Raw genomic sequence first — 115,343 nt, 5'->3', positions numbered from 1 at the left:
CTCTACCACTACCTGCTGGGGCTCGAGGCGCCCTATGCGCTCATCAGCCTGCCGGTGCTGCTGGGCACGGCCGGCGGCATCGGGCTGGTGATCGGCCCGCTGGGCCTGCTGTGGATGAACCTGCGGCGCGACCCGGCGCATGGCGACACGGCCCAGCGGCCGATGGACCGCGGCTTCATTGCCTTGCTGCTGCTGACCAGCCTCACCGGACTGGCGCTGCTGGCCTGGCGCGACACGCGCTTCATGGCCCTGCTGCTGGCGGTGCACCTCGGGGTGGTGATGGCGCTGTTCCTCACCTTGCCCTACGGCAAGTTCGCGCACGGCATCTTCCGCTCGGCGGCCCTGCTCAAGTTCGCGATCGAGAAGCGCCGGCCGAGCGGCTTGCAGCTCGGCGACGACTGAGGGCCGGCGCGCCTCCCCGACTCAAGCAGGGGTGCCAGCGGCGGCAGCCAGATCGAGCAAGGCATCCGCGAGGGTCGCAACAAACGAGTGCGTACATTTGTTGAACAAGCAGACTGGTGCTGATTGCGCCTGGAGCCGGCCGCTGCTTGACCCAATGGTTCACATGGCGCTTCGCTGATGTCAACTCGCGCATGCGCAGAGTGCGCATCGTCGGCATCTTGTCTTTGTGAGAAAACTGGTGATCTCCTTGTGCGCTATTCAGTTTGGCGAAATTCCGGCCGGCGTCTAGCTCGAGCCGGCCACTGCCTGAAGCACGGAGCGGCCCCTGCTCCAGCGCACAAAGGTTCAAGGAGCGCATCATCATGATCGAAGGCCAACGCGCCCCTTCTTCCTCTTACTTCTTCTTCCTTCTTCGTCGCCTTCTTCTCCTGGAAGGAGAAGGAAAGCAAGGGGAGGGAGGTGGAAAGAGAGAGAGGACCGCGCGACGTCCTGGGTCATTGCAAAGTGAACGTCTTGAAGGAAGGGTGCTCGGTAACTTGGGTTTCCCAGTGCGCTCCGCACGCATGCAGCATGTCATGCAGGATGTCCACGCCCGGACCGATGGGGGTCGTCTGAGCAACTGCTTCGACCGCTGTCGTACCGCGACTCGCATCAAGGTGCATCACCACTGCCCATCCCATCTCAATCTCTCATCAACAAGCAGGTGCTGCCTTGAGATCCCGCTCAACGATTTGATGATCAAAAAGGCTTGACAGGTGAGTCCACATATAAGGGAACTCCCCCATCCCATTAAAATCGCTGCGCACCGCGACTGCCGGCAACTGAATGCCAGGGCTGGGTTGCGATTGTCCATCTACTCACTTGAAAAGGAGATGTCCATGAATACGCCCACTGATTCCCACCGGCGCTCGACCGCCCCAATTGATAGGCAAGGTAAGACCCACTCGGGGCGTGCCAGAAGATGGTCCGTGAGGTATGGAGTGGATCAGGGCGTACCTGATACGCTGTCACCCAGTCTGCAACTGCAGGTGATGCGATGGGCAGTACCGAGCTTTACCGATTGCGTGACGACGCAGTGGACGTTAAAACGCGTGGACATAGACTTCGCCAGCTGCATGCGCCGGCGCCACGCTTGCAGTGTCCAAGCACTCGGAACTGCGTGCCAATCTGCCGCGGACGGAATCTCACATGCTCAGCTACAACAATGGCGTAGCAGCCTCGCCAATAGCTGTCCCCATTGAGCCGGTCAACTCCTGGCCGGCCTTGCATGTCGGTTCACCTCAATTCTGGGGAGTCGACCACGATGTTGTCGACGCCCTTCTCGACTAGTCGTCGAAGCCACCAGCCGTCGCACCCGTGCTTCATAGCACGGGTGCACCTTGGCCTGCGGCTCGAGCTTGCAGCGCTCCCGGGTCATGCGAATGGAGTGCGCAAACGCGACCGTTTTCCCGGGATCCGGCTGCATGGGCTCGTGCCTTGGCGGCCGTCACTCACCGTCAAACTCCAGGACCTGTCGCCGAGCTCGACGCTCATGTCCCCAGTGGATCGCCTTAGACCGCCGTACTCACGCTGTGGGACTGCTTGGGTCATCGACATCTCCATCTCCTTGCCAATACATTAAGCGAATCCCGTTCTATCGAAGCGGGTTTTGCTCGGTAGTCCCGGATTGCATCCTTCATGGTCTTTCCGGGCAGCCTTTTCTAGCGAGGCTTTTGGCGGGCACAAGGCCTGGACGCTTTCCCGCAGGTCGACGGCAACGCGTCTGCGGAACCGGGACCGAGGCCTTCGTGTTTGCCGAAGACTGGCAGGAACCCTGAGCGGCGGAATGGAAGCTGACGCTTAGCATTTCGACGCTGTGCTCTTCAGCCTGACTAGAAAAGTTGAGTCAACGACATTGGGGTGTCGTGTCCACTCGACGGCGATGACGCATGAAGTCGGAGTGCTCTTCGACACCGACCTCGCTCCGAATATCGAGGAAGCTCATGAGTCGGCCGATCGATCGCAGCAGTTCAAACAGGAATTAATCTCATGCAAAAATCATTCATCGCACTTGCCGTCCTAGCTGTCACCTCGTCGGTGTCGGCCCAGTCCTCCGTGACGTTGTTCGGAGTGGTCGACGTCGCCGTCAGCCGCTACAGCGTCAAGAGCGAGTGGTACAACAACACGGCCAATCCGTTCCTGCTGCCTCCGCCTGGGCAGCCCGACAGCATCAAAAGAAGCCAGACGGCCCTATCCCAGGGCAATCTCGCCACTAGTCGCCTTGGTTTTCGCGCCACTGAGGATCTCGGCGGCGGCCTGGCCGCCAGCTTCTGGCTGGAAGGCCAGATCAATCCGGACGACGGCTCGCGCGGCATCCTGAATTTCAACCGCCGCTCCACCATAAGCCTGTTATCCAGCACTCTGGGTGAACTGCGCCTAGGGCGCGACTACACCCCTTCTTTCTGGAACGACACGGTGTTTGACCCTCTGGCCGGGTTGGGCACCGGTATTAGCCTGATCAATACGATCTTCCAGAACCTGGCCACCGTGCGCGGCGCAGCCACTACTGCCAATCCGGGCGTCATTGGCTTGGGCAGCCACGATTCCTATGTGCGCACCAGCAACAGTGTGGGCTACTTCCTGCCGCCCACGCTTGGCGGCGTCTATGGGCAGGTCCAGTATGCGCTGCACGAGAACGTCGAGCAGAGCAACTTGCCGGGCACGCCGAGCAAGAAGGGGCGCTCCTTCGGCGGGCGCCTGGGCTATGCGAACGGGCCGATTGACGTGGCGGTGGCCTACGGGGAGAGCACGGTGGGCGATGTCACCGCGCTAACGGCCGCGGGGCTGCCTACCGGCGCGGGCTTCGAAAACAAGATCAAGAACGCTAACCTGGGCGCGAGCTACGACTTCGGCGTGATCAAGCTCTTCGGCGAGGTGTCGATGGCGCGCGACGAACTGGAGACCAGCGTTCCGCTAACGGCGGGCCTGTCGGCGACAGTGAGCGAAAAGGACAAGTACACGGGCGGGTTGATCGGTGCGACCGTGCCCGTGGGCCCGGGGCTGATCCGCTTGGCCTACCAGCGTGTCAAGTTCAAGAACGATCCCGGGCTGGTGCCGCCCACGCTGTTCGCGCCCAACCGGGATGCGTCGGCCAATAAGCTCGCCATCAGCTACGTGCACAACCTGAGCAAGCGCACGGCGCTGTACGCGACGGCGGCGCGCATCCGCGTCAAGAACGGGGAGAACAACCCTGCCGTCATGGGCGCGACGGCGGGGGGATCGCCGACCTACCTGTCCACTGGCAACGGCGTGGCCGGCTACCGGCCGCGCAGCGCGACGGGCTTCGACTTCGGCATTCGCCACGCGTTCTGAGCCGTTCAACACCGGCGGCGCCCCTTGCGGGTGCCTGTTTCAATGCACAACCAGAGAGAGGTTTCCCGCAGAGTCATTTGCAAGTTTCTCCACGGGTTCACGCCGGGCGCCTTGCGCCCGGCTCTTTTTTATAGGCGGGAAACCGGCTGCATCGATCGGCTCAGCGTGGCGGGCACCATCCCTCATGGGAACTTGCTTACGGATTCGTCCACCTTTCTCATCTGTCGACTCCTTGAGCCGTTCCAACAATCTGACCAAGGACGGCAGCCTATGTTGGACGCAAGTGTGACTGCAGCCGTTAACTACTCAAAGGAGACGGAAAGATTCGTCGCCTCCTCAAGATAATGATTGTGCGCGGGCTCGCCGCATGGCATGGCGTTGATTGCGAGAAACGCACTGGCCCAGAGCAAGCGCTCGAACATCCCGAATGAGAGCCGGAGAGTAGATGTTCAACTCCAATCCGGAGACAATCGAGAGGAAAGCCCGCCGGCGATCAGCACCTGCAGGCGGATGGAGAAGTTCGCCTCGGTCTGTGCGGTCCGGTGGGGGCCAGATGCTGTGCGGGCAACGAACTGTCGCTTGGGGCCGAGTTCACCCGGTAACAGTCCGGATGAGTCAATGCGGGGGCAGTTCCTGATGTCGCTTGACATGAAGATCAGCCTGATCGGTTTGGGCGCGCCCAAGGGCGGTGAATTTGCTCGGAGGCTCCTGGCCCGGAAGCTTGCCCACTGCAGCGACGTTGTGCTCCTCTGTCTGCCGCGCAGCAAGGGTATGCGGCGGGCGATATTCGCTCCAGAAGGTCCGGTGGAAGGACTCAGGACGGACACGCTGGTACGTGGCTCGATGACGGGGCGCCAACGCGGTGCGCAGCCTGTTCAAGGCAAGATCAAATGTCTGCGACCGAGGGCCAGCATCGGGATGCTCGCCTGTGCAAGGAGCCAATCCGCTCTTGCAAAAAGAGCCTGCGTGAGGCAGTTTTCCACCAGTGATGTCTGGGAAATCAGTGTGAGGCTCCCGAGAATGGCGGGATGCTGCTCGGCTGTCTTCGGGCTCTGGAATGGATCTGATCCGGCAGGAAGGCCGTTGCCATCGGTAGACGGTGGGTCGCAGCCGCCCCAGACAATACCTTCGAAACCAGGGGCATTTCCAGGGGCAATTCTTCCAAGACTATTGGGATCTCATGGGGGGCTGTGAGGTGCGCGCTACGCACCTTCTTTTCGATCCCCTACTCCGTGAAACTGACCATCCGCATTTCGCACATTTCATGCACTGCGTAACGAGGGCCCTCTCGCCCGAAGCCGGAATCCTTGGTGCCGCCGTAAGGCATCAGGTCGACGCGAGAGCTTGACGTTTCGTTGATGTGCACGCCGCCGACGTTGAGTCTTCGCACGGCCTTCATGGCCGAGTCGATACGATTGGTAAAGAACCCGCTCGCAAGGCCATATGGCGTCGAGTTGACACGATCGATCGCCTCCTCGATGTTGTCGAAGGGAATAAGGGTCATGACGGGACCGAAGACTTCGCTGCAACTCACCTCGCATGCCGGATCCACATCCGCGAGCAAAGTCGGCGGCACGACAGCGCCTTGCCTCGGTCCGCCAGCAAGGCGCCGGGCACCGCGCGAGAGAGCCTGCTCGATCCAGCTTTCGAGCCGCTCGGCAGACGCCAAACTGATGACTGGGCCGATTTGCGTCCTGGCATCCTGCGGATCGCCGAAGCGCAGCGCCGACACCATCGTGGCCAATCGCGCCTCCACGTCGCCTAGCCGGCTGCGTTCCACAAGCAGATTCTGGATCGACGTGCAAACCTGGCCTGCCTTGCGGTAAGCAGAGCCGACAATTTTCGGCAACGCCACCTCTAGATTGGCGTCGGCATCCAAGATGGTGAAGGCGATGCTGCCCAATTCCATCTGGGTACGACGCAGTCCGGCACGTTGCTGGATATCCCGACCCACCTCGGTGCTGCCGGTGAAGGCGAAGAAGCGGATTGCGCGTTCGGCAATCAACCAGTGCGCAACCTGTGCCCCGCCATGAATCACCGAGATCAGGCCGGAGGGCAGGCCCGCTTCCATGAGCGCCGCAGCCAGAAGATTCGCCGATTGGGGCGTGCTGCTGGAAGGCTTGACCACCACCGCGTTGCCGGCCGCGATTGCCGGCGCGACCTTGTGCGCGACGGTGTTGATCGGTGCGTTGAACGGCGTGATAGCGCAGACCACGCCCAGCGGCACCGGAATGGTGAAGCCAAGGCGGCCCGCCTGATCCGGAGCGCCTTCCAGGGGAATCATCTCGCCAACCAGTCGGCGCGCCTCTTCTGCCGACAGACGGAAGGTCTGGATGCAGCGCCGCAACTCACCATGTGCATCGGCCTGACTGAATCCAGCTTCCACTTGCAGGACCTTAACGAACTTGTCGCCGTCGCGCTCGATGATCGCGGCCGCTTTGTCAAGGATCGCTCCGCGGCCGTGGGGTGTCAGCGCCGCGCATCGATAGGCGGCTTGGGCGGTGCCCACAGCGGCGCGCACTTGATCCTGCGATGCGACATGCAGGCGCGCGAAGGGTGTCAGCCGGTACTTGTCTAGCACCGGCCATTGCTCGGCGCCGTCCTGCCACTCGCCAGCGATGAGAAGGCGTATCTGCATCAAATTATCTCCACTCATGTCATACCTTTTGCGATTTGTCTGATGTGCTGATGTGGGCGTCATGTGGCGACTTGCGCTTGTACATGAGGGTGGCCTTCATCTCCTGAACCACCGTCCCGTCCTGCTTGACGCAACGGCGCTCGAACACGATCACGCCGCGATCGGGCTTGCTCGTCTCCTTTTTGTCGATAACGCGCGAGTGCATGCGGATCGTGTCGCCGTGTTTGATCGGGCCGAGAAGACGCCAGCCATCGATGCCCAACAAGGCCAACATAGTTCCGTCGTTGATGCCGCTGGCGTACTGCAGCCCCCCCATGACCGCATAAATCAGCGGGCCATGCGCCACTGGTTCGCCGAAGATCGTTGTCTTGCAGTACTCGTGGTTGACGTGTACTTCGTTGAAGTCGCCGGAGATGCAAGCGAAATTGACGATGTCGGTGCTGGTGATCGTGCGGGCGGGCGTGACCATCTCTTCGCCAAGCTGAAAATCTTCGAAGTATTTGCCGCGTGGTTTGTAGCTTTCCGTCATTCTTGGTCCAGTTCGTGGATTACGCTTCAAAAGCCCGTTCAGCCCATCTGGCCGGACAGGATCACCGTGCAGTGCGACGAGAGAATGCCGCCTTCGTTGTGAACCAACGCCAGTTCGGCGCCTTGGACCTGCCTCTCGCCTTCGTCACCGCGGAGCTGGCGCACGGCCTCGACGATGCCGAACAGCCCCCCAGCGGCCCCGGCGTGGGCATGCGAGAGCATTCCACCGTGGGTGTTGATGGGCAGCTTGCCGCCGATGCGAGCATCCCCTCGCTCGAAGAAGGCGCCGCCCTCGCCGGCTCCTACGAAGCCGAGTTCCTCGAGCTCGATGATGGGAACGATCGTGAAGCAGTCGTACAGCTGGGCGACATCGATGTCCCCAGGACCGACACCGGCCATCTCGTAGGCGATCCGGCCGGACTGCGCCGCGCCGAAGTTCGTCATGCTGGGCGCGCACATGATGTGCTCGTGCGTGTGCATCTCCCCCACACCAAGCAGGAAGGCCGGCTTGTGCCGCAGGTCTTTCGCCCGCTCGGCCGAGGTCACGACGAAGGCGCCGGCCGCGTCGGAGATCAGGCAGCAATCCAGCATGTGCAAAGGATCCGCGATCGGCTTGGATGCCAGCACCTGCTCGATGGTCAGGGGCGCTTTCATCTGCGCGTTGGGGTGCATGGCTGCATGCGAACGGGTGTTGACGGCGACGCTGGCGAGCTGAGCCCGCGTTGTGCCGAACTCGTGCATGTGACGGCGAGCGACCATGGCGTAGAACCCGGGGATCGATCCCCCGTAAGGCTTCTCAAATTGAGGATGCCCGACATTGGTCAGGACGGCGATGGCGGCGTCGCGGCCGAGCCCTGTCGCCCGGTTCTCGCCGGCGCAGACCAGCACCGTTTCGGCCAACCCTAGGGCGATCGCCTGTGCGGCGTGCCGCAGCATGATGCCGGGGCTGGCACCGCCCGCGACCATGGAGGCACACATCTTCGGCCTGAGTCCGGTGTACTCCGCAAGCGACGAGCCGAGCATCGTGTACGACTCGGTGAACGAGTAGGCGGTGAGCAGCCCGTCGACGTCCGAAGGCTGCAGCCCCGCATCGTCCAGTGCGCGCCGCATGGCCTGCGTATTCAGGCCGAGGCCGGACATGCCAGGCACCTTGCCGATGTCGGACTCGCCGACGCCGACGACCGCCACCTTGTTTCTCAGAGAGATGGATCCAGTCATGGCGTACTCAGTCCTCCGCCCGGCGGAATTGTGGAAGCCTGGCCCCATCGCCACGATCTTCGAAAGTCACCTTCACGCGGTCACCGATGCGAACTGCCAGCGCGGATTCGCCGATCACGTTGGCGAACATGCGCGGTCCCTCGTCCAGATCGATCATGGCGATCACATAAGGTGCGCCGGCCGCGAACGCCGGCGTCGGCGCACGGTGGATGACGCTGAAGGTGTGAACCACGCCGTCACCCCGGCTCTCGACCCATTGCAACACATCGGACCAGCAGTGGGGACACAAATGGCGCGGCATGAAATGCATGCGGCCGCAGGACGTGCAGCTGCGGATGAGCAGTCGGCCCTCGCGCGCGGCGTCCCAGTAGGGCCGGGAGTCACCGTTCGGCTCGGGCTGGGGCAGCTGCGAGGACATGGGGTCTCCTCGCGTGCTCACGCTACGTATGGCTTGCCGAACATCGGCTCGCGGAACGGAGTCGGCGGCAATTCCCACGTCCCGGTCGAAGGCGGGCGCACCTCGGAATCCACGTGCACATCGATTACGCAGGGCCGGCGGTTCTTCAGGGCCAGCTCGACGGCGCCGCGCAGGTCTTCGCTGCGCGTTACCGTCATGCCATCGGCGCCCGCGGCGCGAGCCCACGCGGCAAAGTCCGGGTTGTAGCGCTCTCCCCCCGGCCCCTGTTCACCCTTGTAGAACGCCGTGCCGAGTTCGCGGCCACCGAACATGCCGTACTGAATGTCTCGGATGGCCGACCACGCGAAGTTGTTCCACACGATCCAGACGCAGGGCAGGTTGTATTCGACCGCGGTGCACACGACATAGGGTGTCATCGTAAAGCCTCCGTCTCCGACGACGGCTACGCAGGGACGGTCCGGCGCGGCCAGTTGCGCGCCTAGCACGCCACAGACACCGAAGCCCATAGAGGAATAGCCCCAGCTGTTGAGCATGCTCTGCGTACGCTTGGGTTTCCAGAACTGCATGAACCAGTTGTGGTGCACGCCGGAGTCGAGCGAGAGGATCACGTCGTCGGGCAACACGTCTTGCAGCGCACCCACGACATACTCGGGTCGGATCGGCGTGGTCACGGCGCTGAAGTTGGGACGCACGAAGGCCTCCCACTCGCGCTGCCAGCTTTCGACCTGGTCGCGCCAGGCCGCGAAGCGGCCGGTATCGGCCGTTGCATTCTCGACCTCGGCAAGAAGCTGCTCGCAGAAGGTTCTGCAATCGGCCACGATTCCGACTGTGGGCGGGTAGTTGCGGCCCAACTCCTGGGGATCGATGTCCACATGGACGAGCTTTGTCTTGGGGAAGTTCCAGGAATAGCCGGGGTGCCAACTCGAGGAGGATCGATCGTCGAATCGCGTGCCGACGGTGATCACCAGATCGGCGTGGCGGCCTGCCTGGTTCGCAGGATAGGCGCCGTTGCGCCCGATGAAGCCCAGCGTCATCACATCATCGGCCGGCACACAGCCCATGCCGTTGGGGGACGTGATCACCGGCGCACCCAGCCTGCTCGCGAGAGCCGTCAGGGCCGGGCCAGCCTCGGACAGTGTCGCGCCATGGCCGATAAAGAAAACGGGGCGCCGGGATTCGCTCAGCAGCGCCATCACGGCGGCAAGGTCGGTGTTGGATGCAGCTGGCCGGAGCTGTCCGAGTGTGTGCGCAGGTGGCGGCAGCTGCACGTCGGCCTCTTCCTGGTAGAGGTTATAGGGCACGTCCAGGTTTACCGGCCCCGGGCGCCCCGAGACCATGGTGTCGCAGGCCTGTCGCAGGGCAAGCGGGAGCATGTCGACGCGCGAGGGCTGGAAGCTGCGCTTGACGACCGGTCGCAGAACGTTCGGGAAATCCGCTTGGTTGTGCTGGTATAGCTCCTGAAACGGCGCCCTGTTCATCTGCGAGGTCGGGACGTTGGAGGTAATGGCCAGGAACGCCGACGAATCGGACAGCGCCGTCGCCAGCGACATGACCATGTTGGCCGAACCGGGACCCGTGGACGTCAGTGTTGCAACCGGCTGGTGCTTCACACGGAAATAGGCGTCCGCCATGTGACCCGCACACTGCTCGTGGCGCGGAGAGACCAGCTGGATCTTGTCGCCCACCTGATGGAGCGCGTCCAGCATGCCCACGTTTCCGTGCCCGCAGATGCCGAAGATGTACGGCATCTTCTGCTGCACCAGGTACTCGGCAATCAGTTCGCTTCCCTTCATCGATATCTCTCTTTCGTCAAGGTTTTGAATGTCATGGGGTCCATCCCCCTCCGTTGCACGCCGCCTTTGATGCCTCGGAGGTGCGCGGCATCTCCGATGGTTGTTCGAGGGCGTCGAGCTCGCCACACGCATGCGACGCTGCCAAGAAGCCGAAGACCAGCCCAGGCCCCAGGGTGATGCCCGGACCTGGATACGCGCCATTCATGACCGATTCCATATCGTTACCGCACGCATAGAGACCTGGAATCGGCGCCGCGTCACAGTTCAGCACGCGGGCGAACTCGTCGGTGCTGATGCCGGCTGCCATACCCAGGTCCGCGGGGTACACGGCGACCGCATAGAAGGGGGCGCGTTCGATAGGTGCAACGCAGGGGTTCGGCGACTGGTCGGCATCGCCCAGGTGGCGTTGATAGATGTTGGAGCCGCGGCCGAACTCCGGATCGCGGCCATGCACGGCCTCGGCATTGAAGCTCCGCACAGTCTCAACGAACGCAGGGCTTGGGATCCTCAACGACTCGGCGAGCGCCTCCAGCGAATGCGCCTTTCTCAAGTACCCGCACTCCAATTGGCGGCGAATAGACAGGGCAAAAGGGCGAACGCGCCCCAGCCCGTACTTCCAGAGGAAAGCCTTGTCGCAGATCAGCCATGCAGGAATGCTGCTGTCGGGTGCCCGCAACTGGGCCCGGACGAACTCGTGGTACGACACGGCCTCGTTGACGAAGCGTCGCCCCTGGTTGTCGACCGCAATCAGGCCCGGCTTAGCACGGTCCGTCACCGTGTGCGGGAACACCGCCCCGATACCATCGACACCGGGACAGACCGACACCGGCACCCAGAACGCCTTCGCCTCGTCGACCGTCGTACCCGCGGCGCTCATGCCTGCGCCCACGGCAGTGGCCAGGTCCGCGCCCGAGCAGCGTGCCGGCGACTTCACCGTCGCCGACAACAAGCCCGCTGTCCGCGGAATGTACCGCTGCTTCAGCGCCGTGTTGTGTGAAATGCCGCCGGTCGCCAGGATCACTGCATCGCGCGCGAGGATGCGCCGAGCGTCGCCAGCACAGTCACCCTCAATGCCGACGACCCGGCCTTGCTCCTGGATCAGCGCCGTGACCGGCATGCGGGTCGCAATGTCGACGCCCAGATCGCGCGCCGACTTCAGTAGGCGTGCCGCCAAGGCGTTGCCAAGGACGAGCGTCGTTCCCCGGTGCGCGCGTAACCGCTGGAGTGCATAGCGCCCGACGAGTTTCGCAGCATGCCAGGCGGCGCGCGGCGATCGCCCTATGCGTCGCAGCACGGGGAGATCCTCCCGGCTAACCATCATCCCTTCGAACAGCAGGAATTCGGGCAGTGGATCGCGCAGCAAGGCGAAGTCATCTCCCAGGCCGGAGCCGTCGAAGGGCACCGGCTCCAGAACCCGGCCCCCTGCCGTGGCGCCCGGCGCCTCGGGGTAATAGTCCGGGTACCTGCGCACCGGCTGCAGCCTCAGGGAGGTCCGTGCTTCGAGGAAGGCGATGGCTTCGCCGCAGCGCGCAAGAAACATCCCCATCCGGCGGTCGCCGACGCAGCCTGGCACCGTATGCTTCAAATACTCCTGCGCGGCATCCAGGCTGTCCTCCATGCCCAAGGCGCGCATCTTCGAGTTGCCGGGTATCCAGACCATGCCCCCCGAAACAGCAGTTGAACCGCCGATCCGCTCGCTCGCTTCCAACACCACAACACGCCTCCCGTGCGCGGCAGCGGTGCACGCAGCCGCGAGGCCGGCCGCGCCAGAGCCCACCACGATGAGGTCATACACATCGTGGATCATTTCGTTCGAATGGGGGGTGCGAGACGTCATCGGCGCGCGTCAGTTCGAGCCCGCGTGCTCAGGTGGACGCGTGGGGGGCTGCAGCGCCGCGCGGGCTCAGATGCGCCTCCACGCGAACCGCCGCATTCTCTGCGGGCGGGGCGGCTCCCACCACCAGAGCATCGACTACTCGCAGGCCCTTGCCCTTCTCTTTGACGATGATCGGGTTGAGTTCGAGCTCTTGGATATCGGGACAGGCCAAAAACATATCCCCAAGCCGCACGGCCGCATCGATGAGCACGCCCACATCCGCCGCAGGCTTGCCGCGAAATCCCTGCAGCAGCGTCCAAAGCTTGAGCTTGCGCAGCGCCGATTCGACCTGGTCGGCTGTCACGGGCAATGCCAGGTGCGCAATGTCCCTGTAAAGCTCGACGGCCACACCGCCCGATCCCACGGAAATGATGGCGCCGAAGTCCGTGTTGCGGAGGCAGGACACCACGACCTCGACGCCGCCTTCCTCTACCATCTCCTGCACCAAAATGCCGGCCTGCGGCTTGCCCAGGCGCAGCCGGAAGTCGGCGGCGACCCGGTCGACCTCCGTCGGGGACGCCACGCGCAGCTTCACCAAACCCAATTCGCTCTTGTGCTCGGCGTCGGACGGAAGCGCCTTGACGACGACAGGGTACTGCAACCGCGCACACGCAGCAGCCGCTTGTTCGCCGGCCGCGAGGACGACCCATCCGGCCGGCGTCGCACCCGCATCGCGGCAGAAACTCATCATCGAATCCCAGTCGCCCGGCAGCGCGCGCGTCGGTGGCGTCGCGCGCGGCTGCGAGGGCGGCAGAGACGCGTGCTCCCGAAGCCTGTAGAGAAGAGAGAGCGCGCTCATCGTCTCCGCCGGCTCCGATGACAGGAGGACGCCTGCTTCGCGATAGGTCCGCCGGGTCTCCACATCCAGGCTGTCGCCCACGAAGCTGACAATCACCGGCAAATCACGGGCCAACTCCTTGTAGAACTCGCCGTCGCGCTGCAGATAGCGACGCCCGCTGTTCGCGTGCTGAATGACGAGCGCCTCGGTGCGGGGGTCTTCCGCCAACGCTTGGCAGGTATTGCGGAACATGTCGGGAACGGTGTTAATCTGCCCCGTAAGATCGATCGGGTTTTCTTTGCGCGCGAAGTCGGGCAGAAGCACGTCCAGCCGCGCGGCTGTGGCTTTGGTGAGCTGCGCCAGTCGAATGCCGCTGTCGCTGCTATGGTCCGCCAGGAGCGCCGCGGCGCCGCCAGACGAACTTAACATCGAAAGTCCTGAGAGCGGATCGCTTGAACGGCGCGGATAGGGCATGAATGCCAGCACCTCTACCGCTGAAAGCAATTCACCAAGGCTCCCCACAGCGATAACGCCGGCTTGGTTCAGCACATCGGAATAGACCGCGTGCGGCGACGCGATCTTGCCGGTGTGCGAAGCCGTTGTTTGCTGGCCGAGTTCAGATTTTCCGGCCTTGAGCACGACCACTCGCACGTCGCGGGCACGGGCGCGCTCTGCAATCCGAAGGATGCGGTCCGCCCGACTGAGGCCCTCGATATAGAGGGCAACTACTCGAACATCCTCCTGCTCGACGATCCACTCCAACGCGTCGAGCGCGTCGAACACCGTCTCGTTGCCCACGCTGACCATGTAAGAGCACCCCAGGCCGCTGCGGTGCAAAGACGTGGAAATCGCGCCGCCCAGAGCTCCGCTCTGGCTGATGATGGCGATCGGGGCAAACTGGACGTGATCCATGTTCATCGCGGCAGGACTGTAAGTCAGCATCGCCTTGGCCCGGACCGACCATATTCCCTGGCCGTTCGGACCGATTACTGTCACGCCGTGCTTGCGTGCCGCCTCGGCAAGTGCGATGGCCAGGTCCTTTCCTTCGTCCGTCTCCTCGAATCCGGCGCTGAAGACAATGGCGTTGCGGATATTCCTGGCACCGCATTGATCGATGATCCCTGGCACTGTTTTAGCCGGAGTGATCACCAGTGCGACGTCCGGAATTTCTGGAAGATCGTCGACACTCTTGTAGGCCTTGAGCCCTTCGACCTCGGTGTGAGTCGGAGTGACAGGGTAGATCCGCCCTTCGAAACCGTGCTTCATCAGCGCGCGCAGCAGCAGGTTTCTCGGGTTACCCTGCACAGGTGACGCACCGATGACGGCAACGCTCTTGGGGCGGAACAGGCGGTCGAGGGATTCAGTTGTCATGGAGGTCGATTTAATTGCACTACGTTCAGCGACGAACTTTGAACGAGCGACACGATGGCGTCCAGACGCTTTTTCTAGCTTGTTAAGTAACCAGGACTTACCAGCGTCCCGTGCCGTAGCGCGAGCCGCGAATTGCATCGACAATCAAGCTCAAACTGGAGACATGAACATATGGAACTGAGGCACCTCCGCTACTTCGTTGCGGCCGCCGAGGAGCAGCATTTCGGCCGCGCCGCCGAGAAGCTGCACGTGACGCGGCCCGCTGTATCGAAAATCATCGCCGACCTCGAGGACGAACTCGGGATGATGCTGTTCGAGCGCAGGGGACATCGCGTGACGTTGACGCCGGCTGGCAAGCGGCTGCTGCCCGACGTTAAATCCGTAATGATCATGCTGATCGACGCATTCAAGATGGCGAGGAAAGTCAGTGAGGGAAAAGCCGGCAACCTGAGCGTTGGCTATGGGGCGCTCACATTGCACAACACCCTGTTCCGAGAGTCCATCAAACAGTTCAAGGATGCCCACCCAGACGTGGCGCTGACTCTGGTGGAACTCGCCACCCATGCGCAGCTCAAGGCGGTCTCCGACGGCCGGATCGACGCTGGCTTCATGCATTTCGGCACCCTGGGGACGTCACCGCAGCACAAGCGGAACGCGCTCGTTCCGATGCCGGACAAGGCCTCGCTCGACTGGCTGACCATCGAGAACGGCCATTTGGGTGTGCTGATGGAGGAGAGTCATCGATTCGCCGGCAAGAAGTCCCTTGCGCTGAGCGATCTCGCGAATGAGCGCTTCATCGTCGTGCCGAAGTCGAGCGCAAGCCCTGGCTACGGAATGCTGCATCTGATGTGCCAGCAAGCAGGCTTCGAGCCGCATGTCGAACAGGAAGTCGACTCCTTCGCCGCGATGTTCAATCTGGTCTCGGTGAACATCGGTATCGCGTTGTGCGTGCGGGGCAGAAACTTCACTTATCCGCGGCAGCTCAGGGTCGTACCCTTGCGCCAGGTCGATTACTCGACGGACTTCATCGTGGGATGGCTCAAGGGCCAGACTAATCCGCTGGTTGCCGTACTGGTTGAAACCGTGCGGCGCGTGGCCGGTCTCCACTGACCCGGGGGCCTGGGTTGCCTTCTCGTTACCGAGCGTTAAGAAAAGGCCACGCGACAGATGGTTTGGGCGAAGTCAAACTTGCCTTCTCGCACGAGAGCGACACAGGGGCACGACAAGGAATGACCAGCAACCTCCCATCCGCCGACTTCCAGTCCTGGCTCGGGCGCAGCATGACCACCGAGGACGAGATCACGGCCTTTCCGATCAACGCGCTCGCCGCCGTACTGGATCGCGAGCCCGCCGGGGCGCATGTGGGGATCACTGTCCCGCCGTTGTGGCACTGGCTGTATTTCCTCCCGCTCCATCGTCCTGGCGACATTCGCCATGACGGGCACGCGCGCGGCGGCGACTTCATGCCACCGATCCCCCTGCCCCGCCGGATGTGGGCGGGCAGCAAGTTCATCTGGAATCAGGATAACCCGCTAAGGGTCGGCGATAAGGCGAGGCGCATATCTCGCATTGATGCGATCACTCCGAAGACCGGGAAAACCGGCGAACTGGTGTTCGTGAAAGTCGTGCACGAATACCACAATGAAGAGGGACTGTGCTTCACCAACGAGCACAACAGCGCCTTCCGTGGTGCCGCCAAGCCCGGGGAAACCTCTTCGACGCCCGTTGCCGCGGACACCATCGCTGACTGGCGACGCGAACTGACGCCGGATGCCCTGCTGCTCTTCAGGTATTCGGCGCTGGCCTTCAACTCGCATCGAATTCACTACGACTATCCCTACGCGACCCAGCAGGAAAAGTACCCGACGCTGCTGGTGCAAGGACCACTGATCGCCACGCTGTTGATGGACCTCCTGCACCGCAACGCGCCACACGCACGAATCCTTTCCCTGGACTTCAAGGCAGTGCGCCCGACCTTCATGGGCAGGCCCGTGCAGCTGCGCGGCCAGTCCGACGGCAGTGCGGTGCGGTTGTGGGCGAGCGACGACGAGGGCCAGCTCACGATGAGCGCGAACGTGGTTCTTGCGGCTTGAACCGGCACCGGCGCGCCCTGACAGGCGTGCAGCGTCGGTTGGTTTCTGTTTTTCTACAGAGGTAACCCCATGGATCTTGGAATTAGAGGCAAATTGGCACTGGTCACGGCTTCCAGCGGCGGGATGGGCATGAACATCGCGCACACGCTTGCCGCCGAAGGAGCGAACATTGTCCTGTTCGCCCGAACCGAAGACAAGCTGCAGGCGGTGGCCAAGGAGATTCGCGAGCGGCACGGCGTCGAAGCTACGGCCGTCGCCGGGAGCATGGCGGAGAAGGCCGACATCGCGCGCCTGGCCGGGCGATTGGACGCGCTCGGAGGCGTGGACATTCTCATCCTCGTCAGCGGCCGCCCCCCCAACCCCTTGCGGCCGACCTTGGATGAAGACGACTTGGCCCGCTGGGACCAAGCCTACCAAAGCCAGCTGCGCAACGTGATCCAGGTGGCCAACGGCATTGCGCCGCAGATGCTGGGCAAGCGCTGGGGCCGGATCATCGCCATCACCTCCGCATCTGCCAAGGAACCGATGGCGGTGCACGCACTCTCGACGGTTTTCCGCGCGGGGGTGACCGCCTACATGAAGGGACTCGCCAACGAGATCGGATCCAGCGGCATCACCGTCAATTGCGTTGCCCCGGCGCTCATCGACACCTCGCATCGAACGGGTTCGGCGGCGTACACGCCCGAGCAGGCGGCGAAACGCAAGACTCTCACGCCGCTTGGACGGATGGGTACACAGGAAGAAATCTGCGGCGTAATCGCCTTCCTCGCCTCGCAGCAAGCCGGCTTCGTGACGGGTTCGACCATCGCCGTGGAAGGTGGAATGCTCGGCTCTCTCTTCTGAAGGTCGCGGCGGTTCCTCACGGCAACTTTTTGCGATGCGGACATGCTTCAGAGGTTCCGGGTCTAAGACAATGACCTGATCCTTGTCGAGTCTACTTTCCCTCAAGGAATATCGACGACGGATAGCGTTCGCGGCATTGCTACGGCGGTTTCAAGTCCGAAGCGCAACACCGGGGTCAATGAACTGAAGTTGATGGCTTATGAGAGCTGGCCAGCGTTTGTGCGAACACCTCCAGCGGTGTGCGCCAGTTGTGCGTAGCACGCGGCCTGGTGTTCAGACTATCGGCGATGGCGTCGAGCTCTTGCTGCGTGTACACCGACAGGTCGGTACCCTTGGGCAGGTACTGACGCAGCAGCCCGTTGGTGTTCTCGCAGGTGCCGCGCTGCCAGGGGCTGTGCGGGTCGCAGAAGTAGACCCGCACGCCGGTGTTGGCCGCCAGCTCGGCGTGACGCGCCATCTCCTTGCCCTGGTCGTAGGTCAGGCTTTGGCGCAGGGGCGCGGCGATTGCATTGAGCTTGACCGTGAAGCCGGCCAGCGCCGCGGCGGCGGTGGCATCCTCCATGCGCGCGAGCAGCACCAGACGGCTGCTGCGCTCGACGAGAACGCCCACCGAGGACTTGTTGCCTGTGCCCTTGATGAAGTCACCTTCCCAGTGTCCGGGCATGACCCGATCGTCGATCTCGGGCGGGCGCACATGAATGCTGACCATGTCCGGGATCTGGCCGCGCCGATCCGTGCCGCGGCTGCGCGGCAAGCGCGTACTGCGGCCCTGACGCAGGCAGGCGATGAGCTGACGGCGCAACTCGCCACGCGGTTGCGCGTAGATGGCCGTGTAGATCGTCTCGTGAGAGACGTGGCGCTGAGGTTCGTCGGGGTACACACGCCTGAGCGTAGCGGCAATCTGCTGGGGCGACCACTTCCAGCTCAGCAAGGTCAGCACGACGCCCCAGGTAACGCTGCTCACATCGAGCTTGACCATCGGCCTGGCGGTGCGGCGGCGTCGCGCCTGCAGAGCCGTGGCGGTGTCGCTCGCGTAGCCGAGCTCAGCGCAGCTGTTGCGCCGCAGTTCGCGACTGACCGTGGAGGCCGGCCGCGCGAGCACGCGGGCGATCGCCCGCGTGCTCGCGCCCTGCAACTTCATGCTCGCGATCGTCATTCGTTCCTCAGGCATCAGCTGCCTGTACGTTGCTCGTCTTTCTTCCACTACAGCACCTTACATGGAGTGAGGTGTTGCACTTCAGATTTGAGGCCGCCTACCTTCATAGATATTGACCCGAGCAGTCACTGTACTCAACAAGGAGGTTGCGCGCGCGCAAGCGAGACATCAGCGATCAGGTTCTAGAGACGGTTTGGGTCGCCGCACCGTTGGTCCTCGGCCTTGCTTCCTACCTAATCGCACCCGCGATCGCCTCACACAGCGTTGTTGTGTGCGACGGGGGCTTCCACGCCAAAATCCAACATACAACACCCAGAATGACATGGTGCTCAGATTCATCCTTCCTGCGCCTGGGAAACTCAAGCAGCGGATGCCCGTATCGGTTTGGGTGACTGACTGCCAATGGCGCGAAAGGTTGCTCGGACGGCTGATCGGGATGAACCGCCTTTTGAGAACGCACCTCGAGGCGCTCGAGCATAGGGTCGCCGAATACAGCGCCGCCGTCCATCGCCAGCGTTCATCCGTACTCGTTCCCAAAGCGCACTGACAACGACCACGGCCCCGACCACTAGTCTTACTGTGTTAGTAATTTGAGTGAAATCAAGGCATTATGCGCACTTCTTCAGGAGAAGGGCGAACCTTGATGGAAGACTTGCAGGAATTCGAGCGGTACATGGCCCATCTGAGCGAAGGCCTGGGACATTCAGATCGGCACGCCGGGCTGCGCGGGTACACCACGGGGCTGATGTCGCCGCTGCAGCGCAAGAGCGTGGAGCCGATGGCGGCACATATGGACCCGCTGAATGTGCGTTCGCGCCACCAGTCGCTGCACCACTTCGTGGCCGACGCGAATTGGTCGGATGAGCGCATGCTGCTGGGGATATGCCAGTGGGTCGTGCCTCTGATGGATTTCAGCGACGGCGGTTGGTGGATCATCGATGACACAGGATTTCCCAAGCAGGGGCGGCACTCGGTGGGCGTCGCGCGCCAATACTGCGGGATGCTGGGCAAGCAGGACAACTGCCAGGTGGCGGTGAGCGTGTCGCTGGCCTGCGCGGCGGCCAGCATTCCGGTGGCGTGGCAGCTGTACCTTCCCCAGGAGTGGGCCGACGACCAGGCCAGACGCGAGAAGGCCGGCGTGCCCGAGGCAATCGAGTTCGCCACCAAGCCTCAAATCGCGCTGCAGCAGATCGAGCACCTGGTGGCTCAGGGGGCGCCGAGGCACTGCGTGCTGGCCGACGCGGGCTACGGCGTGGACACGGCGTTTCGCGAACGCCTGGACGAGCTTGGATTGCGCTACGTTGTGGGGGTGACGGGCAGCGTCACGGTATGGCCGCCCGGGCACGAACCCCTGCCGCCCAAGCCTTACAGCGGTAGGGGCCGCGTGCCACGGCGGCTGCGCCGCGGCGACGCCACCGCCCCCGAGCACCGGCCCCGCACGGTCAAGGACGTGGCCTTCGACATCGAGCCCGACGACTGGCAAGAAGTGACCTGGCGCGAGGGCACGAACGCCGCGCTGCGCTCGCACTTCACGCGCGTGCGGGTCCGTGCAGCGCACCGCGACCAGCGGCGCAGCGAGCTGCGCGAGCCGCAATGGCTGCTCATCGAGTGGCCCGAGGGCCACGAAGAGCCGCTGAAGTACTGGTTGTCCACGCTGCCCGAGGACACGTCGCTGGAGCGCATGGTCTACGAGGCCAAGATGCGCTGGCGCATCGAGCGTGACTACCAGGATCTCAAGCAGGACCTGGGCCTTGGACAGTACGAAGGCCGGGGCTGGCGCGGCTTTCATCATCACGCCAGTCTCAGCATTGCCGCCTACGGCTTCCTGCTGGCGCAGCGGCTGCAGCACCCCGACGAGGTCGGGGGTAAAAAAAACTCCGCACGCCAAGAGCCTGCCCTACCCACGCATTACAAACCTCGGGGAAGCCCAGAGGGCGCAGCGCCACGTCCCATCCTCCATCACGAGCTTGCGATTGCGTATCGGCGCACTGCTGGCTCGTAACCTGCCCCGATGTCCCTGTTGTCTTCGGCACCAACGAGCCCTAAATATTTAACACAGTAAGACTAGGACCAAGCTCTATCACGCCGTCAGCTTGTGCGCCGGCATCACGTACACGATGGGCGGGATCGCGATCGACGCGCACGGTCTTCGCTCCACGCGTCCGGCCAGCCGATACCCGACGTTTGTGCCGCGGTTAGAGTCGTCGATGGTGAGAGCGCAAACGGGTTGCCTATCTCGGTGGCCTGACGCCTTCGCCGATCTCCGCGCTGCGGGGCGGCGAGCGATATCGCGGAGTGGGCCAACGCGCTATGAGGCAGGCCAGCAGGGACGAGTGCGACCGGATGCGCGTGCCTTCGGCTTAGGTGCAATCCAGTTACCACGTGTTGAGAAAAAGTCAAACTCGAATGAGCCGCATGACGGCACACTATCTTTGATAGTCGCATTCTTTCGCGGCATTCAAAACATGGAGAAACCCATGGCTGCATGCGTTCCACAAACCGCTCTTCTGACCCGGGCGCGAGGCCGGTACCCAGACAAACCGATCACAGTGTTGGTCGACTTTTTCGTTGACGGGTCCACCCACTTCTTCAGGCACCTGCTCGTCAAGAAAAAGCTCACCGACGCACTCCGGCAGCCGGTCGCAACATCTCTTCATTGACGAGGAATGGCTCACCTTTCGGCCGGAGGACCTATTCTTCCCTTAATGGCTCCGCTGTCGTTTGTCGGAAGGCGAAGAGAAAATGACGGCTGCCGATCGTCAGCACTGGTGCCTGTGTTCGGAGCCGACGTGAGATCAGGGTCAACTTGAAGAGCGCCCGCATGGAGCATCGAATAACTCTTCAGCCGATGGAGCAGGCGCGCGCAGCGGCGAGAGGACAGGAAAAGACGTCGACGGGAACACTCGCGGCGAGCTTTGACGACGCAACTTTCGGGCAGTTCAGAATGCCGCATATGGGATTCAATCTCGCAAGGATTGATCTGGTCTCACTGCGCCTAGCCTCGCTTTGCGCACAAACAGGGTCGCTATCCGCAGCATCAAGACGCGCACACTGCTCCATTTCAGCCGCGAGCGAAAGGCTCGCTGCACTCGAGGATGCGCTCGGCGCCCGCCTGTTCATCCGGGACCACCGGGGCCTGAAGATCACGGCTGCAGGCGAATTGCTGGTCCACCACGCAACCTTCATCCTGGAAAGCCTTGAAGTTCTGCATGGACAGCTTTCCGCTCCACGCCTGCAATTGGCGCCCTAACGCGACCGCAGCTCTGAGTCGAGCCTGGCCGCCCAAGAAGGGCAAAGCTGATGGTGGACTCGCCGCTTCCGCCGCGGTGGCTTCAAGAGTCGGCATCGAATCGGTTTGGTGCCCCTGGCTCGGCCACCCCTCCTTCACGGTCCGGTGCGAGCGATTGTGGCGCAGAGTGCGCGATGCTCTGTGGCGGGCAAAGGCGAGACCGCAATCGAGATTGGCCGCGCCCCAGTTGCATCCTTGAAGGAAGAGCTTGAGCTGCTGCCGCGATTCAACGCGAGCTGCGCCGTCACCGCCCACGGTAAGGCCGGATCTCCGTCATCGGCGTACCGGCCTCGAGTCCCAGGTACGCCAACGCGCGACGCATGTCCTCGCGCTTCACCGGCCCCCTCCTGCGCAGGGTCAGGCACTCGACCGGCGACCGGAACGACCATCTCGGGCGGCGTGTCCCAGGTCACCACCGGTGCCACGTCCTCCGCATCGATCTCGACGACCGCGTCGAACTGCGCGCCGTCGTCGCTCGCAAGCGTGCGCCAGTGGGCAGCGCGGATCCAGGCCTCGCCCTGCGGGCGAACGGCCGGCCTTCATGCGGCCTTCCATCGATATCGCACGGATCGCGCTGTCGCTGACCTACACATGTGTATGACTACGGCGAAGTGCACGTGTAGTTAGACGCCAGTTTCGCGGCATCGACATCGTTCGCCGGACCGGTGTAGCGCGGGTACTGCGGGTGCAGGCGAAGTGGCCTCGTGAACGCGACGCTGCCGTCCGGCTTGCGTTTGGTTGCCGTGAGTTGGCCAGGGGCTGCGTCTTGCGTCGCCCAGGCATCGATCACGCTTACGAGGTTGACCGCATCCGCGCCCGGGCCGCCCGAACGATGATCGACACCTGGCGGCTGGTAATAGCAAATCTGTGGAAGGTCGCTTGGCCGCCCATGGTCGACTTCACCTTGTCGAGGTAAGCCGTGGTCGCCCGATAGCTTGTCGCAGCATCGTTCTGCCCATGCCAGAAGATCACCTTGCCACCACGCTTCATGAACGGATGCAAGTCGGCGTCGTTCGCGCTGTTCAGGGCCTCCATTGCTTATAGGCCCGTCGGATTCGAGTTCCAGTCGTAGGTGAGCGTGTTCACGGTCAACCCGTTGGCGAGGTAACCCTTGACCGTTGCGTCGGCCAAGAGGAATGCGGGCCGTCACTGCCATTGCCCGACGTCCCTGTGTACCACGAACCCCGAGCACCAACAGCGAACGCCTCTGTCGGAGCGTCCTCACTGCCGGTCAAGGCCCAGCCGGGGGGGTGTACTTGCCTCCGACAAACTCGACGGTCCGGTCCAGGTGTTCACGGCTGCAAGTTGAGCGTCCGACAGACAGTTATGTCGCTATCCGTTCCGCCCACGCAGCGAAGCACCGCCGGACTGAACCTGCAGGCGGTCGGGTTGGATACCACGCCATCGACGATCCCGTCTTGCGCGTCGCATGTCCTGCGCACTGCGCTTGCAAGAAGCCGAACCTTGTCTTGGGCGAACGCACCTCCGGGACCACTCCATCAACATGTCGTGGCGGTAGGTTGGCACTATGCTGACCACAGCTGCGCTGTATCTCACGCCTTGAGCACCAGAGCTGCGGGCGTGCTGTGTCCCCAGCAGCTGGTCCGGGCAAGCTCCGGTGTGTGAGCAGTGCCCTGCGGGCGCATCGCCGAGTTTAAGCGACTGCGCTCCTACCTCACCGGCCCGCAACCAGCGCGTGGGCCTCACGCCACTGGCGGCAGGCGCTCCAGCAGCTTGTCCAGCGTGACCGGATAGTCGCGCACGCGAATGCCGGTTGCGTTGTAGACGGCATTGGCCACCGCGGCAGCGACGCCGCACATGCCGAGCTCGCCCACGCCCTTGGCCTTCATGGGCGAGGAGATCGGGTCGGTCTCGTCCAGGAAGATCACGTCCTGGTGGGGGATGTCGGCGTGCACCGGCACCTCGTAAGCCGCCAGGTCGTGATTGACGAAAAAGCCATGCCGCTTGTCGAGCGCCAGGTCCTCCATCAGCGCCCCTCCGACTCCCATCGTCATGGCGCCGATCACCTGGCTGCGGGCGGACTTGGGGTTCAGGATGCGCCCGGCGGCACACACGGCGAGCATGCGCCGGACCCGGATCTCGCCCGTCGCGGCGTCGACGCCGACCTCCACGAAGTGGGCGCCGAAGGTCGACTGCTGGTACTTCTTGTCGAGGTCGCCGTATTCGATGCCGTCCTCGGCCGCGAGGCCGTTCGTGCCGGCCGCCTCGGCGAGCGGCACCGCGCGATCGCCGGCGCGCACCATGCCGTCCGAGAACTCCGCGTCGCCCGGCGCGATGCCGAGCTTCTTCACCACGGCCTCTCGCAGTTTCATGCAGGCGGCGTAGACACCGGAGGTCGAGTTGTTGGCGCCCCACTGCCCGCCCGAGCCGGCCGAGACGGGAAACGCCGAGTCGCCCAGACGCACGAGCACCTTCTGCAGCGGCACGCCCATCGTTTCGGCGGCGGTCTGCGCGATGATCGTGTACGTCCCGGTTCCGATGTCGGTCATGTCGGTTTCGACAGTGACCACGCCGCGGTTGTCCAGGCGCACGCGCGCGGCCGACTTGGTCAGGAGGTTGTTGCGGAATGCCGCGGCAACCCCCGTGCCCACGAGCCAGCGCCCGTCGCGCTGTTGCCCGGGTCGTGCGTTGCGCTTGCTCCACTCGAAGCGCTCGGCCCCGGTGCGCAGGCACTCGATCAATTTGCGCTGCGAGTACGGGCGGTCGGGCTTCTCTGGGTCGACTTGAATGTCGTTGAGGACGCGAAACTCGACCGGGTCGAGCCCCAGCTTTTCCGCCATCTCGTCCATCGCGATCTCCAGCGCCATCATGCCCGGCGCCTCGCCGGGCGCGCGCATGGCGTTGCCTTCGGGCAAGTCCAGCACCGCCAGCCGTGTGGTCGTCAGGCGGTTCGCGCCGGCGTACAGCAGCCGTGTCTGGTTGACCGCGGTCTCGGCCTGTCCGCCGGGCAGGTCGCCGGACCAGCCCTCGTGGGCCATGGCGGTGATCTTGCCGTCGGGCGTGGCGCCGATGCGGATGCGCTGGATCGTCGCCGGCCGGTGCGTGGTGTTGTTCATCATCAGCGGCCGCTGCAGCGCCACCTTCACCGGCCGCCGGGCGGCCCGCGCGCCCAGCGCGGCGAGCACCGCATCCGCGCGCACGAACAGCTTGCCGCCGAAGCCGCCGCCGATGAAGGGCGAGACCAGGCGGACATTGGCCTTCGGGATGCCGAGCGTCTTGGCCACATCGCCGACGCCCCAGGCGATCATCTGGTTCGATGTCCAGACCGTGAGCTTGTCGCCCTTCCAGGCCGCGACCGAGGCGTGCGGCTCCATCATCGCGTGCGACTCGTCGGGCGTGGTGTAGGTCGCATCCAACTGCAACGGGGCCGCGGCGTAGGCGCCGGCGAAATCTCCCGCCTTCGTTTCCGGCGGACCTGAGAATTCGTTGGGCTTCGGCATCTGCGCCGCATCCTTCTCTGCAACCAGGTCGAAGCGCCCGGGCGAGCGCGTGTACTCGATGCGCACCAGCTGCGCCGCGGCACGCGCCTGTTCGAAGGTGTTCGCGACGACGAGCGCCACTGCTTGATGGTAGTGGTCGATCTCGGGCCCGCCCAGAAGCTTGGCCGTGTTGAAGTCCCCCTTGCCGAGCTTGCCGGCGTTGCGGGCAGTGACGATGGCGAGCACGCCCGGCGCTGCGCGCGCGGCGGCCAGGTCCATCGAGGCGATGCGGCCTTTCGCAATGCCGGCGCCGACCACGTAGCCATAGGCCGCGTCAGGCGCCACATCGTGACGCTCGTACGCGTAGGGTGCCGTGCCCGTGGTCTTGAGAGGGCCGTCGACGCGGTCGGTGGGCTTGCCGATTACTTTGAGCTGATCGATCGGGTTGGTCGTGGCGGGGGTGTCGAATTTCATATCAGCTCCTCGCTTGCACCAGCGCGGCGGCCAGCGTGCGCTCGGCCAATGGCAACTTGAATGCGTTCTCGTGCGTCGGCTGGGCGCCGGCCAGCAACTGGGCCGTCACCGCCTTGGCGCCCTGCGGCATGGCGGCCTCCGCAGCCTCGAGGCGCCACGGCTTGTGGGCCACGCCGCCGAGCGCCACCCGCCCCGACCCGTCGCGCTGGACGATCGCCGCGACGGAAACGAGCGCGAAGGCATAGGAAGCGCGGTCGCGGACCTTGCGGTAGGTGTGGGTGCCGCCGACGGGACGGGGGAGCGTCACGGCGGTGATCAGCTCGTCCCGCTCCAGCGCCGTCTCGATGTGCGGCGTGTCGCCGGGCAGCCGGTGGAAATCGGCAATCGGGATCACGCGCGTGCGGCCGTCGGGGCGTACCGTCTCGACCGCCGCGTCGAGCACGCGCATCGCCACCGCCATGTCGCTCGGGTGCGTTGCGATGCAGGCCTTGCCCCCGCCGATCACCGCGAGTTGGCGACTCACGCCACCGATCGCGCTGCATCCGCTGCCGGGCTGGCGCTTGTTGCACGGCTGGTCCGTGTCATAGAAATAGGGGCAGCGCGTGCGCTGCAGCAGGTTGCCCGCGGTGGTTGCCTTGTTGCGCAACTGGCCGGAGGCGCCGGCCAACAGCGCGCGGGACAGCACGCCGTAGTCGCGCCGCACGCGCTCGTCGGCGGCCAGGTCGGTGTTGCGCACGAGGGCGCCGAGGCGCAGCCCGCCCTCCGGCGTCGCTTCGATCCTGTCCAGGGCAAGACCGTTCACGTCGACCAGGTGCGTCGGCGCCTCGATCTGCAGCTTCATCAGGTCCAGCAGATTGGTGCCGCCGGCGATGAACTTGGCACCCGGGCTCCGTGCGACAGCCGCCGCGGCTTGCGCCGGAGAACGCGCCCGCTCGTAGGTAAACGGCTTCATGTTCTGCTCCCCGCCACTTCCGTCATGGCGTCGACGATGTTGGAGTAGGCGCCGCAGCGGCAGATGTTGCCGCTCATGCGCTCGCGCAGCTCTTCGGGCGAGAGGAGAGGACGGGCGTTGAGATCCGTGCTCACATGGCTCGGGACCCCGCGCTTGATCTCGTCGAGAACGGCGACCGCAGAGCAGATTTGACCGGGCGTGCAGTAGCCGCACTGGTAGCCGTCATGCTTGACGAAAGCGGCCTGCATCGGGTGCATGCGCTGCGGCGTGCCCAGTCCCTCGATCGTGGTGACCTGCGCGCCCTCGTGCATGACGGCGAGCGTCAGGCATGAGTTGATGCGCCTGCCGTCGACGATCACGGTGCAGGCGCCGCACTGCCCGTGGTCGCAGCCCTTCTTGGTGCCGGTCAGGTGCAGGTGCTCGCGCAGCGCGTCGAGCAAGGTCACCCGCGTATCGAGCTCGAGCGTACGAGCCTGGCCGTTGACGCTCAGCGAGAGCTTCATCAGCGGCACAGCAGCGGCGGAAGCCGCGGCCGGCGCGGCCGCAGCGGGCGCCGTAGACGACACCGCAGCGGCGGCCGCGGCGCCGGCGATGAGTGCGTCGCGTCGTGAGATCAAGGGGGTTCCGGGACTGTCCATGTCAGCTCCTGTCGTTTCGCTATTCGTGTGGTGCCAGTTCGGACGCCCCTCAGATCCCATGAGAGTCAGAACTACGCATTGAAAGATGAAGGTTGGGGGTGTCATTGAGAAGGAACTCTTGGCCTGCCTAACGTAGGCTCATGCCGGGTCCTCGATCGGTCTCATAGGCGAGGGTATTGGCAAGTACGGCACGGATCTGCATGGCGTGTGCTCTCGAACGGCCCCGCGTCGACCGGATCAGATCCGCTCGTTCAAGTAGACCGCAACGCAACTTCTACTCTTTTCATCGTCACCGCAGAACAAGGTGCCAAAACGAGGTATCTGGTCAACACAGCAATGGCCGAACGTAACCTCATGCCCGCTTGTTCGCCCGGACCCCAGGACTCCAGGAACTCCAAACTTCCATGAATTTGCTCCCGTGGATTGCAGACAGACCCCGAGGACTGGTCAGGTTGGCGGCGGCAATGCCGATCAAGAGCACCACGGCAAGAAACGCTATTTTTGCAATAACTGTAGGCCGATCGGTAGAGCATTTCGCTCTTTTTCTTGCCTATTCCGATGAATCGCATCGTCTCGTTGGAACAGAACTGCGGCTCGGAAATGCATCATCGATGCATTGCGGCGCCGCGCGGAGTCGGCTCGAATGCTGGAAGCAATCGTACGGCGCTATGCGGTTCAGCTTCCCGCGTGGCGCAAAGCTCCTTCGCCTCGGCCCGCGGGAATCCAGCGCGACCTGTCTCCTAAACTGACCGGTGGATTCAGCGATGTGCCCCCTCCGCGGGCGCGTCGCGTTCGGCGTCTGAAGGAGACAATCAGTGACGACCAATATCGAAAGCTTAGCCGCCTTCACCGCGGACACTCGCTTCGACACGCTACCCGCCAAGGTGGTGGAGGAAACCAAGCGTGTGCTGATGGATTCGCTGGGCTGCGCACTCGGCGGACTGGACCATCCTAAGGGAATTATCGGTGTGCAGTACGCACGCCTCCAGGGTCCCGGCATGCCTGGGGCCCAGGCTTCCATCATCGGCACCGGCGAACGCATTTCCGCTATGGCGGCCGCCTTCGCCAATAGTGAACTGATCAACGCGCTGGATTTCGATGCGATCCTTCCACCAGGCCATGTGAGCCCCTATGTCATTCCCGGCGCATTGGCGGCAGCCGAGGCGGCAAGAGCTTCCGGTAAGGACTTGTTGTGCGCGGTGGCCGTCGCGCACGAGATGTCCAACCGGATCGGCAAGGGTCTGGACTACCTGCGCGACATCAAGGACGGCAAGATCTCTCCACCGCCGGTGCACGGCTATGCGAGCACTGTCTTCGGTGCCACGGCAGCGCTGGGCAAGGTCAAGGGCCATTCGTCGGAAATGCTGGCAGACGCAATCAGCATCGCTGCGAGCATGTCGCCGGTTAATGCGCAGTGGTCTTGGTCGCTGCACGTCCCGACAGCGACGATCAAATACGCAGTGGCCGGCGCACTCGTGCAAGCGGCGATGACTGGCGCATCGCTGGCGGAGCTCGGCCACACGGGCGACAGGAAGCTGCTGGACGACGCCGAATGCGGGTGGCCCAGGATGAGCGGCAGTTCGCGCTGGTCTCCCGAGTCAGTCATGCCCGGACTCGGTACCGAATGGATCTTCCCGGCCGAACAAACCTACAAGCCGTATCCGCACTGCCGCGCCCAGCATGCTCCGATCCAGGTAGTGCGCGAGATCGTGAGCGCCAACGGCATCAAGCCTTCGGAGATCGAGGGCATCAAGGCCTGGGTGGAAGGCTTCGTGATGCAGCCCCTGTGGCTGAACCGCAAGATCGAGCACGTGACCCAGGGCCAGTTCAGCATCGCACATGGGCTCTCCGTGGCCGCCCATCTGCTCCCTCCAGGGAAGTCGTGGCAATCGCCTGAGGTAGTGTTCGACCCGTCGGTGCTGGCGCTGATGGAAAAGGTCGAGTGCGAAGTCCACCCGGATTACGAAAAGCTGCTGACCGCCAACGCAGCCAGCCGCCCGACACGCATTGAGGTGCGCGCGCGCGGAAAGACTTTCGTCGGGGAGAAGCGCTGGGCCAAGGGGACACCGTCCCCCGACTCCGACACCTTCATGACCAATGAGGAACTCCTCGAAAAATTCGCTCGCAATGCCGAAGGCGTCCTATCGGCGCGCAACATCGACCTGGCCGCCAAGACGATCTGGGATCTGGAGTCCACTCGGGACGTAGGCGAACTGATGAAGCTACTGCGGTCCTAGCCAGGGGCAGATTGCCTTGACTGACGAATTCACCCGAATCAAGACCTTCATCAAGGTCGTTGGAGCGGGAAGCTTCTCGGCAGCCGCGCGCGACGTCTCGTCCATCAGCTCGGTGGCGCGACAGGTGAAATCGCTCGAAGATGATCTCGGAGTCCGGCTGCTGAATCGCAGTACTCGCAGCCTTTCCCTGACTGACGTAGGACGCTGCTTCTACGAACGTGCGAAGGCGATCACCAACGACCTCAGCATCGCCGAAGCCGAGGTCAGGTCTCTGCACGACGGCGTGAGAGGGCATCTGAGCGTGTCCCTGCGCGTGGCGGCCGGCACGACCGTGATCATGCCGGCCCTGCCGCAGCTACTCGCGCAGTACCCTGACCTCTCCCTCGACATCACGCTTTCCGACGAGAGACGCGACCTCATCGCCAACGAGATCGACGTGGCTGTGTGGCTGGGGGAGCCGCCCAATGCGGACATCGTGGCGCGGCGCCTCAGCCCGAGCTGTCGCATCGTCTGTGCATCGCAAGGCTATCTGGAAAGACGCGGCATTCCTCGCGCGCCGCAGGACTTGCGACGGCACGAATGCCTGGTTCATTCGACCCTCCCCTACTGCGACCGCTGGAGCTTTACGCGCGAAGGCCAACACAAGGAGGTCGAGGTGCGCGGCGGCGTCAGGTCGGACAACTCAATGGTCCTGCTCTCGTCCGCAGTGGCCGGTCTGGGCCTTGTCATCGTGCAGCAATGGATGGTGGGCCCCCTGATCGCGGCAGGCCGGATTCAACGAGTGCTCGGCGAATGGACCGTGAGCCCGCGCCAGGGCGACGCAGCCTTGTATGCGGTTTATCCAACGAGCCGAGGCCTTTCGCGCAAGGTCCGGGTGTTCGTGGACTTCCTCCTTGAAACCTTCGGCGCCCCGGGCGGGCGTGGGTTGAACGTCGCGAGCCCGCGGCACTAGACGGCCAGGAAGAGGTAAGGGGCAAACCCTATTGCCCATAAACATACGCCACGGTATGGTTTACCACGTTGCAGTGTGAACGACAGGCCTTGGCTGAGCGCACACCCTGTGCACAGCACCTTCCTGAGAAGTGCAGGTGCATCTCGCAGAGTGATTCCCAACATTTCGAAGCGCCAACGATTGGAGACAGCATGAGCTTGAATCGACGCGACCTGCTCCTCTCGGCAGGTGCCCTCGCCTGTTCGTCGCAGGCGCGGGAAGCGGCTGCCCAAGGAGCATTCCCTTCCCGGCCAGTGAAACTGGTTGTGCCGTTCGCACCCGGCGGAGGCGGCGACATTGTCGGTCGCATGGTCACTCCAAGGTTGGGTAGCGTTCTGGGGCAACCCGTGGTGGTCGACAACAGGGCAGGCGCTGGCGGCGCGATCGGGGCACAGGTCGCCGCGCGCTCTGACCCTGACGGGTACACGGTGCTTCTGCACAGCAGTACTCTGGTAATCAATCCCCAACTCACAAAGTCGGCGGGCTACGACTTCAGGACCGACTTCACGCCTATCTCGCTGCTTGCCGATTTTCCGCTGGTGCTCATCGTCCATCCCTCGTTGCCGGTGGGGAACTTCTCGGAGTTCGTGGCCTATGCACGGGCCAAAGGCTCGGAGTTCTTTTACGGCTCCGCCGGAAACGGCTCTACTCAGCACCTCGTCGGCGAGCTGTTCAACAGCATGGCCGGAACGGCGATCAAGCACGTCCCGTTCAAGGGCAACGGACCCGCCACTTCCTCGCTGCTAGCGGGGGACATCCAGGTGTTCTTCGACATCGTGCCGTCGGCCCTTAGCCACGGGCAATCCGGGAAGCTGCGTCCGTTGGCCGTGACCGGCAGCAAGCGCTCTCCCGCGTTGCCGGATCTGCCTACGCTTCGTGAAGGCGGGGTGCCCAATTTCGACTTCAGCATCTGGTACGGACTCTTCCTGCCCAAGGCGGCTTCTTCCACGGTTGTGCAGCACTGGCGGCGCGCGGTGGAAGGGGTAGAGGCGGACAAGGAGCTTGGGGCTCGACTGGCAGCACAAGGCTTTCAGCCGCTGCGCTCCTCGCCTGCGGAGCTCTCTGCACTCATGGAGCGCGATTGGGCAAGATGGGGCAAGGTGATCGCCGACGCCCACATCAAAGCAGAGTAGTCACATGGGCGAGTGCGCTTCCGTTTTCGCGGCTTCATGCAAAAACGATAGTGCCGTCTCCGGGACCGCGCTTTCGCGGCCGTGTATTTCGCCGCACGAGGCAGACTGGACTCATCGCTCGTCCATCCCAAATGGCTTCTATGCCCGGTCCTAGGCGTGGCCAAACCGGTCCTTTGCGTGGCTTGCAAAAATCCTTGGCATTGCAGCACGTAGCGGTGACGCGAGGCAATTCCTAGAATTTTAAGCATCAGGGATGCTTGGTCGTAGCAAGCGCGGCCGCGGCAAAACAAAGAGGTTCGAACGGACTGCCATGCAGGAGACGATGAATGCCATGCGCGTGGAGCAAGCTCCCGAATTGAGCGATGCCGAGCTCGAGGAGGCGCTGCATGCTGGTGAGCGGCGATGGACGCCGAGGTCGCATTCTGCATACGAACCCGTCTATGTAGAAGGCACAACAGCGATGAAGCAACTCCAAGACGAGCGCGATCGTTTTGTCGCCCCGCCCTGCTGCCTCTCACACCGGCCGATCACTGAGCCATGAAGACCGAAGGGCAGTCTCGCCTTCCGTTTGCGCCGCCGGTGTACATCCGATGCGTCGTGGACTGCCTTAACAGTTTCGGCGTCCGTCCTTCGACCGTCCTCGCCAACGCGGGTCTAAGCTGGCAAGACCTCTGCGACGGTCAGCGGATGGTGGACTTCGAGATCTTCCGCCGATTCGTCTCCTATGCCATCCAGTGCAGCGGCGAGCCGGACCTCGGCCTGATCGCAGGCTCGATGCTCCAGCCCTATCACTCCCCGGCGGGCATTGGGGCAGTAACGAGCGACAACCTAGGACAGGGCCTGCAGTTCCTGAGCCGGCATGCCAGACTGATCTTTGGGTGCCACGAGTTTCAGCTGAAGAACGGACCGCAATGGAGCACCCTGTCGGTGAAACCGATCGTCCCGCTGTGCGAGACACATGTCTTCGTTATGCAGACGATCGTTGGAGCGCATTGTCGCCTGCTGGAGGCGATCCTGGGTCGGCCTGCGGACGAACTCGCCGTCGGGCTGCCGTACCCCCGTCCTGCCGACGGCCAACTTCCGTGCCTGCGCTACGTTCGAAGGGTGAGCTTCGATCAAGACTGCCTCTTGCTCGAACTGCCTACGGCGCTGCTTCGATCGCCTTGCATCGCGGCCGACCCGAAGGCGTTCTCCGAAGCAGTGCAGCTCTGCCAAAAGATGGAGTCAGAGCTGGTGCATGGCGCCTTCGTACAGAGCGTGCGACGTGCGCTTCGGGAGCGACTCGCGGCCAACCCCGATGCGGGCGAGCTGGCTGCGGAGATGGGCATCCCGGCACGCATGCTGGCGAGAAGGCTAGCGGAGGTCGGCATGACCTATTCCGAGATCAAGGACGAACTGCGTAGGACACATGCGGCTTGGTACCTGCGCAATACCGAGCTGTCGATCGAGCGCATTGCCTTGCAGCTGGGATACGGCGATCACACGAACTTCACCCGCAAGTTCAAGGACTGGTATCGGGTCGCGCCGAGCAAGATGCGGCAGGCCATGCGGATGGCGTCGCAATGAGCGACGTCGCGATTCAACAACACGATGCTGCTCGCAGAGTCTCGACTTTGCATAGTTTTCACGTGACCTTGCATAAGTGGCCGCCTTCAGAAGAACGATGCTGATGGAATCGCGCCAACTTCCCATAGGGAGTTGGCGCGGGGGTCCGGCAAGAGCACAAGTGCTAAGCCAGGAGCCCTTTTGTTTAATCTTGGAGAAACTTGCAATGAAAAAATCTTTGGTTGCTCTGGCTACTCTGGCTGTCGCCGGCGTAGCCTCAGCACAGTCGTCGGTCACGCTGTTCGGGGTGGTTGATGCGGCTGTCAGCGGCTACTCAAACAAATCGGACAACTCGAACTCCCTCCTGATCCCTCCGGTGGGCTACGTTGACAGTATCAAGGTTAAGCGAACCGCGCTTGCGACCAATGGCTACAACGCCAGCCGCGTCGGCTTCCGTGGCACGGAAGACTTGGGCGGCGGCTTAGCTGCCAGCTTCTGGCTCGAAGCCCCGATCAAGAACGACGACGGGTCAGAAGGTATCGCAACCTTCGCACGCCGCTCGACGGTGAGCTTGTCCGGTGGATTCGGTGAAATCCGCCTGGGTCGTGACTACACGCCGCACTTTTGGAACGACACCGTGTTCGATCCGTTCGGCACCAACGGCGTCGGCACCAACCTCATCTACGTTGCCAACGCCGGCTTCACCTCCTGGCTCGGTGGTGGGGCAGCGAGCGTCGGCAGCATCACCAACGTGACCGGCAGCAGCTACGTTCGTTCCGGCAACAGCATCGGCTACTTCCTGCCCCCGAACCTCGGCGGCTTCTATGGCCAGGTGATGTATTCCTTCCACGAGCGCGACAAGTACGATCCAGGCACCCTGACCCCGACGACGCTGAACACCCAGCGCACCGGCCGCTACATCGGTGGCCGCTTCGGCTACGCCAATGGCCCGCTGGACGTGGCTGCTGGCTACGGCGCTACCACCATCGGCGACAACTTCTATGCCGGCACGACTACGAACGCCAAGACCGCCAACGTCGGAGCTTCCTACGACTTCGGCGTCGTGAAGCTCTTCGGGGAATATTCGAAGACCAAGAAGGAAGTCGAGCAGGACAGCCTCCTATTCACGTCAACCCCCGACGTCGACCTGAAGGGCTACCTGCTGGGCGCGACCGTGCCCGTCGGCCCCGGCCTGATCCGCGTTTCGTTCTCGCAGGTCAAGTACGACTTCAACCTACCCTTCACCTTCCTTGGCACTGACGATCCGAAGGCCAACAAGTTTGCGCTTGGCTACGTTCACAATCTGTCGAAGCGTACGGCTCTGTACGCCACGGTGGCGCGGATCCGCAACAAGAACGGTGCCAACGTGACAGTAGGCGGGCCAGCTTTTGTGACGAGCACCACCCTGGCTCCAGGACAAGCCTTCACGCCGAAGACATCGACGGGCTACGACTTCGGTATCCGCCACGCCTTCTGACCCGGCGCAAGCGCAATTTGGTGCCTCCGATGAGGCCTCTGAAAGGCCACTCGGACCTGCGGTTCGGGTGGCCTTTCGCAGCGACGAGCCTCCAATGCACAATATCATCTCATCTACACCGCCTGCAGAAAAGTTGATCGACCTGAATGATCTTCGGGTCTTCGCGTACGTCGCTTCGCTGGCCAGCTTTTCCCTGGCGGCTGACGCATTGCAGATCCACAAGTCGAGCGTCAGCAGGAGTATTGCCAGGCTAGAGGCGATGTTTGAGACGCCCCTGCTCCAGCGCACCACGCGCAAGGTGCTACTGACAGGGCGAGGCATCGCGTTGAAGGAGCGCTGCGACGACATCCTTTTCCTCGTCAACAGAACTATCGATCACGCAGGCGAAGTCGATGCACGAATTCCCGGTGCACTGCACAGGGCTACACGCGTAGGGGACGTCACCTTGACAACCCGGCGCCCAGGCAACTTTCGCCAGAACCACTGAATCGCCACGGGCGTACGCAGTCGACCAGACGGCGTAGGGGCCTCTCCGAAGGCTACGATGAAGAGTCCGACGACTGTGCCGCGTGCGTTCGACGTACGCCGAACGGCGAGCGAGTGATAGAGCCACGACGCATCATCGTTTGCGAGTCTCGCCCGCCTCGATGGCTCGCAGTTGCGATGGGGTGCACTGATCGCGCAGGATCGTTTCAATCGCCGCAGCAAACATTGATCTTGGTTCTTCAACGCAGGCCCAGGCCTCGCACAATTACTCCGCGAAGGATCTCGCGGATGCCACGCAAGGAGAATGTGAGAAGACCGGACCAGGTGGCTGGCTGAGCCGGGCCGGGCACGCAGCAGCTCAAAGTCAGGCGGCACCGCGGGGTCTGCCACCAGCGCTCCGATGTGATGCAGTCTCCATCCGACGGAAGCCTGGGATCCGCCGGCGACACGAGCGGCGCCTGCGATGTTGTGGCAAACGAGTCGGAATGATCGAAAAAGCGGACTCACTTGTCTGATAGTTACTCAGCAGTCGGAAATATAGGCGACAGAGGGCGCTTCGAAGAATGATCGAACAAGCCGGCGATTCTTCTGCATGTTGCGCAGTTGCTGGTCGACGCGGATTTCGAGTTTCTCGCCAGCTCGCAATGGGTTGCGAGCCACGCCGGTACGTTTGACGTGACTCCAGACCAGTTCGTCCGGGTTCAGGTCCGGTGCGTAGCCCGGCAGAATGTGCATGCTCAGCTTGCCCTGAGTGGATTCGATGTACTCGCGCACGTTGGCTTTCTTGTGGGCCGGCAATCCGTCGACCACCAAGTGCACCGGCTTGCTGCGACCCTTCATCATCTTCTTGAGCAATTCGATGAACAGTTCGGCATTGAGCGCACCCTGGTAAGTCGCAAACCAGAATCCACCCCTGGCGTTGACGGCCGATGCCGCGGAGATCGACTGGCGTTGGCCGGGCCGCTCGATAACCGGGGTCTTGCCCATGGGCGCCCAGGTCTTGCCGTGCACGGTGTCAGCCCGAAAGCCCGATTCGTCCCAGAAGTAGACGTCGGCACCACTTTGCCTCGCAGCCGTGGCGATGCCGGGGTAGGTTTCACGCTGCCAGCGCTCGATGGCTTGAGGATCGCGTTGGTAGGCGCGTTGCAGCGGCTTTTGCGGGGTCAGTCCGAGCTTGGCCAGCAACGCACCGACTGCGGTCACCCCCATATTCACGCCGAACTTCTGCTCGATCAGCGCCACGACAATGGCGCGTGTCCACAGCCCAAAGTCCAGTCCGTACTGTCGCGGGTCGCGCCCATTGATCCAACGAAATATTTGGCGCTCTTGCGCGGCACTCAGCGTCCGCGGTCGCCCGGTGCCGCGCGTGCCGCGCAATGCCTTGAGTCCCTTGCCTCGACCCGACGAGGCCTTCAGCCATTTGTAGATGGTTGTGCGGCTGAAACCGTAGGCGGCAATCACTGCAGAGGGCTTCTCCCCGTCGCGAACTCGCTCCACCGCCATCAGGCGAATCTCTTCAAGCGTTTTGTGATCCAGCGTGCGGCCATCTCGCTTCATGCACTATTGGATCATCAAACCGATCGCCGCGGTGACTTTTGTAGCCTAAATTATCGACTACTGAGTAATCAGACAAGTGTGGGTAATCCATGAGGTAGGCGGGAACTCTGGTTCTGTCGCGATAAGCCGGTTGAGGCGAGTTGATGCCGGAATCGGTCCGGGTCAATGGACGGCGAGACTGTAGAAGTGGTCGGCATGTGCAAATGCCAGGCCACCGGGGCAGCGCAACTGCCCCTTCTTGATCATGTGCATGGTCTCGATGCCAGCGATCAGGCGGCCAGCACAGTGAAAGGACTTGAATCCCATCATCGGCCGGATTCTGCGCTTGACGCTACGATGGTCCTGCTCGACAAGATTGTTCAAGTACTTGGACTGCCGTAGTTCAATCGTGACGCCGCTATCGGCGATCAGACCACGCACGGCGGCGGTGTTGGCACCTCTCTTGTCTATGGTGATCTTCTCGGGCAAGTCGTGCTGCCCGATGGCGCGCTCAAAGAACCGACGTGCGGCCGCTACGTCACGGCGGGCGGTCAGAAGGAAGTCGACGGTCTGGCCCAGGCGATCGACGGCTCGGTACAGATACTTCCACTGGCCGCCCACGAGCACGTAGGTCTCGTCGACGCGCCATGAGCGCCCCACCGGGTGCTTGCGCCGACGAAACACCTTGGCCAATACGGGCAGCATCTTCAATGACCAGCGGTGGACGGTGGCGTGGTCGACCAGCACACCGCGCTCTGCCATCATCTCGTCAAGGTTGCGCAAGCTCAACTGATACGCCGCGTACCAGCGAACGCACACCAGCATGAGTTCAAGCGGAAAATGCAGCCGCTTGATCACCCCTCGCAGAGTCGAGTTCTGAAGTTGGACGTGCAGCGGTACCATGGCTGCATTTTGGCAGCGCGGCTTATCGCGACAGGGCCCCCCATGCTGCGGGACGACGGAAGAAGATGGTCTACCTCGAAGGTCCGGGCGCGCTAGCAAGCGTCGAGGTTGATGAAGATCGTGAAAGGCAGCCCGTCTCTGGCTGGTATTTGGTCGCGCCTGTGGCGTTGATGGTGGTTCTCGTCTTGGTTTGCCTCGTTCAGAACGGTCGGTAGCTCGATGGAAAAGCTTTCAACTGTTCATGGCGTTGCTGTACCCCTTGATCGAAACAACGTGGACACAGACGCCATCATTCCGAAGCAGTTCATGAAGTCGATCCGTCGCACCGGGTTCGGGCCGAACCTGTTCGACGCCTGGCGATATCTTGATCCAGGGGAACCCGGCATGCCGCAAGCGTGCCGAAGGCCGAACCCCGACTTCGTGTTGAACCAACTGAGGTACGCGGGTGCGAGCATTCTGGTAACAGGCTCGAACTTCGGATGCGGCTCCAGTCGTGAACACGCCCCCTGGGCACTCCATCAGTTCGGCTTTCGCGTCCTCATCGCGCCTTCGTTCGCCGAGATCTTTCGAAGCAATGTTTTCAAGAACGGGATGCTGGCGATCACGCTAGATCCAGCCATCGTCAGAAAGATGTTGGACGACATCGTCGCTCAGCCTGGCTACGCCCTGACGGTGGACCTGGTTGATCAACGCATCGAGCTTCCGGACGGGGGGGGCGGTCAGTTTCCTGGTTGCGCCCTTCCAAAGGCAGTGCTTGCTGGAGGGCTTGGACGAGATTGAGCTCACATTGCGTCACTCCGCCAAGATTGCTGCCTTCGAAGCGGCCCGACTGACGCGGCAGCCCTGGCTGCGCAAGGTGCTGCCGAAGTAGCAGGCACGCGGGCAGCGGGCTGAGCCAGCCAGGGCCCGCGGGACGGGTTTCGGCCCGAGCGCGAGGCGTCACCTGCCGACGCCAGGATAAAGGGTTTACCCGTAATCCTTGTCACGATTGTGGTCAACCACGCGGCGAGCTAGATGCCCCTTTGGAGATTTCGTCTGCCAGCGTGCGCAGCAGCGGCACATAGCGCGTGGCGATCTCGCGATCGGTCACGGCGTTGTTTTGCAGAACCAGATTGATCGCGCCGATTGCATGCTCGCCGATCCGAATCGGGAAGCCTACGGCGGTCACACTGGCCTCGGATAGCCATTCGCCTTTGTTCACCGCATATCCGCGCCTGCGCGTCTCCCGGACGACTCGTTTTACATAGGCGCTGTCTCGTGCCATCTCTCCGATGGCGTCCGTACGTTCTTGTAGCAGCGAGAGGGTGGCCTCGCGCTCTTCTTCTGCGCACCAAGTCAGCCACGCTCGGCCGAGCGACGAGACCAGCATGGGGATGCGGATACCGATCGTCGCGCGGTGCTGCGACAGCATGCTGACGCGGTGGGTGGATTCCCGGACGATCATGAAACCACCGTCGGGCGTGGCCAGGTCGCTCGGCCAGGACAGGGCACGCAGATGGGCACGCATCGCAGGTGCGGCTACGCGGTCGATCCAGTCGGCCCCCACGTAGCCCTCAGACAACCGCCTGACCTCGAAACCCAAGGCGTAGGACGCGCCCTCGTCCTTGTGGTGTACCAGCCCTTCAGTCTTCAGCGTCTCGAGCAAGCGCTTGATCGTCGTGCGGTGCAACCCTGTGATGCGAGCCAGTTCGACCACTCCACCGATCCCGCCCGGCATGGCGTTCAAGGCCCGCAGGACCGCCAGTCCGCGGCTCAATCCGCGAACCTCACGGTAGAGGGAAGCGTCCCCGAAGCTTTCTGAAAGGGGCATGCAGCGGGCTCTTCTAGGTGCACTCTGTGCACAGACTATACGGCGAGAGGCCCCGCTCGGACACTGCGAAGCGTACGCAGAACCTGCGACCACAGAGCCTCAACACCCTATTCAGGAGACAAGATGACCATCACTCGCCGTGCCCTGTGCACCATCGCCGCCCTTGGCCTTGCCGCCAGCCCGACCTGGGCGCAGGAGTGGCCTGCCAAACAGCCGATCCGCATCATCGTGCCGTACCCGGCCGGTGGAAATGCCGACTCTGCGGCGCGCGCCGTTGCAGAGGCGGCTTCGGCCAATCTTAAGCAAACGATCATCATCGACAACCGCCCGGGCGCGTCTTCGATCATCGGCACCGAAGCCGTGGCGCGGGCGCCGGCGGACGGCTACACGATCGGTGTGGTATCGGACTCCCACGCCATCAACCACGCGATGGCGAAGCTGCCCAAGGCAGCCGACGTTCTGGGCGCCAAGGTGCCGTACGACGCGCTCAAGGACTTCGTTCCCGTCTCCGGAATGATCATCGTGCCGTTGGTGCTGGTGGTGAATCCCAAGGTGCCGGCACGCACCGTCAAGGAACTGGTGCAACTGTCCAAAGACAGCAAGAGCTCCGGCCTGAACTTCGGCACGATGGGAACCGGAAGCCCGTGGTTCATCCACATGCACCAGTTGCGCGGCCTCACCAAGGGTGAATTCGTCGATGTTCCCTACAAGGGCCTGGCGCCGGCAGCCACGGACCTGTTGGCGGGACAGATCGACACGATGGTCATGCCGGTGCACTACGCGCAGCAGTACATCAAGGCAGGCAAGCTGGTGCCGATCGCCACGCTGGGCGCTCAACGCCACCCGCTGTTGCCCGATGTCCCCACCGTGGCCGAAAGCGGCTACCCGGTACTGGCGATCTCCAACTACCTCTTCTTCGTCGCACCGGCCGGGACGCCGCCCGCCATCGTGGAGAAATTGGGCCGCCAGTTCAACGCTGCACTCAAGCAGCCGGCGATGAAAGACAAGCTCGGGATCGCGGGCGACCCGTACCCGGCCGAGTCGGCCGAACTGGCGGCGCGCGTGCGTCGCGACATCGAGACCTATGGCGCGGTCATCCAGGCAACCATCAAGTAATCCATCAGGAAGCACATCATGACCCGACCGGAAGAGTTTCAAACCGACGTGCTGGTGGTGGGCACCGGCCCGATGGGGGCGACAACTGCCCTTGCGCTGGCGACCTATGGCGTGCGCGTGCACGTCGTCAACCGCTACAACTGGACCGCAAATACGCCGCGTGCGCACATCACCAACCAGCGCGCCATGGAAGTCCTGCGCGACCTGGGCGTCGAGCAGGAAGCACGGCGCGATGCGACGCCTTGGGAGTGGATGGGCGACACCCTCTTCACGACCAGTCTTGCCGGACCGGAGATCGCCCGGCTGCGCACCTGGGGCACCGGCGACGAGCGCATCGGCGACTACCTGCAAGCCACTCCCTGCCCGATGATGGACCTGCCCCAGAACAAGATGGAGCCGCTGCTGGTGAAAAACGCCGTCGAGCGCGGCGCGGTCTTCTCGTTCAACACCGAGTACCTGAGCCACGAGCAGGACGACACCGGCGTGACCGTGATGCTGCGCGACGTGCTCACGGGCCGCGAGTACCAGTTGAGGGCGCGCTATCTCGTGGGCGCGGACGGCGCCAAGTCGAAAGTGATGGACGATGCGGGCCTGAAGGTGGAGGGGCAACTCGCGCGTGCTGCCACGGCCTACGTGCTGTTCACTGCCGATCTCACGCGCTACGTGGCCCACCGCCCCAGCATCCTGTACTGGATGGTGACCTCCGACGCCTCGTTCGGCGAGATCGGCATGGGGCTGTTGCGTGCCATCGAGCCGTGGAACCAATGGATCGCGGGCTGGGGTTTCGACATGTCGAAAGGCGAGCCTGACTTCTCGCCTGAAGAAATCAAGCGCAAGGTGCGCGCGCTGGTGGGTGATCCGGAGCTGGAGTTCAAGGTCGACAGCACCTCCGTCTGGTACGTCAACCAGGCCCATGCGCCCGTCTACTCTTCCGGCCGCGTCTTCTGCGGCGGTGACGCGGTGCACCGGCATCCGCCATCGAGCGGCCTGGGCTCGAACACATGCATGCAGGACGCATTCAACCTGGCCTGGAAGCTGGCTTTCGTGGTGAAGGGGCACGCCGGCGAGCAGCTGCTGGACTCCTACACGCTGGAGCGCGCACCGGTCGGCGCGCAGATCGTCAAGCGCGCCAACCAGTCGCGGCTGGACTATGCCCCGCTCAACCAGGCCTTCCGCGACACGGACGCGCCAGATCCCCTCGCAGCGGGAATCGCCGAACTGGCCGATCCAGGACCGGCGGGCGTCGCTCGACGCTCCGCGTTGGCCGAGGCCCTGAAGCTGAAGAACTACGAGTTCAATGCGCAGGGCGTCGAGCTCAACCAACGTTGTGTGTCCGAGGCTGTCATTTCGGAGCCCGACGCAACCGAAGAAGTGTGGAAGCGTGACCCGCAGCTTCACGTCCAGCCCACGACCCGTCCCGGCGCCAAGCTGCCTCACGCCTGGCTGGTGGGACAAGACGGCCGTCGCGTGTCCACGCTCGACTTGGTCGGCAAAGGCAAGGTCTCCCTGGTGACCGGCATTGCGGGCCTAGCCTGGGCGGATGCCGCGAAGGAGATGGACCTGCCGTTCCTCCGCACCGTGGTGATCGGCGGCCCGGCTGCGCAGGACGTTTACTGCAGTTGGCATGCGGTGCGCGAGATCGAGGAAGCAGGCGCGTTGCTGGTGCGACCCGATGGCATCGTCGCCTGGCGCCAGCGTGCCGGCGTCGCTGACACCCTGCAGGCCAGGGAAGAGCTGGAACAGGCCCTGGCTTCCCTGCTGAACCAGAAGTCGCGGGTCTTGGAGACGGCGTGATGGAACGCGCTTTCCTCGGCATCTCGCATTCACCGTTGATGGGACTCAACCCCGTCGCACCGGCGGTGGAGCAAGAACTGAAGGCCGCCATTGCCAGCGCGCGCGAGCAAGTGTTGGCCTTCGCGCCGGAACTCGTCGTGCTGGTGGCGCCGGACCACTACAACGGCTTCTTCAACGAGCTGATGCCGCCGTTCTGCATTGGCACGCAGGCGCGCTCGGTGGGTGACTATCTGACGCCGGCTGGTGACCTCAACGTGGATGCCGACGCGGCGGTGGCACTGGCCACGCGCTTGATGGATGAGGACTTCGACCTCGCCGTTTCGCGCCGCATGCAGGTCGACCATGGCTTTGCGCAGTCGCTGCAGCTCATGTGGGGTGGCCTGGACACGCCCCCGGTGTTGCCGATCTTTCTGAACGCGGTAGCCCAACCGGGAATCCCGCGCCTGCGCCGCTGCCGCGCGCTGGGGCAGGCGATCGGCCGCTTTCTCGACAACGAGCCGCGGCGCACCCTGCTGATTGGATCAGGGGGGCTCTCGCACGAGCCACCGGTTCCGACGCTCTCCCATCCGGACGCGGCTGTTCGCGAACGCATCACCAGTCGCAGCGAGCCGACGCCAGCCGAGCGCGAGGCCAAGACGAAGCGCGTGATGGCCGCAGGCCTTGCCCTGGCAGCGCGAGACAGCGCCATGAAGCCCATCAACCCGGATTGGGACCGTCGGTGGATGGACGGCCTGGTAGGCGGCGCCGCCGGCCTCGATGCGATGTGCGCGATGGGCGAGGACAGCATCGAAAGGGAGGCCGGCCTTTCGGCGCACGAGTCCAAGAGCTGGCTCGTGGCGCGCAGCGCGCTCGCCGTCGACCGGCCGCTGTCCTGCACCGTGCGCCACTACCAGGCCATCCCCGAATACATCGCCGGCTTCGGCCTCATGTTGCTGAAGCAGACCCACTGAACAGGAGACCCCATGGACCCCCGCATCGAACAATGGGCCGAGCGCTTGCGCCAGGCCCAGGCTCATCGAGAGCCGATATCCCCACTGCGCGACGAGCTCGGCGCCGACCCGGACGGCAGTCTCGCGTACGCCATCCAGCAGGCGAATGTCGCCCATGCCGTGGCTCAGGGCCGTCGTGTGGTGGGCCGCAAGATTGGCTTGACCTCCCCGGCCGTACAGCGCCAGCTCGGCGTCGACCAACCCGACTTCGGCACCCTGTTCGCCGACATGCTCTACGGTGATGACGAAGAAATCCCGATCTCGCGCACGCTGCAGCCCAAGGTCGAGGCTGAGGTCGCGTTGGTGCTTGAGCGCGATCTCCCCGCCGCCGATACCACCTTGGTGGAGCTGATCGGGGCCACGGCCTACGTCCTGCCGGCCATCGAGATCGTGGGCAGCCGCATCGCCAACTGGAACATCCGCTTCGCCGATACGGTCGCCGACAACGCCTCCAGCGGCCTGGTCGCACTGGGCGGGGTGCCCACGAAGCTCAACGGCCTGGACCTCAAGTTGTGCGGCATGACGATGCAGCGTGGCGACGACACCGTGTCCACCGGCAGCGGTGCGGCGTGCCTCGGCCATCCCCTCAACGCCGCCGTCTGGCTGGCACGCAAGCTGGCCGCCCTCGGTCAACCGCTGCGTGCGGGGGATCTTGTCCTCACGGGAGCGCTGGGGCCGATGGCGCCAGCGTCCGCCGGCGACCGCTTCGAGGCACGCATCGAAGGTGTGGGCAGCGTGCGTGCGCGCTTCTCCGCAGCATGAACTTCTTCACCGCTTCCAACGCGACCGCAACAGCAGCAGTCGCCACAGCAATCAAGGAACAAGCATGACCCGCAAGCTCAAGGCCGCCATCATCGGTAGCGGCAACATCGGCACGGACTTGATGATCAAGATCCTGCGCCACGGCAGGCACATCGAAATGGGAGCGATGGTCGGCATCGACGCCGCCTCCGATGGGCTGGCACGCGCCGCGCGCATGGGCGTCGCAACGACCCATGAAGGCGTGGAGGGCCTCTCACGCATGCCGGTGTTCGCCGACATCGACGTCGTCTTCGATGCCACCTCGGCCGGCGCGCACATCAAGAACGACGCGTTCCTGCGCGGCCTCAAGCCGGAGATCCGCCTGGTGGACCTGACACCGGCGGCGATCGGGCCCTATTGCATCCCGGTGGTCAATGGCCAGGCGCACCTGGACGCGCCCAACGTCAACATGGTCACCTGCGGTGGCCAGGCCACCATTCCGATGGTCGCGGCCGTCTCTCGTGTGGCCAAGGTCCACTACGGCGAGATCGTCGCCAGCATCTCGAGCAAGAGCGCGGGCCCCGGCACCCGAGCCAACATCGACGAGTTCACCGAGACCACGTCGAAGGCCATAGAAGTGGTGGGCGGCGCTGCCAAGGGCAAGGCCATCATCGTGCTGAATCCGGCCGAACCGCCGCTGATGATGCGCGACACCGTCTACACGCTGAGCGAGTTCGCAGACGAAGACGAGATCGCCGCGTCCGTCGAGCGCATGGCCGCTGACGTTCAGGCCTACGTGCAGGGGTACCGCGTCAAGCATAAGGTGCAGTTCGACCGCATCGAGGCCGATCGCCCGATCCGCATCCCGGGCGTGGGTGCACGCATGCACGGCCTGAAGACCTCCATCTTCCTGGAGGTCGAAGGCGCTGCGCACTACCTGCCGGCCTACGCGGGCAACCTCGACATCATGACCAGCGCCGCTTTGCGCACCGCCGAGTCCATGGCCGAGCGGATGCTCGCCGCCGTGCCCGCCTGAAGGAGACACCTATGAGCCACGAACCCGAAAAGAAGATCTACATCTCCGACGTCACCCTGCGTGACGGCAGCCACGCCATCCGCCACCAGTACAGCGTGGAGCAGGCCAAGCAGATCGCGAAGGCACTCGATGAGGCCAAGGTCGATTCCATCGAGGTCGCCCACGGCGACGGCTTGCAAGGCGGCAGTTTCAACTACGGTTTTGGCGCGCACACCGATGTGGAGTGGATCGAGGCGGTCGCCAGCGTGGTTAAGCACGCGAAGATCGCAACGCTGCTGTTGCCTGGCATCGGCACCGTGCACGACCTCAAGGCTGCCTATGACGCAGGCGCGCGCATCGTGCGCGTCGCCACCCATTGCACCGAGGCTGACGTGTCCAGGCAGCACATCGAGTACGCGCGCCATCTCGGTATGGAAGCCGTGGGCTTCCTGATGATGAGTCACATAACCACTCCGCAGGCCCTGGCGGAGCAGGCCAAGCTGATGGAGAGCTACGGCGCGACCTGCTGCTACGTGGTGGACTCGGGTGGCGCGCTGAACATGACTGACGTGCGCGATCGTTTCCGCGCCTTCAAGGACGTACTCAAGCCCGAGACGCTGACGGGTATGCATGCCCACCACAACCTGAGCTTGGGCGTGGCCAACAGCATCGTGGCGGTGGAAGAAGGCTGCGATCGGGTGGACGCGAGCCTGGCGGGAATGGGCGCCGGCGCGGGCAACGCACCGCTGGAGGTGTTCATCGCAGCGGCCGCGCGCCTGGGATGGAACCACGGCACGGACCTCTACAAGCTGATGGATGCTGCGGACGACATCGTGCGTCCCTTGCAGGACCGCCCGGTGCGCGTGGACCGCGAGACCCTGGCGCTCGGCTATGCCGGCGTGTATTCGAGCTTCCTGCGTCATTCGGAAGTGGCCGCCGTCAAGTATGGGCTGAAGACGGTGGACATCCTGGTCGAACTGGGCAAGCGACGCATGGTCGGCGGTCAGGAAGACATGATCGTCGACGTCGCCCTCGACCTGCTCAAGAGCATCGAGCACGAGCGCATTCACCAGCCGCCCACCATGAGCGAGGCCGCTTGAGCCCCCTTCTTCAATTCGCACCTCCGAGACCCCACATGTCCACCGAAAACACCGCCATCACTGAATCCAACACGAGCCGCTTCGTCCGCATCAAGGAAGGCGACCTCGATCTGCAACTGCACTACAACGACGCCGGCAGCGGCGACGAGACGGTTGTGATGCTCCACGGCTCAGGCCCGGGCGCCAGCGGCTGGGCCAACTTCAACCGCAATGTCGAGCCGCTGGTGGTCGCTGGCTACCGCGTCGTCCTGATGGACTGCCCGGGCTGGAGCAAGAGCGATCCCGTGGTCAGCACCGGCTCCCGTTCCGACCTCAACGCACGCGCCCTCAAGGGCCTGATGGACGCCATCGGCCTCGATAAGGTGCACATCATCGGCAACTCCATGGGCGGACACAGCGCCGTGGCCTTCGCGCTGGCCTACCCCGAGCGCGTGGGCAAGCTGGTGCTGATGGGCGGAGGCACGGGGGGCCTCAGCCCGTTCGTGCCCATGCCCACCGAGGGCATCAAGCTGATCGGTGCTCTCTACCGCGATCCGACGATCGAGAACCTCAAACGCATGATGAACGTGTTCGTGTACGACACGAGCAACCTCACCGAAGAGCTCTTCCAGGCACGCCTGGACAACATGCTCAGCCGTCGCGATCACCTCGAGAACTTCGTCAAGAGCGCCGAGGCGAACCCGAAGCAGTTCCCGGATGTGAGCCACCGGCTCGGCGAGATCGCGTCTCCGATGCTGGTGGTCTGGGGCCGTGACGACCGCTTCGTCCCGCTCGACATCGGCCTGCGCCTGGTGACAGGACTGCAGAAGGCCGACCTGCACGTCTTCAGCCGCTGCGGCCACTGGGCGCAGTGGGAGCACGCCGACAAGTTCAACCGCATGGTGCTGGACTTCCTGGCGCACTGAATCCGAAACGGCCCCCTACTTCCAAGGAGACAACCATGACCAAGATGATGCGCGCCGCGCGCCTGCACAAGATCGGCGAACCGTTCCAGGTGGACACCATCCCGGTACCCGAAGTCCGCCCCACCGACGTCCTCGTCGAAGTGAAGGCTGCGGGCGTCGTGCCGAACCTGCGCAACGTCGTGACCAACTATCCGAAGTGGTTCCCCTTCCTGCCGTTGCCCGCGTTGCCTGCGATCTATGGCCTCGACTCGGCCGGGGTGGTAACCCAGGTGGGCAGCCAGGTCCGAGACGGCATCAAGCCTGGCGACCGCGTGTACGTGAACCCGGGCCTCTCGTGCGGAAGCTGCCTTGCATGCCGGCGCGGCGATCACATCAACTGCACGGCCTACACCTTCCAGGGCTACTTCGGCTTCGGTCCCGGTTCCCAGCAGATCTTCGAGGACTATCCGTATGGTGGCTTCGGCCAATACCTGACGGCCCCGGCTTCCAACCTGGTGAAGCTGCCGGACAGCATCAGCTTTGAGCAAGGCGCTCGCTTCGGCTATCTCGGCACCTCCTACTCGGCGCTGCGCAAGGCGCAGTTCGCTCCCGGCCAGACGGTCCTGATAGACGGCGGGACAGGTACGCTGGGCCTGGGCGCGGTGATCCTTGCCCTGGCCATGGGCGCGGCCAGGATCTTTGCGACGGGTCGCAACAAGGCGCTGCTGGACAAGATGCACAACCTCGATCCGGCGCGCATCGTTCCGATCGCGCTGGGGGCACGGCCGACTGCAGAGATCGTGATGGAAGCCACCGATGGCTATGGCGTCGATGTGCTCATCGAAGCCCTCGGGCCAAACGCGGCGGTTTCGACGGTGCTTGACTCGTTCAACGCGCTGCGCCGTGGCGGCAAGGCGATCAATATCGGGGGCGTTGCAGACCCCATACCGCTCGAGCCGTTCCCGCTGATGTGCCTGCAGAAGTCCTACATCGGCTCACTTTGGTTCACGACCGCAGAGGGTCAGGATATGGCTGCGATGGCGCACGCGGGACTTACTTTCCGCAGGTCGGGAGACGCATTTGCGCGTAATTTCCTGACTGCGAAGGACGGGTCTAGAACGTGCCGGGCGGGACGCCAAGGAGGGCGAGCACTTGGCGCTGCAACTGTGTGAGCTTGAGGTCGAAGACCTGGACGGGGTGTCCGTGCTGAAGCAGATGGTGGCGCTCGGCGAGGCTGAACAGCCGTAGCACCTGCTCGGTGGTGGGGTGCGCGCACTGGCGTTGCTCGGGATAGATGGGGAGTTCTTCGATGCCCTCGCGCGCCATGGCCTGGCGCAGCTCGCGCTCGATGAGGGCTTGAACCAACAGCGCGATGGCGTATAGCGTGAACAGCGCTTCGATGCGCCCCTCGTTCTTGAGGAAGACCGGGGCGATTTCGTGCACGGTCTTGACCTGCTCGAAGCGCTTCTCGATCATGGGCTGGCCCTTGTGGGCCTCAAGGACCTGGGCGGCGGTGAGCGTGCGGTCGTTGGTCATCAACGGATAGCAGCCATCACTCCTGCGGTCGTAGGTGATGGCGTCCTCGTCAATGACCCACTGCACGTCAAAGCGCCGCTTGGTGATCTTGCGGTAGGCGGTGTCGGGGCCGGGGCGACCGCGGCGCGCTTGCTTGAATACATGCTCCTCGCGCACGACGCGGCGCACCTTGAGGTAGCGGCCCACGTGGTGCTGCTCCAGGAGGAGCTTGATCTGCAGGTCGATCTCCGGGGCGCCGCGCAGTCGGGTCTTGGAGGAGGCCAGGCGCCGGCGCAGATCCTCGAACTGCTCGATGGCCGCAGCGATGTTGCGCAGGCGCCGGGCGTGCTGGCGCAGCGTCAGCAGCGTGCTCCAGACCCAGACGATGGACCAGGCCTCCATGGAGGGCAGAGGGGCGCGGTGCACGTACCAGCAGTCGCGCGGCCCGTCGCCGTAACGCGGGTTGGGCCGGTCCCAGACCAGGGTCCATTCGGGCGTGTGGGTCTGGATCCATTCGCGGAACTGCGCATCCTCCAGCCGGTTGCGCGGCATGACGGTGACGAAGCGGCCGCCCGCGCGGTCGATGTGATCCATGTTCTCGCGGGAACAAAGTTTTGAGTCCGCGCAATACAAGAAGTCGCTGCTGCCGGCAATGGCGCGTAGCGTGTTCCAAGTCTCGATGTGGGTGACTGAGTCGCTGGTGTTGCCGTCGGTGCAGCGAAACGCCACGGGGACGTTGCCATCGGCGCTCATGGTGAGGATGAACAGCAGCTGCTTGAGATCGGGGCGGTGCGCTTTGGACCTCCCGTACGTGATCGCCGGGGCGGTTCGCCCCCGGATCTGGCGCCCGCCCGCGCCGCGATAGCTGCCACAGAAGCTGATCGTCGTGGAGTCGTTGTGGAACTCCTCGAAACGCACACCGAAGCGCTGCCCGACGGCCAGGACGAGTTCGGTGAGCAACGCGGTGCGGTCGGCATCGAACAGGTGGTCCAGGGCCCGTCCGAGGCGGTCGTCGCTCAGGTGCCCCATCTCCCGGGCGCTGATGCCGAACATGCCGTCGGCGAAGCCGTGCACCGTCTCCTGCTGACGGTAGATGGGCTCACGCTCGACGATGATGGAGCGCAGCAGCACGCCCAGCGCGCTGGCGTGACTGACGGCGCAACGCCGGTCCGAGGCCACGAAGCGCGACAGCGTCTCGGTCAGCCCGATGCGCTCGATGAAGTGGTTGATCAGGGGCAGCGGGCCCAGGCGCTCGGTGTGAAGAGTGAAGCCTGCCTCCTCCATGGTGGAAGTGGGGGCTTGCGAGCGCGGCATGCTGGCGATATTATTATCGCCAGCAACACACCCGTCAAGAGCCTATGCCGAGTTCAGTCGCCCAACGCATTGAGCAAACCCGCGAGAAGATCGGGCGCATCCGAGCCGCGCTCACCGAGATCGAATACCTGTGCTCCGGCACGCTGCACAAGCGCACGAAGGTGTGCGGCAGGCCGAGTTGCCGCTGCGCCCAGGACCCCTCGGCGCGGCACGGTCCGTACTACGAATGGGGCCACCTCAGGGACGGCAAGCTTGTGCACCGCGTGGTCACGCCCGAGCAGGCCAGTTTGCTGCAGCAGGCCATAGACAACCAACGCCACGCCAAGAAGCTCATGCGGGCGTGGGAGGAGCAGACCGAGCGCCTCATCGACCTGGAAGCACCGCGCCAACCCTGATCTTCCCGGGCGTCAGGAAATTACGCGCAAATGCGTCTGCCGACCTGCGGAAAGTAAGGCGGGCACGTTGAACCTCGGCGTGTTCGAGCACGAGCGCTTCCCGCTTGAAAAAGTCAATGAGGCCCTGGACGCAATTGACCAGCGCGGCGGTGGGTTCACCAACGTCGTGATCATGTATTGATCGGCCAACGAGGAGAACAACATGCACATCCGACGCATCGTCACCGGCCACGATCAGACCGGCAAGTCCATCTTCCTAAAGGATTCCGCCGCGTCTCGGACGACCGAATTCAAGAATGTTCCGGGTTTCGCCACGTCGCTGTTGTGGGAGACCTCGCCCGACGCTTCAGTGCCCGCGACGGAAGGCGACCCGGCGGCCTCTGCCCGCTCCTGGGCCCCCTCACCAGGCGGCACGAACCTGATGTTTATCACCTTCCCTCCCGACGCTGTGATGCAGAGTCCTGGATTCGATCCAGCGGCCGCGGGTGCCGAGTACATGCAGGTACTACCCGGCCTTGCAGAGAGGTTCGAGATGGACCACCCCGGCATGCATACCACCGATTCCGTCGACTACGGCGTACTGATCGTGGGAGAACTACACCTTGAGCTCGATGATGGCGCCACGAAGAAGCTGGCGCCGCGCGATGTGGTCATCCAAAACGGCACACGCCACGCCTGGCGCAATAAGAGCGACAAGCCGGCGACCATGCTGTTCGTCCTTGTCGGGGCCAAGCGCTCCTGATTGCTGTGCAATCCGGAGTGCAGCGACAGCATCTTCGACCGCTGTCGATCGCATAGCTGCCGCTCGGCGATCGGGGGTGGAGGGCAGGAGTGGGTCCGTACCGCCATTCCGGTCCCTGATCAACTCAGTTCGATTGGCCTTCGCCAACGGAGGGTGCCGGCTGCGCCTCAGTTGCCGCTATAGCAATTTCGCCGCCGCGCGCCGGCGACGGGCTATGTCTGCACTGCCTTGACACCGGTCATCCGATGCTGAGATCTGCTTGGCACCAGGATGACCGAAATCGGCCTCACAGCGTGAGTTTACCGAGCGGCAGGGAAGGACGGCAATCGCTGCGAAGCAGGCTGTCGCGCGCCATCCTTTCAGGGGCCAACTGCCCTCCCCCATACTGCATTGCCAACCCCTCACGCTGGTGCGCCGCAGACCCGCACCACCGGTCATCTCGTAATGGGCGGGCATGCTCACGATGACCGCGGGCGGTGGTGGCGGTGGCAGCGGGGCCTGCACCCGCGCCTCCCAGCCGAGCTCCCGCGCCCCTGCCCCAACGCCCTGCGCGGCTTAGAACGCGTTAAACACCGCCGAGTTGGCCGCAGCCTGCCCCTGAGCGTTTTCGAGCGCCCGGATCACGCCGCGCAGGCGCTCGCACTCGCGCTCGAGCGAGGCGACCCAGGCGCGGGCGTGCTGCGCTTCATTGAAAGCCTGCGCGTGGAGGGTGGCGAGCCCCCAGCGGCTCTCGAACCACAGCGTGAGATAAACCGCGTGCGGGGCATTGCGCTGGCCGCGTAGCGCTGCAGGATGCGCAAGCTCACGCCCAGGTGGCGGGCGATGTTCTTGCGCGATTCCATCTGGTCGGCCAGCAGACAGGTCAGGGGCGGCAGCCGTGCGAACGAGGGCGCGAGAAATGGCATGGAGGACCTCCTGCGAGCGGCGAGACGGCGGTGGTGCCAACCCTGCCAGGCCATGTCATTTTGTCGCGCTGCCGTGGCGCCCTCTTCTCCCCTCTTCTCCCCTGCGCGGGCCGGCTTTTCAGGGGGGAGAGAATGAAATGAACATAACAAGTCGATCAAACAAAAATTTGTAGGAGCGATTTAGCAATGTCGTGTTGTAGCCGATTTCAAATGTCGCAAAGTCGCCCGACCCAGGTTCTGGGCTTGGGGTACGGCCATGGCGACACCTGCGGCGACGATCACGATGACGATACGCGAAGCAGACCGCCTCAAGACGATCCAGGCCGTGGTGGATCGAATGCTGCGCGTCGGCCAGGCCGCGCAGCGGCTTGGCATCAGCCGACGACAGGTTGAGCGCATCGTTCAGCGGTTGTGTCGTCGAAATATTCGACGGACTTCGATGGTTCGTCGAACCCAGTTCTCAACCACCAGATCCTCGACGCGGCTGAACTCATGCCCATTGTTGGTGACGAGCACCCAGCCTTCGGCACGGGCGTGAACTTCGATCCAGAGGTCGTTGTTGCCGCTGGGCTGGCCCGTGCTCGACGGTCCATCACGCCGGGGACGTCGCTGCGAAAGCGCCTGATTTCACTCAGGGAGAACCCAAGCGCTTTGAATCATGATCCTACACAGATGGCGCCCGGCCCTACTCCCGCCCTGGCTAGGCCTTGTCGGACCACTGCGCGCGCTCCACTTTCGATACGGTCGATGTCTGTCCACCTTGGACGGACCAGCAGAACATCTTCTTGGCCTTCCTATGGCGACCCGCCGTCGGGAACTTCCATCCCCCTCCTTGATTGATGATTTTCTTTCCGTCCATGGCAGCGTTCGCCTTGAAGTCCTCCGGGAGTTCGGTGGCCACGTCTTTCGTCCCCTCGGCGATTGACACCGCGCAATCCCAACCCGCTACGAACACCTTCTTGGGGTCCTTGAGCGTTTCGCCGTAACAGCACGCGAACATAGTGATGAACGACAGTTCGGCCTGGTCAAGGCCATGCACCCATGGGCCCGGCTTCGTATCGTCGCCCTTGATCTTCACATCCCGTTGTCGCACGTCGTTGGCCGCTGTCTCATCGCGCTCAGCAGCATGACAGGCAATGAAGACAATCTTGCGCAGCATCGGCAGTTTGAGATCCGCCGCAAGGATTCCCGCGATGGCATACGCACCCGTCTGCGCCACTTGGTAATCCGACGCGTGTGCAACAACATAAGCACCGGCATCATCCGCCCCGACCTCCGGCTTCCGTTGAACGGCTTTGGGGAGGCCTCCCGGAGCGGCAGCGCTGACCCCTGCCGCCGCGGGGACGTTTCCGGCTGCGGCGGGAACGGCAACAGGTGCCGGTCGCAACAGACCTTCTGCCCGAAGCCTTTCGTGAGTAGTCGGTGCAGCGCTACGCTCCCAACGCGCTTTTTCCTCAAAGACACCTTTGGATTTGACGTGGTACCAGACAACTGCATCTGTGCCCGGCCTGTCCGAGTACTTCTGGAACAAGCCCTTCGCGCTCTTGAGTGGGGGCCCCAAATGTCCGCCACCACGCTCGAACGATACGATGTAGAGTGTCTTGACCAGCATGGACTCTCCTCGACAGACGGGCAACTGGCCGTAGTGTATCGCTCTATGTCCGTCAACTGTAGGCAACCGGGAATTCATGCGCATTCTTCCCAGTTCGTCGCCGGGTGCGCTACCAACAGTGGACACGGACAAGGGCGAGCCCCGGAAGCCGGGTAACCACGGTGCCGCTCAGGTTGAATCCGTCGACGCCGGTCTCGTCGATCCACGACTGCAGCGTCCGCCACATCTGAAGGGTCGCCCACGATGGCCGGATAGGGCCCCCCGAACTTGAAGCGCTCCAGCAGCCGACCCGCGTCCAGCCTTGCTGCTCGGCTGTGTGCGCGGCGGATTCGTTCGCTTCGTGTTGCCGTAGGCGATCGGTATATCGAGGCCGTAGACCGCGAAGTCGATGTCGGAGCTGCCGGCCTGGAACACCGCCGGCGTGCGCTGCGGCGAAGGCTCGCTGGAGTGATAGCCGTCCACGTTGCAGTAGGGGGCCCTCGTGGCCGCACCTTACGGACCCGCGCCGGCTCGGCAAACACGCGCACGGCCTTGCTCGAGGATGAGGGCGTGGCGCGAACGGAAGCATCAATGGAGACGAAGCTATGAACACGTTCATCCCCGGGTACTTGAGCGCGCTAGCGCTGTCGTCGTTGGCAGGCTGCAGCGCGACCAATCCGTCATTGATGTTTGGCGATACCACGACTTCGGCGTGCGGCTATCGGGTTGGCTCGGAGCACAACGTCATCCGCGAGCAGACCCTGAGCTATGACAGGTCCCAGCTCGGAAGAACCAAGTCAAATGACCCGCCCCTTCGCGGCCGGGCGGACTTCCTTCGCAAATCGATATGAGCATTTTCCAGAGAACCACCAATTCCAGTTAGCCGTATTCCAATGGTTTTCTTGCCTGATCCGATGAAAGATGGTGAGATTTATAGTCACAGGAACTAAGCGAGACTAGAGTGGCGATCGGAGGGCTCGAATACCAACATGACCACTTTGAAATCCGACATCGACAGAACTGACTCGCTCTTGGCTAACTTGGCGCGCGCCATCGACGCCCGGACCCCCGGCCCCGGCGACTTCGATACCCCCATCGCCGGGCTCACGTTTTTTCGACGCGAAGCACCAGCGGCCCCGGCGGTTTGCATGGTCGAGCCCAGCGTCGTGCTAGTCGCCCAGGGCGCCAAGCAACTGTGGCTGGGCGGTGACGCCTATCGCTACGACACCTCGTGCTTTCTGATCACCTCGCTGGATCTGCCGGCCGATTCAGAAGTGGTGGTGGCGAGCTCCGAAGCGCCGTGCCTCGGGCTGACGCTCAAGCTCGACCTACGGGTCGTAGCGGAACTGATCGCCCAAGGCAGCCTGCCGCCAAGTCGCAATCGCGCTGTCGGCACAAGCGTGGGCATTGGTGAGGCGACGGCCGCCATCTTGCGCCCATTCGACAGATTGCTTGCGCTGCTAGACGAACCGGAGGCGATCCCAGCACTCGCGTCGCTGATCCAGCGGGAGATCCACTACCGACTTCTGACGAGCGATCAGGCGCCCAAGTTGCGGCAGATTGCTTCCATCGACGGTCACGGCTATCGGATTGCAAAGGCCATCGACTGGCTCAAGCTGAACTACGCCTTGCCGCTTCGCGTCGAGGAACTCGCCACCCGTGTACAGATGAGCACGCCGACGTTTCATCTGCACTTCCGCCAACTGACCGCTATGAGTCCCTTGCAGTACCAGAAGTGGCTGCGGTTGAACGAGGCAAAGCGATTGATGTTGAACGAGCACCTGGACGTTTCGAGGGCGGCGTTCAAGGTAGGCTACGAAAGCCCCTCGCAGTTCAGCCGAGAATACGGCCGTTTGTTCGGCGTCGCTCCCAAACGAGACATTGCGACGTTGCGGGAACAGGCCGATGGCGCCAGTGTGCAGAAGTGACGTTCAGGCCGTCCGCCTAACCGCGAAAGCGCTATCCAATCGACAGCCCCTTCCGCCTTCCGATCTGGCATGACACTTCGCCGGCGCGCACCGTCGCGGCGAGAGGTTGCCCCAACCGCTGCTCGATCACCGGCTTCCTTGGCACCCAGCACGAAGCCACTTGCACACTCGAAAACACGCCGCCTGGATGCCTGTTTGCCGCCTCGACAGCGTCAGGATCGAAGCCGCGGCAGATGTCCGTCCTGCCGTAACCAAGATCCGTGCCGAGGTCAGGTCGGCATTGCGTCGCCGCATCGAGCAAGATGTTCGACAAAGGGTGTTGCCACACGACGTGGACACGGAAGGGCTCGCTGTTCTCGTGTTCGCAGTCGTCCATGGGCTGTCGACGCTTGGACGGGTTCGGGTGTCTCGCCCGCCGCGATCACCTTGTCAGGATCAACGAACACACTCAAGGATATCGAGCCCCGAGGCAAGCAGCTCGAGGCCCCCCAAAGGCTTTCCGCACCTTCGCGAACGTCATCTCGGGTCCCGCCAAGATCCGGCAGCTGCCTAGGCCGGCCAATGTCACTGGCGAATGGTCGATACGCACCACGACACGAGCGGCGCGAAAATGGAAGGGCAGGTCAGCCCTTGTGTTGAGCAGCGGCTCCATCGGACACGGTGAAGTCGGCCTCCTCTATGACCATGACGCGTCCGTCAAGTTGATCTAGCCAGGCTGAACGCCATCGTGAGTGAGAAGCGTGCCGTCGCGTCGAGCGAGGTCTGGCTGGACCAGCTCTGTCGGCTGCGGCTTCCGTTCTGGCTTCACCCAGCGATGGACGTTGCTTGTACTAGCTGCTGCAAGTTGGCACGGCCCGCCTGCTCGCCACGGACGGCATCTTCGCTCCAGCGTCCGGGCGGCGGCACTTCGCAAACGGCCGGAACTTCGACGGACCCGAAATCTGCCGGCCCGACGACTTCCAAATACTCCATGTCGGGCGAATAATCGAAGAGGAAATGCCGGATGCCGGGCAGCTGATGTACGCAGTCCCCAGCTTCGACCAGGGTCACTTGGTCTTCGTACATGAATTTGGCCCAACCTTTCAGCATGAGCACGATGTGAAACTCGGCCTCATGAACATGCCAGACAGTGCCCCGCTCCGGAGCCTTGCCTGCGCGCACGAGCTGCGCTATCACCTTGCCACCGGTCGCTGCAGCGATCCCCAGATCCTTGTACTGGAAAAATTCACGGAGGCCGAAGCTTCGCCATTCGGTGTCACCAGGCTTCACATGGGAAAAGTGCGTAGTGCTCATTGGGCTCAATTCGGTAGTAGCTGGTAGATTCAACAGACGAAATCCTGGGGCAGGTCGAGCGTCAGTACCTGAGCACGGCCTCAATCGCCCCGCTCTCGGCAGTCGCTTGGTGCGGTACACATCGTCAATCGCTCAATGTCAAAAGCATTCTATGAACGGGCCTTCGCTGCGACCAGATGCCGCAGCGCCAAGGACTCTTGCCGAGCGCGCAAAGGAGGTCGCGATCTGGCGCGGCCCGCATTCGGCAGCCGATCCACGAGCACTGCATCCATCACCAGCAGCCGCGGCTGCGCCGCTGAACCTCGCTTCCGCGCGTCAGGTTTGCATCCTGAGACAATCGCGTCGTCAAATGATTCGTAAGCCCCTGACTCCGAAAACTGATGTCCACCAAATCCGTCCGCTCCGTTGATCGCGCTGTCGACATTGTTCTCGCCTTTATCGATTCACCAGTGATGGGGATAGGCGAACTGCAGCAGCGGCTTGAGCTCCCGCGTCCGACCCTCTACCGGATGCTCGCGGCTCTGGAACAAAAAGGCCTGTTGAGCTGGTTTGGCGATCCGCGCCGCTACCGGCTCGGCCACAAGGTTCTTGAACTGTCCCGCTCGTGGCAACGTTCCTTCGATCTGGTGGAGATCAGTCAGCCCGTCCTGGAGCGTCTTTGGCAAGCATGTGACGAGACGGTCATGCTCTTCGTGCCCAACCCGCCGCACGGACGGATGTTGGTCCACGAAATCCGGAGTTCAAAGCCACTGAACTACAGTCGGCCTATCGGCTATGTAGCTCCCTTGACAATCGGAGCGGCGGGCAAGGTCATGCTCGCCTTTGCCTCCGACGACGAGGTGCGCCGAGCGTGCGAGGGACTGACCGACAATGAGCGCCGCAAGCTGCAGACTGACATTCAGCGCGTCCGCAAGGACCGCTATTTCGCGGCGAGCGGCGAAGTCCTTGCTGGTGCGATGTCCGTTGCCGCTCCGCTTTTCGGGCACGACGCGGAGGTCCTGGGGGCCGTTGCAGTGGTAGGCCCCGAGATGCGAATGAACGGAGCGGTCCGGGAGCGGCTGCTGCCTCAACTGATCCAGGCCACCCAGGAAATCTCGCGCGCAGCCGGTTACGCTGGCGCGTGAAAGCCGAGCAGCCACCGGGCAGGCTGCAGCGCTGGCGAAGCTGCTACAGGTCCAGGACCAGCGTCGGGGATAGCGAGCGGGATACGCAGGCGACGATGCAGCGTCCCCCCTGCTGCTCATCAGGCAGGAGGAAACTGTCGCGATGATCTGGCGTTCCCTCGATCACGTTCACCAGGCAGGTGCCGCAGGCGCCCTGCCGGCAAGAGGTTTCCACCGGCACCCCGGCCGTTTCGAGTACTTCGACAATTGGCACGCCTGCAGGCACCAGGAGCTCCTGGCCTGAGCGGGCAAGCCGCACGGTGAATGCGCCATTCGCAGCCTGTTCTCCTGTCGCAGCACCGAAATACTCCCTGTGGACAGTGTCTGCCCGCCATGCGCCTGCTGCCACGCGCTCCACGACCCCCATGAAAGGCGCTGGGCCACACACGTACAGGTGTGCGTTCGCCGTAGGCTGTTCGCCAAACAGCCCGGTCGCTGCCGCCTCCAGCTGATCGGCCGGGACACCGACATGGAACCGCACACTCTCTGCGAGGGGAGCTCGCTGCAACACCGAAGCAAAAGCAGCATGCTCCATTGAGCGGACGAAGTATTCCAGCCGGAACCTGGTCCCCATAGCGTGGAGATGCAATGCCATGCTGAGCATCGGCGTGATGCCGATTCCGCCCGCGACAAGAACATGGAAACCTGCTTCGTCTGACAGCGGGAAGTTGTTCCTCGGTCTTCCGATGCTCAAGGTGTCTCCAGCGCGCACCACGCGATGCAGCCATTCGGAGCCGCCTCGTGAATTGGATTCGCGCTTCACTCCGATGCGATAGAGGCTTGTCTCATCAGGCCCGTGGCACACGCTGTACTGTCGCAGCGTCGGCGTGCCGTCCGCCGGACATGAGCCGATGGCAACGTCGATGTGCGAGCCCGGGTGTGCCGGCGGAAGCGGCTCGCCCTGCGCCGACACGAGTTCGAGCGAGATGATTTCCGGGGTTTCCCGGCACACGGAAGCGACTCTGACCGTCTGCATACGCCCTCCTAGAGCATGGCCCGGCCGCCACTCACACCGATGTGCTGGCCGGTAACAAAGGACGCCTCGGAAGATGCAAGAAACGCGACGGCAGCTGCGATTTCACTGGGATGGGCCGACCGCGGAATCCCGTAGGCGCGGGAGGCGGCAATGCGCGCTAGTTCATTCGCTACGTCGGGCGGATTCCAAACCGGGTTCAGTGCGCCGGAACCAGGGCCCTGGTCCGAAGGAACGACGGCAATCGCGCTTGGGGATACGCAGTTGACGGTGATCCCATGCTCACCGACCTCTCCGGCGATCGTGGCGGTCAAGCCGATCATCGACCCTTTGCCAACGCCGCCCAGAAGCGTGTGGAAGGGCGTGCCCGTACGCCAGGCTTCACCGCCGATGTTGACGATGCGGCCATAGTGTTGGGCGGTCATAGTCGGCAGCACTGCACGCGAGCACCTCAGTGTCGTCCACATATTTCCATTGACGGCCAGCTGCAGCAATTCCTCGGTGAAATCGACCAATCGCATGCGAATGAGTGCCGCAGCATTGTTGACGAGCGCATCCACTCGGCCGAACTTGTCGAGGGCGCGCTGAACCATGTCTTCGGCTACCCCCGGTTGACTCAGATCACCGCCAAAAGCCTCTACGTGGCGGCCAGTCTCTTCGGAAAGTTTCCGGGCGCTGTACGCTGCGCCATCCTTGTTGATGTCAGCAAGCAGGACATCCGCCCCCTCCTGGGCAAGCCGTCGTGCGATCGCGACACCAACACCTTTGGCGGCGCCCGTGACGATGGCGGCGCGGCCGCGGAACCTCTGACACTCGACCTGGACCTCGCCAGGAATCGGATTGGCTTGGTTATCTGTCACAGCACACCCACCTTTCCGAACTCAGGCGCAGGCACCGAACCCCATGAATCGCTCCACTCCGGCCGGCGCGGCAACAGGCGCGGCTCCCTTGCTGCCTCCTCCGGGAAGGTCTCCATGCCGAAGCTGTATTCGAGCGTCATCCCGTCCGGGTCCAGGAAGTAGAGAAAGATGCTCGTGGAGATCGGATGGCGACCCGGCCCGTAGACGATCGGGATACGGCCCTTCTTTAGGCGCGTATGCAGGCGGCCGACGTCGTCGATGTCGCTCACCATGAAGTTCAGGTGATGAAAGTGGGGAGTCTTCTCGGCACGGGCCACGCCGATCCCGTGGTGAAACGGATTGGGGAAGCTTCGCATGAACGTGATCGAGTTCTCGACGGCATCGGACCGCGCGAAGTTCAGCACCCTCTCGAAGTAAGCGACGGTCTCCTCGTACTTCGGTGTTGCGAAGACCACGTGACCCAGTTGCATGATCTTTGCGCTCGTGGGCGAGAACACATGGCGCTCGCGCGGCGCGGCAAACGTGAAGAACTCCAGCGTCGTGCCGTTGTGCGGATCGCGCGCCCTCAGGCCGCGCTCAATGCGCAGCAAGGCGCATTCCTCCTGTGAAACCGGCGCATAAGTGGTGTCCGAAGACCGGAGCGCCCGTTCCAGCGGCTCGAACTGCGCTGAATCCTGCAGCTCCCAGGCCGCCGCGCTCAGGCCGGGGGTCTTCCCGGGCACCAGCCGGACGGAAACGAAATCGTCGCTGCAGCGATACGAGGCAATGCTGCCGTCGCCGGTTGTGACGGGCTCCAGGCCGACGATCTGCTCGTAGAACTCCCGCGAACGCGCGAGGTCCGTGACATAGAGATCGACCCGACTCAATCTGTTGAAGCGAATCATGGTCAAGTCAAAGGATGAAGCTGATGCGACCGTGGGGTCGCAGGGACTCCAGGTCGAGAACGACCTTGCGCTCCTGAACGCGCAGGCCTTCGGCAAGCCGGACGAACGTGTGCGCATAGCGCCCGACATATACGTCGCTGTTGTCGAACTGGAATCGCCAAACGGCGAAGTTCGAACTCGCCGTGAATCCATCATCTGTGATGGAACCCACCCGCACGTTGGTCACCAGCCGACGGGTTCGCGAGCGAGGTGATTCCGCCCACGCGGTCTTCCCCATCAGCTGCCGCACACGTGAGTCCAAGCGCTGCCGGTCATCATCGATCAGGTAGAGCGCCTCGCCCGGGACCGCATCCGGCAAGTCCAGTGGCGGAATGCGATAGTGCGCATCGGGCGCCATCAAGGCGAGCCACTCGTCCAGGCGCCATTCGTCGAGAAGAGCCGCCTCTTGGTACAGGAAAGATTCGGCTTGTCTGGTGAGGGCCTGCATGTCGTCGGCCGGCGCGGTTTCGGCCCCTGACCGGGTGGATATTTCAAGCACGGTCGACTCCTTCGACACATTCGGGACCATGTGAACAATCGTCGGCAACGGGATCGAGGCGAGCATCGCCATAGGTGGTGGGCGCAGGCGCTTCGTCCAGCAGCGTCTGCCAGCGCCGCCAGAAGGCGCGCATCTGCAGTTCGTCCGCCGCGACAGGGTCGCGGTGCATGCCGCGGGAGATGTCCGACCACAGGCTGTCAGCGCCCTCGAAAAAGCCCCGTTGGCAGCTCTCCAGTCCGGAAACATCGTCGGGCGTACCGAATCCCGCCGGCCCCAGAAAGGAGATGAAGTTGTCCATCCGGAGCTTCTTCAGGTGCGCACTCTCGCTGCGGGGAAGAAGCGCCCACGCGTCGACCTCCATGTAGCCGGGTGCCACCGGGTAGATCGTTCGGATCGTTCGCCAAGTCGAGATGAACAGCAGGTTGGGAAAGATGAGAAGGTTCCGTCCGTAGTCTGCGATGCGCGCTGCGCGCTCCTCACCGAACTTCTCCACCAGGCGCTGGCGCACTTCGGCCAGTTCGTTGGCTGCCGTTTTCAACAGCGGACCGGAACGGACCAGCGTTTCAGCGACCGCGTGACCGTTGTCGAGCGCTATTGCCCGGCCTGGCGCTTGGTCGCTCACATTCAGCCACGTGCGTGCGGGCAAGCCCATGTCCGGCAGGAATCGGCTGAAATAGCGGTTGTGGGTGCTGTGGGCGTGGTAGACATCAATGCTGTTTTCCACCAGCAGCTTCCAGTTAGAGCGGATGGAATAGCGCTGCTGTCCGGGGGCGATGTCCACCTCGTCGCCGCCGAAATCCAGCATCAGGTCGATGTACTCCTTGGCGTTGCCGAGATACGCCTCCAACGAACAGGCGCCGGCATCGAAGTTGATGAATACCAGGCCGCGGTAGATCTCCATCCGAGGAACCGGCTTGAGTCCTTTGCCGACCGGATCCGCCCCGCCGGCGTAGCCGGCGGAATCAGGTAAGGCGACCAACTGCCCCTGCAGATCGAAGGTCCAGCCGTGATAGAAGCAGCTGAAGTTGCGCGCGGTGCCTGACTTCTCGCGGCACAGGGTCATGCCTCGATGGGGACATGCGTTGAAGAAGCCCCTCAGTACGCCCGCACGGTCGCGCACGAACATGAGCGGCTTGCCTCCAACCTTGCGGGCCAGGTAGTCCCCCGGCTTGGCGAGTTCCGACTCGTGCATGGCATAGAGCCAGCAGCGATCGAAGATCTCCGAACGCTCGCGCTGCAACACCTCTTCGTCCACGAAGGCCCCCCGGTGCACCCGGAAGGAGCCTGCTTCAGCGTCGTCATTGACCATCTGACGCGGCATGCCGCGTCTGGTCATCGGGGCTTCTATCATTCAAGTATCTCCTGGTGGACAATATGTCCATATCGTAAGATCAAAAAGCTGGTTCCGTCAACCCCCTGCCTTACGTAGATTCGCCTCTCACAAATCGCTTGCGCGCGGCCGATCAATGTCTTACCATGCGATCACATAGTCCGACAGACGATACTTGAAGGAGACCTCGTGCGTACTGAAGCCCGCCTTGCCATCCTGGCCTTGGCCATCACCGCGCTCACGCCCGCTCTGGCCGACGAGTACCCCGCGAAGATCGTGAATTTGATCGTCCCGGCTGCACCTGGCGGCGCCGTTGACGCCAATGCGCGCGTGGTGGGTGATGCTCTTCAGAAGCTGTGGGGACAGCCTGTAGTAGTGCAGTACAAGCCGGGCGCCAATACGCTGATAGGTACCACCTTCGTCGCCAAGGCTCCTGCGGACGGGTACACCTTGCTGATGACGTCAGCGGCTTTCACGGTGCTCCCAAACCTTGTTGCACGCATGCCGTACGAAGAGTCCGAATTGATCCCGATCACGCTCGTATCCCAAACGCCCGCGGCGGTCTTTGTGTCGCCATCGCTCCCGGTGAAGAACGTGGCTGAACTGGTCCGCTACGGCCAAGAGCACCCTGGCAGCCTGTCGTTCGGCGCTCCTGATGCAACGGGAGCCTTCGTGGGATACCTGTTCAATCAACTCGCGGGCACCAACATGCCCTACGTGGCCTACAAAGGCTTCGGTCCCATGGCCACGGACCTCATGGGCGGGCACCTTCCCGTGGGCATCAGCGGCGCAAGCACCATTCGTCCGCTTGCACTGACGGGCAAGGTGAAGGTGCTCGGAACCGCGTCGGCACGCCCCTTCGCGGCACTCCCGGATGCTCCCGCCCTCGCCAAAGACAAGTTCCGCTCGTTCGAGGCGAGCGTGTGGTTCGGGCTCTTCGCACCCCGTGGCACGCCACCGGCGATCGTCGCGAAGATTCATGCGGATCTCACCAAGGTGCTCTCGGACCCGGCCGTGCGGCGCCGGTTGACCGATACCGGCGCGGAGATCGGCGACATCAGCCAAGCCGATTTCGCGGGCCTGGTCCGCTCCGAGTTCACCAAATGGAAGGCCATCGCTGCGACGGCTGGCGTGAAGCCTGAATAACCCAACTTCAAGGATTGAAAGATGAAGATTGCAAGATTCCGTACCCACGATGGAAAAGTCCGCGTGGGCAAGGTCGTGGACGGTTCTGTCTACGAGCTGACCGAACATTGCGCGAGCACTGACTGCCTCGGCAAACTGATCTCCGCCAACGCCACTCTGTTCGAGCAACTCGCTGCCGTCCCGCTGAAAGAGCTGACGGCGCATCCCCTCAGTTCCGTCCAGCTGCTCGCACCCGTCACGTCGCCCTCCAAGTTCCTGGCGATCGGCCTCAACTACCAGGCCCATGCCGACGAGTCCCTCCGCATTGGTGTCGCGCCGGCCCAATCGCAAATCTGGTTCAACAAGCAGGTGTCGTGCATCGTCGGCCCAGGCGACGCGATCGACCATCCCGCCGTCATCGAGCAACTTGACTACGAAGCCGAACTCGGACTGATGATCGGCAGACGCGGCCGCAACATCCGTCCGGAAGACGCGCTCGACCACGTCGCCGGATACATGATCGTCAACGATGTCTCCGCGCGCGACTGGCAGAAGCGCAGTCCGACCTGGACGCTGGGCAAGTCGTTCGACACGCACGGCCCTATCGGCCCCTGGCTGGTGACGCCCGACGAGATCGGCGACCCGCACAGCCTCGCCATCTCCCTGAAGGTGAATGGGGAGTTGCGCCAGCAAGCGAATACGAGCCAGATGATCCACGATATCCGTGCCCAGTTGAGCTACCTGAGCGAGGTGATGACCCTCGAGCCCGGCGACATCATCGCGACCGGCACACCGGCCGGCGTCGGCGTGGCGATGACGCCGCCGCAGTTCCTGAAAGAGGGCGACGTTGTCACCATCGACATCGAGCGCGTCGGCCAGCTCTCCAACCCCGTGCGATCAAACTCGCGCAAGGGTCGCGGCTGATGGCCGCCGCAATCGGCCTGGAGCGCGCCGCCGCTGAAGTTACCGTCCGCAAGGCCGCCAGGGCACTGGCCCGTGCCGGGCTGGTGGGGGCCTATGGTCACTGCTCGGCGCGGCTAAGCGACAGCGAGTTGCTGGTCTGCGCCTCCAAGGCAATGGGCACCATCCTGCCCACGGACGAAGGGACTGTCGCTCCCATCGTCGGCGCACTGCCCGGCGGCGTGCTCGGCGAGGTGCGCGTCCACCAATTCATCTACCGGATGCGCCCGGACGTGGGCGCCATCTGCCGCGTCTTCCCGCCCAATGTGCTCACCATGTCGGTTCTCGGCCAGGCGCCGGAATGCAGGCATGGGTTGAGCGCCTTCTTCTATCCGAGACCTGTCTATTGGGACGACGCCCGCCTGATGCGCACCGATGAGCTGGCCGGCGGCGTGGCAGCCGCGCTGGGACAGGCCGCCGGCATCATCATGCGCGGCAACGGTGCAGTGGTCGCCGCCAGCAACATGCAGCAAGCGATCGCGCTGTGCGTCTACCTCGAGGACATGTGCAGGATCGAGCTGGCGATACGCGCCTCGGGAGGCAAGGACCAGGCCCCCCTGCTCAAACCCGACGAGGCGCAGAAGCGCGCGGACTGGAACGGGCGCGTGGAGCAGCGCATGTGGGACCACATGACGTTTGGCGATCTGGAATGCAACTCGAAAGTTGCACCATAGATACTCAGAAAGTGCGACGCGCCTTCCCCACGTGAAGCTTGGCGACACGGCTTGGCGCGGCGACGACCTGCGTGATTTCATCCAGTACAAAGACGTGCGGCGAAGGCGCCAAAGCAAGGGAAAGGCTGGCACCTGCATGAAGCGCGGTTCCACATGGTCCTGATGCGCGAGGGGTGGGGAAAATTCACGTATGAAGCCGGTGACGCTGGTTGCTGTCGGTGACTCCATCCACCGAGAAGTTCGGCCAATGCCTCAAGTTGGACACCTGCGTTCGCAAACAGGTCCGCTCGTACGGCGAGCGCGTCCTTTTCGTTATATTCGGGTCAGCAATGTATGGGTCTCTCCAATCGCAGTGATCCGACTTCGCGCCTGGTCTCAGGTGCCGTGGTTGCACGGCTGCACAAAGGCATCGGAAATGGCCTGGACTTACTGGTCAAGGCCGAGCATGTCGTTGAGCACCTCGTTCTCTGGCTCCAGATCCGGCACCTGCGATTCGACCGTGCGGCATGCCAGCAGCAGTCCGGACAGACCCTCCTGGGCAATGGTCCCGTCCTGTTTCCGCAAGCGAAGATGCCTGTCCACGACGCCGGCCGCCACACGGGTTCTCCGCTTCGAGAGGATGGTCATCTCGAGCGATAGAACGTCACCGACAAACACGGGAGCCCGGAACGTCCATTCGCGCACATCCGTCATCGCGATGGCAGCCTTTTGGAACTGCTGGAGTTTCGAAAATGCGCCGATCGCCAACGCAATGCCGAACGGGCCGTGTGCGATGCGATGCTTATATGGCGTGTCGCGCGCATAAGCCTCGTCGATGTGGATCGGATGGTGGTCCCCGGAGAGGCGCGCGAAGTCCAGCAAGTCCGTCTCGGTGACGGCTCGGCCTGGCACCGCGAGTCTTGCGCCGACTTCGACGTCTTCGAAATACACGTCGGGTGGGGACTCCTTCTCCGCTTGTTCATTCATGGTGACTCCTCTCGTGCGTCACTGTGGCGTCAAACCGATCTTCTTTACAAGCGCGGCGAACTTGAGGACGTCTTGCCGGATCGTCGCCTGGGCGTCCTCGGGGCTGGAAAGCATCACCACGCTGCCCTGCCGTGTGAGTTCGTCCTTGGTGGCTGAATTTGAGAATGCCTGGGCCGTCGCGTCATTCAGCTTCTTCACCGTCGCGGGCGCCATGCCCTTGGGCGCGAGCAGCGTCACCCAGGCTTCGCAGACAAGATTGGGAAGGCCCTGTTCCACGAACGTCGGAATGTCAGGTGCAGCCGCGCTTCGCTTGGTCGAGCACACGCCGATGGCGCGAAGCGTGCCGCTCTTGAAGTGCGGCTGGAAGACAGACAATCCTTGCGTTCCAAACTCGATTTGCCCGCCGATCAAGGCGACTGTCATGGGATTGGGTCCCTGAAAGGGAATGTGCCGGGCCTTGACGCCTGCTTCATCCAGGAACATCTCGGTTGCCAGATGGGCCACGGAGCCAGAGCCGGACGATCCGAAATTCAGTGCATCCGGCTTGCTCTTGAGAAGCGCAATCAGTTCCTTGGCATTGCTGGCCGGAACCTTCGAATTCACGGCCAGCACCAGTGGGATGGTCACCAGCATGCTGATGGGCGTGAAATCCCTGGTCACATCCAGCGGAAATCCCTTCATCACGCTGGGCAAGACCACGAGGCTGTTGGTGATCACCGCAAGCGTCATGTCTTGCGGCGCCGCGCGTGCCACTGCTTGCAACCCTATCACGCCGGCGGCTCCCGGCATGTTTTCCACGATGACGGGAACTCCAAGGGCGGCGCCCAGTCCTGGCTGGAGAGCCCGGGCCGTCGCATCCGTGCCCGAACCAGCGCTCGTCGGCACAATCAGCCGCACACGACCTTCCTGTTGCCCGAATGCGGCTGGCGAGGCGCCAGCAACCGCCAGCAAAGCGAGGGCGCGCCGGCGCGTCAGTGCAGCGTGCGAGTATGCGATCGCAGGGCGAGTATTCATCAATGCGTCTCCTTCATTCTTTTGACCTCGGTGAAATCGCTGTCCCCTTGAGGTCCCTCAGCACCTTTCCCCAGTGGTCGAGGTCCGTTCGGATCCGCGCGTTCAGTTGCGCGGTGTTCATGTCGAAGGGTTCTTGCGAGTTCAGCGCCAGCGCGTCACCGACATACTTCGACTGCGCCGCCTGCTGGAAGAGCAACCGCAGCTTGTCGACGACCGGCGATGGCGTGCGCGCCGGAACGAACATGGCTGACCATGCGGTAAATTCGTACTGTGAGATGCCTTGCTCACGCAGAGTTGGAACGTCGGGCAAGGCAGTCAGTCGCTTCGGGCCCGTCGTGCCGAGCGGACGCATACGGCCTGCCTGGTAGTGCGGGAGTGCGGTCGACACATCGGTCACGAGCAGATCGATCTCCCCTCCGCTGAGGGCCGCCGCGGCCTGCGCCATCGCCTTGTACGGAACCGACAGCAGTTGCACCTTGGCCAGATGCTCCAGCATCTCCATGGCCAGCCGCGTGGAGGTGGTCCCGCTGCCATAGGACAGCTTACCCGGATTCGCGCGCGCAGCCTCGACCACCTCCTTGACGGAACGAAACTTCGTCGATGGTCCCCCATTCATCACAAGCGCGACGCTCGCGACCCCGCTCAGCGGAATGAAATCGGCGACGGGATCGTAGGGCAGCTTCTGCAGCATGTGCACGTTCAGCACGTGCGTCGAGCTGTTGCCAAACAGGATCGTGTAGCCGTCCGGCGCCGCGCTCTTCGCCGCTTCCACCCCGATAACGGCTTCGGCGCCGGGCTTGTTCTCGACGATGGTCGGTTGGCCCGACTCTTCGCTGATCGCTCGGGCATACGCACGTGCGATCACATCGTTGCCGCTCCCTGCGCCGAACGGCACCAGGATTCGCAGCTGCTTCGACTTGTCGGGAAACCCCTGCGCGGACGCCGCCGTGCAGATGGTGAGCAAGGTCAGAAGCAAGAGGCGGGAAATGGTCATGGAGATTGTCTCGAATTGCCGATGCAGCTTAGGCACTGCGGCGGCGTCGATCAATGACTCCGGACGCGAAGCACTTTGGCGACTCACGCCGAGTTTTGCCGGGGTAAACCCCGACCGAGGAATGCCAAGCGTCATCGCCTCGCGCTCGCATGACCTTCAGCGGTTCTCCGCCTCCCTTGATCGACGTGGGTTCGCCGATCGACTCGCGACCGCGATATCCGGACATCGCGATCGGCATGCAGAAGGCCAATTGCACACGCGTCGACGCAGTGCGGTGCGTCTCGGCGTCTGTCCTGTCAGCGCGCAGCGCAAGCCTGAAGGCGGTCCAGCGATCTTTGCGCCCCAGGCAATGAACCTTGCCGTGTCGGGGCGTAGCCTCGTTCTGGCGGCCTTCCTAGAATCTGTTGCGATGGAAAGAGCAACGACCAAACTGCGCCGGCTGCTGAAGCGCGACCATGCCTTGGTTGCCGCGGGTGCATTTGGCCCCATGCCAGCCAAGCTTGCCGAGCAGGCCGGCTTCGAGGCCGTCTACATGCCGGGGGGCGGTACGGCGCTCAGCCGCCTTGGCGTGGCCGACCTGGGTCTCATCACCATGACAGAGATGGTGGAGAACGCGGCGGCCATCGCGCAGTGCGTCTCCGTGCCGGTGATCGCCGACGCCGACACCGGATTCGGTAACCAGCTGAACGTGCAGCGCACGGTTAGAGAGTATGAACGCGCAGGCGTCGCGGCCATCCACCTCGAAGACCAGGAGTTTCCCAAGCGTTGCGGAAGCCTACCGGGCAAAACGCTGGTGCCGTTGGCGGAGGCGGCGCAGAAGATCCGCGCGGCTGTCGCTGCGCGTTCTGACCCGGACTTCATGATCATCGCCCGTTGCGATGCTTTGCTGGTCGCGGGAATGGACGAAGTGATCCGTCGCGGCGAGGCCTACTTGGAAGCCGGCGCGGACATGCTGTTCATCGAATCAGCCCGCACAGTCGACGAGATCGCGGACATCCCGCAGCGCCTGCCTGGCGCGCACCTGTTCAACCTTCCGACAAGCGGGAAAACGCCCTACCTTTCGGCAGATGAGGTCACCCGTCTCGGGTACAAGCTCATGATCCTGCCGAACTTTACGGCATTGGCGGCGATCAAGGCGATGACGGAAGTGCTCGCTGAAATCCGGCGCACAGGCAGCGTCGCCGGCATCCTTGATCGATGCGCGACATTCCAGGAATTCACCGAGCTCGGCGGGCTACCGCACCTGCAGGAGACCGAGAAGCGATTCGCTTCTCCGACGCCGCAGCCCGCGAAGACATAGGGACCTCCACGACTCACTTGCTGATGCTCCTTGCCTACAATCTGGGCAAGGAGACGCAATGGATGAGTTCACCTGTATTAGAACCTTCATCAAGGTAGTAGAGGCGGGAAGCTTCTCGAGCGCAGCGGGCGAAACCTCAGTCAGCGCCGTGGCCCGCCAGGTGAAATCGCTTGAGGAAGAGCTTGGTGTTCGGCTCTTGAATCGCAACACGCGCGGCCTCTCACCCACCGATGCGGGTCGCCGGTTCTATGAACGCGTCACAGGCATCTCGAATGATCTAGAAAACGCCGTGTCGGAGGCAAGGTCGCTCCAGGAGGAGGTAAAGGGCCTCCTGCGTGTGTCGTTGCGTGTTGCTATGGGCACGACCGTGGTGGTTCCCGAACTGCCGAAGCTGCTCGCCCAGTATCCTGAACTCTGCCTCGAGATCCAGTTGACCGACGAAAGGCAGGATCTCATCGCGAACAACATCGACGTGGCGGTATGGCTGGGCCACCTGCCTGACTCCCATATCGTTGCGCGACGCCTGAGTCGGAGCCAGCGAATAGTCTGCGGCACACAGGCCTATTTTGAACGGCATGGCGTTCCGCATATCCCGCAGGATCTGCCCCAGCACAACTGCCTGCTCTATACCGCCGCCACCTTCGGCACGCGGTGGTCATTCACCAAGGAAGGCGAATACGTAGAGGTCGAGGCACGGGGCAGCATCCGAACGGACAACGGCCTCATCCTGCTCTCGTCAGCGCTTGCGGACATCGGGATCATCGTGGTTCACGAGTGGATGGTGCGGCAGCACTTGGCGGAACGTCGGCTCGTGAAGGTCCTGACCGATTACAAGGTCAACCCGCGGCCCGGTGACGCGGATCTCTATGCGGTCTGGCCTTCTAGCCGTGGAATGTCGCGCAAGGTGCGGGCGTTCGTCGATTTTCTGCTCGAGGCGTTCGCCAGACTTTGATGCGTCAACTAGCTCATGCGTAGCCGCTGCAACGAGATCGTGCCTGAACTAAACAGCAAGATCCACAAATGCAAGCTGACGACTTGCCGACATCTTGAGCTCCGCCGCGGCCATGCGCCGGACGGCCAACGCCCCGACTTCATCTTGATCCCGCGATCGTCTGCCGGCGACGGCCGGATGACAGACGGGCTCGGGCCGCCCGAGCTGCAACAGAGCAGCCGCAAGGTGCCGGCGCCACTGCGCGCGCGCGAGCAGCCGCGTCGAACGGCGCGGCGCGCGTGCACGCACAGGGCGGCGCTGCTCGGACCCAGAGTGACGATCATCGAAAAGGTGGCCAGCGCGCTCCACGCGCAGCGCACCTTCCCGCGCCACTACCTGGCCGCGAAAGGAGTGAAACCTGTCACTCGAGCGAGGGATCGACACCCTGCGGGGGTGCATTGCCCTCCGCCATCGGACCAGGAACACCACCATAGATGTGCCACGAGTTGGCCACCGCCCAGCCGGCATCGATCATGAGGTCCACGCCAGTGATTGCCGACGCACGGTCCGACAGGAGGAACTCGATGCCCTCCGCGATCTCGACCGGCTGAATGCGCCGGCCCAGCGCCATCTGCGCATCGATGTCCGTGGCGTAACGGCCAGGCGCTCTCGCCTTCACACGATCGACGAGAACGGCGCCCGGCGAGACAGAGTTCACACGGACCCCGCTCTTGCCGTATTGCGCCGCGAAGTTCCTGGTCATGTTCGCGACCGCCGCCTTGGTTGGCCCGTACGCATGCTGGGGCGAAGCGGCATGCGCCACGATCGACGCGACATTGACGATGCTTCCGCCCCCCGAACGCGCCATGCGCGAGGCAAACACACGGTTGGCGTTGAAGCTGCCTTCGATGTTGACCTTGATGATGCGCCTCCAAAGATCCATCGGGAATTCGTCCGGCGCGTACTTGTCCTGAAAAGCGGCCGCTGCCACCACCATGCCGGTAGGCCGCCCGTGTTCACGTTCGATTTTCTCGGCGAGCTGTTCCACTGCCTCCAGGTCGCTGATGTCCAGGGAATAGGCGACGCCCCCGACCTCCTTGGCGACCGCTTCCGCGGCCTTCAGGTCCAGGTCGATCACAGCCACCTGCCATCCGCGCTGTGCCATGACCTTGCAGCAGGCCGCGCCGATGCCATTGCCACCGCCGATAACGACACCCCATCGCGAATTCGTGTTCATAGGTCCATTTCCTTCAGAGTTAAACGCGCTCGAGGATCAGGGCGATGCCCTGTCCCACGCCGACGCACATGGTGCACAGGGCGTAACGTCCGCCCGTGCGATGAAGTTGATTGACAGCCGTCGTCGCGAGCCGTGCGCCGGAGGCTCCCAGAGGATGGCCAAGGGCGATCGCTCCGCCGTTCGGGTTGACACGAGGGTCGTCGTCCTTCAATCCCAGCATTCGGAGCACCGCCAGACCCTGGGCCGCGAAAGCCTCGTTGAGCTCAATGAGGTCAATCTGCTCCAGAGTCAGCCCCGCGAGCGCCAACACCTTTTGCGTGGCGGGCGCAGGTCCAATTCCCATCACGCGAGGTGGCACGCCGGCCGTCGCCATTGCTACGACGCGGGCCCGCGGCGTAAGGCCATGGCGTGCGGCCGTATCCTCATCCGCAATGAGCACGGCACATGCACCGTCGTTGACGCCGCTTGCATTGCCGGCTGTGACCGTCCCGTCCGGCTTGACGACGCCCTTCAACTTCGCCAGTGCCTCGAGCGACGTCTCACGCGGATGCTCGTCGCGGTTCACGACAATGGGATCGCCCTTCTTCTGCGGTACGGCGATCGGCACGATCTCGGCGTCGAAGAATCCGCTCTTCTGCGCCGCCAGGGCCTTGACCTGCGAGGCCAGTGCCATGCGGTCCTGCGCTTCGCGCTCGATCCGGTAATCCACAGCCACGTTCTCGGCCGTCTCCGGCATGGATTCGACGCCGTACTGCTCCTTCATCCGCTTGTTTACGAAGCGCCAGCCGATGGTCGTGTCGTGGATCACGTTGCCGCGTGAGAACGCAGATTCAGCCTTCGGCATAACGAAAGGGGCGCGGCTCATGCTCTCGACACCACCGGCGATCAGGAGCGAAGCCTCACCGGACTTGATGGCGCGCGCAGCCGTGCCGACGGCATCCAAACTCGAGCCGCACAACCTGTTGATGGTGGCACCCGGCACGTCGCTTGGCAGTCCGGCCAGAAGTGAAGCCATGCGCGCGACATTACGGTTGTCTTCCCCTGCCTGGTTGGTGCAACCAAAGATCACATCGGTCACAGCCGCCCAATCTACACGCGGATTGCGCGCCATCAGAGCCTTGATGGGATGGGCGGCCAGATCATCCGCGCGGATGGACGAGAGAGCACCGCCGTAACGGCCGAAGGGGGTACGCTGGGCGTCGCAAATGAAAGCGTTTCGATTCATCGCCCGGTCGCTCCACCGGCGACGAAGGGCACCGCGATCGTCAAGTGGCGGGACGGCAAGGCTCCTTGCGCGAACACGGTGGTCATGGGTGTGAGCGAAAGGCTACCGGCCGCAGCCAGCACTCGGTGTCTGTTGGAGGGCATACTGTCTTTGGATAGTTCTGATCGCAGCGCAGGGGATCGGATGGCGGATCTCCGGAGCGCTCATTGCGCTGGTGGAAAACCCGCCTTCTGTGGCCAGAGATTCACGAACCCCTGGATCTGCACGGACGAATACAGGCCACCGCGTGTGAACGGCTCGTCACGAAGCCACTCTGTGGCCGCCTCCCTGCTCGGAAAATCGATCGCGAGCAGACTGCCGACCCGCGTCTCGCCATCGTCCCCTACCAGCCCGCCGGCAAAGGCGATCCGGTCGGCGACCTTGGCGACGTAGGTGCGATGCTCGGGCCTCAGCTGCCGGCGCAGTTCCAGCGAGTTGGCCTTGTCCAACAGAACGAATGTGTAGATCACTGCGGTGCCTTTCGAAGAGGAAGATTGACACTCAAGACGGCATGTGCGAGTGCCTTTGCATTCACTATACGCGTGCGTATGTAAATAGTCAAACGAGGATAATCCCTCATCACGCCCGACTCAAGCCCCGGTACCAAGCTTGACGGCTTCGTACACCTCGTCGGCCACCTCGATCCAGCCGCGCGCACGCCCCGCCTCGACGCTCGCTTGGCTGCCGGCTCCAGGTGTTCGCACCGAATCGCCGTCAGGCATGGGGCGAGACGATTCGATGCTGGCACGCAAGGTTTGCATCTGATTCTTGAAGTCCGGCGTGGGCATCAACAATCGTGGATCCAGCGCCATGAAGAAGTAGCCCCATTTGCCCGCTTCTCCAATAACCGGATCGCTGCCGGCCAGGATGCCTAGAGCCTGCACGATGATCGCAAGGCTGGATCCGCGGGCCCCTCCCCAGGGCAGGAAGGCGCCTGCGATGGCGGCGACCGGGTCGACGGTCGGTCGGCCGTCGGCGTCGACGGCACGGCCTTCTGGCAGCGGACGCCCGGTCTGCTGATGAAAGAGAACATCGCCCCAGGCGATCGCGGCGGTGGAGAAGTCGACCACCAGCGGCTGTCCCTCAGCGGGAAAGGCAAACGCTATCGGGTTGGTGCCGAGCACCCGATCAATTCCGCCGTATGGCGCCACGCGAGCCGCCGAGTTTGCGGCATGCATCGCGATCATGTCGGCCCGCGCGGCGCGCTCCACGTAGTAGCGAAGCATCCCCGAGAACCAACTGTTGTTGACCCCGACGATGCCCACGCCGCTCTTTTTGGCCAGCTCGATAGCCTTGTCCATCCCAAGAAGCGAAGTGACATAGCCGTTCACATTTGCCCCGTCGATGAGCGCCGACTTGTCGGTTTCATGCAGCGTCCGGATGGTTCCTCCAGGGCCGCGGCGGCGCAAGTTTTCCGCAATGGGCAGAAGCCGCGACAAACCGGCAAATGAGTGGCCCGCGAGGGAGGCGTACACCAAGTGGTCCGCGACTGTGCCCGCGTGATCCTCGGGCATCTCATGCCGGACCAGGAAAGCGACGGCCAGAGCCTTGGCATCTTCGAGAGTGAGTTTCATGTTGTGTAGGTAGTCAGGTGCAAGAATTCTTTTGCTCGACTGCGGACACCAGTCCACGCCACGTCCCGCGTCCTCGAGCTCATGTGCTACCGCATGGGGCAGTCCAAGCTCGAAGGTGATCAAGGTGAGCGAGACGAGACAGTAGTAGCCCAGGCCTTGCCGCGCTTACCGCGCTTGCCGGCGATGCTTTTCACTGTCACGAATTCTAGGAAGGCTCCCCTCGCGCAAACAGACGACCGGTCGGCAAACACCATTGCGTGTCACGCAAAGGTAGAGTTCCATTTCGCTGCGTACCGGGCCGCGAGCCATTGCCAGCGCGCAAGCGCCTCTTGCCTGACGCGCTCTGAAGGGCGGGTTCAGCCGAGCGTTCCGCCGCATGGATCTTCCGGCGCGGCATGAACTTGGACGCGAGGGCCCGAGCGGCACGCAATTCCATCCTGCGTTTCATCTTTCCTCCCGATGCAAAACTCCTTCCTGTGTGGCCATGACGCGATCAGCGATGCGCTTCCTAGAATCAGGTTTGAACTGGGGTGAAGAGAGCCTCGGGCAAACACAGGAGACAAAGATGACCAGCAACCGTAGACGCCTGATGCTCAAGATGGCGGCCGCAGTTCCATTGGTGACCGCAGGCGCCGCCACCCGCGCGCAGCAGTACCCTTCGAAGCCTATCAAGATCATCGTGCCGGCATCAGCGGGCACCGGGATCGATGCCGTTACGCGATTCTTCACGGAACCCCTCGCGAAACGGCTTGGACAAAGCGTGGTCGCAGAGAACAAGCCGGGCGCCGGAGGATTGCTGGGATACACGCAGGCGGCGAGGGCCACTGCCGACGGATACACGCTCATCCTCACCGGCATTCCCCTCTACCTGCTGCCGCTGTTTTCGGAAGTCTCGCCGCCGCCATTCGATGCGCAGAAGGATTTCGCTCCCATCGCACGGGTCGCCCGCGTTCCGCAGGCGGTCGTCGTGGCGGCCGACTCGCCTTACAAGACGCTCGGGGAACTGCTCGAGGCGATGAAGCGCAACCCCGGCGAGATCACCTATTCGTCGCAGGGGCCTGGCAGTTCGGCGCATCTGTGCGCGGTCGTTTTCAATGACCTGAGCCGCACGCAAGCACGCCACATCGCCTACAAGGAGTCGACGATGGCCCTCACGGACGTGGTCGGTGGGCGTATCACCTTCACGTGCCAAAGTTCCGCTGGCATGCTCCCCCTTATCCAGGCTGGCAAGGTGCGCGCCCTGGGCGTGACGAATGCGCGTCGCTGGGAGTCGCTCCCCAATGTACCGACGATCGCAGAAGCCGGTGTGCCGGGCTTCGAGGTTTCCTCGCAGTTGGACTTCATGGCCCCTGCGGGGACTCCGGAACCGGTGCTGCAGCTGCTCTCCGATGCCATCAGCGAAATCGCACAGACGCCTCAATACAAGGCATTCTGCGCGAAGCAGGTCATCGAACCAGAGATCATGGGTGCCAAGGCCCTTCCCGTGGAGGTGGCGCGAGAAGCCGTCCGGTGGAAGAAGATCGTTCAGGTGGCGCGCAGCTGAAGGCCCGCAAGTAGACGTCCTCGCAACCGCCTCATTCCGCTTCACGGCGGATACCTGGTGGTCCAGGATTCCAAAGCGCTGGAGGACGATCCTTGCTTTCGCGGGAGGTGAGCGTTCCGCTGGCTGCCTAGGGCACTCCGGGAGTCGTCAAAGCCGCTTGCGCATCTCTTCCCACGATTTGGAGAGTCCACTTCGGTGTTCAGGATGGGCGATGGCCATCAGAGCCTCGGCGCGACGATCGACTGAGAGGCCACGCAGCTCTGCGACTCCGAATTCGGTGACTACCGCGTCCGTCAGGTGGCGGGGTACGGTGCAGAGGGAGTTCGCACTCAGACATGGAACGATACGCGAAAGCTTGCCGGACTTTGCAGCGGCGGGCAGGCAGATCAGCAGCCTGCCTTCAGGCGCGAGTTGGCTTGCTTGCGCGTACGCGGGCAGTCCGCCTGCTCCCGCTTGGATCGACCCGTCGCTGCGCTCGGAGTTGACCTGGCCTAAAAGGTCCACCTCCACGGCGCCGTTGATCGCAACGAATCGAGGAATGTTGGACATCACGTGCAGCCCGTGCGTTTGCCGAACATCGTCAAGAAAGATCCGGCCCAGCGCTTCCGCATACCGGTAGAAGTGGTCATCTCCGAGCAGGACGCCTGTCACGATCCGCGCATCGCGATCCAGCGAACCGCTCTCCCAGAGCGTTTCCAACAGGGCAGACACCATGCCGGAATGAATGCGCAAGCGCCGGTGCGAATGCAGGGCCCGAGCCACCTGCGGCGGCACAGAGCCAATGCCGAATTGGAGGGTATCCCCGTCGCGAATCAGGTCTGCTGCATGGCGGCCGATCGCCTCGCTCACGCTGTTCGATGGCGGCGCTGGCACGGCAAGCAGTGGCGCCGACGCCTCGACGAAGGCGTCGAACTCCGAGACATGCACGCGAAAGCTGCTTTCGAAGCGTGGCAGGTGCGGATTCAGATGCCCTACGCGCCGCTTTGCACGCGGCCAGACGAGCGGCGTGAAATCGGCGCACAAGCCTGGACTGCACCAGCCGCCGGCGTCGGGCGGCGTGAACTGTCCCACGGCAGCGTCGAACGCCGGCACTTCGAGGAGGTAGCGCACGAGCCCCGTGTAGTCCAACGGAAGCACCGCGGCCCGCTGATCTGCGCCGCGAGCACGGATGCCCGGCGTCATGAAGAAGCCTTCGCTCTTCGATTTGGGGTGGATGGCCAGATAGTCACTGCGATCGACGCCCGGCAGTTGGACGCTGGTGAATTCGACGCCCGCCGATTGCGAAGGATGCGCCAGCAGTTGCTCGCGAAGCAAGGCGGATTCGCCAGTCAGGCCCGCCACGAATACCCGCATGCCTGGAGCCAAGCCGGCGATCAAAGATGCGGTTCGCATGGATGCGGTGCGGGCGTCGTTGTCAAGATCATCTACCCAGCGGACACATCGAGCACCTCAGCGAGTGCCACCGGTTCAGGCCCCCTTCTCAGGCATCGATCGCGCGGTGCGCGGAAACTGGCGCAACATGGATTCAGAGACAGAAACCATCCTGCAGCGGTCATGAACCAAGCGCCTGCCAGAGTGCATCAGTCCGATCGCGGCGCGCCTGCGCGTAACCTGGTCTCAGGCGCACCAGCTCGACCGACGCCTTGACCTCCTCCATGACCACCGTGCGCCGGGCTATTCGCCACTCTCCTTCGCGCAGTTCGAAGCGATCCACGTAGCGACACGCAAGCTCCGCCATCAGCCTCTCGCCAGGAGGCAGCGGTTGTTCGCCCAGCCACACTTGGATCGTTTCCCGCGCCTCCTCGCCATAGCGCTGGTAAACCATGCAATACGTCTCCGCGACCGCAATGCCTTCCGACAGGAAATCGATGATGCAATTGCCGAGGAAATGCATGGATTGCTCGATGGTGGCGTGCCGTCGCTCAAGCCACTCGAGAAGTCCAGGCACCCCGCCCTTGTACCCTCCGTGATCGTCATAACCGTCGGAATGGTAGGCGCTGGCCACCAAGGCCCAGTCGCGGCGATCGACGCCGCGGGCATAGCGCTGAAGTGCGTCGCGGATGCGCTCGCGCTCTAGCAATTCGCTCATCTGTTTTTGCATAGCCTTGCCAATGTTGACGTAGCCATCGAGTGGTTGTCGATCTGCACATTCGCGATCGCTCTCATGGATACGTACGCGTATGTTACGTGTCACCGGCGCGATGTCAACGTGAGGCGCAACCGAAGCTGGCGGTGGTTTCCCTGAGGCGCCCCACCAATGCTCAAGAGTTGAGCTGATGCCAATTCCATTGCCTTGCACAACATCCCATCGGACCCGTACAGCGATCTTTTGCGCTGATGGCAATTGTCCTTCCCGTGAACACCGGTGGCTGCGGCAAGAGCCATTTCTTAGAATTTTGGAATCAGACGCCCTGCCCTGGTTTCACCGTGCGACGTGATGCCTGCGACACCGGACAAGGTTCATCCAAATGGAACAAACGCAAACGACAGAAGGAAGCACCATGCACCCGTCGCGCTCCTCCCGGACCGGCGCCTTCGCCTCCGTGCGGACCGAGATCGTCGTCGCCGGTGCCTGTCAGTGCGACCTCGCCAAGTGCGGCGCGTGCAGGCGCAGGGGCGCGCCTTCGGCGCGCGTGTGCGCATGCGCCTTTTGATGCGAACCAGCAACTCGTCGAGTTCATGAGATCGCGAATGCGTTCGCTGGCTCAACTCATCGCTCAGGCTGAAATCAGTGCCACGTGAATGGAAACCAACTCACATGACAAATCGAATGGAAGGCCCGCCCGCCAGAGCGCCCGGGGCGCAGCTATCGACAGCGGTTCTTTGCGTCTGGAACGACATTGACCCCGAGATCGAGGGTGAGTACGAGGGCTGGTACCAATGGGATCACCTGCGGGACCGTGTCGACGTTCCCGGCTTTCGAAGCTGCCGGCGGTACCTGCGTGTCGCTGGAGAAGGCCGACGCTACTTCACGTTCTCCGATCTCGATTCGCCTGAAGTTACCAACGCGCCCACATACTTGGAGCGCCTGCGGAACTTCAGCGACTGGACGCGGCGCATCATGCCGCACTTCCGGCGGGCAATACGCATGCCAGCGAACGTCACCGTGGAACGAGGCGATGGAACGGGTGGCTTTCTCGCCGCGGTTCTGTACGAGCAGGCCGCCGAGGAACGAAGGACAGCGATACGCCGCGCCATCGACGCGGCGCTCGGTGAGATCATGCAAGATGCCTGCGTGACACGCGTGCGGGTATTTGAGGTGAACGTGGCGGCCGCCAATGTGCACAACCCCGAAGCCGCGCTCAGGCCCGATCCTGCGCTCACTGCGGAACTGGCAATCGTCCTCGAGGGTTCCTACGAAGCGACCGTTTCGCGTCATCTCGCTACTCTCACGGCTCTGCCTGAGCTCGCATCGCTGCATCGCATGATGCAGTCTTCAGTCTACCGCCTTCTTTTCTCTTCACAAGGTTGAGCGCAGCAGCACAGCTGCTGAGCAAGCGGCAAGGCGTTGTGCACGGCGCAGGCTATTTCGCCTGAACCGCGTCATTGATAGCGGATGCCAAGGACTAGACGAAGAGCGGCCGAAGCCAGGGCCACATAGGTCAGGATCATCCCCAAGCCGCCCAAGGGCGCGGAGCCGCGTAGCACGCCCATCGCATGCAGTAACCTTCCCAAGGACAGTATCCCGACCATCGCCAAAATCATCCAGGTCGGCGCCGCATGCACCTCCACCAAGCCCATACCAATCAGTGCCAATGGCCCATACTCGACGAAGTTGCCTTGGGCACTGGTGTGTCGGCGCAGTGGTTGGCCCAGCTCTATTGCGGTCACCGACCGCCACTCAGAATCACGGCTTGCCCGCGATGGAGTTGCAAAGTGGGCGTATGCACATCTTGGGCAGCTGCGCGAGTGCTCGCAACGCCGCTCTCATTCCGGGAGCGGCGGATCTCGAGCAGCAGTTCATCAGCAGGCGCCCAATCCGGGTCGCGCCGCCGACGGATCTCCACTAGACAATGTCGCAACAGGCCCATTTGGATTCCTTCAGAAATAGCCTGCCATTTCAGGCGAGGCGGAAGAAGGAGCGGCTCCCAAGTCGGCAACGCCGAGGATCGGCGCCACTGGATCTGCGCTGATCGCAACCAACGCCGTCACGCCGCAGCACCTTCTGTGGGCGGCTTGGGCCGCAGCAGCATCAAGGCATTCCGCAAGGCGACGCATACCTGGTCGTCCCGTTGGTTGAAGGCGATGTGCCGGAACGTGACGATTCCCGAATCCGTACGGCTCTTCGAGAGGCGGGAAGCGGCCACCTCCGTTCGCACCCGGATCGTGTCGCCATGGAACACCGGCTTCGGAAAGCGGACTTCCTCGAAACCGAGATTGCCGATCGTGGTGCCCAGGGTCGTGTCTATCACGCTGACGCCCACGACCAGCGCGAGAAGGAATGTGCTGTTCACGACGCGCTGTCCGTAGATGGTGCTCTTGGCATACTCCGCGTCGATGTGCAGCGCTGCCGGGTTGTACGTCAGCGCGGAGAAGAGGGTGTTATCCATTTCCGTCACTGTCCTGCGGATGGCGTGCTCGACCGCGAACCCTTCGTGGAGATCTTCAAAGTAAAGGCCGGACATTTCGTTTCCTGCGCGTGGCGCGGTTGGTTGGATCAGGGCGCCCAAGCCCCTCAGTTCTCGAAAGATCGGGCGAGGGCGAGGATCGCCCGGGCCGTGTTCGCGTGCGCGATGTCGACATGTTCGCCCTCATAGATCGTGGAGGCTCGGCCAGCGGCTTGCGCTCTTTCCACGGCGTCGATCAGACCTCGGCAGTAGGCCACCTCTTCCGGCGACGGGCTATAGATCCGATTCACGATCGCTACGTTCGACGGGTGGAGCAGCAACTGCCCGCTCATGCCGAGACAGCGGTCCTCGGCCGCGGCTTTCGCGAGTCCCTCGAGATCGTGCACCTGCTGCCAGAGGCCACCGATGGGCTGCTTGCCGGCTGCACGCGCCGCCATGACGACCCTCGACTTGAGGAACAGCGACTCGCGGCCCTCCGCAGTCCATCCAGTGCCGAGCGCACGGGCCACATCCCCGTTCTTCACGGACAGCCCAGTAATCGCAGTCACGCGCGGCCGTTGCGCGATGTCAAAGGCCAACTGCATGGAGCGCGCCGTCTCGAGGATGGGAAGCAGCAAGGTGGACCCGACCCGCACGCCTTTGCGGTATTCGGCTTCCGCAAGCATGGCAGAGACGGTGTCGATGTCCTCCACGCCGTTCGGCTTGGACAGGGCGATGCCTTCGAGATGTGATCCGACAACGGCAAGGATGTCATCGAAGTCGTAGAGATGCGGGCTGCGATTGATCCTCACCCAGGTACGCTGCTTCTGTTCGGCCAGCCAAGCCAGCTTGGAACGAACGATCTCGCGCGCTTCCGGCTTCTGGGCGGGCGGCACACTGTCTTCCAGGTCAAGGATCAGCGCATCGGCCTGGCTGCTCACCGACTTTTCGATCCACCCGGTCTTGTTTCCCGGCACAAAGAGAAAGGAACGAACAAACTTCATGATGGCATTCCACCGCAGAGGGCTCAGGTGGAGAACCCGCCGTCCAGCACCAGGCGCTGTCCGGTGGTGAAGGCAGACCGCTCCGAGGCGAGAAAGACGATCGCATCCGCCGCCTCGTCGGCTTTGCCTATGCGGCGCAAAGGAACGCCGTGGCGCATGGCGTCGGAAGCCTCGGGCGACAGATGTGCCCACACGCGGTCCATCAGGCCGGTGTCGATCGCACCGAGTCCGACGCTGTTCGCCCGGATGCCGTAGCGGCCCTCTTCGCGCGCCACTGCGCGCACCACGGACTCGATACCGCCCTTCGGGCCTGTCGACAGGATGTCCATCGGCGAGTGCCGCGCCATCGCGGCAGAACTGAGCGCAACGATCGAGCCTCCGCCGCCCGCGCGCAGGTGCGGCAGAACCAGCTTCACCGCATTGAAGAATCCCACCAAATCATTGACGATCGTGGAACGCCACTCTTCCACGCTGATGTTGGACAGGTAGTCCATGCGGATGTCCGCGCCCGTCGCGACCACCAGGCTATGGATGCGGCCGAAACGACCAACGACATGCTGGTAGTAGTGCTCCACGGCGGCGGGATCGGTCAGGTCCAGCGGCTGCGAATCGGCACGCTGCCCGATCTGTACGACCATGGCCGCCACTTCAGCAGCCTTCTGCTCATTGCGTCGGTAGGTCAACGCAACGTCACAGCCGCATTGCGCCAGGCGCTGGCACACGACCCTGCCGATGCCACCGCTGCCGCCGATCACGACGGCCACGCCTTCGCTGGGGAATTCAGCAAAGAAGCCCGGCCTTTTGCCCTTGTCGGATTGCTGCTCCTGCATCTTTGGATTCCTTGTTCAGCGGCGTCGGCCGATGCGACGGTGCGACCGTACTCGCGCCGTGCTTGCTTGCGCCCTTTGCAGAATGCGTCCACCGCCATCGATGCGACGGTTCCAATCTACGCTTGCGCGTGTTTTCATACGCATTGGTATATTGGACGCGCAAAACCATTGCATGTCAACCTTCGCGCAGTGCCCGAGGCCCCTTCCTGCACCCAGGATCCGGCCCGCCCTGCACAGCGCAGGCTATCTCTTGACGAAGGCAGCTCGTGTGCCCCCATCAACGGGCAGGACGGTGCCGTTGACGTACTTGGCCGCGTCACCCAGGTAGAACATGATCACATCAGTGACGTCTTCCGGCTGCGCGATGCGTCCAAGCGGCGAGTCATTCGAAATCTTGTACGAGCCGCCTGCGACCGACTGCATCATCGGCGTCTCGACCGATGCCGGAGCCACCGCGTTCACAATGACTCCCGAGGGCGCGAGCTCCACCGCCAGGACGCCAGTGAGCACGTGCAGTGCAGCCTTGCTGGCGCCATAGAACCCGGCCCCGACCTTTGGCCGGATGCCGGCAACGGAGCCGAGGATGACGACACGCGATGGGTTGATCGTGCTGGCGTCTTTTCTCAGCAGCGGTAGCGCCTCGCGGACGCAAAGCCAGGGTCCCTTCACATTGACGCCGAGGATCAGGTCCACCTGCTCCGGCGTGTGCTCCTCCAGCGATCCCACGCGGACCGCTCCTGCAGAGCAGATGAGGGCATCGAGCGTTGAGTGCTCCGCACCGACCTGCTCGAACGCATTCTTCACGCTCGCCGCTTGCGAGACGTCGCACTGCTCGAACCGGTAGCGCCGTCCATCCTGCTGCCGGCGAGCGGCGTCCGCAGCGCTCTCGGCGTTCAGGTCGAGATTCCATACTGTCCACCCTTCGGAGAGGAGACGTTCCACCGTGCTTCGTCCGATTCCGGACGAACCACCAGTGACGACGGCTGTCTTGCTCATGATCGGACGGATGGGGTCATCAGCCATGAATTACTCCGTGCTGTTCAGGTTCAGCCGTTGCCTGAGCGCTTCCTTCTGAACCTTTCCCGTGGACGTCATGGGCAGTTCATCCACGAAGATCACGCGCACAGGAATCTTGAAGCTGGCGATCTTTCCGCGGAAGAGTTCGATGACCTCCTCCTCTGAAGGTTGCGCGCCAACCTCCGGGACCACAAAGGCGACCGGTACCTCTTGAAGGCGTTCACTCTTCCGGCCCACCACGGCGGCGGACCGGATGCCGGGCATCTTGCAGAGCAGCTCTTCGATCTCGGCCGGTGCGACGTTCTCTCCGCCGACCTTGAGCATGTCTTTGTAGCGCGCGAGATACCGCAGGTGTCCGTCTTCGCGCAGAAGGCCTGCGTCTCCGGTGCGGAACCAGCCCTCGCCATCCAGCGCGTCCCTGGTCGCTTCAGGATCCTGGTGGTACGCGATCAGCCGTGCGTAGCTGCGCACCTGGATTTCACCCACTGCGCCCGACGGAAGTACCTCGCCGGTGTCGATATCGACGATGCGCACATCGATGCCTGGTTGCGGAAGACCGCTGGCCTCGCAGCGTTGCGACAACGTGGTGCCCGGTGAGGTGATGGAGATGCCGCCCCACATTTCGGTGAGGCCGTAGCTCGCCGCCGTCTCGCAGAGCTCCCTCTGCACGCTCTGCGCCAGCGTTCGCACCGACTCCGCGCCGGTCGCGAAGCTCGCCGTGCGAAGGCTTCCGATATCCAGGTCGAGTCTGGCCTTGGCGGCCAGCAGATCGGCGAAATGCGCTTCGAAGCCGTGGACCACCGTCACGCGGTGCTGATGGATAAGGCGCAGCGCGTGCTCGCCGTTGAACATCTCCATCAGCACCTGCTTGGCGCCGCAGAGGAAGGACATGATGACGGAATAGCCGATCGCGTAGATGTGAAACAGCGGCAGATACGTAAGCTGTACGTCGCTCTCCACCAGGCCCATGATGCGGGAACGATCGCGGCACAGCCGGAGTCCGGCGTGATTGAGCAGGACGCCTTTGGGGCGCCCGGTGGTGCCAGAGGTGAACATCATCATGGCCGTATCCGACGCGCAGACCGTCGGCAGCGTCACCTGTGCACTAGGACGCGTGCCCGGCTCGCGGAACTGCTCCCATGAGATTGAGCCGGGCAGATTCGCGTCCCCGATGAGCACGACGGTCTTCAGTTGCGGCGCAGCTGGGAACGTCGCATTGCCGTTTTGCTCTTCGGGCACAAGGCCAAGTGCGTCCGCCAAGAGCGCCTCAAAATCCACGGGGCCTGCTCGCGTGCAGCTCACAAGGAAGACACTGCCAGAATGGCGCAATGCAAACGCGAGCTCCGAGGACTTGTAGCGCGTGTTCAGCGGCACTGCAACTGCGCCGATGCGCACGATGGCAAACAGCAGGAACTGAAGTTCCGGGCTGTTCGGAAGCCAGACGGCCACCTTGTCGCCCTGCTGCACGCCGGCGCACGAGAGCGCCCGTGCGAGGATCTCAACCTCCTGATTGAACTGCCTGTATGACCAGGTGCGGTCCTTGAACACAAGTGCGCTGCGATCACCCCAGCGATGCACCGCGAGCGACGGTAGATCGCCCAGAAGATCGCACTCGATCACCTCCGCGGCCATCAGTCCTCCGGTCTCACACCAAGCGCAACCAGGAATCGCGCTACCATGTTGTAGGTCGCAATGGACGCCGTGAGCTCTACCAGCTGCGTCGTGTCGAAGCGCTCTGTCATCGCAGCAAACACCGCATCGTCGACGCGAACATTGCGTGTCATCTGCGCCGCATAGCGTGCGACCAGTGCCTCGTCTGCGGTCATTCCGGACGGTGGTTCGTCCTTTCCCGCCTTCACATAGGCATCCAGCGCGTCGAGGCTTTCCTGGCACCCACCGGCGGCCAGATAGTCCGGAGCGTGGTGGTGGTACTCGTAGTGCGCGCCGGTGATCAGGGCGACTGTGCAGATGCCCAGTTCCCGCAGCCTTGGGCTGACGCTCAGGTCCGTGCGCACTGCCTTGAGATAGGCATTCCAGCCCCGAGCGAGCGGTTCGCTCCAGAGCAGGGCGCGATCAAGGTTCAACAGCGCGCCGCCGCGGCGTGCGAGGATCGCATCGACCAGCTCGGGCGGCTGCGGCTTGCTGTCGGAGTTCCAGGGCGGGATGCGCATTGTTTATCGCGCCTCAGGAGACGATGCCCGCTTCGCGCGCCTTGATCTGGAGGGCGATGTAATGGGACCACACGCGGCCCTGCGCAAAGCCGCCGCCTGTAAACCAAAGTCCCTTCTGCGGCGTGGGCTTGTACATGTTCCACATCTCACCGCCCTTGTCCAGACCCCACACCGGGCCGATCTTGCCGGCGATCTCCTCACCCAGGAGTTCGCGGATGACGTCGTGTGGGGGGTGATACCCCGTGGCGGCAACCACCAGGTCGGCCTTCTCCACGCGGCCGTCCTTCATCAAAGCGCCCTCTGGCACGAACTGTTCGATGTCTTCGTAGTGCAGCAGGCCGATCTCGCCATTCACGATCAGGTCGGAGCAGCCGACATTGAGGTAGTAACCGCCATGGTTGTTGCGCACCCGCATCTGGTGGCCACCGCCTTGCGGACCGCTGTCCACCTTGAACCCCCGCGCGCGTAGCCCCGCCAACAAGTCCTTGTCGATCTCCAGCATGCGCTGGGTGCCGAGCTGATAACCCTTCAACTGCACCTGGAAAGTGCCGCTGGTGGCGATGAGATCACAATCGTCGACGGTCAGGCCTTCGTTGTAGTAAATCGCATGGTTGATGCTGGCTGCCTTGACGCTGAAAACGGTGATCGAGCTGCGCTGGATCATCTTCACGTTGGCGCCGTGGCCATGGAGGTCCTGGGCAATGTCGTGGGCGCTGTTGCCCACCCCCAGCACCAGCACGTTCTTGCCGCGCCACGGTGCACCGCTGTCGAAGCCCTGCGCATGCACCAACTGACCCTTGAAGTCCTTCAAGCCGGGGGTGTCCGGCATTTTTGGCTCGCCAACGATGCCATTGGCGAAGACCAGATGACGCGGGTGCAGCACCCGCTCGGAACCGTCGGCCCGCTGCACGCGTGCGGTCCACACCCCACGCGCGTCGTCGTAGCTGCCCTGCACGAACTTCGTGCCGGTCCACACATTGCATTCCAAGGCCTTGGCATACGCATCGATCCAGTCCCCCAGCATGTCCTTGGTCAGATACTTGGGCCAGGTGGCCGGGAACGGCATGTAGGGCATGTGGTTCAGCTCAATCTCGTTGTGCAGCGCCAGCGCGCTGTACCGCTTGCGCCAGACATCGCCGACGTTCGGCAGCCGTTCCACCACCAGCGCGTCCACCCCCAGCAGGCGCAGGCGCGCCGCAACCAGCAAGCCGTTGTGCCCCCCTCCGACCACCAACACGGCAGGATCTCGCTCGTCGTACCGCTGCTCGCGCGAACGCCGCTGGCCCCAGGCCTCGCCACCGAAAATCCGATTGCTCGTCCCCTCTGGCCGCCTGCCCCCCACAGGTTCTTCATGACCTTTCAGTTCCCGCAGCGAGGTGCTGATGACCCAAGCTCTCCCCGGGTCGGCGGCCGGCAGCCGCAGCACACCCAGGCAGCGACCTGAAGCTGTCTCGAACTGAAAGATCGCCTCGATCACCTCCACCCCTGTGCGCTTCACGCGCCTCGGCGGCGTGCGTCCTTCGGCAATCCTGAAGTCATGCGCCTGCACCCGCGGCTGCTCGCGCAGGAGCGTGGAGACGACCATGTCCCGTGAGTCGGAGGGCGTCACGTTCCAGGTGAAGGCGATGAGGTCGCGCCAATGCGCGTCATCGATGAAAAGCTGCTCGAGCTTGCTTCGGTCGCCGGCGCGTAGAGCTTCCTCGAAGTCGCAGAGCCATTGGTCTACATGATCGGCTTCGTTCAAACCCGACGCTTGTGCCGTCCGGTTTTCCATGATCGTTTCCTGCATTGCTGTCCTTTCGTGTCCTGGTTCTGCCGCTACATGCGGCAAACCCTCTGGACTTGCGAAAATTTTATGGACGAGCCGGCGCGGCAGCTAGACGCGGTCAAGCCAAGCATCCTTGCCTCAGGCGCAAAGATGATGGGGCGTTTCCCGCCCCATCTCTACAATGCAGGTTCGAGGTCATTGAATGGACGAATTCACCCGCATCAGAACCTTCATCAAAGTAGTGGAAGCCGGCAGCTTCTCCGCTGCGGCACGCGATGTCTCCTCCATCAGCTCCGTGGCACGCCAAGTGAAGTCGCTGGAGGACGAGCTGGGGGTCCGGCTTCTCAATCGCAGCACCCGCAGCCTGTCTCTCACCGATGCCGGTAGGCAATTTCATGAGCGCGTGACTGCCATCGCCAACGACCTGGACAACGCGACCTCCGAGGCAAGGTCCTTGCGGGATGACGTGAAGGGCCTGCTGCGGGTTTCACTTCGAGTGACGGCGGGGACGACAGTCGTTGTGCCCGCGCTGCCCCGGCTGTTTGCGCACTACCCTGACTTGCAGCTGGAGATCACGCTCAGCGATGAACGGCGCGATCTGATCGCGAACAATATAGACGTAGCTCTCTGGCTCGGCGACCTGCCGGATGCCGATATCGTGGCGCGCCGCCTCAGTCCGAGCCGGCGCATCGTTTGCGGGACGCCTGCCTACTTCGACAAGCACGGCATTCCCCGTACACCTGAGGACCTGCGCCAGCACAACTGCTTGCTTTTTGCGGCTCCCTCCTATCGCAACCGATGGAGTTTCGCGCGCGAAGGCGAACTTCAGGAGGTCGAAGTGCGCGGCAGCATCCGGTCCGACAATGGACTGGTCCTGCTTTCGTCCGGCCTGTCCGATCTGGGCGTGATCATCGTGCACGAATGGATGGTCCGCCAGCTGCTTGCCGATGGCCGAATGATCAGGGTGCTGAGCGAGTACGCCGTCAATCCTCGCCCCGGAGATGCAGATTTGTATGCGATCTACCCATCGAGCAGAGGCCTTTCGCGCAAGGTGCGCGTCTTCGTTGATTTCCTTGTTGAAGCATTCAGCACGGAAAGCGAACCCTCGTCCGCGGTCGCTCAGGTGCTCAGCGAATCTTCGCTGAAGTGATCGTCTCCTTCCTCCGTGATGCAGCAAATGCGTCACCGATACCGGCGCCGTCATTTCGAGGACGGCGGCACGCGGGCAGCTTTCGTCAAGTTCGGTTCACGACCTCCACAGCTTCAGCCTGGGCACGCTCCGCTGCCCGGGAGGGCGCGTGAAACAGCAGTGCTGCCCCACCCCCCATCGTAAAAGTCCCCAGACAGACATAGGCCACCGAGTACGAATGGCCCAGTTCCAGCATGCAGGAGACCAGGTAGGGTCCCAACATGGAGCCGCCGAAGGTGAAGACCTGGACACCGCCCGAGCAGTGCGCCAGCTCTTCGCGCGGCACCAGCCGCAGCAGCTGTGCGAACAGCAAGCCGAACCAGCCCATTGATGTTGCCGCGCAGGCAGCCATGATCAACCCGGCTAGCAGCAGGTGCGCATTTCAGCGATCGTGGACGCCTGTTTCAGGCTGATCGTGGACGGCGTTTCAGCGCCATCATGGACGCGCATGGGATGCGCGCAAGCGAGGGGTTCACTGTATCTCAATCGTCCACGATCAGTTTGAAACGCACAGTCGCGAAGCGATGTTCCAGGTGTTTGGCAAGGGGCGCTGCGTAGACTTATCCACGGCGGCGGTCGGCGCTTGCGACGTACCGGCCGACGCGGTGGATAAGTCGTTTTCAAGCCCACGGGCGCGTGAGGTGCGCATGGCGTTCATTGCATTGGTTCCTCATCGCGCAGCGACTTGCCCTTGAGTTCGATCTTGTGACTGCTGTGCACGATGCGGTCGAGGATGGCGTCAGCGAGTGTGGGATCGTCTAGGTAGGTGTGCCAGGCCTTGACCGGCAGTTGGCTCGTGATCAATGTCGAGCGCGTTCCCACGCGATCGTCCAGCACCTCCAGCAGGTCGTTGCGCTCGGGCGCGCCCATCGGGGAGATCGCGAAGTCGTCGATCACGATCAGATCCAGCTTGGCCAGGTGCGCCAGACGCCGAGTGAAGCTGCCGTCGCCGTGCGCGACCTGCAGTTCGTCGAAGAGGCGCGCGGCGCGGGTGTACAGCACCGAGAAGCCCGACCGAGCCGCCTGATGCGCCAGGGCGCAAGCCAACCACGTCTTGCCGCACCCCGTCGCGCCGGTGATCAACAAGTTCTGGGCATTGCGCAGCCAGTCGCCGCCGGCCAGTGCCGCCACAAGTGAACGGTCCAACGATCGACTCGCGCGCCAGTTGATGTCCTCCACGCAGGCCGTGCTGACCTTGAGCCTGGCGGCCTTCATCAGGCGCGCCACGCGTTTGTCGTCGCGCCAGGCGATCTCTTGCTGCACCAGCAGCGACAGGCGCTCGTCGAACCCCAGCGCGCTCGCCGCGGTGCTGGTGGCCTGCTCCTCGATGGCGCGGACCATGCCGTCCAGGCGCAGGCTGCGCAGTTGGTCCAGGGTGTGTTCGTTCAACATCTTCAATCTCCTTGCAGTGGTCAATGGACCGGGGTCAGTGGTAGTAATCGGGACCGCGCACGTTCTCGTGTGCGGGCAGTGGCGACGTCGGGCCGGTGAACAGGGATGGCTGGCGGTCCAGGCCGTTCTTGAGGATCGAAGCCACGCTGCGGTACGTTGGCGAGCGGATCGCCAGCGCGCGGGTGCAGGCCGCCTCCAGCCGGGCCGGCGTGTACTCGCGCGCCAGGCGCTGCAGACCCAGGCAGGCGCGGTAGCCCTGCTCGGGGTGTGGGCGGTGCTCGAGCTGCCAGGTCACCACCGCGGCCGCGCTCACGCCGATGCGACGGCCCCAATCGATCAACTTCTGGGGCGTCCACTCCAGGTGGGCACGGTGCGATGCCGGCATGTGCTCGGCCACGGTCGTGAAACCGCCGCGTCGGTGACTCAACGCGTGACAGGCCACTCGCTGGTTGGCCGCGAAGCACTCCACCAGGCTTGCGGTGACGCGCAGCTCGACCGTCGTTCGCACCAGCCGGTGTGGCACGCTGTAGTAGTGGCCGTCGAACTCGACGTGGTAGTCGATGTTCACCTTGGCGGACTTCCAGGTGCACAGCTCGAAGCGCGTGGCCGGCAGGGGCCGCAGCGCCGGTGCGTCCAACTGCTCGAAGGCACTGCGTCGGCAGCCCGGCAGCTTCTTGAACGGGCGCAGGTTTAGATCGACCAGCAGCTCGGCGATGGCGCGGTTGAGCTCGACCAGGCTGAAGAAGCGCCGGTTGCGCAGCCGCGCCAGAATCCATCTCTCGACCACGAGCACCGAATTCTCGACTTTGGGTTTGTCGCGCGGATGACCGGGGCGCGCTGCGAGCAACGCACAGTTGTAATGGGCGGCGAACTCGTCGTACAGGCGGTTGGGTTCGGGGTCGTAGCGATCCGGGCTCTTGATCAACGCACGGGCTTGATCGGGCACGATCAACCGCGGCACGCCATTGAAGAACTCGAGGGCGCGCACCTGGGCGCCGATCCAGTCGGCGGTGGTCTGGCGCGCGGTGGCGCAGGCGTATGTGTAATTCGATGCACCGAGCGTGGCCACGAAGATCTGTGCGGCGGTGATCTCGCCGGTGGCCGCGTCGATGAGCGGCACCGTCTGGCCGGCGTAGTCGACGAACAGCTTCTCGCCGGCGATGTGCGTCTGGCGCATCGAGCGCTTCAGGCTCATCGCCCAGGCGCGGTACTTCACGCAGAAGCTCGTGTACTTGTAGGCCAGGGTGTTGCCCCTGGCGTACTCCTCCCACAGCAGTTGGAGGGTGACGCCGGCGCGCTTGAGTTCCTGGTGCACGGCCGCGAAGTTGGGGGCGAGCTGGTGGCTGCTGCGCGGCATCGCCGGCCGGTACAACCGGGCTTCAAGCTCTTCGTCGGTGAGGGTCTGTGCGAGCTCCCAGTCCACGCCTGCCGCGCGGGCCAGGGAGACGTACTTGCCCGCCACGCTCTTGGAGATCTTGAGCGCTCGGGCGACCTCGTTGTAGCTCAAGTCTGCCTGCAGATGCAGGCGCAATGCCTCTCGGATTCGGCGCATGGTGATTCTGTTGGTGGGCATCGGCTTGAACCGCAAAAAGCGGTGAGCCTAGGCCCGGTCAAAAGATCACTTGCGCGCTCCCCAAATCGTCCACGATCAGTCTGAAATGCCGTCCACGATCACGCTGAAATCGCGTCCACGATCAGCCTGAAATGCCGTCCACGATGGCCTGAAATACGCAAGCAGGGACGGCGACGGGGGCAGCGAGCCTAGCGCGAACAACGAAATCGCCATGACCAGGCCATATGTCGCGAGAAGGTGCCGAGGCGACATCCAGCAATCTGCGACATGTCCGACTGCGATCCGCGCAACGACCGAGATCAGTTGCGAGCTTGCCAGCAGTCCGGCCGCTGAAACAAGCGGTATGCCGAGGTTGACAAGCAGAAGGATGAAGTAGGCAAGAAATCCCTGCTGGGCCATCGCATACGTCATCGAGACCAGCCCAAGCCGTCTGAGAGCTGGTTCGCTCGTGACCTTCAGCAGTGCAGACATGAGCGGCAGCCGCGCCGGCTTCATCCTGCTGCGCCACTCCAAGCGGGACACAGTGGGTGTGAGAGCGGCAGTCGCGATAACGCACGAGATCGCGATCAAGACCAAGGAGGCTCTCCACCCGGTCCATACCAGCCACATCGGCAGCATGAACCCAGCCGCAGCGACCCCGGCAGGACCGGCGGCCTGCTTGAGAGAAAAAAACAATCCTGCGGAGCTGATGGGCACATGTCTGCCCAATATCGCGTTGAAGGCCGGATTCGTGCAACCGATGGCTATCCCGATCGCCAATGCCGCCGCCAGCAGCCCCACGACGGTACCGACCGTGGCGAGCGCAGCACCCGCCGCAGCGCAAAGTAACAGGATCTGCGTGAAGCGCATCGGTCCTGCCCATGCAATCCATGGCGCAAGCAACATACCTGAAATCATTGCCGATAGATACATCAGCGCGTTGAACACCCCCACTCGCTCGGGATGGAGTCCGAGCTGCGGCGCGACGGTCGGCGCAATCACCGGAGCCGCGGCCGACACAAAGGCAATCAGCATCTGCGCAACGAAGGTGACTGTGAGCGCGAGCGCGGGTCGAGGCGGCTGATCGGTCACGTCTCGTCCTGAAGGCGTCGGCCTATGCTTGTCGCCCGATCAGCCCGGCTCACGGCCGAACATGGCCTCGGCGCCCAGGATATAGCCTTCCAGACCCGTCAGCGCCGCGAGATGGAATACCTCGAGGATCTCTGCGCGACTGGCGCCGTGCTTCAAGGCCTGGCGGATGTGGATGACAAGCCCCGGCTCGTACATGTGCGTGACCGTGCAGTCGATGGCAATGCAAATCAGTTCCCGCTCCCTGTCCGACAGGGAGCCGTTCTTCCAAGGTTCGGTAGACAGCTGCGCGAGAGCCGAAAAGTACTCCGGCATCATCCGAACGATCACGTCCCGCTGTTCGTTCCAGACGCCTCGAACACGGATGAATTCGTCCTTGATATCCTGGAGCTGCGGTGTGATGGGCGGTGCTTCTGCCTCAGGATGCCCGGCGGCCTTCAGTTCCCGCATGAGCACTGGCACGGCGAAGTACAGGGCGTGATTGCTGATGCCCACGATCGTCACCAGCACGTCCAGGACGTCCTGCAGTGTCGCGCCGGAAGACAGCGCTCTTGCAATATGACGCCGCACAACTTCCGAATTCATGGTGGTGGCCGTGGCATGCAATGCCACCAGTACCAGCTCCTTCATGCGGGGCGACAGCGCCGCTGCCATGTGCGCTGATCGCCAGAAGCGCGCCGCTGCCTCGTACGCTGTCGGCGACGCCTCCTTCAGGCGCCCTGCCACGGCTGGATCATTGAAGATGGCAGCCAAGTCTGCGAGGTCTTCGTGTTGTGCATCTTGCATCCCGCATCCTTCGCTGTCAGTACCCGATCCTCATCAGCATGCCACCATCGACCGGCAAGCTCACGCCCGTGATGAATGCGGCTTCCTCAGACGCCAGGAAGAGTGCCGCGTTCGCGACATCCCAGCCTGTCCCTTGCTTGCCTCGCAGCGGCACCTCGCGGTTGCGTTTGGCCGACAGTTCTTCTCGCGTTCCACCCAGCAGACTCACCCGCTGGTCCACGGACATGGGCGTATCGATGACGCCAGGCAGGATGGCGTTGGCCCGCACACCATAGGCAGCGTTCTGAATCGCGAGTTGTTGAGTGAACGCGATGAGGCCCGCCTTGCTGGTTCGGTAGGTGATGTTCGGCCGTGTTGTTTCGATTGCCGACACTGAGGCGAGATTGATCACAGCGCCGGACCGCTGCTTGCGCATGAATGGAACCACGTACTTGGCCGCCATGACGGCGCCGCGCAGGTTGATGTCCATGACGCGCCCGAAAATTTCGTCCGTGATCTCGTCGAGCGGCTTGTCACCACCGGCAATGGAAACGCCGACGTTGTAGAAGAGGATGTCGATGCGGTCCCATCGCGCCATCGCTGCCTCGGCGGCCCGTTGCAGGCTCTCGGTGTCCGTCACGTCTGCCTGGAGCGCCTGAGAGTCTCGCGCATCGTCGCCGGAAATGCGCAGGGTCTCCTCTGCCGATTCCAGGCTCCGGTCGACGGCCAGCACAGACGCGCCCTCCTGCATGAAGCGCAGCGCCGTCGCCCGTCCGGTCCCAACGGACTCGCCGGGGAACTGCCCCGCCCCGACCACGATTGCCACCTTGCCTTCGAGCCGCCCTCTCATCGTCCCTGCCCTCCTCGGAGCGAATGCACACCGATGCGTGAAATCCTCAGATGGTGCAGCAGCTTGCCGAGCACGTGCATGTTGTCTCCTTGCTGTCTGAGATCAGCTTTTCGCCGCCGGAATCCCCAAGCCGGCGTCCGGCAGCCGGTAAAAGGTCTTCGCCGTGCGACAGAAGATGTCCGCCCGTTCGCGCGCGCTCGCACCGGCCACCAAGCGCTTGAGCGCATTGAGGCCGATGCCGTAGCTGTAGCTGCCCTTGTCCACCGGGAAGTTGCTGCCAAACATGCACCGGCTCGGGCCGAAAAGTTCGATGCAAGTGTCGATCCAGGGGCGCCAGGCATCGGCCAGCCGCGACGAACTGGGCGCCCGTTCGCCCGCCTCGAAACCGAAGCCGCCGAGTCGCATGCCCAGCCCACTGAGCTTCACCACGACTTGCGGGCACTTGGAGAGTTCTGCCATACCCGCCTTCCATTCACGGAACACCTCGTCCCCCCGGTCCGCGTAGTTGGCAATGCCGATCACCCCCCCGCAGTGGTTCAACACCACGGCGGTCTGCGGGAATGCACGGGCGAGGGCTGCAAGTTGCCGCAGCTGGGGGAAAAAGACCCATCCCTCGAAACTCAGGCCCAAGGGCGCCAGATGCGCGAATCCAGCGCGGAACTCGCGCGACTCCATCATGTGCTCGGAGATCGGGTAGGACGGATTCATGAGCGACGCATTGGCGTCCCATGTGAGGGACTGCCGCACGCCGCGGAATCTGCCGCCATCCTCGATGACACCACCAGCAAGGGCAATATGGCGTTCCAGCACCGGCCGGATCGCACTCCCCAAAGTCAGATCCGCATACCCCACAATCCCCGCGCAGACACGGGTATCGCCATAGATGCCACTCGCGCTCATCGCCGCCATGCCGTTCGCGAACTCGGTTTCGCCAAGCGGCTGCAGGTGAGGCGGGGCGTCCACGCGCAGCATCGAGCGCGCCTGCACAATCACGGTCGCGCGCACGTTGTGGCCGCAGTTCAGGTCACGCAGCAAGTCGTCGAGCAGGTACCTGGATCCCGGTCGATCGTAGAGATGATGATGGGAATCGACGATCGGCAGCGCCGGCTCCAGCGCCTCCTCCTCACGGGAGGCGAGCCAATCCGGCCGGACAGGAATGTGGGTGGGTGAACCGCTCATGCGTCGACCCTCACCGGGCTGCCGTGACGCCTCCATCGACCACCAGCTTGGTGGCCGTGATGTAGCCTGCTTCATCGCTGGCCAGGAAGAGCACGGCATTCGCGATATCCCAGGCACTGCCGGTGCGGCCCATAGGAACAAGCGCATTGCGCTTGGCCGCCAGATCATCGGCGCTGGCGACACCCAGCTGCTTTGTCAAACGGTGCGAAACCAGTGGCGTATCGATCATGCCCACCACCACGGTGTTTACGCGAATGCCCTTTTTCACGTAAGCGATGGCGGTCGCCCGGCTGAATGTTTCCAGCCCCGCCTTGGACGCCGCATAGGCGATGTGCACGCGCCCTCCGACCTGGAAGCTCATGCTCGCGATGCTGGAGACGTTGACGATGGCGCCCCCCTTGCCCTCCGCCTCGAACTGGCGTTCCATCACGGGCAACACATGCTTGCAGCCGAGGAAGGCGGTCTTCAGATTGCGGTCCATCTGAGCGTCCCACTCTTCAACCGACAGAGAGACAGGGTCGCCCGGAAAGCTACCACCGACGTTGTTCACCAGGATATCGATGCGGCCATGGCGTTGCAGGCACCTGTCGACCGCCTGCTTCACTTCGTCGCTGGAAGTCATATCCGCCTTGCAGCACGCCCAATGCTTGTGTCCCTCCTCCTGCATGGCGCCCGCGGTCCCCTCCAGCGCCTCCGCGTTGAAGTCGGTCCCGAAGACCTTGGCACCCTGGCGCGCCAGCAGAACGGCCGTTGCTCGTCCGTTACCCCAACCTTCCGCCACCGAGCCCGCGCCGGCGACGAATGCAACCTTGCCGCTCAAATCCAACATCTCGTGATTCCTTTGACTCCCCTCAAGGGGTTCGATGTCAGAGCGTAGGCAATGCGTCCGCGCTTAGCAATCGCATGGGGCGCCAAGCACCTTGCCGCAATTTGCAAGGCCCCGACCCCCCACTCTTTGCGGAACACCTGTCCGCGCGCGGGACGACCCAGCCATCACCTTGAATGCGGCTGATCTGCTCTCAAGACGCTCGATAGAGCGGCTTGCAATGCGCATGCCGCTCGCCCTCCTCGATCGTTGCGGGCATTGGTTCGCATTGCCGAAACGTTGGCCCGCTGCGGAAGGAGCCCCCCAGGGAAAACGGCGCGCGCCGCCAGTGACTTTTGCAAGATGCGGGTCGGAGGACCGTCGCTCGCTTCTGTCCACCCACCCTTGCCCTTCGCCTCACAGGGGCGTCAGGCCGATCTTCTTCACCAGTGCGGCGTATCTGACCGCGTCCTGGCGGATCGTCGCCTGAGCTTCTTCGGGGCTGCAAAGCGTGACAGTGCTGCCCTGACGTACTATTTCCTGCTTGAGCGCCGGATCTGAAAATGCTTTGAACGCTGCTTGATTCAGCTTCTTCACCATCGCGGGCGCCATTCCCTTGGGCGCGAGCAGCGTGACCCAGGCATCACACACGAGGTTGGGCAGGCCCTGCTCCGCCATGGTCGGCAAGTCAGGCGCGGCGGGGCTGCGCTTGGTCGAGCACACGCCGATGGCCCGAAGAGCTCCGCTTGTGATGTGCGGCTGGAAAAGAGAAAGGCCTTGCGTTGCGAAGTCAACCTGTCCACCGATCAAGCCGACCGTCATCGGACTGGGGCCTTGATAAGGGATATGCCTGGCCTTGACCCCCGCTTCGTCCAGGAACATCTCTGTCGCCAGATGGGCGACCGACCCAGGACCGGATGATCCAAAATTCATCGCATCCGGCTTTTCTTTGAGAAGGGCAATGAGCTCCTTCGCATTGCTCGCGGCGATCTTCGAGTTCACGGCCAGCACCATGGGGATGGTCACCAGCATGGTGATTGGCGTGAAATCGGTGTTCACATCGAACGGGAATCCTTTCATCACGCTGGGCAAGATCACCAGGTTGTTCGTGATCACCGCCAGGGTCATGTCATTCGGCGCCGCGCGCGCGACCGTTCGCAGCCCAAGTACTCCCGAGGCGCCGGGCATGTTTTCCACGACGACCGGGACGCCGAGGGCGGCACCTAGGCCCGGTTGGAGGAACCGGGCGGTCGCGTCTGTGCCCGAGCCCGCGCTCGTCGGCACAATCAGGCGCACACGACTTTCGCCTTGCCCGAAGACTGTGGGCGAGGCAACCGCGGACGCCAGCAGTGCGAGCGTCTGGCGACGCGTTACCGCAGTAGGAAGAAAATCGGCCATCGAAGGAACAATCATTTGTGCGTCTCGTAGGAAATGATCGGCGCGGAGCCGCAAGGCTTCAGCCAAAGTGAACGGGGGTGTCAGGTCGCCTGGGCCGCAATCGCCGCAGTAAGAGCTTGTCGCGCGCGCGAGTAGGTCAGCTCTCCGCAGTACGCACCGGCGGCGAGGATGACCTCTTCCAGTTCGTGCGGCTGGTATCCGAGGCGCAATGCCGCGCCAAACCAGATCTCCGCGTCATGCAAGCGGTTGGAACCGCACATGACTCCGAGAAGCACCAGGCACCGGTGTTTCAGGCTCAGGTCTGAGTTGCTCCAAAGTACGCCAAAGTAGTGACTGTCAAGCATCCGCTCGTGCGCCTTGTGAACGTCTGTGGCCCCTGGTTCGGAGTTTGAATCTCCAAGGATGCGACGGCGCAGCTCTCGGCCTTGCGCGACCAGATCTGCGTTGGTGCTGGTAGGTGTGGCGGCCTGGGTTTGTCGTGCCTCGGCTTCAGGAACACCTTTCAAGGCGGCCCGAACAGTCGCAGTGGCTTGCTGGCCCACCGGCACGCCTGCGTACCAGGTCACCATCGCGAGCACCTGGCGTAGTTGGGCACGCGAACAGCCACTTCGGGTCGCGCCCCGCACATGTACGGCCAGGGTTCCGCTGCTGGGCCCCAAGGTGGCGATCATCGAGAACGTCGCCAGCGCCCGCTCCACGCGCGACAGACCCTCACGTGCCCATACCTGCGCGTAGCAGCACTCATGGCCGAACAAATGATAGAACTCCTCAAGGTCATCCTCGTCTCGCAGCGCCTGCGAAAGGCGCTCGGGTCCCTGGACCTCCGAGCGCAGTTGCGCTCCCAGCTGGTAGAGATGAGGATCAGCGATGAAGGACATGGTTTTCTCCTGGTTTCAGATGTTCGTGAAAAGGTCACTCGTCTCACAAAGCCCGACATGGCGGCCGGGAGACGCGCCTCCGCCGGCGGGATCGGTACAGCACCCCGCGAACCGAAATTCATGCGCGCCCTGCTCTTGCCGAAATCGGCCGCGACGTTCAGTGGAATGACCGCCCCCCATCGGCGGCGAGGGCTACACCCGTGATGTAGGAAGACCCAGCACCCGTGAGAAACAGGATGGCTTGGGCGATTTCGACCGGCTCGGCCATTCTCTTCAGTGCGTAGTTTCCGACGTTGGCCCGGTGCTTGTCGCCCATCGGGGTATCCACCAGCCCCGGACAGACCGTATTGGCTCGAATCTTCGGTGCCAGCTCCGCGGCCAACGCCCGCCCGAGGTTGACCACGGCGCCCTTCGAAGCAGCGTATGCGGTGAGGCCTGGCGCGTTTGGGAGGAGGCCTGCGGCCGAAGCAATATTGACGATCGTTGCTGCCGACTCCTTCTGCATCCACGGCAGGCAGCTTCTGATAACGAGATACGTTCCCGTGAGGTTCACGTCCAGCGTGCGTCGCCAATCGGCAACGGGCGTCTCGAGAATGGAGGCAAAAGGCATGATGCCTGCGGCATTCACAACCCCGTCGATACCACCCAAGGCGGCGCCTGCTCGCTCCACCGCGTTGACAACTTCCTCTTCTTTGGTGATGTCCACCTGGAAGCCGTGACCGCCCGTCTCACAAGCGCACTGCGTCAGGCCGCTCACGTCCACGTCAAAAAGCGCCAGAGATGCTCCCTCACGTGAGAACAACTGCGCGGTAGCCCGCCCGATCCCGGAGGCCGCCCCAACGATGACGATGCGACGACCCTGCAACAGATTTGTGGCGGGCTGAAGCGGGGTGACCGTCGATTCTGAAATGCTTTCCACCATGACTGGATCCTTCTTTATCGCTGCAGGAACGGGTTTGCCGGAGCGGCCGCGGCCGCAGAGATCATCACGCTCTTGGTTTCGAGAAACTCATGAATGGCTTCGATGCCGCTTTCACGACCGAGCCCGGATTGCTTCATCCCGCCTAGCGGCACCATGCAGCTGTAGGCCCGGTAGGTGTTGACCCACACCAACCCTGCACGCAAGGCTTTAGACATGCGTATGGCACGGCCGATGTCCTGCGTCCACACACCTGCCGCCAGTCCGTAGATCACGTCATTGCCAATATCGATGGCGTCTTGCTCACTCTCGAATCCGATGATCGAAAGCACAGGACCGAACACTTCTTCCTGCGCGATACGCATCTGATTCGTGACATCAGCGAAGATCGTCGGCTGCACGAACAATCCCCCTTTGAGCCCCTGCCCAGTCGCTGGGGCGCCTCCCAATACGCATCGCGCCCCTTCGGACTTGGCCGCCTCGATGTAACGCAATACCTTCTCATACTGCGGCGGATTCGAGATTGGACCGATCTCCGTGTCCGCGCTCAGGGGGTCTCCGAGTCTCAGCTTCCGGGCCATTTCGATCAGACGCTCGGTAAACTTCTGCCGAATCGAGTTCTGCACGAGCAGTCTCGAGCCTGCGGTGCACATCTGTCCTGCGGCGCCGAAGATCCCTGCCACGACTCCGACGCAAGCCTGGTCGAGGTCAGCATCCGCGAACACAATGTTCGGCGACTTCCCCCCTAGCTCCATCCCAACTCGCTTCATGCCGCGTGCCGCAGCCTCATAAACCTTCGCGCCTGTCCTGTCGGAGCCGGTGAAGGTGATCTTGGCGACGTCGGGGTGTTCGACGAGCGGGGTGCCGATTTCCTGCCCAAGTCCGGTGACCACATTGATCACCCCCGCCGGCAGGCCGGCCTCCTGCGTCAAAGCGGCGAACTCCAGCGAACTGGCGGATGCAAACTCCGAGGGTTTCAGCACGACGGCGCAGCCAGCCGCAAGCGCCGGCGCGCATTTCAAAGCAAAGAATTGGAGCGGTGAGTTCCAAGCGGTGATAGCGGCAACGACTCCCACGGGTTCGCGCAGTGTCATCGCCAGCATGTCGGCCTTGTCGACCGGAATCACAGTACCTTCTACTTTGTCTGCCAAGCCTGCGTAGTAGTACCAAAACTCAGGGATGTACTTCAGTTGGCCCTGCATTTCCGCCAGGATCTTCCCGTTGTCGCGCGACTCGATCTCGGCCAGGCGTTGCGCATTGCGTGAATCGGACAGCAGATCGCCAATGCGGCGCAAGACTTTGCCGCGTTGCGAAGCCGTCATGGTGCTCCAGGGGCCCTTATACATTGCGTCGCGGGCGGCGGCGACTGCAAGATTGGCATCCTCCGCGTTGCCGCGCGCAATCCGCGCCCATGCGGCACCTTGATAGGGATCTACAGTTTCGAGCCATTGAGAGCTCGAAGGGGTCACATGGGCACCATTGATCCAATGCTGATATGTCTTCATTTGCGCCGCCTGATCAGTCGATCTTGATTCCCAATTCCTTCACAAGCGGGCCCAGAACGGCGGACTCGCTATTAATGAGCTTGACCAGTTCATCCGGTCCGGCCCAGTTCGACTGCATGCCGATCTCTGACAGCCTGGCGCGCACGTCAGGCAACGCCATGACTTCCTTCAGGTCTGCAGCAATCTTGTTACGAATCGCGTCGGGCAACTTGGCAGGCGCGATGAAGGCATACCAGATGGGCACCTCTTTCTTCTGCAGGCCTGTATCCGTCATGGACGGTACTGCGCCTCCAAACGCTTCAAGTCGCCTCGAGCCAGTAGTAGCAAGTCCGCGCACCTTGCCCGCTTTGATGTGCGATGGATACACCGCGGGGCCGTCGAAGCCTGCGTCGATATCGCCCGATAGCAGGGCTTTTGTGACGTCGACGCCGCTCTTGTAAGGAACTAGCCGGAACTTCAAACCTTGCTCGCGGGCTAGCTGCTCTATCGCGACCTGCGAAATCAAGGCGGCGTGGCCGACCGTTACCTCGTCCGGATGCGCCTTGGAAAAGGCAACGAACTCTTGCATCGTCTTCGCGGGCAGCTTGTCACTTCCGACCCAGATCATCGGTACGTTCGTCAGCTGGGCGATTGGTGTGAAGTCCCGCAGCGGGTCGTAAGGCAATTTCGACGATGCGTAGGGATTCAAGGTCAAGGTCTGATTGATCACTTGGTACAAGGTGTACCCGTCCGGTGGCGCACGCACCGCCTCCATGGCCGAGATGATCGTGTTGCCGCCTGGCTTGTTGTCCACGGTCACAGGTTGGCCCCAACGATCGGAAAGCTTCAAGGCGACATAGCGCGCCAGACTGTCAGCACTGCCACCGGCTGCGTACGAAACGATCAAACGCACGGGGCGGTTGGGCCAGGTGGCCGTTTGCGCTGCCACACTCAGTGCGCTCGCACCCAGGATCACCAGGGCAACCAGTTTGGAAATCGTTCTCACATTGTCTCCTTTGTTCATATTCGATGACCGGCGGCTACAAGCTCATCGATTCGCTTGGTCCGCACCAACCAGGGTTTTCAGAAGCTCAAGCAGCAAAGAATCTCGCGCGGCATCCTTGATGCATCCAACCTCTCCAAGAGCATGGCCACACCTTGGCCAAGTCAGGCGCCTGGTGCGCACGGCGCAGGCGACGTGTTGAGATGCAGCTGGATCACGGCAGCTCGCTGACCGTCAATCGCGCCGCCATGAGGATGACCGCGAGGGCCGCGTCGCAAATGAGGGTGTGTCGTTCCATGTCAGCGTTCAGTTCATCACTCGAACTCACTCGAACATGTAGATTGAGAGGAAGACTCAGGCCAGCACAAAACCTTCGTAGCCCTTTGCCGCAACATTCGCGCATCGCTCGCGGTACTCGGGAGCTCCACCCACGTAGATCAACGCCCGGCGCGTGGTGGACCCGTCTGCATTTCGCGTGGTCTTGACCCACCATGCATCGCTCTCGACCAGCAATGTCTTGGCATAGACCTCGTAGACATGCTGGGTCCACTGGTCCTGGTAGTCGGCGGCGGGCTCACTGGAGGTCAGGCCTCGTTCCCGCATGTACGCAAACATCTGGGTGACCCACTCCACCTGCAGCGCGCTGCAGACCCCGATGTTGCAGAAGGAAGCACCGTTGTGGGCGCCAACCAGCGTAAAGAAGTTCGGGAAGCCCCTCGTTTGGAGGCCAAGGTAAGTGACAGGTCCATCATCCCAGGCGGTCTTCAAAGCAACACCACCGCGGCCTCGGATGTCGATGCGGTCCAGGGCGCCCGTCACGCCATCGAAGCCAGTGGCGTAGACCAGCACGTCCAGGTCGATCTGGCGGCCGCCGACCTGAACTCCCTCCGGCGTGATGCGATCCATTGGCGTCTGGCTGATGTCAATGAGCTCGACGTTGTCCTGGTTGTAGACCTCGTAGTAGTTCGTTTCCATGGGAACTCGACGAGTCCCGAACGCATGATTCTTCGGGATCAGCTTCTCAGCGAGAGCGGGATCCTTGACCCTCTCGCGGATCTTGTTGGCGACGAACTCTGCGATGTAGTCATTGGAGACCTTGTTGGTCAACAGGTCACGGTAGCTGGATAGCCACAGCGCGTAGCCGGGCATCGCATAGAGCGACTCGAAGAAGGCTTGCCGCTCCTCTGCCGTCACTTCGACCGCCTTCTTGCTGCCCCGCCGGTATGGAAATGCGGTCTCCGTGGTCTTGAGGAACTCCATGAAGCTCGCGGGATCGCCACGCAGCTGCCGCATCGACTCGGGCGTCAGAGGGCTGTTGCCGAGCGGGATGCACCAGTTGGGCGTGCGTTGGAAGACGTGCAGCTTTGCGGCGGTCTCGGCGACGATCGGGATGATCTGCACCCCCGTGGCACCCGTGCCGATCACGCCGACCCGCTTCCCGCTGAAGTCGACCCCAGCGGGCCTTCCGTTGTCATCCCGCGGCCACCGTGAAGAGTGGAAGGATTCACCGCGAAAACTTTCGGCTCCAGGGATGCCGGGCATTCGGGTCGCCGAAAGAGGACCGACGGCGGAGATCAGGAACGTACAGCTCGCTTGGGTACCGTCGTCCAGTTCCAGCCTCCAGGTGTTCGAACCCTCGTCATAGTGGGCACTGAGCACCCGCGTGTTGAACTGGTAGTGGGGGCGAACGCCCATTGCGTCAGCCGCGTGCCCCGCGTACTTCAGGAGCTCCGGCTGACTCGCAAACCGCTCTTTCCATTCCCACTCCGGAAGGATGCCATTGAGGCCGAAGTATCCGTAGGCATAGCTTTCCGTATCGAGGCGACAGCCCGGATAACGGTTCCAGTACCACGTGCCGCCAACATCGGAGCCGGCTTCGTACCCCTTCACGTCCATCCCGAGCTTCAACAGCGCATGGACTTGATAGATGCCCGTGATCCCGGCGCCAATGACGACAACTTCGTGGTGTGGAATATCAGCGTGGTGCGACATGTGCCAAGTCCTCTTTACAAACTGTTCGGTACTGAGAATATACGTACGCGTATGTTGGATGTCAAGAAGCGGCGATGTCTTCGGTGCAGATGAGCCTGCACGGCCGGGAGACGTGAGCAAGGAGGCGTCGTCGCCTGCCTGCGCAGGTGGTCGTTCTAGGCAACAGGATTTGCAACGCGGCCGTTCGTTTCAAGCCTTGACCGGTAGAATTGCAGCCATCATTCGACCCAAGTTGTCCCCCACCATGCCTCGACAAGCAAATACCAGCCCCCGCGCCGGCGCTTCATCCGCACGGGCTCGCGCACCGCGCGCTGCAGGTGGAGCTACGCGTGAGAAGACCGGAGCACGAGGTAGCATGCGGGACGAAGTGACTGCATACCGGAAGGACCTGATCGTGCGCGCCGCTTCCGAGGCATTCTTTGATCACGGCTACCACGACTGCACCGTGGACATGATCGCGGAGAGGCTCTCCGGCACGAAAGCGATCGTCTACTACTACTTCGACGACAAACACTCCATCCTCGAGGAGATATTCAAGCGCGCGCTCAGTGAGGCGCAGGAGGTCATCCGAAAGGCCATCGACCAAGGCAGCGACCCACGCGCCAAGCTTGCTGCGTTCGCGCGCTTGTACGCCTCGTGGGTCGTCGACAATCAGAGGGTCGTTGGCGTCATCTGGCGCGAGGAGCGCTCTCTCTCGCTTAGGGCGAGAGAGACAGTTGCGCTTGAGCGGCGGAAGATGGACGATCTGGTGGCCTTGATCATCCGCGAGGGCGTTTCCAAAGGGCAGTTTCTGGTTGAGGATGTGCGCACCACCGCCCGTGCCATCTCCGGGATGATCTCCTACACTTATTCCTGGTGGCGAAGCGACCGTCGGCTTTCTCGCGAGAACATTGCCGACTACTACGCTGGTGTAGTGCTTCGGATGGTCGGCGTGCCGGAGTCGGCGCCGAGTTCATAACAGTGTTGTGTGCGTCCTTCATCTCTGCCCTGCCGATTTCTGTCCGGCAAGCCTCGAGACGGATTTGGCGAGCCGGGCCACAACATCCTGGTCGTAGTTCCTCGCCCGCGGCAGGTGGCTAGTTAAGCGGCCGCCATTGGTGGACTACCCGAGCTATTCCGTCAGAGGGTCGACGTCCCCTCCCCCTTGCGCATCGATGCGGTCGCGCACCGTCTCGAAAATGCGCAATGTGGCGCCGGAACTCAAACTGGCCGATACCTGCGCTGTCGCCGATCACGATACCCACATTCACCGCTGGACGATGCGACCCGACTCTTGCACTTTCGCGGGCTGCCGCGCCGGTCAAGGGCCCGCCGCTTGGCAGTGATTCGTGTCCGTCACTCGCTCGATAGCGGAGGTGGGAAACCAGCTTTCTGCGGCCAGAGGTTTACAAAGGCTTGTATCTGAATGGACGCGTACAAACCCTCGCGTGTGAAGGGCTCGTTCTGAAGCCACTCGGTTGCGGCCTCACGACTGGGAAAGTCGATGGCAATCAAGCTTCCGATCTTCGTTCTACCGTCATCTCCCACCAATCTTCCCGCGAAGGCGATCCGATCTGCGACCTTGGTGATGTAGGTCCTGTGATCTGCCTTGAGATTGCGCCGCAGATCCTGGGCGTTGGCTTTGTCCAGAAGGATGAATGTGTAGATCATTTGAACTCCAAGAGAGAAAAATTAGCGCAGCATGCATCTTGTGCTTGGGTACCCCTCGTCGCAACCCCAGTGCACTGGCCGACTCAGGTGTACCCGCCTTGCTCGTTTGAACTAGAAAGCACCCGCGCTTCTACGCTTTCAGTGTCAAGTCCCAGCACCCAGCGGGAATCCCTCGTTCCCGCAAGATGTACTTCTGCACCTTGCCGTTCTCCGTCCGGGGAAGCTCCGCAACGATATCGATGAAGCGCGGGACGGCGAACTTCTGCAGCCGCGACTCACAGAATGTAGCGATTTGCCGCGGATCGGGGGAATGCCCCGTCTTGCCGACGACCGCGGCCATCACCTCATCCTCCGCATGCTCGGAACGAACAGGGTAAACAGCGCACGCAGCAATGCCAGGATGGCTGAGCAGCACTTGCTCGACCTCCCAGGAGGAGATGTTCTCGCCGCGCCTTCTTATGGCGTCTTTGATGCGATCAATGAACCGGAACGCCCCGTCCGCTTCGCGAACGACCCGGTCACCGGTGTGGAACCACAGGTTGCGCCAGGCTTCGACGGTCTTGTCGGGCTTGCCGAGATACCCGGAAGCAAACGCGAACGGTTCATCAGCGCGGAGGACGAGTTCGCCGGCCTGGCCTTCCGGAACCGGATTGTCGTGTTCGTCGACCACTCGGGCATCGAAACCTGGGCGAACCCAGCCCATAACTCCACGGGGCGGCGCATCGCGCGATGCCGCGATCACGAAGTTGCTTTCGGTCGCACCGTAGCCTTCGAGCATGAGAACGCCGGTCCGCTCGAGGAACGCTTTGCCTGCCGCTTCAGGCACGCCCGGGCCGAGGCCGATACGAACGTTGTGGTTTCTTTCTTGCGCCGTTTGAGGCTGTGCGAGCAGGAACGGCACCATGGCGCCCAGCAGATAGATGACGGTTGCTTTGGTAGCCACCATTGCCGGCCAGAAGCCGGAAGCGGAGAACTTTCCAAGGTAGTGCGCCTCGCATCCCACAATCGCGGCCTGAAGGAACATGTGCAGGGCATTGATGTGAAAAAGCGGAAGAGTCGTACACAGGACATCGTCTTGCGTGTGACCTAGGATGTCCGCGGTATTCGCACCCCACCAGTAATAATGAGCATGTGAGCACAGGACGCCCTTGGATGGACCTGTAGTCCCGGACGTGTACAGCACCGCGAAGACGTCCGACGGGAGGACAGGCGCCGCTTCAATGGGTTCTGCGGGTTCGGGCCAGCGGCGAGCGGGCAATGCCGAACATTCCGAGCTCGTGGTGCCATGAGCGGAGCCCACCTCCCAGACCCCCTTGAGGCTCGTCTTTGCGACGTCAACCGCCTGAAGCCGTTCCACAAATTGGCATTCGATGACCAACAGCTGAGCATCGCTGTCGGCCAACAAGTACTCGATCTGCGGCCCCATGCATGCACTGTTGATGGGCACGGCAATTGCACCGATCCAGCTGCACCCAAGGATGGTTTCCAGCAACTCCGACCGATTCGAGCACATGATCGCAACGCGATCTCCGCGCTTGATGCCCGCAACACGCAGCGCCCCTGCGCGACACGCTGCCACGCGTGCCAGGTCGCCATGCCGCCATGCTGCACCCGAGATGGTTACGCAGGGCCTGTGGCCAAAAAGTTGTTCCTGACGGCGCAAGATCGCGGGCACGGTGCGCTCGTGCGGGGGTAGCAGCCATTCAGTTTGCATAGGACTGTCTTGATCTCTGTTTATTGCTGGACACTCGGGTCAAATCTTCAGTCCACCGATCTGAGATGTTTCGGCCCAGATACAGAACGGCTCCGATGCTGAGATCCGCCCTGACCGGATCATTTCGAGCCAGATCTCGCTCGCGTCGATAAGCCGGTTGATCCCGGCGGCAAGGAACGGCAGTGAAATGCTTTCTGCCATCTTCCCTTCATGAGAACCGGCGTCGTACAACGCGTGAAGAGATTGCTCGACGCCCCACCGATGGCCAAAGGTCGTATGCACTGCCAGCATGAGGTACCAGGCGAGATCCAACGGGATACCGGAATCGCTCACTAGCCGCGAGATTGCGCCACGGTAGGTCGCGACGGCGTTCATCGGTGCGAAATGCTTCTGCCAATGCCGATGCATGAACTCGAAGGAGCGCGGGGTGCCCATCGCCAAAGCCACCAGGCCCGTGATCACCTCCATCTGATTCGACGTGCCGCCGTTATCCCGGAAAAGCTTGACGTGGTGGGTGCCGACGCTCTCGCCTGCCGCGGAAAGGATGCCCATCCAGACGAACTCTCGTTCGTAGGCGCTGAAGTGGTTTTCCTGTTGCGTCAGGGCGGCATACAGCTTGGTGTAGCCATCCTGGAAATCCGGCATTGCAACGGCCATCATGCCTTGCTGGGGAAGAATGAAGCCGCGCTGCGCGTAGTGATCGGCCAAGCGCTGCCGGATCTCCTCGGGGCTAGAGATTCTTGCTGACATGTGGCTCTCCTTGCTCAGTTGTCGAGCGTGATGTTGTTGTCTTTGATGATCTTGCGCCACTGCTCCGTCTCCGCAGCGATGCTGCGCCGAAAGTCGGCGGCCGTGAATTGCGAAGGCACGACGCTGAATCCCTTGACCCGCTCCTGCACCGCAGGATCCTGCAACACAGTCGCGAACGCCTCTTGTGCGCGCTTCAGGACCGCAGGAGGCGTCGCTCGCGGCGCGAACATCCCATACCAGAACGTCAGTTCATAGCCACCGGGAACCAACTTCGACTCATTGAAGGTCGGCAATTGGGGAAGCGACGGATCTCGAGCAGGGCCCGTCGTGGCGAGTGCACGCACCGACTGCGCATCGATGTAGCTTTTCTGGATGGGCACGATATCGACAGCACAGTCAATCTGTCCCGAGATCAGCGCCTGCGCCACCTCGGTCGAACTCTTGAAGGGCACATGGACCATTTCCACGCCACTCTTGGCCTTTAGGAGGTAGAGCCCGAGGTGACCAGCAGATCCAATGCCGGGTGACCCGAAGGTGTATTTGCCGGGATTCGCTTTCACAGCGGTCATGAACTCCGCAAGTGTCTTGAATGGCAGCTTCGGATTGACTACAAGGACAAATCCGCCGATACCTACTTGCCCAACCGGCTCGAAATCCTTCAGCAACTCATATCTGGTCGGCCGCAGGTAGGGCAGGCTCAGGAGACTCGAAGAAGCAAAGAGAAACGTGTAACCGTCAGCAGGTGCAACCGCTGCCAGTTCCGTACCGATCTGACCGGCCGCACCGGCGCGGTTTTCAACCACAACCGGTTGCCCAAGCTGCCTGGAAATCTGCTCGGAAAAGATTCGCGCGATGGTGTCAGTACCCCCGCCGGCGGCCATATTGGCGATTACCTTGACGGGACGCGAGGGATAAGGCTCAGCTGCGCCAGCCAAGGCCGCCGTTGCGAGGAGGCCTGCCAGCAGCAGGCCTCTCGAGATCCATTGTCGACGCATGCATGTCTCCTTCGTCGGTTTGCTGCGAAAAACATCTCAGGGTCGATCCGAAAAGCCAGCCCGCTCCCCGCCCGATGAGCATCCGTTGGCCGACGCTTGCTGGGCCATCGGCCGTCACGAATGCCGCGCGTCCTGGCCCCCCATCGAAAGCCAAACGCTTGAATGCCCGAACGTATTTGCACATACTTTTGCGTATGATACGCCCGGCGCAATGCTTGTCAAGGGTGGACGCCTTTGGCGAAATTTAAGAGCTGGCGAGCGTGACAGAGCGTGACAAGAAGAATGGCCGGGATGTCGGCGCCACAGGTTATTGAGATGACAGACGACATACTTGCGCGTACAATTGTCTGCGCCATCAATGCCGTTCTAGCAGCGGCCGCGCAGGATGCAGACGTGTCCGCGCGCGATCATCTTGGAGACACAAGCTATGAAACGTTCATTCGCCTCGCTGATAGCCAGCGCAGCCGTCGCGCTTCCAGCGCTTCTCGCAGCGCAGACCTTTCCAAGCAAGCCGGTTACCTTCGTAGTGCCCTTCGGTCCGGCGGCCGGTGCAGACATGATCGCGCGATCCATCGCCACAACAATGAGCAAGCACCTTGGCCAACCAGCCGTCGTCGACAACAAGCCTGGAGGCAATGCCTTCATCGGCTCCCAGGCCGTGCTGAACGCCCCGGCCGACGGGCATACCGTGCTGATCTCGTCGAATTCGCCGGTCATTTTCAACAAGCTGCTGTTCAAGTCGATGCCCTACGACAGCATCAAAGACTTCATTCCGGTCGCCGGCTTTTGCAGCGGCTCGGTGGTGGTCACCGTTCATTCGAAGTCGAGGTTCCACAACGTGGCCGAGCTCGTTGAGTATGGCCGTAAGAACCCTGGAAAGCTCACAGTTGCTTACAGCAGCAGCGCCACGCAACTGGCGGCTGCCATGTTTCAGCAACTCTCTGGTGTGAAGATGTTGGAGGTTCCATACAGGGCATTCGCCCCGGCGCTGAATGCCCAGCTGGGCGAGGAGGTAGATCTCCTGTTTCCACCGCCGGACCTGGTCGCACCGCACATCCGCAGCGGTGCCCTCCGGCCGTTGGCAGTGACTGGCAGCAAGAGAATGGCCAGCCTCTGGCCGGACGTGCCGACCCTCCAGGAGGCAGGCATCAAGGCCTATGAATTTACTTTCTGGTACGGCGCCTGGGCAAAAGAAGGTACGCCGATGTCGGTCGTCGACAAGCTTCGAAACGCAATGCTGCACGCATTGGACGAACCTGACGGACAGAAATTTCTCGCGGCGAACGCATGCGAACCGATGCGAATGACGAGACCGGAGTTCGCCAAATTCCAGCAGCAGGAACTGGAAAAGTGGGGAAAGGTCGTGAGGGAAGCTGGCATTCAGCCGCAATAGTGGTCGCCTCTGGAGGGCTCGTGTCGCTGGCGCCGTTAGATCCAACGGGGGTAGATCGGCTGCATTGTGGCAGCCCAGCGATGTGGGTCCGAGGGCGTCGCAGCTAGCCGATTGGTACTGACGCAGTTTCCTGTGCCTGCAACGGGTCCAGTGCCCGCAACTCGCGCTTCCAATGGCAGAGTCCTTGCGCCTGCGCAAGGCGCCGCCTCGACATACGAGCAATGATTACGAGGGCCCATCCACGGGCAAGCTGCATGCAAGGTCTTTCGTAGCGGGCGGAGACAGGAAACGTCTTGAGACAGAGCGTCCCCTGTGCAAGTCCAGAACTCAAGTGGCCATGCAAGGCGTCGCCGCTTTTCGAGTGCTCCCTCACCTGGATGCAGATCGCTTCCAGCGTTGAGGAGCGCATATTCAGCTACGCGCTGCGGCAAAGTGACCGCGGACGCGGGCATCAAGGCCGACTGCAGGGGGCGCGCCCTCTTTCCTCAGGACAGCAGGCGGACGACTTCGCCCACGTCGTCCAGTTCCTCCAGGCGGTGGACCATGCCGATCACGGCATCGACCGTCGCGGCGGAGAGCGGCTTGGCCGAGTACGACGCGCAGTCCCTGAACTTCTCGACGTGGTGCTCCAGCGTCATCGGATTCACGCCGTAGCCGAGTGCGACGTCCACGCGGCAGGCATGGCGCTCGCCGCTGGTGGTCCGGATTTCGACGACCCCCGGAGGTACGCCAGTCCAACCCCCGCCCGCGGGAGCTAGGCTGGCGTCGAACCGCGGCTTCACCTTCCGCGCCAGCCGCAGGACGTCGGGGTCTTGGATGCCGGCCGGCGTGAAGTCGGCGATCTTCACCGTGCCGCGCAGGGCGGCGACCGCGACGGCGAACGGGATGCTCCACTTGGCATCCATGGGCGTCTTCGGGTTTTGGCGCTCCGCCAGCGGCTCGCACAGCAGCTGGCCCATGTCGGCGACGGTCACCTCGATGTCCTCGATGTCCTGCGGACGGAGCCTGTGGTCGCGCACCAGATTCAGGGTCGCCTCGATGTACGGCTTATTAATGCCCGAGCAGGGCCAGGGCTTGAATCCGGAATCGGCGATGAAGAAGTGCTCACCGAGACCATCGACGAGGTAGTGCCGGTCGTACTCGCCGCCGAGGTAGGCCTGGAACAGGGCCGCCTGTCCCTCCAGGCTGTTCTTGCTGCCGCTAATGCCTCGCTGGGCCATCAGGGACGACAGCACGCCCGCCTGCGAGGTGAACGCCGGCCAAAGCCCCCGGATGACGGAGCCGGTGCCGCGGATCGGTTCATAGCTGCCGCAGGCTTGCATCAGCGCGATGCCGAACGCGTCGACCAGCTGGCTCTCGTCGAAGTGCAGCAGCTTGCCGCAGGTCGCCGTGGCGGCGAAGCCGCCGTAGATCTGGCCGGGCAGCCAGCGGAAGCCGCCCTGCCCCCTGCGTCCGGCGTACCCGAGCCGGAGCAACAGATCCGCGCCCATACAGATCGCCGTGATGAAGTCCTTGCCCGGGACCTTGCCGATGCGTTCCGCCATGGCGAAGCCGGCGGGCACGGTAGCGACGCCGGGATGCACCGCGGCAACATCGTCGATATCGTCGAAATCGAGCGAATGGCTCATCGCGCCGTTTGCAAACGCAGCCATGGGGGCGGGCACGCGGCCGCCCAGCCCGAGGATCGAGCTTTCCGGCTTGCCGCCGCAGTCCGTCACCAGTTCCACCACCTCCTTGCAACCCGCGCCGATGGTGCTGCCGGCCAGCGTCACGCCCAGCGTGTCCAGGATGCTGTTCTTGGTCATCCGGACCGCAGCGGGCGAGAGCTGGTCGAAACGGATGTTTGCCAGGGTCTTGCTGATGTCGAAAATCGCGTCCATCGTTCTCCTTTGGCCCGCGCTGTCAGCGGGCGGTCTTCTTCATGTCTCGGAGCAACCTGCCCCAGCGATCAATGTCTGTCTTTATCAACGCATCCAGCTCGCCCGGGCTGAGCGGCGGCGTTTCGGAGGCCTTGATGGCGACGGCGTCGATCACGTACTTCGACTTGCCAGCCTCACGCAGCGTGGCGCGCAGCTTCTCCACCGCTTCGGGCGGGGTCCGCGCGGGGGCGAAGAACGCGCTCCATGCCGCGAATTCGTAGTCCTTCATCCCCAGCTCGCGTACCGTGGGAACGTCTCGCAGCGCCGCCAAGCGCGCCCCGCTGGTCACCGCAAGGGGCCGCAGGCGCCCACTCTTGTAGAAAGGCAGCGCGGTGACGACGTCCGTCATCAGCAGGTCGACCTCCCCGGCGGCCAGGGCCGACGTCGCCTGCGCCTGGGTCTTATAGGGAACCGACAGGAGTTTGACATTGGCCTGGTGCTCAAGGATCTCCATGGCCAAGCGCGTGGAGGCGGTGCTGCTGCCGTACGTCAGCTTGCCCGGGTTCGCACGCGCAGCCGAAAGTACCTCCGCGAGCGTGCTGAACTTGCTCGATGGCCCGGCGTTCAGCACCAACGCGACACTTTCGGTGATGACAAGGGGGATGAAATCGACGACCGGGTCGTAGGGCAGCGCCGGTTGCTGATGCACGTTGAGCACGTGCGTGCTCAGGTTGCTCCACACGATGGTGTAGCCGTCGGGCGCCGCGTGCTTGCCGGATTCCAGGCCGATGACGCCCTCCGCCCCCGGCTTGTTCTCGACGATCGCATTCAGCCCGTCGGACTCGCTCAACGCGCGGGCATAGGCGCGCGCCACCACGTCACCTCCGCTGCCGGCACCGAAGGGCACGATGATGCGCATCGGCCGCGTTTTGTCGGGGAACGCCTGCGCGCAGCTGAGCGTGGCGAAGGCCCAGAGGGCGGCGGCAAGGAGAAAGCGAATCGGCATCAAGGGGCTCCGGAATGCGCATCGGGATGCAATTGTGGGTCGGCGATGAAGGCGCCTTCTCCAAGGAAACCCCCAAAATCTTTGCGTGCACAAGCAAGGATCTTTGCCTGCTGCGCAAGAGGTTCGCCCGCGCTGTCAGGCGAAGCGAAGCTCGGGACTTTGCGACACCGGCTCATCGGACAGCCGGCGTAAGCGCCGCTGCAAAGTCCAGGACATCGCGCGCAAGCTGAATGCGGCTCAGGTCATCTCCCATCACCGTGGCCGTCATCATGGGGCGGACTCCAAGCGCCAAAACTGCTGACGCGGCGGCCGCATCTGTGTGGTCCAGGACGAATCCGTCCAGCAACGAGTTCCTGTGCACGCGGGACGGGTGCAGGTGGCGAGAAGCACCATCCGATCCTCTGCCTTGGACACGATCTTCTGCGCCAGCACGAGCACGTGACCGTCACGGAGGGTTTCTTCCCCGCGCTGCAGCGCTGCGAGGATCAACGCACACAGGTCGTCGCCGGGGCGCACCTCCAGAAGAGATCGCAGCCGCACTTCGGCGCCGTCTCCGCGCTTAGTTTCTTGCGACATTTCGATATCAATCCCCTCATCCGCGCCGCAGTGATGCCCTTTGCAAGGCCGAACTACCGGCCGCTGGTGTACCAGGCGCGGCGCGGCCATGCTCGGCCACGCCGCTACTTGGCCACCCGCGAGTAGATGACGAGCACCTTCAGCGGCTCGCTGCCGATGCGCGTCATCGAGTGGTCCACGTCCGGCGGGAAGTAGCACATGTCACCGGGTCCCAGTTCCTGCACCTGACCTCCGACCTCGGCGCTGGCACGCCCTTCCAGGATGTAGTTCGCCTGCTCGATAGCAGCATGGCGATGCGGCAGAGAACCACCGCCGTGCGGCCCTGCGACGATGCCGAGAGCCACTTCAAGCCCCTGAGCGCCGACGGTTTCCGTCGTGATCAATCGCAGATTCACGGTGCCCGCGTGTTTCTCGGGCGTCGTGCCCTGCACCTCGCTCTGCCGGACAAAATACTTCGCCGTTGTCAAAACTCAACTCCTTGTTCTAGTGCCGAGGCAGCGGCCCGGCTTTTCGCGTGCGTTCATTGAGGCTCCAAGCCAACCTTCTTGATGAGGGCCGCGTACTTGAGCAAGTCCCGGCTGATGATCGCCCGGGCCTCTTCAGGCGTGCCGAGATTCACGACGCTTCCCTGATTCGCAAGTTCGTTCTTGATCTCGGGGCGGCTGAAGGTGGCGACGAGCGCGTCGTGCACCTTCTTCACCGCACCGGAATCCATGCCCTTGGGCCCGAGCAGGGTGACCCACGCTTCCGCCGCGTAGTTCGCGAGTCCCTGTTCGGCAAGGGTCGGGATGTCGGGAGCTACCGAGGTGCGCTTTGCGGTGCAGGCACCGATGGCCCGCAGGGCGCCGCTCTTGAGATGCGGCTGCGCTTGGGAAAGCGACAGCGTTCCGAACTCGATCTGGCCGCCGATCAGCGCGGCGGCCATGGGGCTGGGGCCCTGATACGGAATGTGCCTGGCCTTCACACCGGCCTCGTCCAGGAACATCTCGGTCGCCAGGTGGAGCACGGTCCCCATGCCAGCCGAGCCGAAGTTGAGCGCGCCCGGCTTGCTCTTGAGCAAGTCGATGAACTCCGCCGCGTTCTTCGCCGGGACGCGCGCCGCGTTAACGACCAGCACCATCGGGATCGAAACAAGCATCGCGACCGCCGTGAAGTCCCTGGTGACGTCGAAAGGGAATGCCTTCATGACGCCGGGAGTGATCACCAGGTTGTTGGTGATCACGACGAAAGTCATGTCGGTGGGCGCGGCGCGCGCGAGGGTTTGCAGGCCCACCAGTCCGGAGGCCCCGGTAATGTTCTCGACCACCACGGGGGCGCCGAGCGTCGTTGAGAGACCAGGCTGGAGCGTGCGCGCGGTCAGGTCGGTGCCGGAACCAGGGCTGCTGGGAGCAATGAGTCGTACGCGCTGGTCGCCTTGCGCTACCGCCACTGCCGGGGCAGAACCCACGGCTGCGAGCAGGGCAAGGGCGCGGCGACGGGTGAGTGCGCCGCCATCAGGCGCCGCGATGAGGGATGAGGCCATGGGATGTCTCCTTATCGA

Annotated in this window: 99 protein-coding genes and 6 pseudogenes (1 of these 105 running past the window's edge); 38 read left to right on the top strand and 67 right to left on the bottom strand. The window is 63.1% G+C overall.

What is annotated here, in order from left to right; all coding sequences use genetic code 11:
- Both tcuB and GXN78_RS39635 read left to right on the top strand, forming a co-directional pair.
- Positions 1-402, top strand: the 3' portion of a protein-coding gene (gene tcuB, locus GXN78_RS39640) for a tricarballylate utilization 4Fe-4S protein TcuB (protein ID WP_164255358.1). It extends 807 nt beyond the left edge of the window; 402 of the gene's 1,209 nt are visible here — the last part of the coding sequence; its start codon lies beyond the left edge, outside the window; the stop codon is at positions 400-402.
- Between the two features lie 2,028 nt (positions 403-2,430).
- Entirely contained in the window at positions 2,431-3,753 is a 1,323-nt protein-coding gene (locus GXN78_RS39635; protein ID WP_106561103.1) for a porin, read from the top strand.
- 1,225 nt (positions 3,754-4,978) lie between these two features.
- On the opposite strand, the gene GXN78_RS39630 is transcribed toward GXN78_RS39635, so the two are convergent.
- The 7 genes from GXN78_RS39630 to GXN78_RS39600 are packed head-to-tail and all read right to left on the bottom strand — an operon-like array spanning position 4,979 to position 14,373.
- A complete protein-coding gene (locus GXN78_RS39630; RefSeq protein ID WP_239143092.1) occupies positions 4,979-6,391 on the bottom strand; it encodes an aldehyde dehydrogenase family protein in 1,413 nt (470 codons plus the stop codon).
- A gap of 19 nt (positions 6,392-6,410) precedes the next feature.
- Positions 6,411-6,920: a MaoC/PaaZ C-terminal domain-containing protein gene (locus tag GXN78_RS39625; protein ID WP_106561101.1), complete on the bottom strand. Its 510-nt coding sequence runs from the start codon at positions 6,918-6,920 to the stop codon at positions 6,411-6,413.
- Between the two features lie 38 nt (positions 6,921-6,958).
- On the bottom strand, positions 6,959-8,137 hold the full coding sequence (locus tag GXN78_RS39620) for a hypothetical protein (protein WP_106561100.1): 1,179 nt from the start codon (positions 8,135-8,137) through the stop codon (positions 6,959-6,961).
- A gap of 7 nt (positions 8,138-8,144) precedes the next feature.
- The gene (locus GXN78_RS39615) at positions 8,145-8,555 is read right to left on the bottom strand and encodes a Zn-ribbon domain-containing OB-fold protein (protein WP_106561099.1); all 411 of its coding nucleotides are present in this window, start codon (positions 8,553-8,555) and stop codon (positions 8,145-8,147) included.
- Positions 8,556-8,572: 17 nt separating this feature from the next.
- The gene (locus GXN78_RS39610; protein WP_106561098.1) at positions 8,573-10,348 is read right to left on the bottom strand and encodes a thiamine pyrophosphate-binding protein; all 1,776 of its coding nucleotides are present in this window, start codon (positions 10,346-10,348) and stop codon (positions 8,573-8,575) included.
- A 31-nt stretch (positions 10,349-10,379) separates the two neighbouring features.
- Positions 10,380-12,155, bottom strand: a complete 1,776-nt coding sequence (locus tag GXN78_RS39605; RefSeq protein WP_106561097.1) for an FAD-dependent oxidoreductase — start codon at positions 12,153-12,155, stop codon at positions 10,380-10,382.
- A 58-nt stretch (positions 12,156-12,213) separates the two neighbouring features.
- Positions 12,214-14,373, bottom strand: a complete 2,160-nt coding sequence (locus tag GXN78_RS39600; RefSeq protein ID WP_164256364.1) for an acetate--CoA ligase family protein — start codon at positions 14,371-14,373, stop codon at positions 12,214-12,216.
- Positions 14,374-14,544: 171 nt separating this feature from the next.
- On the opposite strand from GXN78_RS39600, the gene GXN78_RS39595 reads away from it, so the two are divergent.
- From GXN78_RS39595 to GXN78_RS39585, 3 genes are all read left to right on the top strand, one after another.
- Positions 14,545-15,483: a LysR substrate-binding domain-containing protein gene (locus GXN78_RS39595; protein WP_106561095.1), complete on the top strand. Its 939-nt coding sequence runs from the start codon at positions 14,545-14,547 to the stop codon at positions 15,481-15,483.
- Between the two features lie 119 nt (positions 15,484-15,602).
- Positions 15,603-16,466, top strand: coding sequence for a MaoC family dehydratase N-terminal domain-containing protein (locus tag GXN78_RS39590; RefSeq protein ID WP_106561094.1), 864 nt, complete (start codon positions 15,603-15,605; stop codon positions 16,464-16,466).
- A 69-nt stretch (positions 16,467-16,535) separates the two neighbouring features.
- Positions 16,536-17,309, top strand: a complete 774-nt coding sequence (locus tag GXN78_RS39585; RefSeq protein WP_106561093.1) for an SDR family oxidoreductase — start codon at positions 16,536-16,538, stop codon at positions 17,307-17,309.
- A gap of 175 nt (positions 17,310-17,484) precedes the next feature.
- On the opposite strand, the gene GXN78_RS39580 is transcribed toward GXN78_RS39585, so the two are convergent.
- A complete protein-coding gene (locus GXN78_RS39580; protein ID WP_106561524.1) occupies positions 17,485-18,480 on the bottom strand; it encodes an IS30 family transposase in 996 nt (331 codons plus the stop codon).
- A 628-nt stretch (positions 18,481-19,108) separates the two neighbouring features.
- On the opposite strand from GXN78_RS39580, the gene GXN78_RS39575 reads away from it, so the two are divergent.
- Positions 19,109-20,467: an IS701 family transposase gene (locus GXN78_RS39575; RefSeq protein ID WP_164255346.1), complete on the top strand. Its 1,359-nt coding sequence runs from the start codon at positions 19,109-19,111 to the stop codon at positions 20,465-20,467.
- Between the two features lie 1,059 nt (positions 20,468-21,526).
- On the opposite strand, the gene GXN78_RS41805 is transcribed toward GXN78_RS39575, so the two are convergent.
- The 6 genes and pseudogenes from GXN78_RS41805 to paoA all read right to left on the bottom strand — a co-directional run bounded on the left by GXN78_RS41805 (position 21,527) and on the right by paoA (position 27,258).
- Positions 21,527-21,676 carry a hypothetical protein gene (locus GXN78_RS41805; RefSeq protein WP_239143091.1) on the bottom strand — a complete coding sequence of 50 codons (150 nt, stop codon included), beginning with the start codon at positions 21,674-21,676 and terminating at the stop codon, positions 21,527-21,529.
- Positions 21,677-22,013: 337 nt separating this feature from the next.
- A pseudogene (locus tag GXN78_RS39565) lies at positions 22,014-22,278 on the bottom strand (aconitase family protein); the annotation flags it as partial.
- Between the two features lie 268 nt (positions 22,279-22,546).
- The gene (locus GXN78_RS41800; protein ID WP_106561443.1) at positions 22,547-22,789 is read right to left on the bottom strand and encodes a tannase/feruloyl esterase family alpha/beta hydrolase; all 243 of its coding nucleotides are present in this window, start codon (positions 22,787-22,789) and stop codon (positions 22,547-22,549) included.
- A 668-nt stretch (positions 22,790-23,457) separates the two neighbouring features.
- Positions 23,458-25,668, bottom strand: a complete 2,211-nt coding sequence (gene paoC, locus GXN78_RS39545; RefSeq protein ID WP_164256362.1) for an aldehyde oxidoreductase molybdenum-binding subunit PaoC — start codon at positions 25,666-25,668, stop codon at positions 23,458-23,460.
- A 1-nt stretch (position 25,669) separates the two neighbouring features.
- Positions 25,670-26,620, bottom strand: coding sequence for a xanthine dehydrogenase family protein subunit M (locus tag GXN78_RS39540; RefSeq protein ID WP_164256360.1), 951 nt, complete (start codon positions 26,618-26,620; stop codon positions 25,670-25,672).
- Complete coding sequence (paoA, locus tag GXN78_RS39535; protein ID WP_106561355.1) at positions 26,617-27,258, bottom strand: aldehyde dehydrogenase iron-sulfur subunit PaoA; 642 nt, start codon at positions 27,256-27,258, stop codon at positions 26,617-26,619. The genes GXN78_RS39540 and paoA overlap by 4 nt, the downstream gene beginning before the upstream one ends.
- Before the next feature lie 815 nt (positions 27,259-28,073).
- Here paoA and GXN78_RS39530 point away from each other — a divergent pair.
- From GXN78_RS39530 to GXN78_RS39500, 7 genes are all read left to right on the top strand, one after another.
- Complete coding sequence (locus GXN78_RS39530; protein WP_106561356.1) at positions 28,074-29,495, top strand: MmgE/PrpD family protein; 1,422 nt, start codon at positions 28,074-28,076, stop codon at positions 29,493-29,495.
- Between the two features lie 16 nt (positions 29,496-29,511).
- Positions 29,512-30,447: a LysR family transcriptional regulator gene (locus tag GXN78_RS39525; protein ID WP_239143090.1), complete on the top strand. Its 936-nt coding sequence runs from the start codon at positions 29,512-29,514 to the stop codon at positions 30,445-30,447.
- 191 nt (positions 30,448-30,638) lie between these two features.
- Positions 30,639-31,619 (top strand): tripartite tricarboxylate transporter substrate binding protein, encoded by a 981-nt coding sequence (locus GXN78_RS39520; RefSeq protein WP_106561358.1) that lies wholly within the window; start codon positions 30,639-30,641, stop codon positions 31,617-31,619.
- Positions 31,620-31,941: 322 nt separating this feature from the next.
- Positions 31,942-32,160 (top strand): hypothetical protein, encoded by a 219-nt coding sequence (locus GXN78_RS39515; protein ID WP_146163232.1) that lies wholly within the window; start codon positions 31,942-31,944, stop codon positions 32,158-32,160.
- Complete coding sequence (locus GXN78_RS39510; RefSeq protein ID WP_106561359.1) at positions 32,157-33,185, top strand: AraC family transcriptional regulator; 1,029 nt, start codon at positions 32,157-32,159, stop codon at positions 33,183-33,185. The genes GXN78_RS39515 and GXN78_RS39510 overlap by 4 nt, the downstream gene beginning before the upstream one ends.
- Positions 33,186-33,390: 205 nt before the next feature.
- On the top strand, positions 33,391-34,641 hold the full coding sequence (locus tag GXN78_RS39505) for a porin (RefSeq protein ID WP_106561360.1): 1,251 nt from the start codon (positions 33,391-33,393) through the stop codon (positions 34,639-34,641).
- 94 nt (positions 34,642-34,735) lie between these two features.
- Positions 34,736-35,128, top strand: coding sequence for a LysR family transcriptional regulator (locus GXN78_RS39500; RefSeq protein ID WP_106561361.1), 393 nt, complete (start codon positions 34,736-34,738; stop codon positions 35,126-35,128).
- Between the two features lie 521 nt (positions 35,129-35,649).
- Here the strand turns inward: GXN78_RS39500 and GXN78_RS39495 are convergent.
- Positions 35,650-36,684, bottom strand: a complete 1,035-nt coding sequence (locus GXN78_RS39495; protein WP_106561526.1) for an IS630 family transposase — start codon at positions 36,682-36,684, stop codon at positions 35,650-35,652.
- Positions 36,685-36,846: 162 nt separating this feature from the next.
- Positions 36,847-37,566 (bottom strand): IS6 family transposase, encoded by a 720-nt coding sequence (locus GXN78_RS39490; RefSeq protein ID WP_106561322.1) that lies wholly within the window; start codon positions 37,564-37,566, stop codon positions 36,847-36,849.
- A gap of 219 nt (positions 37,567-37,785) precedes the next feature.
- On the opposite strand from GXN78_RS39490, the pseudogene leuD reads away from it, so the two are divergent.
- Positions 37,786-38,437: pseudogene (gene leuD, locus GXN78_RS39485) on the top strand (3-isopropylmalate dehydratase small subunit).
- Between the two features lie 123 nt (positions 38,438-38,560).
- On the opposite strand, the gene GXN78_RS39480 reads toward leuD, so the two are convergent.
- Positions 38,561-39,376, bottom strand: a complete 816-nt coding sequence (locus GXN78_RS39480) for a DNA-binding transcriptional regulator (RefSeq protein ID WP_106561321.1) — start codon at positions 39,374-39,376, stop codon at positions 38,561-38,563.
- A gap of 123 nt (positions 39,377-39,499) precedes the next feature.
- Between GXN78_RS39480 and GXN78_RS39475 the strand changes: the two genes are divergently transcribed.
- The 8 genes from GXN78_RS39475 (at position 39,500) to GXN78_RS39440 (ending at position 48,187) form a co-directional block, all read left to right on the top strand.
- Positions 39,500-40,492 (top strand): tripartite tricarboxylate transporter substrate binding protein, encoded by a 993-nt coding sequence (locus tag GXN78_RS39475; protein ID WP_106561320.1) that lies wholly within the window; start codon positions 39,500-39,502, stop codon positions 40,490-40,492.
- Between the two features lie 18 nt (positions 40,493-40,510).
- On the top strand, positions 40,511-42,286 hold the full coding sequence (locus GXN78_RS39470) for an FAD-dependent monooxygenase (protein ID WP_106561319.1): 1,776 nt from the start codon (positions 40,511-40,513) through the stop codon (positions 42,284-42,286).
- Positions 42,286-43,236 (top strand): 3-carboxyethylcatechol 2,3-dioxygenase, encoded by a 951-nt coding sequence (locus tag GXN78_RS39465; protein WP_106561318.1) that lies wholly within the window; start codon positions 42,286-42,288, stop codon positions 43,234-43,236. Before GXN78_RS39470 ends, GXN78_RS39465 begins: the two co-directional genes overlap by 1 nt.
- A 12-nt stretch (positions 43,237-43,248) precedes the next feature.
- Entirely contained in the window at positions 43,249-44,037 is a 789-nt protein-coding gene (gene mhpD / locus GXN78_RS39460; RefSeq protein WP_106561317.1) for a 2-keto-4-pentenoate hydratase, read from the top strand.
- 64 nt (positions 44,038-44,101) lie between these two features.
- Positions 44,102-45,052 carry an acetaldehyde dehydrogenase (acetylating) gene (locus tag GXN78_RS39455; protein ID WP_106561316.1) on the top strand — a complete coding sequence of 317 codons (951 nt, stop codon included), beginning with the start codon at positions 44,102-44,104 and terminating at the stop codon, positions 45,050-45,052.
- 11 nt (positions 45,053-45,063) lie between these two features.
- Positions 45,064-46,131, top strand: coding sequence for a 4-hydroxy-2-oxovalerate aldolase (gene dmpG, locus GXN78_RS39450; RefSeq protein ID WP_106561315.1), 1,068 nt, complete (start codon positions 45,064-45,066; stop codon positions 46,129-46,131).
- Between the two features lie 35 nt (positions 46,132-46,166).
- The gene (locus GXN78_RS39445; RefSeq protein ID WP_106561314.1) at positions 46,167-47,036 is read left to right on the top strand and encodes an alpha/beta fold hydrolase; all 870 of its coding nucleotides are present in this window, start codon (positions 46,167-46,169) and stop codon (positions 47,034-47,036) included.
- Positions 47,037-47,071: 35 nt separating this feature from the next.
- A complete protein-coding gene (locus tag GXN78_RS39440) occupies positions 47,072-48,187 on the top strand; it encodes an alcohol dehydrogenase catalytic domain-containing protein (protein ID WP_106561313.1) in 1,116 nt (371 codons plus the stop codon).
- Here GXN78_RS39440 and GXN78_RS39435 read toward each other — a convergent pair.
- Positions 48,129-49,844 carry an IS1634 family transposase gene (locus tag GXN78_RS39435; RefSeq protein WP_106561496.1) on the bottom strand — a complete coding sequence of 572 codons (1,716 nt, stop codon included), beginning with the start codon at positions 49,842-49,844 and terminating at the stop codon, positions 48,129-48,131. The genes GXN78_RS39440 and GXN78_RS39435 overlap by 59 nt on opposite strands.
- A gap of 44 nt (positions 49,845-49,888) precedes the next feature.
- On the opposite strand from GXN78_RS39435, the gene GXN78_RS39430 reads away from it, so the two are divergent.
- The 3 genes and pseudogenes from GXN78_RS39430 to GXN78_RS39420 all read left to right on the top strand — a co-directional run.
- Positions 49,889-50,239 (top strand): DUF6788 family protein, encoded by a 351-nt coding sequence (locus GXN78_RS39430; protein WP_106561495.1) that lies wholly within the window; start codon positions 49,889-49,891, stop codon positions 50,237-50,239.
- 202 nt (positions 50,240-50,441) lie between these two features.
- Complete coding sequence (locus tag GXN78_RS39425) at positions 50,442-50,981, top strand: cupin domain-containing protein (RefSeq protein WP_106558006.1); 540 nt, start codon at positions 50,442-50,444, stop codon at positions 50,979-50,981.
- A 1,161-nt stretch (positions 50,982-52,142) separates the two neighbouring features.
- Positions 52,143-52,295, top strand: a pseudogene (locus tag GXN78_RS39420) (helix-turn-helix domain-containing protein); the annotation flags it as partial.
- Between the two features lie 291 nt (positions 52,296-52,586).
- Here the strand turns inward: GXN78_RS39420 and GXN78_RS39415 are convergent.
- Together GXN78_RS39415 and GXN78_RS41795 are read right to left on the bottom strand one after the other, a co-directional pair.
- A complete protein-coding gene (locus GXN78_RS39415) occupies positions 52,587-53,498 on the bottom strand; it encodes a hypothetical protein (RefSeq protein ID WP_146163087.1) in 912 nt (303 codons plus the stop codon).
- 154 nt (positions 53,499-53,652) lie between these two features.
- Positions 53,653-54,031, bottom strand: a pseudogene (locus GXN78_RS41795) (hypothetical protein); the annotation flags it as partial.
- 51 nt (positions 54,032-54,082) lie between these two features.
- On the opposite strand from GXN78_RS41795, the gene GXN78_RS39410 reads away from it, so the two are divergent.
- Entirely contained in the window at positions 54,083-54,328 is a 246-nt protein-coding gene (locus tag GXN78_RS39410) for a hypothetical protein (protein ID WP_106558004.1), read from the top strand.
- A 138-nt stretch (positions 54,329-54,466) separates the two neighbouring features.
- Complete coding sequence (locus GXN78_RS39405) at positions 54,467-55,405, top strand: AraC family transcriptional regulator (protein ID WP_106558003.1); 939 nt, start codon at positions 54,467-54,469, stop codon at positions 55,403-55,405.
- A 31-nt stretch (positions 55,406-55,436) separates the two neighbouring features.
- On the opposite strand, the pseudogene GXN78_RS42345 reads toward GXN78_RS39405, so the two are convergent.
- Together GXN78_RS42345 and GXN78_RS39400 are read right to left on the bottom strand one after the other, a co-directional pair.
- Positions 55,437-55,550, bottom strand: a pseudogene (locus GXN78_RS42345) (DUF3363 domain-containing protein); the annotation flags it as partial.
- A 749-nt stretch (positions 55,551-56,299) separates the two neighbouring features.
- A pseudogene (locus GXN78_RS39400) lies at positions 56,300-56,698 on the bottom strand (cupin domain-containing protein); the annotation flags it as partial.
- Positions 56,699-57,078: 380 nt separating this feature from the next.
- On the opposite strand from GXN78_RS39400, the gene GXN78_RS39395 reads away from it, so the two are divergent.
- Positions 57,079-57,822: an IclR family transcriptional regulator gene (locus GXN78_RS39395; protein WP_106558000.1), complete on the top strand. Its 744-nt coding sequence runs from the start codon at positions 57,079-57,081 to the stop codon at positions 57,820-57,822.
- Positions 57,823-57,865: 43 nt separating this feature from the next.
- On the opposite strand, the gene GXN78_RS39390 is transcribed toward GXN78_RS39395, so the two are convergent.
- Genes GXN78_RS39390 through GXN78_RS39370 form a run of 5 tightly spaced genes read right to left on the bottom strand, consistent with a single transcriptional unit; the run spans position 57,866 to position 62,467 of the window.
- Positions 57,866-58,837, bottom strand: coding sequence for a PDR/VanB family oxidoreductase (locus GXN78_RS39390; protein ID WP_106557999.1), 972 nt, complete (start codon positions 58,835-58,837; stop codon positions 57,866-57,868).
- 8 nt (positions 58,838-58,845) lie between these two features.
- A complete protein-coding gene (locus GXN78_RS39385) occupies positions 58,846-59,694 on the bottom strand; it encodes an SDR family oxidoreductase (RefSeq protein WP_106557998.1) in 849 nt (282 codons plus the stop codon).
- On the bottom strand, positions 59,691-60,578 hold the full coding sequence (locus tag GXN78_RS39380; RefSeq protein ID WP_164256358.1) for a VOC family protein: 888 nt from the start codon (positions 60,576-60,578) through the stop codon (positions 59,691-59,693). Before GXN78_RS39380 ends, GXN78_RS39385 begins: the two co-directional genes overlap by 4 nt.
- A 7-nt stretch (positions 60,579-60,585) precedes the next feature.
- A complete protein-coding gene (locus GXN78_RS39375; RefSeq protein ID WP_164256356.1) occupies positions 60,586-61,116 on the bottom strand; it encodes an aromatic-ring-hydroxylating dioxygenase subunit beta in 531 nt (176 codons plus the stop codon).
- Complete coding sequence (locus GXN78_RS39370) at positions 61,109-62,467, bottom strand: Rieske 2Fe-2S domain-containing protein (protein WP_239143089.1); 1,359 nt, start codon at positions 62,465-62,467, stop codon at positions 61,109-61,111. Before GXN78_RS39370 ends, GXN78_RS39375 begins: the two co-directional genes overlap by 8 nt.
- Before the next feature lie 168 nt (positions 62,468-62,635).
- On the opposite strand from GXN78_RS39370, the gene GXN78_RS39365 reads away from it, so the two are divergent.
- The 3 genes from GXN78_RS39365 to GXN78_RS39355 all read left to right on the top strand — a co-directional run bounded on the left by GXN78_RS39365 (position 62,636) and on the right by GXN78_RS39355 (position 65,205).
- Positions 62,636-63,592 carry a tripartite tricarboxylate transporter substrate-binding protein gene (locus GXN78_RS39365; RefSeq protein WP_164256354.1) on the top strand — a complete coding sequence of 319 codons (957 nt, stop codon included), beginning with the start codon at positions 62,636-62,638 and terminating at the stop codon, positions 63,590-63,592.
- Between the two features lie 63 nt (positions 63,593-63,655).
- Positions 63,656-64,495, top strand: coding sequence for a fumarylacetoacetate hydrolase family protein (locus tag GXN78_RS39360; protein ID WP_343231044.1), 840 nt, complete (start codon positions 63,656-63,658; stop codon positions 64,493-64,495).
- On the top strand, positions 64,495-65,205 hold the full coding sequence (locus GXN78_RS39355; protein WP_106557992.1) for a class II aldolase/adducin family protein: 711 nt from the start codon (positions 64,495-64,497) through the stop codon (positions 65,203-65,205). Before GXN78_RS39360 ends, GXN78_RS39355 begins: the two co-directional genes overlap by 1 nt.
- 426 nt (positions 65,206-65,631) lie before the next feature.
- Here the strand turns inward: GXN78_RS39355 and GXN78_RS39350 are convergent, their stop codons facing one another.
- From GXN78_RS39350 to GXN78_RS39340, 3 genes are read right to left on the bottom strand one after another with little or no spacing between them, the layout of a single operon-like run.
- Positions 65,632-66,171: a MaoC/PaaZ C-terminal domain-containing protein gene (locus GXN78_RS39350; protein ID WP_106557991.1), complete on the bottom strand. Its 540-nt coding sequence runs from the start codon at positions 66,169-66,171 to the stop codon at positions 65,632-65,634.
- Between the two features lie 18 nt (positions 66,172-66,189).
- Complete coding sequence (locus GXN78_RS39345; protein WP_106557990.1) at positions 66,190-67,185, bottom strand: tripartite tricarboxylate transporter substrate-binding protein; 996 nt, start codon at positions 67,183-67,185, stop codon at positions 66,190-66,192.
- 13 nt (positions 67,186-67,198) lie between these two features.
- Complete coding sequence (locus GXN78_RS39340; protein ID WP_164256352.1) at positions 67,199-68,179, bottom strand: tripartite tricarboxylate transporter substrate binding protein; 981 nt, start codon at positions 68,177-68,179, stop codon at positions 67,199-67,201.
- Here GXN78_RS39340 and GXN78_RS39335 point away from each other — a divergent pair.
- Entirely contained in the window at positions 68,178-69,479 is a 1,302-nt protein-coding gene (locus GXN78_RS39335; protein WP_239143088.1) for an oxaloacetate decarboxylase, read from the top strand. The genes GXN78_RS39340 and GXN78_RS39335 overlap by 2 nt on opposite strands.
- A 58-nt stretch (positions 69,480-69,537) precedes the next feature.
- Positions 69,538-70,431, top strand: a complete 894-nt coding sequence (locus tag GXN78_RS39330) for a LysR family transcriptional regulator (RefSeq protein WP_106557988.1) — start codon at positions 69,538-69,540, stop codon at positions 70,429-70,431.
- A gap of 400 nt (positions 70,432-70,831) precedes the next feature.
- Here GXN78_RS39330 and GXN78_RS39325 read toward each other — a convergent pair whose 3' ends face one another.
- The 4 genes from GXN78_RS39325 to GXN78_RS39310 form a co-directional block, all read right to left on the bottom strand.
- Complete coding sequence (locus GXN78_RS39325; RefSeq protein ID WP_239143156.1) at positions 70,832-71,575, bottom strand: SDR family oxidoreductase; 744 nt, start codon at positions 71,573-71,575, stop codon at positions 70,832-70,834.
- Positions 71,576-71,666: 91 nt separating this feature from the next.
- On the bottom strand, positions 71,667-72,872 hold the full coding sequence (pcaF, locus tag GXN78_RS39320) for a 3-oxoadipyl-CoA thiolase (protein ID WP_106557986.1): 1,206 nt from the start codon (positions 72,870-72,872) through the stop codon (positions 71,667-71,669).
- A gap of 203 nt (positions 72,873-73,075) precedes the next feature.
- Positions 73,076-73,381: a YciI family protein gene (locus tag GXN78_RS39315; RefSeq protein WP_106557985.1), complete on the bottom strand. Its 306-nt coding sequence runs from the start codon at positions 73,379-73,381 to the stop codon at positions 73,076-73,078.
- Between the two features lie 120 nt (positions 73,382-73,501).
- Positions 73,502-74,608 (bottom strand): Ldh family oxidoreductase, encoded by a 1,107-nt coding sequence (locus GXN78_RS39310; RefSeq protein WP_146163085.1) that lies wholly within the window; start codon positions 74,606-74,608, stop codon positions 73,502-73,504.
- Positions 74,609-75,050: 442 nt separating this feature from the next.
- Here GXN78_RS39310 and GXN78_RS39305 point away from each other — a divergent pair, with 442 nt between their 5' ends.
- On the top strand, positions 75,051-76,028 hold the full coding sequence (locus tag GXN78_RS39305; RefSeq protein WP_164256350.1) for a tripartite tricarboxylate transporter substrate binding protein: 978 nt from the start codon (positions 75,051-75,053) through the stop codon (positions 76,026-76,028).
- Positions 76,029-76,175: 147 nt separating this feature from the next.
- On the opposite strand, the gene GXN78_RS39300 is transcribed toward GXN78_RS39305, so the two are convergent.
- Both GXN78_RS39300 and GXN78_RS39295 read right to left on the bottom strand, forming a co-directional pair.
- Positions 76,176-77,381, bottom strand: a complete 1,206-nt coding sequence (locus GXN78_RS39300; protein ID WP_164256348.1) for an acetyl-CoA hydrolase/transferase C-terminal domain-containing protein — start codon at positions 77,379-77,381, stop codon at positions 76,176-76,178.
- Positions 77,382-77,580: 199 nt separating this feature from the next.
- Positions 77,581-78,117, bottom strand: coding sequence for a nuclear transport factor 2 family protein (locus tag GXN78_RS39295; RefSeq protein ID WP_164256346.1), 537 nt, complete (start codon positions 78,115-78,117; stop codon positions 77,581-77,583).
- 669 nt (positions 78,118-78,786) lie between these two features.
- On the opposite strand from GXN78_RS39295, the gene GXN78_RS39290 reads away from it, so the two are divergent.
- Positions 78,787-79,500, top strand: coding sequence for a hypothetical protein (locus tag GXN78_RS39290; protein WP_239143087.1), 714 nt, complete (start codon positions 78,787-78,789; stop codon positions 79,498-79,500).
- A 71-nt stretch (positions 79,501-79,571) separates the two neighbouring features.
- Here the strand turns inward: GXN78_RS39290 and GXN78_RS39285 are convergent, their stop codons facing one another.
- The 8 genes from GXN78_RS39285 to GXN78_RS39250 form a co-directional block, all read right to left on the bottom strand.
- Positions 79,572-79,859: an MAPEG family protein gene (locus GXN78_RS39285; protein WP_106557979.1), complete on the bottom strand. Its 288-nt coding sequence runs from the start codon at positions 79,857-79,859 to the stop codon at positions 79,572-79,574.
- Positions 79,860-80,176: 317 nt separating this feature from the next.
- Positions 80,177-80,653, bottom strand: a complete 477-nt coding sequence (locus tag GXN78_RS39280; RefSeq protein ID WP_106557978.1) for a MaoC family dehydratase — start codon at positions 80,651-80,653, stop codon at positions 80,177-80,179.
- A 50-nt stretch (positions 80,654-80,703) separates the two neighbouring features.
- Positions 80,704-81,579, bottom strand: coding sequence for a CoA ester lyase (locus GXN78_RS39275; protein WP_106557977.1), 876 nt, complete (start codon positions 81,577-81,579; stop codon positions 80,704-80,706).
- Between the two features lie 23 nt (positions 81,580-81,602).
- Positions 81,603-82,343, bottom strand: coding sequence for an SDR family oxidoreductase (locus tag GXN78_RS39270; protein ID WP_164256344.1), 741 nt, complete (start codon positions 82,341-82,343; stop codon positions 81,603-81,605).
- Between the two features lie 309 nt (positions 82,344-82,652).
- On the bottom strand, positions 82,653-83,432 hold the full coding sequence (locus GXN78_RS39265; protein ID WP_106557975.1) for an SDR family oxidoreductase: 780 nt from the start codon (positions 83,430-83,432) through the stop codon (positions 82,653-82,655).
- Positions 83,433-83,435: 3 nt separating this feature from the next.
- Complete coding sequence (locus GXN78_RS39260; RefSeq protein ID WP_106557974.1) at positions 83,436-85,058, bottom strand: AMP-binding protein; 1,623 nt, start codon at positions 85,056-85,058, stop codon at positions 83,436-83,438.
- Positions 85,058-85,597, bottom strand: coding sequence for a carboxymuconolactone decarboxylase family protein (locus tag GXN78_RS39255; protein WP_106557973.1), 540 nt, complete (start codon positions 85,595-85,597; stop codon positions 85,058-85,060). The genes GXN78_RS39260 and GXN78_RS39255 overlap by 1 nt, the downstream gene beginning before the upstream one ends.
- Before the next feature lie 13 nt (positions 85,598-85,610).
- Positions 85,611-87,386 (bottom strand): NAD(P)/FAD-dependent oxidoreductase, encoded by a 1,776-nt coding sequence (locus GXN78_RS39250; RefSeq protein WP_239143086.1) that lies wholly within the window; start codon positions 87,384-87,386, stop codon positions 85,611-85,613.
- 181 nt (positions 87,387-87,567) lie between these two features.
- Between GXN78_RS39250 and GXN78_RS39245 the strand changes: the two genes are divergently transcribed.
- On the top strand, positions 87,568-88,515 hold the full coding sequence (locus tag GXN78_RS39245) for a LysR family transcriptional regulator (RefSeq protein WP_106557972.1): 948 nt from the start codon (positions 87,568-87,570) through the stop codon (positions 88,513-88,515).
- An 85-nt stretch (positions 88,516-88,600) separates the two neighbouring features.
- On the opposite strand, the gene GXN78_RS39240 is transcribed toward GXN78_RS39245, so the two are convergent.
- The 14 genes from GXN78_RS39240 to GXN78_RS39175 all read right to left on the bottom strand — a co-directional run bounded on the left by GXN78_RS39240 (position 88,601) and on the right by GXN78_RS39175 (position 103,860).
- Positions 88,601-88,882 carry a hypothetical protein gene (locus GXN78_RS39240; RefSeq protein WP_106557971.1) on the bottom strand — a complete coding sequence of 94 codons (282 nt, stop codon included), beginning with the start codon at positions 88,880-88,882 and terminating at the stop codon, positions 88,601-88,603.
- Positions 88,883-89,208: 326 nt separating this feature from the next.
- Positions 89,209-89,946: an IS21-like element helper ATPase IstB gene (gene istB, locus GXN78_RS39235; protein ID WP_106557970.1), complete on the bottom strand. Its 738-nt coding sequence runs from the start codon at positions 89,944-89,946 to the stop codon at positions 89,209-89,211.
- A 34-nt stretch (positions 89,947-89,980) separates the two neighbouring features.
- A complete protein-coding gene (gene istA / locus GXN78_RS39230; protein WP_106557969.1) occupies positions 89,981-91,519 on the bottom strand; it encodes an IS21 family transposase in 1,539 nt (512 codons plus the stop codon).
- Positions 91,520-91,594: 75 nt separating this feature from the next.
- Positions 91,595-92,590 (bottom strand): MFS transporter, encoded by a 996-nt coding sequence (locus tag GXN78_RS39225; protein WP_106557968.1) that lies wholly within the window; start codon positions 92,588-92,590, stop codon positions 91,595-91,597.
- Between the two features lie 39 nt (positions 92,591-92,629).
- Positions 92,630-93,373, bottom strand: a complete 744-nt coding sequence (locus GXN78_RS39220; RefSeq protein WP_106557967.1) for a carboxymuconolactone decarboxylase family protein — start codon at positions 93,371-93,373, stop codon at positions 92,630-92,632.
- A 16-nt stretch (positions 93,374-93,389) separates the two neighbouring features.
- On the bottom strand, positions 93,390-94,202 hold the full coding sequence (locus GXN78_RS39215; protein WP_106557966.1) for an SDR family NAD(P)-dependent oxidoreductase: 813 nt from the start codon (positions 94,200-94,202) through the stop codon (positions 93,390-93,392).
- A 102-nt stretch (positions 94,203-94,304) separates the two neighbouring features.
- Complete coding sequence (locus tag GXN78_RS39210) at positions 94,305-95,381, bottom strand: amidohydrolase family protein (protein WP_181360583.1); 1,077 nt, start codon at positions 95,379-95,381, stop codon at positions 94,305-94,307.
- A gap of 10 nt (positions 95,382-95,391) precedes the next feature.
- Positions 95,392-96,210, bottom strand: a complete 819-nt coding sequence (locus tag GXN78_RS39205) for an SDR family oxidoreductase (RefSeq protein ID WP_106557964.1) — start codon at positions 96,208-96,210, stop codon at positions 95,392-95,394.
- Positions 96,211-96,603: 393 nt separating this feature from the next.
- Positions 96,604-97,599 carry a tripartite tricarboxylate transporter substrate-binding protein gene (locus GXN78_RS39200; RefSeq protein ID WP_239143085.1) on the bottom strand — a complete coding sequence of 332 codons (996 nt, stop codon included), beginning with the start codon at positions 97,597-97,599 and terminating at the stop codon, positions 96,604-96,606.
- 65 nt (positions 97,600-97,664) lie between these two features.
- On the bottom strand, positions 97,665-98,462 hold the full coding sequence (locus GXN78_RS39195; protein ID WP_106557963.1) for a carboxymuconolactone decarboxylase family protein: 798 nt from the start codon (positions 98,460-98,462) through the stop codon (positions 97,665-97,667).
- A gap of 157 nt (positions 98,463-98,619) precedes the next feature.
- A complete protein-coding gene (locus GXN78_RS39190) occupies positions 98,620-99,384 on the bottom strand; it encodes an SDR family NAD(P)-dependent oxidoreductase (RefSeq protein ID WP_106557962.1) in 765 nt (254 codons plus the stop codon).
- Positions 99,385-99,398: 14 nt separating this feature from the next.
- Entirely contained in the window at positions 99,399-100,886 is a 1,488-nt protein-coding gene (locus GXN78_RS39185) for an aldehyde dehydrogenase (RefSeq protein ID WP_106557961.1), read from the bottom strand.
- 13 nt (positions 100,887-100,899) lie between these two features.
- Entirely contained in the window at positions 100,900-101,871 is a 972-nt protein-coding gene (locus GXN78_RS39180; protein ID WP_164256342.1) for a tripartite tricarboxylate transporter substrate binding protein, read from the bottom strand.
- 351 nt (positions 101,872-102,222) lie between these two features.
- On the bottom strand, positions 102,223-103,860 hold the full coding sequence (locus GXN78_RS39175) for an NAD(P)/FAD-dependent oxidoreductase (RefSeq protein ID WP_106557959.1): 1,638 nt from the start codon (positions 103,858-103,860) through the stop codon (positions 102,223-102,225).
- 355 nt (positions 103,861-104,215) lie between these two features.
- Between GXN78_RS39175 and GXN78_RS39170 the strand changes: the two genes are divergently transcribed.
- A complete protein-coding gene (locus tag GXN78_RS39170) occupies positions 104,216-104,818 on the top strand; it encodes a TetR/AcrR family transcriptional regulator (RefSeq protein ID WP_164256340.1) in 603 nt (200 codons plus the stop codon).
- Between the two features lie 377 nt (positions 104,819-105,195).
- Here the strand turns inward: GXN78_RS39170 and GXN78_RS39165 are convergent, their stop codons facing one another.
- From GXN78_RS39165 to GXN78_RS39150, 4 genes are all read right to left on the bottom strand, one after another.
- On the bottom strand, positions 105,196-105,510 hold the full coding sequence (locus tag GXN78_RS39165; protein WP_106557958.1) for a YciI family protein: 315 nt from the start codon (positions 105,508-105,510) through the stop codon (positions 105,196-105,198).
- 130 nt (positions 105,511-105,640) lie between these two features.
- Positions 105,641-107,224 carry an ATP-dependent acyl-CoA ligase gene (locus GXN78_RS39160; protein WP_106557957.1) on the bottom strand — a complete coding sequence of 528 codons (1,584 nt, stop codon included), beginning with the start codon at positions 107,222-107,224 and terminating at the stop codon, positions 105,641-105,643.
- 39 nt (positions 107,225-107,263) lie between these two features.
- Positions 107,264-107,974 (bottom strand): hypothetical protein, encoded by a 711-nt coding sequence (locus GXN78_RS39155; protein ID WP_106557956.1) that lies wholly within the window; start codon positions 107,972-107,974, stop codon positions 107,264-107,266.
- Positions 107,975-107,988: 14 nt separating this feature from the next.
- Positions 107,989-108,969 (bottom strand): tripartite tricarboxylate transporter substrate binding protein, encoded by a 981-nt coding sequence (locus tag GXN78_RS39150; RefSeq protein ID WP_106557955.1) that lies wholly within the window; start codon positions 108,967-108,969, stop codon positions 107,989-107,991.
- 427 nt (positions 108,970-109,396) lie between these two features.
- On the opposite strand from GXN78_RS39150, the gene GXN78_RS39145 reads away from it, so the two are divergent.
- On the top strand, positions 109,397-110,362 hold the full coding sequence (locus GXN78_RS39145; RefSeq protein WP_164256338.1) for a tripartite tricarboxylate transporter substrate binding protein: 966 nt from the start codon (positions 109,397-109,399) through the stop codon (positions 110,360-110,362).
- A gap of 485 nt (positions 110,363-110,847) precedes the next feature.
- Here GXN78_RS39145 and GXN78_RS39140 read toward each other — a convergent pair whose 3' ends face one another.
- From GXN78_RS39140 to GXN78_RS39120, 5 genes are all read right to left on the bottom strand, one after another.
- Positions 110,848-112,242 carry an MmgE/PrpD family protein gene (locus GXN78_RS39140; protein WP_106557953.1) on the bottom strand — a complete coding sequence of 465 codons (1,395 nt, stop codon included), beginning with the start codon at positions 112,240-112,242 and terminating at the stop codon, positions 110,848-110,850.
- Between the two features lie 22 nt (positions 112,243-112,264).
- Positions 112,265-113,227, bottom strand: coding sequence for a tripartite tricarboxylate transporter substrate binding protein (locus GXN78_RS39135; protein WP_106557952.1), 963 nt, complete (start codon positions 113,225-113,227; stop codon positions 112,265-112,267).
- 267 nt (positions 113,228-113,494) lie between these two features.
- Entirely contained in the window at positions 113,495-113,893 is a 399-nt protein-coding gene (locus GXN78_RS39130) for a coenzyme F420-0:L-glutamate ligase (protein ID WP_219910079.1), read from the bottom strand.
- Positions 113,894-113,907: 14 nt separating this feature from the next.
- Entirely contained in the window at positions 113,908-114,270 is a 363-nt protein-coding gene (locus tag GXN78_RS39125; protein WP_106557950.1) for a cupin domain-containing protein, read from the bottom strand.
- 53 nt (positions 114,271-114,323) lie between these two features.
- Positions 114,324-115,325 carry a tripartite tricarboxylate transporter substrate-binding protein gene (locus GXN78_RS39120; protein WP_106557949.1) on the bottom strand — a complete coding sequence of 334 codons (1,002 nt, stop codon included), beginning with the start codon at positions 115,323-115,325 and terminating at the stop codon, positions 114,324-114,326.
- Positions 115,326-115,343: the final 18 nt, after the last annotated feature.

Source organism: Variovorax sp. WS11 (genome assembly GCF_010499245.1).
Classification (GTDB): Bacteria; Pseudomonadota; Gammaproteobacteria; order Burkholderiales; family Burkholderiaceae_C; genus Variovorax.
This window is presented reverse-complemented; position numbering and strand designations above follow the sequence as displayed.

Bases quoted from the DNA above. Each gene is read 5' to 3' on its own strand.
- GXN78_RS39250 (WP_239143086.1), bottom strand. From the start codon at position 87,386: ATGCAGGAAACGATCATGGAAAACCGGACGGCACAAGCGTCGGGTTTG.
- mhpD (WP_106561317.1), top strand. From the start codon at position 43,249: ATGGACCCCCGCATCGAACAATGGGCCGAGCGCTTGCGCCAGGCCCAG.
- GXN78_RS39390 (WP_106557999.1), bottom strand. From the start codon at position 58,837: ATGCAGACGGTCAGAGTCGCTTCCGTGTGCCGGGAAACCCCGGAAATC.
- GXN78_RS39585 (WP_106561093.1), top strand. From the start codon at position 16,536: ATGGATCTTGGAATTAGAGGCAAATTGGCACTGGTCACGGCTTCCAGC.
- GXN78_RS39415 (WP_146163087.1), bottom strand. From the start codon at position 53,498: ATGCTGGTCAAGACACTCTACATCGTATCGTTCGAGCGTGGTGGCGGA.
- GXN78_RS39265 (WP_106557975.1), bottom strand. From the start codon at position 83,432: ATGGCTGATGACCCCATCCGTCCGATCATGAGCAAGACAGCCGTCGTC.
- GXN78_RS39470 (WP_106561319.1), top strand. From the start codon at position 40,511: ATGACCCGACCGGAAGAGTTTCAAACCGACGTGCTGGTGGTGGGCACC.
- GXN78_RS39605 (WP_106561097.1), bottom strand. From the start codon at position 12,155: ATGATCCACGATGTGTATGACCTCATCGTGGTGGGCTCTGGCGCGGCC.
- GXN78_RS39330 (WP_106557988.1), top strand. From the start codon at position 69,538: ATGGATGAGTTCACCTGTATTAGAACCTTCATCAAGGTAGTAGAGGCG.
- GXN78_RS39345 (WP_106557990.1), bottom strand. From the start codon at position 67,185: ATGAATACTCGCCCTGCGATCGCATACTCGCACGCTGCACTGACGCGC.
- GXN78_RS39210 (WP_181360583.1), bottom strand. From the start codon at position 95,381: ATGAGCGGTTCACCCACCCACATTCCTGTCCGGCCGGATTGGCTCGCC.
- GXN78_RS39475 (WP_106561320.1), top strand. From the start codon at position 39,500: ATGACCATCACTCGCCGTGCCCTGTGCACCATCGCCGCCCTTGGCCTT.
- GXN78_RS39280 (WP_106557978.1), bottom strand. From the start codon at position 80,653: ATGTCCGGCCTTTACTTTGAAGATCTCCACGAAGGGTTCGCGGTCGAG.
- GXN78_RS39630 (WP_239143092.1), bottom strand. From the start codon at position 6,391: ATGCAGATACGCCTTCTCATCGCTGGCGAGTGGCAGGACGGCGCCGAG.
- GXN78_RS39200 (WP_239143085.1), bottom strand. From the start codon at position 97,599: ATGATTGTTCCTTCGATGGCCGATTTTCTTCCTACTGCGGTAACGCGT.
- GXN78_RS39425 (WP_106558006.1), top strand. From the start codon at position 50,442: ATGCACATCCGACGCATCGTCACCGGCCACGATCAGACCGGCAAGTCC.
- GXN78_RS39395 (WP_106558000.1), top strand. From the start codon at position 57,079: ATGTCCACCAAATCCGTCCGCTCCGTTGATCGCGCTGTCGACATTGTT.
- GXN78_RS39150 (WP_106557955.1), bottom strand. From the start codon at position 108,969: ATGCGTCGACAATGGATCTCGAGAGGCCTGCTGCTGGCAGGCCTCCTC.
- GXN78_RS39145 (WP_164256338.1), top strand. From the start codon at position 109,397: ATGAAACGTTCATTCGCCTCGCTGATAGCCAGCGCAGCCGTCGCGCTT.
- GXN78_RS39430 (WP_106561495.1), top strand. From the start codon at position 49,889: ATGCCGAGTTCAGTCGCCCAACGCATTGAGCAAACCCGCGAGAAGATC.
- GXN78_RS39590 (WP_106561094.1), top strand. From the start codon at position 15,603: ATGACCAGCAACCTCCCATCCGCCGACTTCCAGTCCTGGCTCGGGCGC.
- GXN78_RS39515 (WP_146163232.1), top strand. From the start codon at position 31,942: ATGAATGCCATGCGCGTGGAGCAAGCTCCCGAATTGAGCGATGCCGAG.
- GXN78_RS39445 (WP_106561314.1), top strand. From the start codon at position 46,167: ATGTCCACCGAAAACACCGCCATCACTGAATCCAACACGAGCCGCTTC.
- GXN78_RS39300 (WP_164256348.1), bottom strand. From the start codon at position 77,381: ATGCGGGTATTCGTGGCGGGCCTGACTGGCGAATCCGCCTTGCTTCGC.
- GXN78_RS39625 (WP_106561101.1), bottom strand. From the start codon at position 6,920: ATGACGGAAAGCTACAAACCACGCGGCAAATACTTCGAAGATTTTCAG.
- GXN78_RS39520 (WP_106561358.1), top strand. From the start codon at position 30,639: ATGAGCTTGAATCGACGCGACCTGCTCCTCTCGGCAGGTGCCCTCGCC.
- GXN78_RS39340 (WP_164256352.1), bottom strand. From the start codon at position 68,179: ATGACCATTTCCCGCCTCTTGCTTCTGACCTTGCTCACCATCTGCACG.
- GXN78_RS39240 (WP_106557971.1), bottom strand. From the start codon at position 88,882: ATGGGCTGGTTCGGCTTGCTGTTCGCACAGCTGCTGCGGCTGGTGCCG.
- GXN78_RS39480 (WP_106561321.1), bottom strand. From the start codon at position 39,376: ATGCCCCTTTCAGAAAGCTTCGGGGACGCTTCCCTCTACCGTGAGGTT.
- GXN78_RS39205 (WP_106557964.1), bottom strand. From the start codon at position 96,210: ATGTTGGATTTGAGCGGCAAGGTTGCATTCGTCGCCGGCGCGGGCTCG.
- GXN78_RS39190 (WP_106557962.1), bottom strand. From the start codon at position 99,384: ATGGTGGAAAGCATTTCAGAATCGACGGTCACCCCGCTTCAGCCCGCC.
- GXN78_RS39195 (WP_106557963.1), bottom strand. From the start codon at position 98,462: ATGTCCTTCATCGCTGATCCTCATCTCTACCAGCTGGGAGCGCAACTG.
- GXN78_RS41800 (WP_106561443.1), bottom strand. From the start codon at position 22,789: ATGGAGGCCCTGAACAGCGCGAACGACGCCGACTTGCATCCGTTCATG.
- GXN78_RS39325 (WP_239143156.1), bottom strand. From the start codon at position 71,575: ATGGCACAGCGCGGATGGCAGGTGGCTGTGATCGACCTGGACCTGAAG.
- GXN78_RS39160 (WP_106557957.1), bottom strand. From the start codon at position 107,224: ATGCAAACTGAATGGCTGCTACCCCCGCACGAGCGCACCGTGCCCGCG.
- GXN78_RS39575 (WP_164255346.1), top strand. From the start codon at position 19,109: ATGGAAGACTTGCAGGAATTCGAGCGGTACATGGCCCATCTGAGCGAA.
- GXN78_RS39170 (WP_164256340.1), top strand. From the start codon at position 104,216: ATGCGGGACGAAGTGACTGCATACCGGAAGGACCTGATCGTGCGCGCC.
- GXN78_RS39465 (WP_106561318.1), top strand. From the start codon at position 42,286: ATGGAACGCGCTTTCCTCGGCATCTCGCATTCACCGTTGATGGGACTC.
- GXN78_RS39595 (WP_106561095.1), top strand. From the start codon at position 14,545: ATGGAACTGAGGCACCTCCGCTACTTCGTTGCGGCCGCCGAGGAGCAG.
- GXN78_RS39185 (WP_106557961.1), bottom strand. From the start codon at position 100,886: ATGAAGACATATCAGCATTGGATCAATGGTGCCCATGTGACCCCTTCG.
- GXN78_RS39350 (WP_106557991.1), bottom strand. From the start codon at position 66,171: ATGAATGAACAAGCGGAGAAGGAGTCCCCACCCGACGTGTATTTCGAA.
- dmpG (WP_106561315.1), top strand. From the start codon at position 45,064: ATGAGCCACGAACCCGAAAAGAAGATCTACATCTCCGACGTCACCCTG.
- GXN78_RS39615 (WP_106561099.1), bottom strand. From the start codon at position 8,555: ATGTCCTCGCAGCTGCCCCAGCCCGAGCCGAACGGTGACTCCCGGCCC.
- GXN78_RS39580 (WP_106561524.1), bottom strand. From the start codon at position 18,480: ATGCCTGAGGAACGAATGACGATCGCGAGCATGAAGTTGCAGGGCGCG.
- GXN78_RS39500 (WP_106561361.1), top strand. From the start codon at position 34,736: ATGCACAATATCATCTCATCTACACCGCCTGCAGAAAAGTTGATCGAC.
- GXN78_RS39495 (WP_106561526.1), bottom strand. From the start codon at position 36,684: ATGAAGCGAGATGGCCGCACGCTGGATCACAAAACGCTTGAAGAGATT.
- GXN78_RS39490 (WP_106561322.1), bottom strand. From the start codon at position 37,566: ATGGTACCGCTGCACGTCCAACTTCAGAACTCGACTCTGCGAGGGGTG.
- GXN78_RS39245 (WP_106557972.1), top strand. From the start codon at position 87,568: ATGGACGAATTCACCCGCATCAGAACCTTCATCAAAGTAGTGGAAGCC.
- GXN78_RS39130 (WP_219910079.1), bottom strand. From the start codon at position 113,893: ATGGCCGCGCCGCGCCTGGTACACCAGCGGCCGGTAGTTCGGCCTTGC.
- istB (WP_106557970.1), bottom strand. From the start codon at position 89,946: ATGTTGAACGAACACACCCTGGACCAACTGCGCAGCCTGCGCCTGGAC.
- GXN78_RS39380 (WP_164256358.1), bottom strand. From the start codon at position 60,578: ATGATTCGCTTCAACAGATTGAGTCGGGTCGATCTCTATGTCACGGAC.
- istA (WP_106557969.1), bottom strand. From the start codon at position 91,519: ATGCCCACCAACAGAATCACCATGCGCCGAATCCGAGAGGCATTGCGC.
- GXN78_RS39255 (WP_106557973.1), bottom strand. From the start codon at position 85,597: ATGCGCATCCCGCCCTGGAACTCCGACAGCAAGCCGCAGCCGCCCGAG.
- GXN78_RS39405 (WP_106558003.1), top strand. From the start codon at position 54,467: ATGACCACTTTGAAATCCGACATCGACAGAACTGACTCGCTCTTGGCT.
- GXN78_RS39165 (WP_106557958.1), bottom strand. From the start codon at position 105,510: ATGATCTACACATTCATCCTTCTGGACAAAGCCAACGCCCAGGATCTG.
- pcaF (WP_106557986.1), bottom strand. From the start codon at position 72,872: ATGAATCGAAACGCTTTCATTTGCGACGCCCAGCGTACCCCCTTCGGC.
- GXN78_RS39370 (WP_239143089.1), bottom strand. From the start codon at position 62,467: ATGATAGAAGCCCCGATGACCAGACGCGGCATGCCGCGTCAGATGGTC.
- GXN78_RS39505 (WP_106561360.1), top strand. From the start codon at position 33,391: ATGAAAAAATCTTTGGTTGCTCTGGCTACTCTGGCTGTCGCCGGCGTA.
- GXN78_RS39260 (WP_106557974.1), bottom strand. From the start codon at position 85,058: ATGGCCGCGGAGGTGATCGAGTGCGATCTTCTGGGCGATCTACCGTCG.
- GXN78_RS39275 (WP_106557977.1), bottom strand. From the start codon at position 81,579: ATGAAGTTTGTTCGTTCCTTTCTCTTTGTGCCGGGAAACAAGACCGGG.
- paoC (WP_164256362.1), bottom strand. From the start codon at position 25,668: ATGAAATTCGACACCCCCGCCACGACCAACCCGATCGATCAGCTCAAA.
- GXN78_RS39440 (WP_106561313.1), top strand. From the start codon at position 47,072: ATGACCAAGATGATGCGCGCCGCGCGCCTGCACAAGATCGGCGAACCG.
- GXN78_RS39155 (WP_106557956.1), bottom strand. From the start codon at position 107,974: ATGTCAGCAAGAATCTCTAGCCCCGAGGAGATCCGGCAGCGCTTGGCC.
- GXN78_RS39635 (WP_106561103.1), top strand. From the start codon at position 2,431: ATGCAAAAATCATTCATCGCACTTGCCGTCCTAGCTGTCACCTCGTCG.
- GXN78_RS39510 (WP_106561359.1), top strand. From the start codon at position 32,157: ATGAAGACCGAAGGGCAGTCTCGCCTTCCGTTTGCGCCGCCGGTGTAC.
- GXN78_RS39220 (WP_106557967.1), bottom strand. From the start codon at position 93,373: ATGCAAGATGCACAACACGAAGACCTCGCAGACTTGGCTGCCATCTTC.
- GXN78_RS41805 (WP_239143091.1), bottom strand. From the start codon at position 21,676: ATGCAGAACTTCAAGGCTTTCCAGGATGAAGGTTGCGTGGTGGACCAG.
- GXN78_RS39215 (WP_106557966.1), bottom strand. From the start codon at position 94,202: ATGAGAGGGCGGCTCGAAGGCAAGGTGGCAATCGTGGTCGGGGCGGGG.
- GXN78_RS39610 (WP_106561098.1), bottom strand. From the start codon at position 10,348: ATGAAGGGAAGCGAACTGATTGCCGAGTACCTGGTGCAGCAGAAGATG.
- GXN78_RS39355 (WP_106557992.1), top strand. From the start codon at position 64,495: ATGGCCGCCGCAATCGGCCTGGAGCGCGCCGCCGCTGAAGTTACCGTC.
- GXN78_RS39120 (WP_106557949.1), bottom strand. From the start codon at position 115,325: ATGGCCTCATCCCTCATCGCGGCGCCTGATGGCGGCGCACTCACCCGT.
- GXN78_RS39435 (WP_106561496.1), bottom strand. From the start codon at position 49,844: ATGCCGCGCTCGCAAGCCCCCACTTCCACCATGGAGGAGGCAGGCTTC.
- GXN78_RS39135 (WP_106557952.1), bottom strand. From the start codon at position 113,227: ATGCCGATTCGCTTTCTCCTTGCCGCCGCCCTCTGGGCCTTCGCCACG.
- GXN78_RS39455 (WP_106561316.1), top strand. From the start codon at position 44,102: ATGACCCGCAAGCTCAAGGCCGCCATCATCGGTAGCGGCAACATCGGC.
- GXN78_RS39335 (WP_239143088.1), top strand. From the start codon at position 68,178: ATGGAGATTGTCTCGAATTGCCGATGCAGCTTAGGCACTGCGGCGGCG.
- GXN78_RS39600 (WP_164256364.1), bottom strand. From the start codon at position 14,373: ATGACAACTGAATCCCTCGACCGCCTGTTCCGCCCCAAGAGCGTTGCC.
- GXN78_RS39175 (WP_106557959.1), bottom strand. From the start codon at position 103,860: ATGTCGCACCACGCTGATATTCCACACCACGAAGTTGTCGTCATTGGC.
- GXN78_RS39295 (WP_164256346.1), bottom strand. From the start codon at position 78,117: ATGAGCGAATTGCTAGAGCGCGAGCGCATCCGCGACGCACTTCAGCGC.
- GXN78_RS39140 (WP_106557953.1), bottom strand. From the start codon at position 112,242: ATGGACGCGATTTTCGACATCAGCAAGACCCTGGCAAACATCCGTTTC.
- GXN78_RS39620 (WP_106561100.1), bottom strand. From the start codon at position 8,137: ATGACTGGATCCATCTCTCTGAGAAACAAGGTGGCGGTCGTCGGCGTC.
- GXN78_RS39410 (WP_106558004.1), top strand. From the start codon at position 54,083: ATGAACACGTTCATCCCCGGGTACTTGAGCGCGCTAGCGCTGTCGTCG.
- GXN78_RS39290 (WP_239143087.1), top strand. From the start codon at position 78,787: ATGACAAATCGAATGGAAGGCCCGCCCGCCAGAGCGCCCGGGGCGCAG.
- GXN78_RS39540 (WP_164256360.1), bottom strand. From the start codon at position 26,620: ATGAAGCCGTTTACCTACGAGCGGGCGCGTTCTCCGGCGCAAGCCGCG.
- paoA (WP_106561355.1), bottom strand. From the start codon at position 27,258: ATGGACAGTCCCGGAACCCCCTTGATCTCACGACGCGACGCACTCATC.
- GXN78_RS39305 (WP_164256350.1), top strand. From the start codon at position 75,051: ATGACCAGCAACCGTAGACGCCTGATGCTCAAGATGGCGGCCGCAGTT.